This window comes from Geodermatophilus normandii, assembly GCF_003182485.1.
Taxonomy (GTDB): domain Bacteria; phylum Actinomycetota; class Actinomycetes; order Mycobacteriales; family Geodermatophilaceae; genus Geodermatophilus; species Geodermatophilus normandii.
Window position 1 is genome coordinate 3246809 of the sequence record NZ_QGTX01000001.1, and the last position, 114595, is coordinate 3361403.

The 114595-nt window shown below is 76.1% G+C and carries 105 protein-coding genes, 3 pseudogenes and 1 riboswitch (2 of these 109 cut by a window edge); of the genes and pseudogenes, 42 read left to right on the top strand and 66 right to left on the bottom strand.

All coding sequences use genetic code 11. The annotated features are described in order from the left end of the window. The 5 genes from paaE to paaA all read right to left on the bottom strand — a co-directional run. Positions 1–514: the 5' end (the start) of a 1,2-phenylacetyl-CoA epoxidase subunit PaaE gene (paaE, locus tag JD79_RS15810; protein ID WP_110006308.1), read on the bottom strand. The gene continues 569 nt to the left of window position 1, outside the view; the window shows 514 of its 1083 coding nt (coding positions 1–514); the start codon lies at positions 512–514; its stop codon lies beyond the left edge, outside the window. 2 nt (positions 515–516) lie between these two features. Continuing rightward, complete coding sequence (gene paaD / locus JD79_RS15815) at positions 517–1020, bottom strand: 1,2-phenylacetyl-CoA epoxidase subunit PaaD (protein ID WP_211308001.1); 504 nt, start codon at positions 1018–1020, stop codon at positions 517–519. Then, on the bottom strand, positions 1017–1925 hold the full coding sequence (gene paaC, locus JD79_RS15820; protein ID WP_110006309.1) for a 1,2-phenylacetyl-CoA epoxidase subunit PaaC: 909 nt from the start codon (positions 1923–1925) through the stop codon (positions 1017–1019). Before paaC ends, paaD begins: the two co-directional genes overlap by 4 nt. Before the next feature lie 63 nt (positions 1926–1988). Further along, positions 1989–2357: a 1,2-phenylacetyl-CoA epoxidase subunit PaaB gene (paaB, locus tag JD79_RS15825; protein ID WP_110006310.1), complete on the bottom strand. Its 369-nt coding sequence runs from the start codon at positions 2355–2357 to the stop codon at positions 1989–1991. Beyond that, positions 2354–3328, bottom strand: a complete 975-nt coding sequence (gene paaA / locus JD79_RS15830; RefSeq protein ID WP_110006311.1) for a 1,2-phenylacetyl-CoA epoxidase subunit PaaA — start codon at positions 3326–3328, stop codon at positions 2354–2356. The genes paaB and paaA overlap by 4 nt, the downstream gene beginning before the upstream one ends. A gap of 116 nt (positions 3329–3444) precedes the next feature. On the opposite strand from paaA, the gene paaK reads away from it, so the two are divergent. After that, positions 3445–4776 (top strand): phenylacetate--CoA ligase PaaK, encoded by a 1332-nt coding sequence (gene paaK, locus JD79_RS15835; RefSeq protein ID WP_110006312.1) that lies wholly within the window; start codon positions 3445–3447, stop codon positions 4774–4776. Beyond that, positions 4773–5372, top strand: a complete 600-nt coding sequence (locus JD79_RS15840; protein ID WP_110006313.1) for a TetR/AcrR family transcriptional regulator — start codon at positions 4773–4775, stop codon at positions 5370–5372. The genes paaK and JD79_RS15840 overlap by 4 nt, the downstream gene beginning before the upstream one ends. Positions 5373–5394: 22 nt before the next feature. Here JD79_RS15840 and JD79_RS24300 read toward each other — a convergent pair whose 3' ends face one another. Next, the gene (locus JD79_RS24300; protein ID WP_281270320.1) at positions 5395–5526 is read right to left on the bottom strand and encodes a hypothetical protein; all 132 of its coding nucleotides are present in this window, start codon (positions 5524–5526) and stop codon (positions 5395–5397) included. Between the two features lie 227 nt (positions 5527–5753). Between JD79_RS24300 and JD79_RS15845 the strand changes: the two genes are divergently transcribed. The 4 genes and pseudogenes from JD79_RS15845 (at position 5754) to JD79_RS23885 (ending at position 11466) form a co-directional block, all read left to right on the top strand. Beyond that, complete coding sequence (locus JD79_RS15845; RefSeq protein WP_110006314.1) at positions 5754–6641, top strand: hypothetical protein; 888 nt, start codon at positions 5754–5756, stop codon at positions 6639–6641. A gap of 2534 nt (positions 6642–9175) precedes the next feature. Further along, positions 9176–10444: an HAD-IC family P-type ATPase gene (locus tag JD79_RS23880; protein WP_281270353.1), complete on the top strand. Its 1269-nt coding sequence runs from the start codon at positions 9176–9178 to the stop codon at positions 10442–10444. Further along, positions 10330–10767, top strand: a pseudogene (locus JD79_RS24305) (HAD-IC family P-type ATPase); the annotation flags it as partial. The gene JD79_RS23880 and the pseudogene JD79_RS24305, both read left to right, overlap by 115 nt. Positions 10768–10887: 120 nt before the next feature. Further along, entirely contained in the window at positions 10888–11466 is a 579-nt protein-coding gene (locus JD79_RS23885) for a cation transporting ATPase C-terminal domain-containing protein (protein WP_245900354.1), read from the top strand. On the opposite strand, the gene JD79_RS15855 is transcribed toward JD79_RS23885, so the two are convergent. Beyond that, the gene (locus JD79_RS15855; protein WP_245900139.1) at positions 11373–12254 is read right to left on the bottom strand and encodes a bile acid:sodium symporter family protein; all 882 of its coding nucleotides are present in this window, start codon (positions 12252–12254) and stop codon (positions 11373–11375) included. The two genes, JD79_RS23885 and JD79_RS15855, sit on opposite strands and share 94 nt — an antisense overlap. Positions 12255–12418: 164 nt before the next feature. On the opposite strand from JD79_RS15855, the gene JD79_RS15860 reads away from it, so the two are divergent. The 3 genes from JD79_RS15860 to JD79_RS15870 all read left to right on the top strand — a co-directional run bounded on the left by JD79_RS15860 (position 12419) and on the right by JD79_RS15870 (position 16301). Continuing rightward, entirely contained in the window at positions 12419–14422 is a 2004-nt protein-coding gene (locus tag JD79_RS15860; protein ID WP_245900140.1) for a protein kinase domain-containing protein, read from the top strand. A gap of 4 nt (positions 14423–14426) precedes the next feature. Beyond that, positions 14427–15074: a helix-hairpin-helix domain-containing protein gene (locus JD79_RS15865; RefSeq protein ID WP_110006315.1), complete on the top strand. Its 648-nt coding sequence runs from the start codon at positions 14427–14429 to the stop codon at positions 15072–15074. Positions 15075–15203: 129 nt separating this feature from the next. Beyond that, a riboswitch (cyclic di-AMP (ydaO/yuaA leader) is annotated at positions 15204–15354 on the top strand. 5 nt (positions 15355–15359) lie between these two features. After that, positions 15360–16301 carry a VldE C-terminal domain-containing protein gene (locus JD79_RS15870; protein WP_110006316.1) on the top strand — a complete coding sequence of 314 codons (942 nt, stop codon included), beginning with the start codon at positions 15360–15362 and terminating at the stop codon, positions 16299–16301. A 5-nt stretch (positions 16302–16306) separates the two neighbouring features. Here the strand turns inward: JD79_RS15870 and JD79_RS15875 are convergent, their stop codons facing one another. Next, positions 16307–17269, bottom strand: coding sequence for a YihY/virulence factor BrkB family protein (locus JD79_RS15875; protein ID WP_110006317.1), 963 nt, complete (start codon positions 17267–17269; stop codon positions 16307–16309). An 82-nt stretch (positions 17270–17351) separates the two neighbouring features. Here JD79_RS15875 and JD79_RS15880 point away from each other — a divergent pair, with 82 nt between their 5' ends. Continuing rightward, positions 17352–18155: a TSUP family transporter gene (locus JD79_RS15880; protein WP_245900141.1), complete on the top strand. Its 804-nt coding sequence runs from the start codon at positions 17352–17354 to the stop codon at positions 18153–18155. A gap of 106 nt (positions 18156–18261) precedes the next feature. Beyond that, positions 18262–19164 carry a hypothetical protein gene (locus JD79_RS15885; RefSeq protein ID WP_110006318.1) on the top strand — a complete coding sequence of 301 codons (903 nt, stop codon included), beginning with the start codon at positions 18262–18264 and terminating at the stop codon, positions 19162–19164. A gap of 34 nt (positions 19165–19198) precedes the next feature. Here JD79_RS15885 and JD79_RS15890 read toward each other — a convergent pair whose 3' ends face one another. Further along, positions 19199–20848: an AMP-binding protein gene (locus JD79_RS15890; protein ID WP_110006319.1), complete on the bottom strand. Its 1650-nt coding sequence runs from the start codon at positions 20846–20848 to the stop codon at positions 19199–19201. Between the two features lie 6 nt (positions 20849–20854). After that, positions 20855–21826, bottom strand: coding sequence for a cyclase family protein (locus JD79_RS15895; RefSeq protein ID WP_245900142.1), 972 nt, complete (start codon positions 21824–21826; stop codon positions 20855–20857). Positions 21827–21947: 121 nt separating this feature from the next. On the opposite strand from JD79_RS15895, the gene JD79_RS15900 reads away from it, so the two are divergent. Next, entirely contained in the window at positions 21948–23222 is a 1275-nt protein-coding gene (locus JD79_RS15900; protein WP_110006320.1) for a hydroxyacid-oxoacid transhydrogenase, read from the top strand. An 18-nt stretch (positions 23223–23240) separates the two neighbouring features. Here the strand turns inward: JD79_RS15900 and JD79_RS15905 are convergent, their stop codons facing one another. Both JD79_RS15905 and JD79_RS15915 read right to left on the bottom strand, forming a co-directional pair. After that, the gene (locus tag JD79_RS15905) at positions 23241–23657 is read right to left on the bottom strand and encodes a PaaI family thioesterase (RefSeq protein WP_110006321.1); all 417 of its coding nucleotides are present in this window, start codon (positions 23655–23657) and stop codon (positions 23241–23243) included. A 191-nt stretch (positions 23658–23848) separates the two neighbouring features. Continuing rightward, positions 23849–24187 carry a WhiB family transcriptional regulator gene (locus JD79_RS15915; RefSeq protein ID WP_281270321.1) on the bottom strand — a complete coding sequence of 113 codons (339 nt, stop codon included), beginning with the start codon at positions 24185–24187 and terminating at the stop codon, positions 23849–23851. A 345-nt stretch (positions 24188–24532) separates the two neighbouring features. Between JD79_RS15915 and JD79_RS15920 the strand changes: the two genes are divergently transcribed. From JD79_RS15920 to JD79_RS15945, 6 genes are all read left to right on the top strand, one after another. Next, positions 24533–25561: a BMP family protein gene (locus JD79_RS15920; RefSeq protein WP_146220466.1), complete on the top strand. Its 1029-nt coding sequence runs from the start codon at positions 24533–24535 to the stop codon at positions 25559–25561. Positions 25562–25623: 62 nt separating this feature from the next. After that, entirely contained in the window at positions 25624–27174 is a 1551-nt protein-coding gene (locus JD79_RS15925; protein WP_110007766.1) for an ABC transporter ATP-binding protein, read from the top strand. Continuing rightward, complete coding sequence (locus JD79_RS15930; protein ID WP_110006323.1) at positions 27171–28256, top strand: ABC transporter permease; 1086 nt, start codon at positions 27171–27173, stop codon at positions 28254–28256. Before JD79_RS15925 ends, JD79_RS15930 begins: the two co-directional genes overlap by 4 nt. Beyond that, positions 28253–29182 (top strand): ABC transporter permease, encoded by a 930-nt coding sequence (locus JD79_RS15935; protein ID WP_110006324.1) that lies wholly within the window; start codon positions 28253–28255, stop codon positions 29180–29182. Before JD79_RS15930 ends, JD79_RS15935 begins: the two co-directional genes overlap by 4 nt. Before the next feature lie 101 nt (positions 29183–29283). Next, entirely contained in the window at positions 29284–29625 is a 342-nt protein-coding gene (locus JD79_RS15940) for a YciI family protein (protein ID WP_110006325.1), read from the top strand. A 69-nt stretch (positions 29626–29694) separates the two neighbouring features. Continuing rightward, a complete protein-coding gene (locus JD79_RS15945) occupies positions 29695–30870 on the top strand; it encodes an RNA polymerase sigma factor (protein WP_110006326.1) in 1176 nt (391 codons plus the stop codon). A gap of 4 nt (positions 30871–30874) precedes the next feature. Here the strand turns inward: JD79_RS15945 and JD79_RS15950 are convergent, their stop codons facing one another. Genes JD79_RS15950 through JD79_RS15970 form a run of 5 tightly spaced genes read right to left on the bottom strand, consistent with a single transcriptional unit; the run spans position 30875 to position 35450 of the window. Then, positions 30875–32182 carry a D-arabinono-1,4-lactone oxidase gene (locus JD79_RS15950; protein ID WP_245900143.1) on the bottom strand — a complete coding sequence of 436 codons (1308 nt, stop codon included), beginning with the start codon at positions 32180–32182 and terminating at the stop codon, positions 30875–30877. Positions 32183–32187: 5 nt separating this feature from the next. Continuing rightward, positions 32188–32658 (bottom strand): heme-degrading domain-containing protein, encoded by a 471-nt coding sequence (locus tag JD79_RS15955; RefSeq protein ID WP_110006327.1) that lies wholly within the window; start codon positions 32656–32658, stop codon positions 32188–32190. Continuing rightward, positions 32655–32936 carry a YciI-like protein gene (locus tag JD79_RS15960; RefSeq protein WP_110006328.1) on the bottom strand — a complete coding sequence of 94 codons (282 nt, stop codon included), beginning with the start codon at positions 32934–32936 and terminating at the stop codon, positions 32655–32657. The genes JD79_RS15955 and JD79_RS15960 overlap by 4 nt, the downstream gene beginning before the upstream one ends. Positions 32937–32940: 4 nt before the next feature. Then, positions 32941–34515 carry an asparagine synthetase B family protein gene (locus tag JD79_RS15965; RefSeq protein WP_110006329.1) on the bottom strand — a complete coding sequence of 525 codons (1575 nt, stop codon included), beginning with the start codon at positions 34513–34515 and terminating at the stop codon, positions 32941–32943. Further along, a complete protein-coding gene (locus JD79_RS15970; RefSeq protein ID WP_110006330.1) occupies positions 34515–35450 on the bottom strand; it encodes a DUF5715 family protein in 936 nt (311 codons plus the stop codon). The genes JD79_RS15965 and JD79_RS15970 overlap by 1 nt, the downstream gene beginning before the upstream one ends. Positions 35451–35529: 79 nt before the next feature. On the opposite strand from JD79_RS15970, the gene JD79_RS15975 reads away from it, so the two are divergent. Further along, positions 35530–36354 (top strand): alpha/beta hydrolase, encoded by an 825-nt coding sequence (locus tag JD79_RS15975; RefSeq protein ID WP_245900144.1) that lies wholly within the window; start codon positions 35530–35532, stop codon positions 36352–36354. A gap of 13 nt (positions 36355–36367) precedes the next feature. Here JD79_RS15975 and JD79_RS22265 read toward each other — a convergent pair whose 3' ends face one another. Both JD79_RS22265 and JD79_RS15980 read right to left on the bottom strand, forming a co-directional pair. Next, positions 36368–36559 carry a hypothetical protein gene (locus tag JD79_RS22265; protein WP_146220467.1) on the bottom strand — a complete coding sequence of 64 codons (192 nt, stop codon included), beginning with the start codon at positions 36557–36559 and terminating at the stop codon, positions 36368–36370. A gap of 89 nt (positions 36560–36648) precedes the next feature. Next, positions 36649–38895: an MFS transporter gene (locus JD79_RS15980; RefSeq protein ID WP_110006331.1), complete on the bottom strand. Its 2247-nt coding sequence runs from the start codon at positions 38893–38895 to the stop codon at positions 36649–36651. 61 nt (positions 38896–38956) lie between these two features. On the opposite strand from JD79_RS15980, the gene JD79_RS22270 reads away from it, so the two are divergent. Further along, positions 38957–39568: a TetR/AcrR family transcriptional regulator gene (locus JD79_RS22270; RefSeq protein WP_170149237.1), complete on the top strand. Its 612-nt coding sequence runs from the start codon at positions 38957–38959 to the stop codon at positions 39566–39568. Positions 39569–39580: 12 nt separating this feature from the next. Here the strand turns inward: JD79_RS22270 and JD79_RS15990 are convergent, their stop codons facing one another. Further along, positions 39581–39865, bottom strand: coding sequence for a hypothetical protein (locus tag JD79_RS15990; protein ID WP_110006332.1), 285 nt, complete (start codon positions 39863–39865; stop codon positions 39581–39583). A gap of 421 nt (positions 39866–40286) precedes the next feature. On the opposite strand from JD79_RS15990, the gene JD79_RS15995 reads away from it, so the two are divergent. After that, positions 40287–41312: an aldo/keto reductase gene (locus JD79_RS15995; RefSeq protein WP_110006333.1), complete on the top strand. Its 1026-nt coding sequence runs from the start codon at positions 40287–40289 to the stop codon at positions 41310–41312. Positions 41313–41329: 17 nt separating this feature from the next. Here JD79_RS15995 and JD79_RS16000 read toward each other — a convergent pair whose 3' ends face one another. Next, positions 41330–42502: an HNH endonuclease signature motif containing protein gene (locus JD79_RS16000; protein WP_110006334.1), complete on the bottom strand. Its 1173-nt coding sequence runs from the start codon at positions 42500–42502 to the stop codon at positions 41330–41332. Between the two features lie 138 nt (positions 42503–42640). Here JD79_RS16000 and JD79_RS16005 point away from each other — a divergent pair, with 138 nt between their 5' ends. Then, a complete protein-coding gene (locus JD79_RS16005; RefSeq protein ID WP_211308002.1) occupies positions 42641–43042 on the top strand; it encodes a formylglycine-generating enzyme family protein in 402 nt (133 codons plus the stop codon). A gap of 4 nt (positions 43043–43046) precedes the next feature. Here the strand turns inward: JD79_RS16005 and JD79_RS16010 are convergent, their stop codons facing one another. After that, the gene (locus JD79_RS16010) at positions 43047–44210 is read right to left on the bottom strand and encodes an MFS transporter (RefSeq protein ID WP_170149238.1); all 1164 of its coding nucleotides are present in this window, start codon (positions 44208–44210) and stop codon (positions 43047–43049) included. Between the two features lie 57 nt (positions 44211–44267). Here JD79_RS16010 and JD79_RS16015 point away from each other — a divergent pair, with 57 nt between their 5' ends. After that, positions 44268–44753, top strand: coding sequence for a cupin domain-containing protein (locus JD79_RS16015; RefSeq protein ID WP_211308003.1), 486 nt, complete (start codon positions 44268–44270; stop codon positions 44751–44753). A 396-nt stretch (positions 44754–45149) separates the two neighbouring features. Here the strand turns inward: JD79_RS16015 and JD79_RS16025 are convergent, their stop codons facing one another. The 11 genes from JD79_RS16025 to JD79_RS16075 form a co-directional block, all read right to left on the bottom strand. Then, positions 45150–46082 carry an alpha/beta hydrolase gene (locus tag JD79_RS16025; protein ID WP_110006337.1) on the bottom strand — a complete coding sequence of 311 codons (933 nt, stop codon included), beginning with the start codon at positions 46080–46082 and terminating at the stop codon, positions 45150–45152. 89 nt (positions 46083–46171) lie between these two features. Then, positions 46172–47023, bottom strand: coding sequence for an ABC transporter permease (locus tag JD79_RS16030; RefSeq protein WP_110006338.1), 852 nt, complete (start codon positions 47021–47023; stop codon positions 46172–46174). Next, on the bottom strand, positions 47020–47991 hold the full coding sequence (locus JD79_RS16035; protein ID WP_211308004.1) for an ABC transporter ATP-binding protein: 972 nt from the start codon (positions 47989–47991) through the stop codon (positions 47020–47022). Before JD79_RS16035 ends, JD79_RS16030 begins: the two co-directional genes overlap by 4 nt. Beyond that, positions 47988–49070, bottom strand: coding sequence for a hypothetical protein (locus JD79_RS16040; RefSeq protein ID WP_110006339.1), 1083 nt, complete (start codon positions 49068–49070; stop codon positions 47988–47990). Before JD79_RS16040 ends, JD79_RS16035 begins: the two co-directional genes overlap by 4 nt. After that, positions 49054–49563: a sigma-70 family RNA polymerase sigma factor gene (locus JD79_RS16045; RefSeq protein ID WP_211308005.1), complete on the bottom strand. Its 510-nt coding sequence runs from the start codon at positions 49561–49563 to the stop codon at positions 49054–49056. Before JD79_RS16045 ends, JD79_RS16040 begins: the two co-directional genes overlap by 17 nt. 147 nt (positions 49564–49710) lie before the next feature. Continuing rightward, positions 49711–50139 carry a cupin domain-containing protein gene (locus tag JD79_RS16050; protein ID WP_110006340.1) on the bottom strand — a complete coding sequence of 143 codons (429 nt, stop codon included), beginning with the start codon at positions 50137–50139 and terminating at the stop codon, positions 49711–49713. 119 nt (positions 50140–50258) lie between these two features. Beyond that, a complete protein-coding gene (locus JD79_RS16055; protein WP_012948522.1) occupies positions 50259–50462 on the bottom strand; it encodes a cold-shock protein in 204 nt (67 codons plus the stop codon). Positions 50463–50995: 533 nt separating this feature from the next. Then, complete coding sequence (locus tag JD79_RS16060; RefSeq protein WP_245900145.1) at positions 50996–52366, bottom strand: cytochrome P450; 1371 nt, start codon at positions 52364–52366, stop codon at positions 50996–50998. Positions 52367–52443: 77 nt separating this feature from the next. Next, on the bottom strand, positions 52444–53763 hold the full coding sequence (locus tag JD79_RS16065; protein ID WP_110006341.1) for an alpha-amylase family protein: 1320 nt from the start codon (positions 53761–53763) through the stop codon (positions 52444–52446). A 109-nt stretch (positions 53764–53872) separates the two neighbouring features. Next, entirely contained in the window at positions 53873–54727 is an 855-nt protein-coding gene (locus JD79_RS16070) for an alpha/beta fold hydrolase (RefSeq protein WP_110006342.1), read from the bottom strand. Positions 54728–54775: 48 nt separating this feature from the next. After that, positions 54776–56179: an MFS transporter gene (locus JD79_RS16075; protein ID WP_110006343.1), complete on the bottom strand. Its 1404-nt coding sequence runs from the start codon at positions 56177–56179 to the stop codon at positions 54776–54778. A gap of 100 nt (positions 56180–56279) precedes the next feature. Here JD79_RS16075 and JD79_RS16080 point away from each other — a divergent pair, with 100 nt between their 5' ends. Beyond that, positions 56280–57071 carry an HpcH/HpaI aldolase family protein gene (locus tag JD79_RS16080; protein WP_245900146.1) on the top strand — a complete coding sequence of 264 codons (792 nt, stop codon included), beginning with the start codon at positions 56280–56282 and terminating at the stop codon, positions 57069–57071. Positions 57072–57089: 18 nt separating this feature from the next. Here JD79_RS16080 and JD79_RS16085 read toward each other — a convergent pair whose 3' ends face one another. Further along, positions 57090–58298, bottom strand: coding sequence for a coiled-coil domain-containing protein (locus tag JD79_RS16085; protein ID WP_110006345.1), 1209 nt, complete (start codon positions 58296–58298; stop codon positions 57090–57092). A 103-nt stretch (positions 58299–58401) separates the two neighbouring features. Here JD79_RS16085 and JD79_RS16090 point away from each other — a divergent pair, with 103 nt between their 5' ends. Together JD79_RS16090 and serA are read left to right on the top strand one after the other, a co-directional pair. Continuing rightward, a complete protein-coding gene (locus JD79_RS16090) occupies positions 58402–59409 on the top strand; it encodes a site-specific integrase (protein WP_110007773.1) in 1008 nt (335 codons plus the stop codon). Positions 59410–59518: 109 nt separating this feature from the next. Then, positions 59519–60727: a phosphoglycerate dehydrogenase gene (gene serA, locus JD79_RS16095; RefSeq protein WP_110006346.1), complete on the top strand. Its 1209-nt coding sequence runs from the start codon at positions 59519–59521 to the stop codon at positions 60725–60727. Between the two features lie 24 nt (positions 60728–60751). On the opposite strand, the gene JD79_RS16100 is transcribed toward serA, so the two are convergent. The 4 genes from JD79_RS16100 to JD79_RS16115 are packed head-to-tail and all read right to left on the bottom strand — an operon-like array spanning position 60752 to position 65197. Beyond that, the gene (locus JD79_RS16100) at positions 60752–61684 is read right to left on the bottom strand and encodes an HNH endonuclease signature motif containing protein (RefSeq protein WP_245900147.1); all 933 of its coding nucleotides are present in this window, start codon (positions 61682–61684) and stop codon (positions 60752–60754) included. A 41-nt stretch (positions 61685–61725) separates the two neighbouring features. Beyond that, a complete protein-coding gene (locus JD79_RS16105) occupies positions 61726–62496 on the bottom strand; it encodes an Rv1733c family protein (protein ID WP_425454178.1) in 771 nt (256 codons plus the stop codon). Further along, entirely contained in the window at positions 62493–63653 is a 1161-nt protein-coding gene (locus JD79_RS16110) for an acyl-CoA dehydrogenase family protein (protein WP_110006348.1), read from the bottom strand. Before JD79_RS16110 ends, JD79_RS16105 begins: the two co-directional genes overlap by 4 nt. After that, positions 63650–65197, bottom strand: a complete 1548-nt coding sequence (locus JD79_RS16115; RefSeq protein WP_110006349.1) for an acyl-CoA synthetase — start codon at positions 65195–65197, stop codon at positions 63650–63652. The genes JD79_RS16110 and JD79_RS16115 overlap by 4 nt, the downstream gene beginning before the upstream one ends. 115 nt (positions 65198–65312) lie before the next feature. On the opposite strand from JD79_RS16115, the gene JD79_RS16120 reads away from it, so the two are divergent. Then, positions 65313–65954, top strand: coding sequence for a TetR/AcrR family transcriptional regulator (locus JD79_RS16120; RefSeq protein WP_110006350.1), 642 nt, complete (start codon positions 65313–65315; stop codon positions 65952–65954). Here the strand turns inward: JD79_RS16120 and JD79_RS16125 are convergent. From JD79_RS16125 to JD79_RS16155, 8 genes and pseudogenes are all read right to left on the bottom strand, one after another. Further along, positions 65951–66727, bottom strand: coding sequence for an enoyl-CoA hydratase-related protein (locus JD79_RS16125; protein ID WP_110006351.1), 777 nt, complete (start codon positions 66725–66727; stop codon positions 65951–65953). The two genes, JD79_RS16120 and JD79_RS16125, sit on opposite strands and share 4 nt — an antisense overlap. Beyond that, positions 66711–68312: a class I adenylate-forming enzyme family protein gene (locus JD79_RS16130; protein ID WP_211308006.1), complete on the bottom strand. Its 1602-nt coding sequence runs from the start codon at positions 68310–68312 to the stop codon at positions 66711–66713. Before JD79_RS16130 ends, JD79_RS16125 begins: the two co-directional genes overlap by 17 nt. After that, on the bottom strand, positions 68302–70347 hold the full coding sequence (locus JD79_RS16135; protein WP_245900148.1) for an ATP-binding protein: 2046 nt from the start codon (positions 70345–70347) through the stop codon (positions 68302–68304). The genes JD79_RS16130 and JD79_RS16135 overlap by 11 nt, the downstream gene beginning before the upstream one ends. Beyond that, a complete protein-coding gene (locus JD79_RS16140) occupies positions 70344–71924 on the bottom strand; it encodes an acyl-CoA carboxylase subunit beta (protein WP_110006353.1) in 1581 nt (526 codons plus the stop codon). The genes JD79_RS16135 and JD79_RS16140 overlap by 4 nt, the downstream gene beginning before the upstream one ends. Further along, a complete protein-coding gene (locus JD79_RS24550) occupies positions 71921–72325 on the bottom strand; it encodes an AtuA-related protein (RefSeq protein WP_425454190.1) in 405 nt (134 codons plus the stop codon). Before JD79_RS24550 ends, JD79_RS16140 begins: the two co-directional genes overlap by 4 nt. 123 nt (positions 72326–72448) lie before the next feature. Beyond that, positions 72449–73656: pseudogene (locus tag JD79_RS23135) on the bottom strand (acyclic terpene utilization AtuA family protein); the annotation flags it as partial. Between the two features lie 56 nt (positions 73657–73712). After that, the gene (locus tag JD79_RS16150; protein WP_211308009.1) at positions 73713–74531 is read right to left on the bottom strand and encodes a TIGR03084 family metal-binding protein; all 819 of its coding nucleotides are present in this window, start codon (positions 74529–74531) and stop codon (positions 73713–73715) included. Next, positions 74528–75673 carry an acyl-CoA dehydrogenase family protein gene (locus JD79_RS16155; RefSeq protein ID WP_110006354.1) on the bottom strand — a complete coding sequence of 382 codons (1146 nt, stop codon included), beginning with the start codon at positions 75671–75673 and terminating at the stop codon, positions 74528–74530. Before JD79_RS16155 ends, JD79_RS16150 begins: the two co-directional genes overlap by 4 nt. Before the next feature lie 289 nt (positions 75674–75962). Here JD79_RS16155 and JD79_RS16160 point away from each other — a divergent pair, with 289 nt between their 5' ends. From JD79_RS16160 to JD79_RS16170, 3 genes are all read left to right on the top strand, one after another. Further along, positions 75963–76862 carry a sugar phosphate isomerase/epimerase family protein gene (locus JD79_RS16160; RefSeq protein ID WP_110006355.1) on the top strand — a complete coding sequence of 300 codons (900 nt, stop codon included), beginning with the start codon at positions 75963–75965 and terminating at the stop codon, positions 76860–76862. A gap of 91 nt (positions 76863–76953) precedes the next feature. Next, the gene (locus JD79_RS16165) at positions 76954–77805 is read left to right on the top strand and encodes a patatin-like phospholipase family protein (RefSeq protein ID WP_110006356.1); all 852 of its coding nucleotides are present in this window, start codon (positions 76954–76956) and stop codon (positions 77803–77805) included. A 1-nt stretch (position 77806) separates the two neighbouring features. Further along, positions 77807–78835: a 1-acyl-sn-glycerol-3-phosphate acyltransferase gene (locus tag JD79_RS16170; protein WP_110006357.1), complete on the top strand. Its 1029-nt coding sequence runs from the start codon at positions 77807–77809 to the stop codon at positions 78833–78835. A 2266-nt stretch (positions 78836–81101) separates the two neighbouring features. Here the strand turns inward: JD79_RS16170 and JD79_RS16180 are convergent. The 3 genes from JD79_RS16180 to JD79_RS16190 form a co-directional block, all read right to left on the bottom strand. Next, a complete protein-coding gene (locus JD79_RS16180; RefSeq protein WP_211308010.1) occupies positions 81102–81866 on the bottom strand; it encodes a zinc-binding dehydrogenase in 765 nt (254 codons plus the stop codon). Between the two features lie 282 nt (positions 81867–82148). Beyond that, positions 82149–84278, bottom strand: a complete 2130-nt coding sequence (locus tag JD79_RS16185) for an MMPL family transporter (protein ID WP_110006358.1) — start codon at positions 84276–84278, stop codon at positions 82149–82151. Between the two features lie 216 nt (positions 84279–84494). Beyond that, the gene (locus tag JD79_RS16190; RefSeq protein ID WP_211308011.1) at positions 84495–86033 is read right to left on the bottom strand and encodes an MDR family MFS transporter; all 1539 of its coding nucleotides are present in this window, start codon (positions 86031–86033) and stop codon (positions 84495–84497) included. Between the two features lie 171 nt (positions 86034–86204). Between JD79_RS16190 and JD79_RS16195 the strand changes: the two genes are divergently transcribed. Together JD79_RS16195 and JD79_RS16200 are read left to right on the top strand one after the other, a co-directional pair. After that, positions 86205–86573, top strand: a complete 369-nt coding sequence (locus JD79_RS16195) for an ester cyclase (RefSeq protein ID WP_211308012.1) — start codon at positions 86205–86207, stop codon at positions 86571–86573. Positions 86574–86613: 40 nt separating this feature from the next. After that, the gene (locus JD79_RS16200; protein WP_110006359.1) at positions 86614–87636 is read left to right on the top strand and encodes an LLM class F420-dependent oxidoreductase; all 1023 of its coding nucleotides are present in this window, start codon (positions 86614–86616) and stop codon (positions 87634–87636) included. Here the strand turns inward: JD79_RS16200 and JD79_RS16205 are convergent. Continuing rightward, entirely contained in the window at positions 87633–88133 is a 501-nt protein-coding gene (locus JD79_RS16205; RefSeq protein WP_110006360.1) for an Lrp/AsnC family transcriptional regulator, read from the bottom strand. The genes JD79_RS16200 and JD79_RS16205 overlap by 4 nt on opposite strands. 153 nt (positions 88134–88286) lie before the next feature. Here JD79_RS16205 and hppD point away from each other — a divergent pair, with 153 nt between their 5' ends. Continuing rightward, on the top strand, positions 88287–89492 hold the full coding sequence (gene hppD / locus JD79_RS16210) for a 4-hydroxyphenylpyruvate dioxygenase (protein ID WP_110006361.1): 1206 nt from the start codon (positions 88287–88289) through the stop codon (positions 89490–89492). 71 nt (positions 89493–89563) lie between these two features. Then, complete coding sequence (locus JD79_RS16215) at positions 89564–90769, top strand: homogentisate 1,2-dioxygenase (protein WP_110006362.1); 1206 nt, start codon at positions 89564–89566, stop codon at positions 90767–90769. Here JD79_RS16215 and JD79_RS23890 read toward each other — a convergent pair. The 6 genes from JD79_RS23890 to JD79_RS22770 form a co-directional block, all read right to left on the bottom strand. Then, a complete protein-coding gene (locus JD79_RS23890; protein WP_245900149.1) occupies positions 90724–91017 on the bottom strand; it encodes a hypothetical protein in 294 nt (97 codons plus the stop codon). The genes JD79_RS16215 and JD79_RS23890 overlap by 46 nt on opposite strands. Next, positions 91005–91808 carry an NAD-dependent epimerase/dehydratase family protein gene (locus JD79_RS16220; protein ID WP_245900150.1) on the bottom strand — a complete coding sequence of 268 codons (804 nt, stop codon included), beginning with the start codon at positions 91806–91808 and terminating at the stop codon, positions 91005–91007. Before JD79_RS16220 ends, JD79_RS23890 begins: the two co-directional genes overlap by 13 nt. Next, entirely contained in the window at positions 91805–91954 is a 150-nt protein-coding gene (locus JD79_RS23895) for a hypothetical protein (RefSeq protein ID WP_245900151.1), read from the bottom strand. Before JD79_RS23895 ends, JD79_RS16220 begins: the two co-directional genes overlap by 4 nt. Continuing rightward, the gene (locus JD79_RS16225) at positions 91915–94404 is read right to left on the bottom strand and encodes an alpha/beta fold hydrolase (protein ID WP_245900152.1); all 2490 of its coding nucleotides are present in this window, start codon (positions 94402–94404) and stop codon (positions 91915–91917) included. The genes JD79_RS23895 and JD79_RS16225 overlap by 40 nt, the downstream gene beginning before the upstream one ends. Further along, entirely contained in the window at positions 94401–95426 is a 1026-nt protein-coding gene (locus JD79_RS16230; RefSeq protein ID WP_110006363.1) for a 3-oxoacyl-ACP synthase III, read from the bottom strand. The genes JD79_RS16225 and JD79_RS16230 overlap by 4 nt, the downstream gene beginning before the upstream one ends. A gap of 159 nt (positions 95427–95585) precedes the next feature. Further along, positions 95586–95756 carry a hypothetical protein gene (locus JD79_RS22770; RefSeq protein ID WP_170149239.1) on the bottom strand — a complete coding sequence of 57 codons (171 nt, stop codon included), beginning with the start codon at positions 95754–95756 and terminating at the stop codon, positions 95586–95588. Between the two features lie 431 nt (positions 95757–96187). Here JD79_RS22770 and JD79_RS16235 point away from each other — a divergent pair, with 431 nt between their 5' ends. After that, positions 96188–97087: a YVTN family beta-propeller repeat protein gene (locus JD79_RS16235; RefSeq protein ID WP_342767679.1), complete on the top strand. Its 900-nt coding sequence runs from the start codon at positions 96188–96190 to the stop codon at positions 97085–97087. A 16-nt stretch (positions 97088–97103) separates the two neighbouring features. On the opposite strand, the gene JD79_RS23900 is transcribed toward JD79_RS16235, so the two are convergent. Both JD79_RS23900 and JD79_RS23905 read right to left on the bottom strand, forming a co-directional pair. Beyond that, positions 97104–97541, bottom strand: a complete 438-nt coding sequence (locus JD79_RS23900; protein ID WP_245900153.1) for a hypothetical protein — start codon at positions 97539–97541, stop codon at positions 97104–97106. 56 nt (positions 97542–97597) lie between these two features. Next, positions 97598–97789: pseudogene (locus JD79_RS23905) on the bottom strand (NRDE family protein); the annotation flags it as partial. Between the two features lie 224 nt (positions 97790–98013). Here JD79_RS23905 and JD79_RS16245 point away from each other — a divergent pair. Beyond that, positions 98014–98865 (top strand): coiled-coil domain-containing protein, encoded by an 852-nt coding sequence (locus tag JD79_RS16245; RefSeq protein ID WP_110006365.1) that lies wholly within the window; start codon positions 98014–98016, stop codon positions 98863–98865. A 499-nt stretch (positions 98866–99364) separates the two neighbouring features. On the opposite strand, the gene JD79_RS16255 is transcribed toward JD79_RS16245, so the two are convergent. The 5 genes from JD79_RS16255 to JD79_RS16275 are packed head-to-tail and all read right to left on the bottom strand — an operon-like array spanning position 99365 to position 103734. Beyond that, complete coding sequence (locus JD79_RS16255) at positions 99365–100024, bottom strand: transmembrane-type terpene cyclase (RefSeq protein ID WP_110006367.1); 660 nt, start codon at positions 100022–100024, stop codon at positions 99365–99367. Positions 100025–100030: 6 nt separating this feature from the next. Then, a complete protein-coding gene (locus tag JD79_RS16260; RefSeq protein WP_245900155.1) occupies positions 100031–100846 on the bottom strand; it encodes a succinate dehydrogenase/fumarate reductase iron-sulfur subunit in 816 nt (271 codons plus the stop codon). Next, complete coding sequence (locus tag JD79_RS16265) at positions 100843–102639, bottom strand: fumarate reductase/succinate dehydrogenase flavoprotein subunit (RefSeq protein ID WP_211308013.1); 1797 nt, start codon at positions 102637–102639, stop codon at positions 100843–100845. The genes JD79_RS16260 and JD79_RS16265 overlap by 4 nt, the downstream gene beginning before the upstream one ends. A gap of 16 nt (positions 102640–102655) precedes the next feature. After that, positions 102656–103486 carry a hypothetical protein gene (locus JD79_RS16270; protein WP_110006369.1) on the bottom strand — a complete coding sequence of 277 codons (831 nt, stop codon included), beginning with the start codon at positions 103484–103486 and terminating at the stop codon, positions 102656–102658. Further along, the gene (locus tag JD79_RS16275) at positions 103483–103734 is read right to left on the bottom strand and encodes a hypothetical protein (RefSeq protein WP_110006370.1); all 252 of its coding nucleotides are present in this window, start codon (positions 103732–103734) and stop codon (positions 103483–103485) included. Before JD79_RS16275 ends, JD79_RS16270 begins: the two co-directional genes overlap by 4 nt. Before the next feature lie 224 nt (positions 103735–103958). Between JD79_RS16275 and JD79_RS16280 the strand changes: the two genes are divergently transcribed. Next, a complete protein-coding gene (locus JD79_RS16280) occupies positions 103959–105359 on the top strand; it encodes an FAD-binding oxidoreductase (RefSeq protein ID WP_110006371.1) in 1401 nt (466 codons plus the stop codon). 56 nt (positions 105360–105415) lie between these two features. On the opposite strand, the gene JD79_RS16285 is transcribed toward JD79_RS16280, so the two are convergent. Both JD79_RS16285 and JD79_RS16290 read right to left on the bottom strand, forming a co-directional pair. Beyond that, positions 105416–106366: a diacylglycerol/lipid kinase family protein gene (locus JD79_RS16285; RefSeq protein WP_170149240.1), complete on the bottom strand. Its 951-nt coding sequence runs from the start codon at positions 106364–106366 to the stop codon at positions 105416–105418. A 511-nt stretch (positions 106367–106877) separates the two neighbouring features. Then, positions 106878–107396, bottom strand: a complete 519-nt coding sequence (locus tag JD79_RS16290; RefSeq protein WP_110006373.1) for a hypothetical protein — start codon at positions 107394–107396, stop codon at positions 106878–106880. Positions 107397–107536: 140 nt separating this feature from the next. On the opposite strand from JD79_RS16290, the gene JD79_RS16295 reads away from it, so the two are divergent. From JD79_RS16295 to JD79_RS16310, 4 genes are read left to right on the top strand one after another with little or no spacing between them, the layout of a single operon-like run. Continuing rightward, the gene (locus tag JD79_RS16295; RefSeq protein ID WP_110006374.1) at positions 107537–107920 is read left to right on the top strand and encodes a response regulator; all 384 of its coding nucleotides are present in this window, start codon (positions 107537–107539) and stop codon (positions 107918–107920) included. Next, the gene (locus JD79_RS16300) at positions 107908–109671 is read left to right on the top strand and encodes a sensor histidine kinase (protein WP_110006375.1); all 1764 of its coding nucleotides are present in this window, start codon (positions 107908–107910) and stop codon (positions 109669–109671) included. The genes JD79_RS16295 and JD79_RS16300 overlap by 13 nt, the downstream gene beginning before the upstream one ends. Then, a complete protein-coding gene (locus JD79_RS16305; RefSeq protein ID WP_110006376.1) occupies positions 109662–110306 on the top strand; it encodes a response regulator transcription factor in 645 nt (214 codons plus the stop codon). Before JD79_RS16300 ends, JD79_RS16305 begins: the two co-directional genes overlap by 10 nt. 10 nt (positions 110307–110316) lie before the next feature. Continuing rightward, on the top strand, positions 110317–111054 hold the full coding sequence (locus JD79_RS16310; protein WP_245900156.1) for a CPBP family glutamic-type intramembrane protease: 738 nt from the start codon (positions 110317–110319) through the stop codon (positions 111052–111054). A gap of 19 nt (positions 111055–111073) precedes the next feature. Here JD79_RS16310 and JD79_RS16315 read toward each other — a convergent pair whose 3' ends face one another. After that, positions 111074–112804 carry an alpha/beta hydrolase gene (locus tag JD79_RS16315; RefSeq protein ID WP_211308014.1) on the bottom strand — a complete coding sequence of 577 codons (1731 nt, stop codon included), beginning with the start codon at positions 112802–112804 and terminating at the stop codon, positions 111074–111076. 401 nt (positions 112805–113205) lie between these two features. Here JD79_RS16315 and JD79_RS16320 point away from each other — a divergent pair, with 401 nt between their 5' ends. Further along, positions 113206–114595, top strand: the 5' portion of a protein-coding gene (locus tag JD79_RS16320) for a DEAD/DEAH box helicase (protein WP_110007782.1). 767 nt of this gene lie beyond the right edge of the window; the window shows 1390 of its 2157 coding nt (coding positions 1–1390); the start codon lies at positions 113206–113208; its stop codon lies off the right edge, out of view.

Consider the following 114595-nt stretch of genomic DNA (forward strand, 5'->3'; position numbering starts at 1 on the left):
GGTCCTTCAGGTCGGCCAGCTCGTCGGCGAACATCACCGTGTTGGTGCGCCGGTTGCCGTAGAAGACGGTGACGGTCGACTCGCCGTCGCGCAGCACGCTCGCCGCCAGCGACAGCGCGGGGGTGATCCCGGACCCGGCGACGACGAAGACGTGGTCGGCCGGCTGGGACAGGTCGGCGGTGAAGGTGCCCGACGGCGGCAGCACCTCGATCTCGTCGCCGGGGCGCACCTCCCGCACGAGGTAGCGGGAGAAGAAGCCGCCGGGCACCTCGCGGACGCCGACCCGCGGCGGGGCGCCGACCGGCGCGCAGATGGAGTAGGACCGGCGCTCGTCGCGGTCGCCGTCGACCCGCCGCAGGGTGAGCGCCTGCCCGGGCCGGAAGGCGTAGTCGTCGGCCAGCTCGGGTGGGACGTCGAAGGTGACCGCGACGGCGTCGTCGGTCAGCCGCTCGACGCTGGCCACCCGGAGTGGGTGGAACCGCGGCCGGCGCCGGGTGCTGGTCGGTGCGGTCACGCTCAGATCTCCTTGACGTGCTCGAACGGCTCGCGGCAGCTGCGGCAGCGGCGCAGTGCCTTGCACGCCGTCGCGCCGAACTCGCTGAGCTCCTCGGTGTCCGGGGAGCCGCACAGCGGGCAGGTCGCCGTCCGCCGGGTCGGCCCGAGCTGCAACGGGACCGGCCCCGCGGCGCGGGCCGGCGCCTTCCCGGGCGGGGCGATGCCGGCCGCGGCGAGCTTGCGGCGGCCCTCCGCGGTGATCCAGTCGGTCGACCAGGCGGGGGAGAGCACGGTGCGGACCTCGACGTCGTCGAAGCCGGCCGCGTGCAGGGCGTGCAGCAGGTCGGCGCGCATGACGCCCATCGCCGGGCAGCCGCTGTAGGTCGGGGTGATGTCGACGACGACGGTGTCCTCGTGCACGCGGACGTCGCGCAGCACGCCCAGGTCGGCGAGCGTGAGCGCCGGGAGCTCGGGGTCGGTGACCGTCTCGGCGACGGCCCGGGGATCGGTCAGCACGGCGCTCACCAGGTCGCCGCCGGGTGCCGGCGGGCCAGTCCCTGCAGCGTCTCCAGCAGGCCGGTCAGCTCGGGCCCGTGCGCGCCGGCGCGGCCGCACGGGGCGACGTCGGCCGGCCAGGCCGGGACCGGCAGCGTCGCCCGCTCCAGCACGGTGGTGAGGACGTCGCGCACCTCGTCGCGGACGTCGGCCGGGTCGACGGCGACCCCGGCGGCGGCCAGCCGCGCCTCGACGCCGGTGGCGGTGAACAGGTCGGCCAGGTGCGGCCAGACGGCGTCGACGCCGGCCTGCGCGCGGCGGTGCGACTCCGGCGTCCCGTCGCCGAGGCGCAGCACCCAGCGGGCGGCGTGGTCGCGGTGGTAGGCGAGCTCGTGCACGCCCTTGGCGGCGATGGCGGCGAGCACCGGGTCGCGGGACCCGCGCAGCCGGGCGAAGACCGCGAGCCGCTCGGTCGAGGCCACGAGCAGCCGGACCATCGTCTGCCCGAAGTCGCCGTTCTCCGCCGCGACCAGGCCGGTGCACCGGAACTCGTCGGCGTCGCGGAAGTAGGCGAGCGCGTCCTCGTCGGGGATGCTCGCCGTCGCCAGGGACCGGGACCGGCCGAGGACGCCGGCGGAGCCCGCGCGGGCCAGCAGCAGCCGCGCCTGGCCGAGCAGGTCCAGGCCGGTGTTGCCGATCGCGACCTCCTCCTCCAGCTCCGGCGCGGCGGTGATCCACTGGATCAGCCGCTGGGCGAGGACCAGGGCGTCGTCGCCGAGCATGAGGCAGTAGGCGCCCAGGTCGGCCGGGTCGACGCCGTCGGGCACGGTGGTGTCGACGCCGGCCAGCGGGTCGTCGAACCCGGTGCCGAACGCCCAGTGCCCGGCGTCGTCGTGCGCGTTGGTCAGCGCGTCGTAGACGGTCTCCTCGTGCATGCCTCTCCTCGGCGTCAACAGCGCGACGGACTCCTCGGGACCGACAGCGCCACGAAGGCCCACTCACATGTGGGGGACGTCCTCCGGGATCTCGTAGAACGTCGGGTGGCGGTAGACCTTGTCGCCGCTGGGGGCGAACATCGGGTCCTTCTCGTCGGGGCTGGAGGCGGTGATGTCGGCGGCCCGGACCACCCAGATGCTCACGCCCTCGTTGCGCCGGGTGTAGAGGTCGCGCGCGGCGTGCACCGCCATCTCGTCGTCGGGTGCGTGCAGCGACCCCACGTGCACGTGGTTGAGGCCGCGCTTGCCGCGCACGAACACCTCGTAGAGCGGCCAGTCGCGCCGGCTCACCGACGGCGACGGCGACGTGGGCACCTCCGGCCCGGTGGGGACGGCGCCGTGCCCGCCCTCGGCGGTCAGGTCGGCGCTCATGCGTGCTTGGCCGCGTAGGCGGTGGCCGCCTCGGTGACCCAGGCGTTGTCGTCGCGGGCGGCGCGCCGGCGGGCGATGCGCTCGGCGTTGCAGGGGCCGTCGCCGCTGATCACCCGCTGCAGCTCCGACCAGTCGATGGCGCCGAACCGCCAGCGGCCGGTCGCCTCGTCGAGGGTGAGGTCGGGGTCGGGCAGCGTGACGCCGAGGACCTTCGCCTGCGGCACGGTCATGTCCACGAACCGCTGGCGCAGCTCGTCGTTGCCGTGCCGCTTGATGCCCCACGCCATCGACTGCGCGGAGTTGGGGCTCTCGTCGTCGGGCGGGCCGAACATCATCAGCGAGGGCCACCACCACCGGTCGACGGCGTCCTGCACCATCGCCCGCTGCTCGTCGGTGCCGCGCATCATCGTCATGAGCAGCTCGTAGCCCTGCCGCTGGTGGAAGGACTCCTCCTTGCAGATGCGGATCATCGCGCGGGCGTAGGGGCCGTAGGAGGAGCGGCACAGGGGCACCTGGTTGCAGATCGCCGCGCCGTCGACCAGCCAGCCGATGACGCCGACGTCGGCGTAGGTGAGCGTCGGGTAGTTGAAGATCGAGCTGTACTTCTGCCGGCGCTCGATGAGCTTGTCGGTGAGGTCGGCGCGGTCGGCGCCGAGCGTCTCGGCCGCGGAGTAGAGGTACATGCCGTGCCCGGCCTCGTCCTGCACCTTGGCCAGCAGGACCGCCTTGCGCCGCAGGCTCGGCGCCGCCAGCAGCCAGTCACCCTCGGGCTGCATCCCGATGATCTCCGAGTGGGCGTGCTGGGCGATCTGGCGCACCAGCGTCTTCCGGTAGCCCTCCGGCATCCAGTCGCGCGGCTCGATGCGGTGGTCGGCGGCGATCGTGGCCTCGAACTGCTGCTGCAGCGCGGCGGGATCGACGGCGGGGCCGGGGCTGCCGGCCGCGGGTCGGTCCAGGGCGGGCGCGGACATCGCGTCTCCTCGAGCTTGTTTACTGACCGTCCGGTCAGGAATAGTGTTCCGCACGCCGCCCGTGCGCACAAGCGCCGGCCGGCGGGAGCGGCGGCCGAGCGACGAGGACGGCACGGATGACGACGACGGACCAGCGGCGCCTCGGCGAGGCCCCCGACCCCGCGACGCTCGACCCGGCGGAGCGCCTGTCGGTCGACGAGTTGCGCGCCCAGCAGCTCGAGCGGCTGCGGTGGTCGCTGCGGCACGCCTACGACAACGTCCCGCACCACCGGCGGGCCTTCGACGCCGCCGGCGTGCACCCCGACGACTGCCGGGAGCTCGGGGACCTCGCGCGGTTCCCGACGACGAGCAAGGCCGACCTGCGCGAGAACTACCCCTTCGGCATGTTCGCCGTCCCGAAGGAGCAGGTGCGCCGCGTGCACGCCTCCTCGGGGACCACCGGCCGGCCCACCGTGGTCGGCTACACCGCGCGCGACGTCGCCACCTGGGCCGCCGTCATGGCGCGGTCCATCCGCGGTGCCGGCGGGCGCCCGGGGGACACCCTGCACAACGCCTACGGGTACGGCCTGTTCACCGGCGGGCTGGGGGCGCACTACGGCGCCGAGGCGCTGGGCTGCACGGTCGTCCCGGTCTCCGGCGGCATGACGCCACGCCAGGTGCAGCTGATCACCGACTTCGCGCCGCGGATCGTCATGGTGACGCCGACCTACATGCTCACCGTGCTCGACGAGTTCGAGAAGCAGGGGCTCGACCCGCGGGAGTCCAGCCTGGAGATCGGGATCTTCGGGGCCGAGCCGTGGACCGAGCAGATGCGCCGCGAGATGGAGGAGCGGGCCGGCATCCACGCCGTCGACATCTACGGGCTGTCGGAGGTGATGGGCCCCGGCGTGGCGCAGGAGTGCGTGGAGACCAAGGACGGCCTGCACGTCTGGGAGGACCACTTCTACCCGGAGGTCATCGACCCGGTCACCGGCGAGGTGCTGCCCGACGGCGAGGAGGGCGAGCTGGTGTTCACCTCGCTGACCAAGGAGGCCATGCCGGTCGTGCGGTACCGCACCCGCGACCTCACCCGGCTGCTGCCCGGCACCGCCCGCCCCGGGATGCGGCGGATGCAGAAGGTCACCGGCCGCACCGACGACATGATCATCCTGCGCGGGGTCAACCTGTTCCCCACCCAGATCGAGGAGGTCGTGCTGCGGACGCCTGGCCTGTCCCCGCACTTCGCGCTCGAGCTGGTCACCCGCGGGCGGATGGACCACCTGGTGGTGCGGGTGGAGGCGCGCCCCGACTGCCCGGCCGAGCGGCGTCCCGGTGCGGCCGCCGACGTCGAGCAGGGGGTCAGGGACACGGTCGGCTCCGGCGTCGAGGTGCTCGTCGTCGACCCGGAGACGCTGCCGCGGTCGATGGGCAAGCTGCAGCGCATGACCGACTCGCGCGACCGCGGATGACGCAGACGCGGGTCCGCCGCGGCCGCCCCGGGCACTCGCTGGACACCCTGCTCGTCGTCGCCGTCGCGGTGTTCAACGAGCGCGGCTACGACGCGACCAGCATGGAGGAGCTCGCCGCGCGGCTGGGCGTCACCAAGTCGGCGATCTACCACCACGTGCCGAGCAAGGTGGAGCTGCTGCGGCTGGCCCTGGACCGGGCGCTGGACGCGCTGTTCGCCGTCACCGAGGAGCCGGCGGCCGTCACCGGCCGGGCGATCGACCGGCTCGAGCACGTGGTGCGCGGCTCGGTCCGCGTGCTCGCCGCCGAGCTGCCGTTCGTGACCCTGCTGCTGCGGGTGCGCGGCAACTCCGCGGTGGAGGAGGCGGCCCTGGCCCGGCGGCGCGACTTCGACCGGATCGTCACCGACCTCGTGCGCTCGGCCGAGGAGGAGGGCGACGTGCGTCCCGACGTCGACCCCGCCGTCACCAGCCGGCTGCTGTTCGGCACGGTGAACTCGCTGACGGAGTGGTTCCGGCCCGGCGGTGCCCTGTCCGCCGACGCGCTGGCCGACGCGCTGGTCGCCACCACGTTCGAGGGCCTGCGCGCCCGCCCCTGACGGGCGGGCGCGCCGGGCCGTGTCAGCCCCGGTCGGGACGCGGGCGGTAGGGCGCCCCCGGGTTGAAGACCTCGAGCGTGTACGTGTCGAGGCGGCGCAGCCACGAGCGGGCGCGGGTGGTGAGCGGGGTGGGTCGGGTGGCAGGGGGAGTCATGGCGTCTCCAGGTGGATCGGGATCGGGGACGTCGTCGTCTCGGCCGCGTCCCACGGTCCCCGCGGGCCGTTGCAGGACGGCGAAGCGCCCGTGAACGGGAGGGAAACGCCCCCGTGTGCTCCGCCACTGCCGCGCGTCGCCGAGCCGGGGCGGAAGCCCGGTGACACGGCCGTGCTCCGGTGCTTCGATGGGCGGGCACGGGGCGGTTCCGACGTCGGAGGTCTCCGGTGGACCCTGTCTCCACGGCCGTGCGCCCCTCCACGGGCCGGTCCCGGGAGCTCCTCCCGGCGATGCGGGTGCTGCTGCTGGCCTTCAGCGTCCTCACCGCCCTCGCCGTCGGCGCGCTGCTGCTCCAGCCCGGCCGCACCGGCCAGGTGTTCGCCTGGACGATCCAGCCGCCGCTGACCGCCGCCTTCCTGGGCGCGGGCTACGCCGCCGGCTGCACGCTGGTCGTCCTGTCGCTGCGCGACCCGGTGTGGGCCAACAGCCGCGTGCCGGTGCTGACCATCCTGGTGTTCACGCTGCTGACCCTCGTGGCCACGCTGGTGCACCTCGACCGCTTCCACTTCCAGGAGGAGTTCGCCGCGGCGCCGCTGCTGGCCCGCGCCGCCGCCTGGTTCTGGACCGGCGTCTACGTCGTCATCCCGCTGGCGATGCTGGTCCTCCTCGCGCTGCAGGAACGGGCCCCCGGGACCGACCCCCCGCGCCGCTGCCCCCTGCCCGTCGTGCTCCGGGCCGCGCTGGGCGCGGAGGCGGTCGTGCTGCTCGGCGTCGGCGCCGCGGTGTCGGTGGCCCCCACGACGGCGGAGGCGCTGTGGCCCTGGACGCTGACCCCGCTCACCGCGCGCGTGGTCGGCGCCTGGCTCGTCGCCTTCGGGATCGCGACGGCGCTCGCCGCGCTGGCCGGTGACCTCGAGCGGCTGCGCACCGCCGCGGTCGCCTACACGGTCTTCGGCGTCCTCGTGCTCGCCGTCGTCGCCTGGCACCGCGGCACGGTGGCGTGGGACCGGCCGGTGGCCTGGGCGTTCGTCGCGGTCGCGGTCGCCGTCGTCCTCACCGGCGCCGCGGGCGTCCGGCGGGCCCCGGCGGGCGTCGCCGGGAGGCACCGATCCTGAGCCCGGCGGGGACGGCGCGCACGGTCCCGCGTGCGGCCGGTCGCGGAGATGCGGACGATCCGGTCCCGGAGCACGCTCGAGACCTCTGACGCAGGGGGGCGCACGATGCGGGGACGGCAGGCGACGCGCGGGCGGGTGACCTCACGGTGAGCGTGCTCCGCCGGGCCCCCACCGCCCGGCGCGCGCTGTCCGACGTGGCCCGGCTGGCGGGCGCGGCGGTGCAGGCCGCCGCCGCACCGGCCGTGGTCACCGCCGGCCTGCTCGGCGCCTCGTCCCGGGCCGCGGTGCGGACGGCGGAGGGACTCACCTCCCGGGTCGCCGGGCGGCCGGTCGACCTGGCGCAGACCGCCGTCTCCGGGCTCCGCGCCGCCGGCACGCTGCTGACCGGGGCGGACCCGCTGCCCACCGGCCGGCTCAGGGAGCTCGCGCGCGTCGCCACCGGCATGTTCGAGCCGGAGGGCGACCGGCGCACCCCGCGGGTGTGGGCCGACTCCGGCCTCGTGCAGGTCGAGGTGCCCGCGCCCGCGCCCGGGGCGCCGTCGGACGCGGGACGGGCGCTGCGCCGCCGGCTCGAGGGGCTCGACGGCGTGCAGTGGGCGACGGTCAACGACGTCCTCGGCAGGGTGCTGGTCGCCGTCGACCAGCGGCGGGTGGGGGTCGAGGACGTCGTCACCACCGTCCGCACGCTGCAGGACGCCAACGGCCGGCGCGAGGTCCTCCCCGAGCCCGCCGACCACCCGGCCGACCTCGAGCCCCTGCTGGCCGTGGCAGCCGCCCTGGCGGTGGACACCCTCGGCGTCGCCGCCGCCCTGGCGGGCCGGGCGCTGCCCGTCCCCGCCCTCTCCCGGCACGCCACGCTGACGGTCACCCTCCTCGACACCCAGGACTGGATCAGCGGGCTGCTGACCCGCCGGATCGGCCGGGTCGGCACCCGACTGGTCCTCGAGGGCCTCTCGGCGGTCCTGCACTCCGCCACCCAGAGCCCGACGGTCCCCGCGATCAACGCGGTCGCCTCCGCCCAGCAGCTGCTGGAGGTGCGGGCGCGGCGCCAGGTGTGGCGGCGGCGCGAGGAGGAGCTGTGCCGCCCGGACCCGGACGGGACCGAGCCCGAGGACACCGGCCCCTCGGCGGGGTCCGGCACGCGGCCGGTCCCGTTGCCGGCCGGGGTCGTGGACCGCTACCAGTCCCGACTCGCACCGACGACGACGGCCGCCGTGCTGGCCGTGCTCGCGCTGACCCGCCGCCCGGGTCGGGCCGCCGACCTGGTCAAGGCGCTCTCGCCGAAGGCGGCCCTGCAGGGCCGCGAGTCCTTCGCCGCCACGCTGGACCTGCTGATGTGCCGCTCGGGTGTCCTGCCCCTGGACGGCATGGCCTACCGCCGTCTCGACCGGGTGGACTGCGTGGTCGTCGACGGCGGCACCCTGTGCACGGGCCCCCCGGTCGTCCTCGAGGCGCACGCGGAGGCCGACGGCTGGGACGTCGCCGCCGTGTGGACGACCGCGGCGCGGCTGCTGGCCACCGAGGACCCCGGCGGTGGGGACACCGACGGCGAGGACCCCGGCGGTGGGGACACCGACGGCAGGGTCCCCGGCGGCGCCGGGGGGACCCGGCTCGGTGACCCGCGGGAGGCGCCGGGTGCGCCGGGGGCGTCGCTGCGGACGCTGTACGCCGGGCGCCGCCGCGTGGGCAGCGTCCTGGTCGCCCCGGAGCTCGACCCGCACGCCGAGGCGCTCCTGACCACCGCCGTCGACACCGGCGCGCGGGTGGTCCTCACGGCGCACGCCGGCTGCCGCGAGATCGCCGGGATCGCCGAGGAGGTCGCACCCGCGGACGAGCCGACGGCCGACGTCGTCCGCCGGCAGCAGGCCGAGGGGCGCGGGGTGCTGCTGGTCTCGGCCGCGGATCGCGCCGCCCTGCTGGCCGCCGACGTCGCCGTGGCGCCGGTGCGGCCGGGCCGGGCGCCCGCCTGGGCCGCCGACCTGGTGACCGGGCAGGGTCTGGCGGACGCCTGCCGAGTGGTCCGGGCCGTGTCCGACGCCCGGGCGGTCGCCCGCCGGTCGGTGCAGAGCGCGCTGACGGGCAACGTCCTGGGCGGCCTGCTCGCCGCCGTGGGGTCGGCCCGCGGCGGACAACGGCGGGCGACCACCCCCGGCAAGACGGCGACGGCCTGGACGATCGTCGACGGCACCTGGACGGCGGTCCGCGCCGCGCGCCGGACGCCGCCCGCCCCGTCGGTCCACACGCCGTGGCACGCGCTCGACCCCGACGACGTCGTCCGCCGGCTGGCGGAGCTGCCCCGGGTCGACGACTCCCCGCCCGGGCCGCTGCAGCGGGCGTGGCGGCGGGCGACCGGCGTGACCGCGGTCCGGGTGCCGGTCCGGTTCGCACGCACCGTCGCCGGCGAGCTCGCCGACCCGCTCACCCCGGTCCTCGGCGCCGGCGCCGGTGCCACCGCCGTGCTCGGCGAGACCGCCGACGCGTTCCTCGTCGGCGGCGTCACCGTGGGCAACGCCCTCCTCGGCGCGGCCCAGCGGATGCGGGCGGAGACGGCCCTGGAGTCCCTGCTGCTCCAGCAGGACGCCTGCGTCCGCCGGGAGACCGACGGCGGCTCCGAGGAGGTCCCGGCCGGCGCGCTGCGCGTGGGCGACGTGGTGCTCGTCGGGTCCGGTGACGTGGTGACCGCCGACGCGCGGCTGCTGGCGGCCGAGGACCTCGAGGTCGACGAGTCGAGCCTGACCGGCGAGTCGCTCGCGGTGGACAAGTCCGTGACGGCGACGCCCGGCGCCGAGGTCGCCGACCGGCGCTGCATGCTCTTCGACGGGACGACCGTGGTGGCCGGCACCGGGCGCGCCGTCGTCGTCGCCGTGGGGCCGGCCACGCAGGCCGGGCGGGCGGCCCGTGCGGCCGGGCGCGGGGCACCGCCCGCCGGCGTCCAGGCCCGCCTGGCCGAGCTGACCCGCTCGGTGCTGCCGCTGACGCTGGCCGGCGGCGGAGCGGTGACCGCACTCGGGGTGGCCTGGCGGCGGCCGCTGCGGGAGGCCGTCAGCGCGGGCGTCGCCGTCGCGGTCGCGGCCGTGCCCGAGGGGCTGCCGCTCGTGGCCACCGTCGCCCAGCAGGCCGCGGCCCGGCGGTTGTCGCGGCGCGGAGCGGTGGTGCGCAGCGCCCGCGTCCTCGAGGCGCTCGGCCGGGTGGACACCGTCTGCTTCGACAAGACCGGCACGCTGACGGAGAACCGGCTGCAGGTGGTGCGGCTGGTGCCGCTCGGGGCCGGCGGCGACGACGAGGACGGCCTGCTCCGCCGGGCGGCGGCCGGGGTGGGCGCTGGGGACACCGATGCGCACGAGACCGACCGCGCCGTCGTGGCGGCCGCGGACGACCGCGGCGTGGCCTGCGCCGGGGAGCCCGAGGCCTCCGTCCCGTTCGCGACCGGGCGCGGCTTCTCGGCGGCCCTCCGCGGGGGCCGGCTGGTGGTCAAGGGCGCCCCGGAGGTCGTGCTGCGGCTGTGCGCCGACGCGGGCGACGCCGCCGGCCGCGTGCAGGAGCTCGCCTGCGAGGGGCTGCGGGTGCTGGCCGTGGCCGACCGGGAGGTGGAGGGACGGCCGGAGGACCTGGAGGCGGCGGCGACGGGGTTGACCCTGCGGGCCTGGTGGGGCTGGCCGACACCGTGCGCGCGTCCTCGGCGGCGGCGGTCGGGCAACTCGGCGCGGCCGGTGTGCGGGTGCTGGTGGCCACCGGGGACCACCCCGAGACCGCCGCTGCCATCGCCGCCCAGGCCGGCGTCCCCGACGCCGACCGGGTGGTGACCGGCGCCCGGCTGGCACGGGCATCGGACGCCGAGCGCACCCGCCTGGTGCAGGAGTCGGCGGTCTTCGCGCGGCTGACCCCCGAGCACAAGGTGCTGCTGGTGTCGGCGCTGCGCCGCACCGGCGCCACGCTCGCCATGACCGGCGACGGCGTCAACGACGCCGCCGCGATCCGGCTCGCCGACGTCGGGGTCGGCGTGGCCGGGGCGGAGTCGCCCGCCGCCCGCAGCGCGGCCGACCTGGTGATCACCGACCTCGACCTGACCCGGCTGGTCGACGCCGTGGCCGAGGGGCGCGCCCTGTGGGCCCGGGTCCGCGACGCCGTCGCCATCCTCGTCGGGGGCAACGCGGGTGAGGTCGCCTTCACCGTGCTCGGGACGGCGCTGGGTGGCCGGGCACCGCTGGGCACCCGGCAGCTGCTGCTGGTCAACCTGCTCACCGACATGTTCCCGGCGCTGGCCGTCGCCGTCGGCCGGCGGCACGCGGCCGCCCCCACGACGGACGACGGGCCCCTGGCCGGTCACCCGCTCGCGCCGGTGCTGCTCGCCGGGCCGTACCGCGGCTTCCCCGAGGCGGTGCGCCGCCTGGTCGCCGTCCGCGGCGTCGCCACCGCCGCCGGCGCGACCGGCGCCTGGGCCACCGGGCGGGCGACCGGCCTGCGGCGGCGGGCGAGCACCATGGGACTGGCTGCCCTCATCACCACGCAGCTCGGGCAGACCGCCTGGGCCGGGCGCCGCAGCCCGCTGGTGCTGGTCACCGCGGCCGGGTCGCTGGCCGCGCTGGCCGCCGTCGTGCAGACCCCCGGGCTGAGCCGGTTCTTCGGCTGCACCCCCCTCGACCCGCTGGCGTGGGTCGTCGTCCTGGGCTGGGCCGCGGCCGGCACCGCCGGCGCGGAGGTCGTCCCGGCGCTGTGGCGCCGGTGGGCGGGTCAGGACGCGACGCGCTCCGGTGCCCGCGACCGGGACGACCGGGTGACCGCCCAGCCGACGAGTGCGGCCACCGGGAACATCAGCACGCCGTAGACCGCCGCGGGGACGGCGAGCTCCACGCTCCCGAGGACGCTGATCGCGACCGCGATGGCCAGCGTGCTGTCGTGCACGCCGATCTCGAAGGCGCCCGCGGCCGCCTGGCGGTGGCCGACGCCGAGCGCGCGGGGCACGGCGAAACCGAGCAGCAGGCTGAGCGCGCAGAAGGCGAGCGCGACCAGCCCGACCTCGCGCAGGTACCCGGCCACGTCCTCCCGCTCGGCGACGACCGTCCCGGCGATCACCAGCGCCAGCACGACGGCGGAGAGCACCCGCACCGGCCGGTCCGCGCGGTCGGCGGAGGCCGGGGCCGAGCGGCGCACGAGCATGCCCAGGGCCACCGGCACCAGCACGATCGCGAAGACCTGCACCGTCTTGCCGAACTGCAGGCCGATCGACCCGGCGCCCGGCGGGTCGAACACGGCCAACGCGAGGTTGGTGACCAGCGGCAGCGTGACCACCGCCAGCAGCGAGTTGACCGCCGTCAGGGAGACGTTGAGCGCCACGTCCCCGCGGAAGAGGTGGCTGAACAGGTTCGCCGTCGTCCCGCCCGGGGAGGCGGCCAGCAGGACCATGCCGACCGCGAGCACGGGCTCGAGGCCGACGGCCGTCACGAGGCCGAAGCAGAGGGCCGGCAGCACCAGCAGCTGCAGCCCGAGGGCGACGACGGCGGCGCGCGGCCGGCGGGTGACCCGGACGAGGTCGTCGACGGTGAGCGACAGGCCCAGGCCGAACATCACCACCGCGAGGGCGGCGGACGGGGCGACGGTGCCGAGGGCCGGCACACGAGCGGGGGAGCGGAGGCGGGCGGTCCGGGTGGTTGACCGGGCGCGCGGGCGGGAACCGAGGCCGGGTGGGCCGTCCGGCGCGGGACGGCCCACCAGCTCCCGCGGGGGGCCGGAGGGAGCGGGTCACGGGACCCGCGGCGTCGGACGGGACGGAGCGCGCGGTGACCACGGTCGAGCAGGAGCGGCAGACCCTCGGGGACCGCTACGAGCTGCAGGAGCTCATCGCCACCGGGGGCATGGGCCAGGTGTGGCGGGGGCGTGACCTGCTGCTCGAGCGGTCCGTGGCGGTCAAGGTGCTGCGCAGCGAGTACGCCGACGACCCCACGTTCCTCGCCCGGTTCCGCAACGAGGCCCGCCACGCCGCGGCGTTGAGCCACCCGAACATCGCCACGGTCCTGGACTACGGCGAGGGCTCCGACGACGGGACCGGCGAGCACCTGGCCTACCTGGTCATGGAGCTGGTGGAGGGGGCGCCGCTGTCGGCGCGCATCCGCGACGATGGCCCGCTGGACCCGCAGACGGCGCTGTCGGTCCTGCGCCAGGCCGCGGCGGGGCTGGCCGAGGCGCACCGGGTCGGGGTGGTGCACCGCGACGTCAAGCCCTCGAACATCCTCGTGCGGCCCGACGGGCGGGTGAAGCTCACCGACTTCGGCATCGCGTGGTCGGCCGAGTGCGTGCCGCTGACCCAGACCGGCCAGGTCATCGGCACCGCGCAGTACATGTCCCCGGAGCAGGCCGCCGGCGAGCGGGTGAGCCCCGCCAGCGACGTCTACGCCCTCGGCCTGGTCGGCTACGAGTCGCTGACCGGCCACGCCGCCTTCTCCGGCACCAACCCGGTGACCGTGGCGCTCAAGCAGGTGCGCGAGCAGCCCGAGCCGCTCCCCGAGGACCTGCCGCCCGACGTCCGCGAGCTCATCGGCGCCGCCCTCACCAAGGACCCCGGCGCCCGGCTGCCCGACGGCGCGGCGTTCCTGCACGCGGTCGAGGACGCCCTCGGGCACCAGGGCGGCCCGGTGCCCCCGACGGCCCCCGTCGCGGTGGCGGCCGCGGCCCGACCGGCGGAGCTCCCGCCGGCGGACCCGCCCGGCACCGTGGCCGTCGGTGCCGCGGACCGGATGGCGCGCCGGGCGCCGGAGCCGGCCCCGCCCCGCCGGGGGAAGCGCCGGCGACAGCTCGTCCTGCTCCCGCTGCTGGCGCTGCTGCTGGTCGTGGGCGGCATCGTCCTGGTGAACACCCGCTCCGGCGACGTGCCCGCGGCCGAGGCCGCCGAGACCGGCGCCGGCGGCATCGTCCTGGTCGCCGCGGACCACGTGGGCCGCCCGGTGACCGAGGTGGTCGCCGACCTGACGGCGCTTGGTCTGACGGTGGGCCAGCGCAGCGAGGCGACCGCCGACGCCGACCCGGGCACCGTGGTGCGCCTGTCCCCGGTGGACGTGGAGCTGGCTCGCGGCGACCGGGTCCAGGTGGTCGTGGCGGTGCCGCCGGACACCGCGGTGCCCGCGCCCGAGCCGGCGGCCCCGGGCGCCGTGCGCGCCGGGACGGAGGGGGACGCGGCGCCGGACACCGGGACGCCGGAGGCCGGCACCCCGGACGGCGCGGAGGGCGCCGCACCCGCGGACGCCGGCGCCGGGGCTCCCGCCGGCACGGCCCCGGGCACGGCGGCCGGTGGCAGCACCCCGCCCGAGGACCCCGCCGCGACTCCGCCGACGACCCCCTCCGGGACCGCAGGGGACACGACGGAGGACACGGCAGGCGAGGGGACGGGCGACACCGCGGGGACCGGAGCAGGGGACACGGCGGGCGACACGGCGGGCGACACGGCGGGCGACACCGCGGGGGACACCGCGGGGGACGACACGGCGGGGGACGACACGGCGGGGGACACGGGGGGCGACACCGCTCCGCCGCCCACCACGCCGGCCGCCCCGGACACGCCGCCCGCCGCGGGCACGCCCGGGAGCCCGCGCCGCCCACCGGCGGGACCGACCCCGCGACGCCGCCGACGGATCCGGGCACGACGCCCGGCACCGGGTCCCCGTCGTCGCCCGCGACCCCGGACGCGGGCGGCAGCGCCACCGCCTCCGTCCCGGCCGGCGAGCCCGCCGCGGCGGGCGCCGCCGGCTGACGCGGCGTGCCGGGCAAGATCCCGACGGGCTAGGTTCTGACGCCATGCCGACGAGGTCGCGGGACGGGGGAACGGGGACCGTGCAGGAGCTGGGCCTGCCCGCGCGCGCGGTGGGTGCGCTCGCCCGAGCCGGCATCACCACCGTCGACGAGCTGGCCGCGCTGACCCGCCGTGAGCTGTCCGCCGTCCCGGGCCTGGGGCCGGCGATGGTGGCCGCCATCCGCGCCGTCGTCCCCGAGCCGGTCGCGCAGGGCCTGTGGCCGCTCCCCGACGCCACCGGCGGGACCGCCCGCGCCGACGACCCCGCCGACGACGGGGGGCCTGCCTCCCCGCCCATCCCGTCGTTCGCGTCGCTGCGCGGACCGCGGCGGCGCTCGGCCCTCGACCTCCTCGTCCCGGAGCAGCCGGCCGAGGACGACGCAGCCCCCGACGACGCAGCCCCCGACGACGCGGCCCTCGACGACGACGCGGCCGACGACGACACGGCCGACGACGACGCGGCCGACGACGACGCGGCCCCCGGCGACGCGCCCCCGGTGTTCCGGCGGGCCCCGCGCCCGGCCGAGTGGTCCGACCTCGCCGCCTTCGGTGTCCGCGGCGTCCGGGCGGCCGCGCGGCTGCACTGGCGGGTGACCGTGTGGTGGGTGCAGGCACCGGCCCGGCTCGTCGAGCGGCTCCGCGACCGGCCCTGACCGGTCCGCCGGGCGGCGCGGCCCCGGACGTGGTGCCAGTCACGGATCCCCGTCCGCCGTTTGTCACGGCCGGGTAACGGCGGCTACCGTGTCCGAGGCCGTCCGGCCCTGTCCCCCGTCCGGGGACCCGGACGGTCGCCGCCGAGTCGCCCCGAGGGCGAGCCGGGGACCCACCGCAGTACTGGGGTGAATCCGCACCGGACCCGCGCGTCCGTGCAGGTAGGGCTGCTTCCCGCCCGAACCCGTCAGCTAACTCGGTAGGCGGCTGACGGGAGAGACGGATCCATGCACCCCCGCACGACCACGTCCGGCCGCGCCACCGCGCCCGCGAACCCTTCCCACCGCCGCCGCGGCCCGCTCGCCGGCCGCCGTCCGGGGATCTACCTGGGCGTCGCCGCCGCCGGCGCGGTCCTGGTCAACGTCCTGGTCGGCCCGCAGCCCGCGGCCACCGCCGAGGCCGGCACGGCGACCGAGTCGGTCGCCGTCGCCGAGGCGCTCGGGCTGTCGTCGCAGTCCGGCCCGGCCGAGACCACCCCGGCCGACCTGCAGCCGCTCGAGGACCTCGCGGCCACCCGCAGCACCCGCGAGGCCGCCGAGACCGCGGCGCAGCAGTCGCAGGCCGCCGCCGACCAGGCCACCGTCGACCGGCAGCGGGCCGAGGCCGAGGCCGCCGCCCGCGCCGCCGAGGAGGCCGCCGCCGCGCAGGCCGCCGCCGAGGCCGCTGCCGCCGCGCAGGCCGCCGAGGCCGCCGCCGCCGCGGAGCAGGCCGAGGCGGAGGCGGCCGAGGCCGAGCACGCGGAGGAGGCCGGCGGCGGGCAGCCGTCGGCGGGCACGGCGACCGTCGCGTCGTCGACCGCCGCCTCGGTCGTCGCCCGCATCACCAACACCGCGGGCAGCGTGAAGCCGCAGGTGCAGGCCGCGGCCGACACCGTCGTCAGCAACGTGCCGGGGGCCGACGGGATCACCCTGGGCGGCACCCGCGCCAGCGCCGCCGACCCCGGCGGGCACCCCTCCGGCCTGGCCCTGGACTACATGGTCATGACCGACGCCGCCCTCGGCGACGCGATCGTGGCCTACCACCGGGCGCACTGGGACGAGCTCGGCGTCGACTACCTCATCTGGCAGCAGCGCATGCTGTCCTCGCCGAACGGCTCCTGGTCGATGATGGAGGACCGCGGCGGCACGACGGCCAACCACTACGACCACGTGCACGTCAACTACCAGTAGCCGCCTCAGCGCTCGCCCGGGTAGGGCGGCGCGCTGTCGGCGACCACGGCCCCGCGCTCGCCGAGGGGCTGTTCGGGCCCCACGGTGGAGTCGCGGACGGTCTGCTTCTCGGCCTCGGCGTTCACCGCCGCGCCGACGATGACCAGGAAGACCGTCGTCCACAGCCACACCATGCTGATCGCGACGCCGGCCAGCGAGCCGTAGGTGGCCGCGTAGTCGCCGAGGCCGCTGACGTAGGCGAAGAAGCCGATGGTCGCCGCTAGCCACAGCAGCGTCGCGGCGGACGAGCCCGGGGTGAGCCAGCGCCACCGGGCCTGCCGGCGGTCGGGGCCGAACCGGTAGAGGACGGCGAGCACCGCCGACATGAGGACCGCGGCGGCGACCCAGGACAGCGCGGGGACGACCGCGCGCACCGGGCCCGGTGCCCGCTCGAGGGCCGCCGAGGTGACGCCGCCGAGCGCGATGACGCCGGCCAGCAGGACCGCGCCGCCGAGCACGAACACCAGGGCCTGTCCGCTGCGGCGGAGGAAACCGCGGGTCTCGGTCTCGCGGTAGGCGAGGGTCAGGCCGTCGACCAGGTAGGTCATGGCGGTCGTCGCCGTCCACAGGGCCGCGGCCAGACCGGCCAGGCCGCGCACGGTGAGGACGTTGGTGGAGGCGGAGGCGATCGTCGTCAGCTGCTCGGCCACGAGGGACTGCAGCTCGGGAGGCAGCATCCGCACCAGCCCCGACAGCTGCTCGAGGGCGTCCTCCGGGGTGTTGACGACGCCGTAGACCGACACCGCGGTGACCAGCACCGGCGCGACGGACAGGATGGCGAAGAACGCGACGGCCGAGGCCTGGACCATCAGCCGCTCGCCGAGCACGTGGGCGGCGACGCGGCGCAGCACGCGGCGCCAGTCCCGGGCCGAGAGCCGGTGCGGGGACCCCGCCGAGCTGGCCGGGTCCTCCTGCCGGGCGCGGGCCATGCACCATCCCACCTCCGGGAGCCGCCGGCCGCAACGGACCCGGTCGTTCCGCCTCCCCGACGCTGGGGGAGGCTCGGTCCTCGTGCTGCTCCCGGACGGCCTGACGCCGTCGGTCCTCGTGTTCGTGCTGGCCGCCGCCCTGGTGGCGGGCTGGGTCGACGCCGTCGTCGGCGGCGGTGGGCTGGTGCAGCTGCCGGCCCTGCTGCTGGTGCCCGGGCTCTCGCCGGTGCAGGCGCTGGCCACCAACAAGCTCGCGTCGGTCTTCGGGACGACGACCAGCGCGGTGACCTACCAGCGGCGCGTGCACCCGGACCTGCGCACCGCCCTGCCGATGGCCGCCGTCGCCCTGGCCGCGTCGTCCGGCGGGGCGTCGGTCGCGGCGCTGCTGCCGGCCGCGGTGATCAAGCCGGTCGTCGTCGTCGCGCTGGTCGGCATCGCGCTGTTCACCGCCTTCCGGCCGTCGCTGGGCGAGGTGACGGCGCTGCGCCACACCGGCCGCCGGCACGCCGGCACGGCGGTGGCGATCGGCGGCGTCATCGGCTTCTACGACGGCGTGCTCGGGCCGGGCACCGGCTCCTTCCTCGTCTTCGCCCTGGTGTCGCTGCTGGGCTACGACTTCCTGAACGCCAGCGCCAAGGCCAAGATCGTCAACGTCGCCACCAACCTCGGGGCGCTGGCCTTCTTCGTGCCGCACGGGGCGGTGGTGTGGGGGCTGGGCCTGCTGCTCGCCGCGGCCAACACCCTCGGCGGCTACCTCGGCTCCCGGACGGCGACCCGCCGCGGCACCGGGTTCATCCGGCTGGTCTTCCTGGTCGTGGTCACCGCGCTGATCGTGCGGCTGGGCTGGGACGTGTGGACCGAGAACCTGCGCCCGCCGGCCGGCTGAGGCCGATGGACCCTGGCGCGGGCGGCGGGCACGCGCGAGCGTGGGGCGCCGGTCGCGGTGTCCGGCAGCGGGAGGGGGACGCGGGCCGAGGGGCTGGCGGCAGCCGATGGAGCAGGTCGACGCGCAGACGCAGGACCCGGCCGAGCGGATCCGTCCCGGCACGAGGGGCCTGCTGGTCGCCTTCCTGGTCCTCACCCTGCTCGCCGTCAACCAGCTGTTCGTGCTCGCCGACGTCGCGGACCGCTACTGGGCCTGGACGATCCGCACGGAGCCGACCGCCGCCTTCCTCGGTGCCGCCTACGGCGCCGGCGCCGTGCTGTCGGCCCTGTCGCTGCGCGAGGACCGCTGGAGCGCGATCCGCGTCCCGGTGCTCACGGTCACCGTCTTCACCCTCGTCACCTGCGTCGCCACGCTCGTCCACACGCACCGCCTGCACCTGCTGACCGGCGGCCCGGTGGCCCGGGTGGCGGCCTGGGTCTGGCTGGCGGTCTACCTGGTCATCCCGGCGCTGTGCCTGGCGGTGGTCCTCGCCCAGGAGGTCCGCCGGACCGGGCGGCCGGCGGCCCGGCGGCCGATGCCGGGCTGGCTGACGGGGCTGCTGGCCGTCGAGGGGGTGCTGCTGCTCGCGGCGGGCGGGGTCCTCTTCGCCGGCGGGCTGTTCGTGCACCACCACGTCGAGACGGTCACGTCCTTCTGGCCCTGGGAGATCACCCCGCTCAGCTCCCAGGTGATCGGTGCCTGGATGGTCGCCCTCGGCGTCGCCGCGGCGCTGGTCATCCGGGAGCGGGACCTGGACCGGCTGTTCGTCGCGGGGGTCACCTACACCGTCTTCGGGCTGCTCGAGCTCGTGGCGCTGGTCTGGTACCTGCCCGAGATGGACACCGGCGACGGGTGGGTGTGGGCCTACGGCGTCTTCCTCGTCGCCGTCGTCGGCACCGGTGCCGTCGGCGCCCGGGCCGCCCGGCGCGGGGACACCGGGTCGGCGCGGACGCCGGCGGCGACCGGCTGACCGGGGTCCCCGCCGCGGCGGGGACCCCGGCCGCTCACGTCCCCCGCAACTCGCGCCGGAGGATCTTCCCGGTGACCGTCTTCGGCAGCTCGTCGAGCAGGTCGATGCTGCGCGGGTACTTGTAGGCGGCCATCCGCTCCTTGCAGTGCGAGATCAGCTCCTCGGGGGTCACGCTCGCCCCGGGCTTGAGGCTGACGAACGCCTTGACCGTCTCCCCGCGCTTCTCGTCGGGGACGCCGACGACGGCGGACTCGCGGACGGCGGGGTGCTCGGCCAGGACGTCCTCGACCTCGCGCGGCCACACCTTGTAGCCCGAGGCGTTGATCATGTCCTTCTTGCGGTCGACGATGAACACCCAGCCCTGCGGGTCCATGAACCCGACGTCGCCGCTCTTGAGCGCACCGCCGGGCAGGCCGGCCGCCGTCTCCTCGGGCTTGCCCCAGTAGCCGGCCACCACCTGCGGGCCGTCGGCCACGATCTCGCCGACCTCGCCCAGCGGCAGGTCCTGCCCGTCGTCGCCCTGGATGCGGACGATCGTGTTGGGCGCGGGCACCCCGACCGACAGCGCACCCGACGTGGGGTCCACCGGCGACGGCGACCCGAACGGCGTCACGGTCATGGGCGACGTCGTCTCGGTGAGGCCGTAGGCGTTGTGCACCTGCTTGCCGGTGGCCTCCATGAACCCGCGCTCGGCGGCCGGGGAGATCGCCGCACCGCCGGAGTAGATCGACGTGAACGAGTCGAAGTGCTCCTTGCTGAACCCCGGCGCGTTGAGGAGCGCGCTGAACGCGGTGATCGCGCCGATGGTGAACGCCGGCCGGTGCTCGAGGAACGCGTCGAGCACCACCTGCGGCTCGAACCGGTAGGCCAGCACCAGGGGCGCCGGCACCAGCATGCTCACCGCCACGTGCCCGATCAGGCCGGTGATGTGGAACAGCGGGGCGACGCCGAAGATGGCGCCGTCCCGCCCGGCGTGCACCCAGTCCCGGTAGACCTGCGCGGTGAAGACGACGTTGCGGTGGGTGTTCATCGCACCCTTGGGCACGCCCGTCGTCCCCGACGTGTAGGTCAGGAACGCCACGTCGTCCGGGCCCAGGGTCACCGGGGGCGGCGTCTTGCCCCGGTGGGACCCGACGAACTCCAGCAGGTCGGTGGTGCCCTCGTGCCGCTGCCGGGTCACCCCGGCGAACAGCCGCTCGTCGTCGCGGGTCTGCAGGTCCAGCCCGCTGGTGGTGAGCACCAGCCGCACGTCGGTGTCCGGGACGACGTCGCGGGCGACCTCGTCGTAGAGCGTGTCGAGGGAGAGCAGCACCGTCGCGCCCGAGTCCTTGAGCAGGTAGGACAGCTCCCGCGTTCGGCTCATCGGGTTGATCGACACCATGACGCCGCCGGCCTTCCACGTGGCGACCATGGCCATGACGAACTGCGGCACGTTCTGCAGGTAGACCGCCAGCCGGTCGCCGGGGCGGAAGCCCGACTCCAGCAGGCCGGCCGCCAGCGCGTCGGTCGCCTCGTCGAGCTCCCGGCGGACGACGGTGCCGTCGAAGTACCGCAGCGCGTCGCCGTCGGGGTCCCGTTCCACGCCCGCCCGGAACATCGACAGGGCGTCGTCGAACTCGATGTCGTAGTCGGCCGGCTGGTCGCCGTAGAGCGCCAGCCAGGGCCGGTCGTCGTAGACGCTCATGGCCGCCTACTTCAGGACGACCGGGTTGACCGGCGAGCCGCTGCCCTGGTGCACCTTGAGCGGCGCGGCGACGTAGAGACCCTCGTACTGGCCGTCCTCGGCGGAGTCGGCGGCCAGCGCCTCGAGGTCGGCGATCTCGGTGAGGGTCACCCCGAGGTTGCGCATCAGCGCGTTGTGCAGGACCAGCGCGACGCCGTTGTTCGGGTCGGTGGTGACCTCGTTGGCGATCGTGTCGGTGACCAGGTTGGGGATCTCCATGTCCTGGAACCACTGCACCAGCTCGGGGCTGTAGACCAGACCCGGCTCGTTGAAGCCCTCGTAGAAGGCCTCGCCCTGCTCGAAGAACAGCTGCAGGAAGTTGGTCCGGACGACCAGGATGTCGCGCTTGCGGATCTCCACGCCCTGCGACGCCGCGCAGGCCAGCAGGTCCTCGTGGGTGAAGGTCTCGCCCTTGTCGAGGGTCGGCTTGCCGCGGAAGCGGGCCATGTCCAGCAGCACGAAGCGGCCGACGACGCCGCGCTCGGCGATCGGCGCGACGCTCGCCTTGTCCAGGCCGCCGACGGTGGTGCGCGCGTCGTAGCCGTTCCAGATCTTCCCGCCGTACCAGACGTGACCGAGGCCGTCGTACTGCGTGGAGCCCTGCAGGAAGGCGTTGATCTTGTCGTCGGCGTAGTGCAGCCCGCCGGGGTAGGCCGGGCCCGTGCCGCCCTCGTCCCAGTCGGACTCGTCGAGGATCTGGGTGCGCTCGGCCGGCGAGCGCCCGGGCCACACCGGGTCGCCCTTCGGGTCGCCGATCAGCCGCTGCAGCGTGAAGACCTTGCCCTGCCGGACCAGGCCGACGGCGGCCAGCACCTGCTCGGGCCCGAGGTAGTTCAGCGCGCCGACCTCGTCGTCGTCGCCCCACTTGCCCCAGTTCGTCGGCGAGTCGGCCAGCAGGTCGTCGAGGGAGGGGGCGGTGGTCTCGGGTTCAGCGGTCACGTCTGACCTCCAGGGGAAGTTGGTGGGTGCACCCGACCCTGCCCGGCTGTGGTCCCCGCCACAAGGAGGGTGCAACGATCTCCGCAACGCGACCCCGCCCGCCGACCCGAGGGAGACCGCCATGACCAGCCCCGAGTCCGTGTTCACCTACGGAGCGCCGCAGCTGAAGTTCGGCAGCGGCGCCTCCGACGAGATCGGCTACGACCTCAGCCGCTACGGCGTGAAGCGGGTCCTGGTCGTCACCGACCCGGGCGTGGCGGCCACCGGTCTGCCGCAGCGGGTGGCCGAGCAGATGGCCCGCTTCGACATCGAGGCGCGGGTCTACGACGGCGTGCACGTCGAGCCGACCGACGTGAGCCTGCGGCAGGCCATCGACGACGCCCGCTCCTCGGGGCCGTGGGACGCCTTCGTCGCCGTCGGCGGCGGGTCGAGCATCGACACCGCGAAGGCGATCAACCTGCTCACCACCAACCCCGGCGAGCTCATGGACTACGTCAACGTGCCGGTCGGGAAGGGCCAGGCGCCGTCCGAGCCGCTCAAGCCGCTGGTCGCCGTCCCGACGACGACCGGCACCGGGTCGGAGAGCACCACGATCTGCGTGATGGACGTGATCGCGCAGCGGGTGAAGACCGGCATCAGCCATGCCCGCCTGCGGCCCACCCTCGCCGTCATCGACCCCGACCTGACGCTGACCCAGCCGCCCGGCGTCACCGCGGCCTCGGGGATGGACATCCTGTGCCACGCCCTGGAGAGCTACACGGCGCGCTGGTACACGACCTACGACCGGAAGGACCCGGACAAGCGGGTGCCCTACTGCGGGTCCAACCCGATCTCGGACATGTGGTCGGAGAAGGCGCTGTCGCTGCTGGCGGGGTCGTTCCGCCGGGCGGTGCGGCACGGCGACGACGTGCAGGCCCGGGCGGACATGGCGATGGCCGCCACCTTCGCCGGGATGGGCTTCGGCAACGCCGGGGTGCACATCCCGCACGCCAACGCCTATCCGATCGCCGGGCAGGTGAAGGACTTCCACCCCAAGGACTACCCGGCCGACGAGCCGATGGTGCCGCACGGGATGTCGGTGGCACTGACCGCGCCGGAGGCCTTCCGGTTCACCTTCGAGGCCTCGCCGGAGCGGCACGTCCGGGCGGCCAGGCTGCTCGCGCCCAACGCCGGCGAGCCCGACGACGCCGCGGAGTTCCTGCCCACCGTGCTCACCGACCTGATGCACGACATCGACATCCCCAACGGGATCGCCGCGGTCGGCTTCGACGAGGGTGACGTCGGCGACCTGGTCGAGGGCACGATGAAGCAGCAGCGGCTGCTGGCCACCTGCCCGCGGGAGGTCACCGAGGACGACGTGGCGGGGATCTTCACCCGCTCGATGTCGCTGTGGTGAGCGGGGCGGTGGCGGTGGTCAGCCCGCCGGGACGATCGACTTCGTGACCTGCGCCGAGGCGACGAGCACGCCGTCCACCGTCGCCTCGGACCGCAGGAACGCCACCGCCCGGCCGCGGCGCAGGACCGAGCCGGTGAGCTCGACCCGCGCGCCGGCGGGCACCGGGCGCAGGAGCGAGGCGGTGAGGTCGTGGGTGACCGCGTGCTCGGCGTCGCCCAGGGAGGGCAGCAGCGCGAGGAAGGCCGCGACGTCGAGGAAGGTGTAGACGACGCCGCCGTGCAGCAGCGCCGCCTGGTTCTGCGCGGCCTCGTCGACGGGGAACCAGATCCCGGCCGGCGGGTCGGCGGGGTCGCGCAGCTGCATCCCGAGGTGCCGGTGCAGCGGGATGTCGAGGACGGCCTGCACCCGGGCGGCCGTCACGTCGGGCGCGGTCACCGGCCGCCCTCCCGGGCGTGGCCGGCCGCGCGCAGGTCGTCGGCGAAGGCGGTGACGCCGGGGGTCAGCCCGAGCGCGTGGTGGAACAGCACGACCTCGGCCATCGGCAGGCCTCCTCGCAGACGACGCTCCGGCGCAGGGAACCTAGCCGCCGGGCCGGCCCGGCGCCGGGCGCCGGCTCGGGACCGGGCTCAGGCGCTGAGCGGCATGCGGCGGGCCAGGCGGACCCGGCGCCGCTCGCGCTCCGACAGGCCGCCCCAGATGCCGAAGCGCTCGTCGTTGGCCAGGGCGTACTCGAGGCACTCGCTGCGGACCTCGCAGCCGGAGCAGACGCGCTTGGCCTCGCGGGTCGAGCCGCCCTTCTCCGGGAAGAAGGCCTCGGGGTCGGTCTCGGCGCACAGGGCGTCCAGCCGCCAGGTGGCGTCGCCGCCGGTGAGGACGCTCCACGGCGAGCCCGCGACCGCGTCGGGCTCGGGCACGACGGGCAGCGCGGAGGACTCGGTGATCAGGCTGAGGTGGGAGGACAGCACGGGAAGCTCCTCGGGGGGTGGGCGGTGGCGCTCCCGTCCGTGACGGACGGGTACGCCCTGACTGCTGTATGTGACGCTACGGAGTGCCCCCCGGCGAGCGCACGGGCACTAAGTGGCCGAAACGGCGCCGTCCTGTTGGCGGTTCGTGCCGACTGCTCCGGCGCGGCGTGTCGCCGGCGCCGCGTGGCCGGTCCGCGGGTGGCGCACCGTGGTAGGCACACGCGTGTCGAGCGGTGCGGGACCACGTCTCGACGACGGCATCGGCGCGGGGTGTTGTGCGGATGACATCTCAGCGCTGAGATACACGCACTCCGACCAGCCGGTCCACGACGGGATGTGCCGCCCATGCGATCTGCCCGATCCACCGCGAGTGCCCTGGCCGCCTCGGCCCTGCTCGTCCTCACCGCCTGCGGCGGCGGCGGTGACGGCGGTGGCGGCGGCGGTGGCGGCGCCGGAGGTGGGGACGGTGCGGCACCGCGGATCGCCGCCGTCTTCTCCGGGACCACCACCGACGCCGACTACACCTTCCTGGGGCTGCAGGCGCTGCAGGCCGCCGAGGAGGACCACGGCGCGGACACCACGTACTCCGAGAGCGTCCAGGTGCCCGACGCCGAGCGGGTGCTGCGCGAGTACGTCGCCGACGGCTACACCGTCATCTGGACCCACGGCAGCCAGTTCTACGACGCGACGGTCGCCGTCGCCGAGGAGGCTCCGGAGGTCGTCTTCATCGCCGAGCAGGACACCGAGCCCGCCGACGTGCCCGACAACGTGTGGGTCCTCGACCGCAACTTCCACCTGGCCTTTTACCCGCTCGGGATCCTGGCCGCAGGTGCCAGCCAGAGCGGGCGGATCGCCTACCTCGGCGGCGTCACGCTGCCCTTCTCCTACTCGGAGGTGCACGCGGTGGAGCAGGCCCTGGAGGACACCGGGTCCACCGCCACCCTGACCCCGGTGTGGACGGGGGACTTCAACGACCCGACGCGTGCGCAGCAGTTCACCAGCCAGCTGCTCGCCGACGGCAACGACGTCATCCTGACCTCGCTCAACCTCGGCGCGGTCGGGGCCTTCGAGGGCGTCGTCGACGCCCCCGCGGGTGTCCTCATGACGGCGAAGTACACCGACAAGTCCAACCTCGCGCCCGACCGGTACCTGACGTCGGTCCTGTACGACTTCACCCCGATGCTCGACGAGATCCTCAGCTCGGTGGAGGACGGCGAGACCGGCGGCTACCTCGGCATGGACTACGAGCAGGGCATCTCGCTCCAGCCGCCCACCAACGTCGACCAGGCCGTGGTGGACCAGGTCGAGCAGGCCGTCGAGCAGCTGCGGGCCGGCGAGATCGAGGTCGAGCGCGACGTGACCCCGGTCGAGTGAGCGGCGCCACCGCGGTGGGGCCGGCCGGGGGTGCGACCCCCGGCCGGGACCGTCCGCTCACGATGAGCGGGATCAGCAAGTCCTTCGGGCCCGTCCGCGCCCTCACCGACGCCGACCTGGAGCTGGCCACCGGCGAGGTGCACGGACTGGTCGGTGGCAACGGCGCCGGCAAGACGACGCTGATGAACGTCCTCTACGGCCTGTACCGGGCCGATTCCGGCGAGATCCGCGTCGACGGCCGGGAGGCACACATCCGGTCACCGCGCGACGCCATCGCGCTCGGCATCGGGATGGTGCACCAGCACCTCCTGCAGGTGTCGAGCTACACCGTCCTCGAGAACGTGGTGCTCGGGACCAGCGCCGGCTCCGGCGGGCTGCGCGGCGCGGCGCGGCGGATCACCGAGCTCTCCGACCGCTTCGGCCTCGCGGTCGACCCGCGGGCGCGCACCGACCGGCTGTCGGTGGGCGCGCGGCAGCGGGTGGAGATCCTCAAGGTGCTCTACCGCGGGGCCCGGGTCCTGGTCCTGGACGAGCCGACGACCAACCTCACGCCGCAGGAGGTCGACGGGCTGTTCGCCTCGCTGCGCGGCATCGTCGCCGAGGGCACCAGCGTCGTCTTCATCTCGCACAAGGCACGCGAGGTGCTGGCCATCTGCGACCGGATCTCGGTCATGCGCGACGGCCGGCGGATCGCGACGGTGCCCCGGTCGGCGACCGACGCCACCGGGCTGGCCTCGCTCATGGTCGGCGAGCTGGTCGGGGAGCAGACCTCCGAGGTCGCGGCGGCCCTGGGCGTCAGCGCGGTCGGGGAGGTCCCGGCCGCGCCGTCCGCCGGGCAGCGGCGCCCCGACGCCGGCAGGGTCCGGCTGGCCGTCTCCGGCGTCACGGCCGACAACGACCACGGCGTCCCTGCGCTGCGCGGGCTGGACCTGGAGGTCCGTGCCGGCGAGGTGGTCGGGGTCGCCGGGGTGGCCGGCAACGGGCAGGTCGAGCTGGCGGAGGTCCTCGCCGGGGTGCGTCCGGTCCGCGCCGGGAGCGTGGCCGTGGACGGCACCGACCTGGCCGGGGCGCCCACCCGCCGCTGGCTGGCCACGGGAGTCGCCTACGTGCCCGAGGACCGTCACCGGGACGGGATCCTCGGAGCGGGCACGGTGGCCGACAACCTGCTCCTGGGTGCCCAGCGCCGGGCCGACAACCGTCGCGCCGGGCTGGTCGACTGGCGACGCGTCCGGGAGCACGCCAGGGACACCATCGAGCGGTACTCCATCAAGACGCCCGGCCCCGACGCCCTGGCCGGGAACCTCTCCGGGGGCAACATCCAGCGCCTCGTGCTCGCCCGCGCCTTCGACCGGGAGCCCGCGGTCCTCGTGCTGCAGAACCCGACCCGCGGTCTGGACCTGCGCTCCACCCGCTTCGTCTACGACCGGGTCCACGAGGCCCGCGACCGGGGCTGCGCGGTCGTCCTCGTCTCCGAGGACCTCGACGAGCTGAGCCTGCTCGCCGACCGGATGGTCGTCCTCTACTCCGGCGAGATCGTCGGCGAGCGCGTTCGCGGCGACTACGACGTCTACGAGCTCGGCCGCCTGATGGCCGGGGTCCGGGAGGACGCATGAGCGCGCCCGTGCTGACCGACACCGACGCGCCGGCCCCGGCGACGGAACGGCCCGCGGTCCGCCTGCTGCGCGGCCTCCTGCCCTACGTGCTGGCGCTCGTCCTCGCCTTCGTGGTCTCGGGCGTCGTCATCGCGGCGCTCGGCTACGACGTCGTCGAGGCGTACCGGACCATCGTCACCACGTCGTTCCGGACCGGCTTCGGCTTCACCGAGACGCTGACGAAGTGGGTCCCGCTGACGCTGCTGGCACTGGGGTTCACGATCCCGCTCGCGGTGGGGCGGTTCAACATCGGTGGTGAGGGTCAGCTCCTCGTGGGCGCGACGGCCGCCGCCGGTGTGGGGATCGTGTACGCCGACCTGCCCACCGCCGTCCTGCTGCCCCTCGTGGTCCTCGCCGGCGTGCTCTCCGGTGCGGTGTGGGCCGGGATCGCGGCGTTCCTGATGGGACGGTTCCGGGTCAACGAGATCCTCAGCACCGTCCTGCTCAACTTCGTGTCCTTCCAGGTGCTCGACTACGCCGCGACGGAGGTGTGGTCGGACCCCGCGGCCGGGGTGGCCGCCACGCAGCGGGTGGGGGAGGGTGCCGAGCTGCCCGTGCTGGGCGGCCCGCCGGGGGTGCACGCCGGCATCGTGCTCGCGCTCCTCGTGGCGGCGGCGACGACCGTGGTCACGCGGCGCACGGCCGCGGGCTTCGAGCTGCGTGCCGCCGGCGCCAACCCGCGCGCCGCGGCCATCAACGGCATCCGGGTCGAGAAGGTCGCCGTGGTGGCGCTCGTCGTCGGCGGCGCGCTCGGGGGACTGGCGGGCGCGCTCGAGGTGGGCGGCGTGCACGGCCGCGCCATCGAGGGCATGCAGTCGAACTTCCTGCTGCTCGGCATCATCATCGGGCTCATCGCCCGGGGAAGTGCGCTGTGGGTGCCCGTGGTCGCCTTCGGCATCGCGATCCTCGAGGTCGGCGCCAGCTCGATGCAGCGCACCGTCGGCGTCCCCGCCGAGATGGTGCTGATCATCGAGGCCCTGATCCTGATCTTCCTGCTGCTCTCCGACGTGATCGCGGGGCGGCTGGCGCGGAGGGTGACATGACCGAGTTCGCGGCCCTGGCCCAGCTCACCGTGGTGGCCATGGTCCCCTACCTGCTCGCCTCGCTCGGCACGATGCTCGGCGGCCTGACCGGCGTCTTCAGCGTGTCGCAGGAGGGCGTCATGCTCCTCGGGGCCGCCATCGGCTTCCTCGTCAGCTACGGCACGGGCAGCACCACGATCGGCATCCTGCTGGCCGCCGGCACCGGCGCGGTCTTCGGTGCCGCTCTCGGGTGGGCGACGACCGTGCTCCGGCTCGACCAGTTCGTGGTCGGGCTGGCGCTGTTCTTCGCCGCCACCGGGCTGGCGGGGCTGCTGTACCGGATCGTGATCGGCCAGGGGGCCACGACGCCACGGGTGGACACCCTCCCGCGGGTGGAGATCCCGCTGCTCAGCGACATCCCGGTCCTGGGCACCGCGCTGTTCTCGCACAACGTGCTGGTCTACCTGGCGGCCCTGCTGGCCGTGGGCGCGTGGTTCTTCCTGTACCGCACCCGGGCGGGGCTGGACCTGCGCTCGGTGGGGGAGAACCCCAAGGCGGCCGACAGCCTGGGCATCCCCGTGGTGCGCAACCGGCTGTGGACCGCCACCGCCGGAGGAGCACTCATGGCCGTGGCGGGGGCCTACCTGCCGCTCGTCTACACCGGGACCTACACCGACAGCATCGTCGGTGGCCGCGGCTGGCTGGCGATCGCCCTGACCTTCTTCGGTGGGTGGCGCCCGCAGTTCATCGTCCTCGGCGCCCTGTTCTTCGCGGCCATGGACGTCGTCGCGCTGCGGGCCGAGGTGGCCGGCATCGACATCCCCAGCCAGGTGCTGCTCGTGGTGCCGTACGTGGCGACGCTGCTGGTCATGGTGTTCGCGTTCCGGTGGGCCAGGGTGCCGGAGTTCCTCGGTCGCAACTACGACCGGGAGTCGCGGACCACCTAGCCGCAGGAGGTCTTCCGCCCGACCTGTCGATCTGGTGCGGTGCTGCGTGTCGTAGGGGTGGAGGGCTCGGACGGCGGGCCCCCGGAACCCGGGAGGGCACCATGACGAAGTACCTGGTCCTGATCTACGAGGACGAGGCCCAGTACGCCACCGCGACCCCCGAGGTCTACGGCGAGATCATGGCCGACCACGACCGCTTCAGCGCGGGGGTCGAGCAGCACGGCGCGAAGCTGCTCGGTGGCGAGGCGCTCGAGCCGACGGCGACCGCCACCAGCGTGCGCGGCGGCGAGGTCACCGACGGCCCGTTCGTGGAGACCAAGGAGGCCCTCGGCGGCTACTACGTCATCGACGCGCCGGACCTCGACACCGCCATCGCCGTCGCCCGGACGGTGCCGGCCCGCTTCGGCGGCGTCGAGGTCCGCCCGGTCATGACCTTCGACTGACCGGCGCCCGCCACGACCGCCGACGTCGCCGCCGCGGTCGCCGACGCGCACCGTCGCGAGTGGGCCTTCGTGCTCGCCACGACGGTGCGCGTCACCCGCGACCTCGACGTCGCCGAGGAGTGCGTGCAGGAGGCGTTCGCCGCGGCGCTGACCGACTGGGCCACCGGCGGCGTCCCCGCGCGCCCCGGCGCCTGGCTGACCACGGCCGCCCGGCGGCGCGCGCTCAACGTGCTGCGCCACTCCGGCGTCGAGCGCCGGTACCTGCCGCTGCTCGTCGAGGACGAGGTGGCGCCGGCGGTGGTCGACGACGCGCACGGCTACCCCGACGACCGGCTGCGGCTGGTGGCGACCTGCTGCCACCCGGCGCTGGACCGCCCCGCCCAGGTGGCGCTGACGCTGCGCCTGGTGTGCGGCCTGACCACTCCCGAGGTGGCCCGCGCCTTCCTCGTCCCCACGGCCACGATGGCCGCGCGGATCACCCGCGCCAAGAAGAAGATCGCCGTCGCCCGGATCCCGTACCGGGTGCCGCCGGCCGCCGAGCTGCCCGGGCGGGTCGACGCCGTCCTCGCGGTCGTGCACCTGCTGTTCACCACCGGGCACACCGCCCCGGCCGGCGAGGAGCTGGTCCGCCGCGACCTGGTGGAGCGCTCGGTGGAGCTCGCCCGGATGCTGCGCCGCCTGCTGCCCCGGGACCCCGCGGTGGCCGGCCTGCTGGCGCTCCTGCTGCTCACCGACGCCCGCCGGGAGACCCGCACGGGCGAGGACGGCCGGCTGCTGCTGCTCGAGGAGCAGGACCGCACGCGCTGGGACCGGCCGGCGATCGACGAGGGCGTCGCGCTGGTGCGCGAGGCGCTGCGGGCCCGCCCGCCGTCGCGGTACGCGCTGCAGGCCGCGATCGCGGCGGTGCACGCCGAGTCGCCGTCGTGGGACGACACCGACTGGGCGGAGATCGTCGCGCTCTACGGCGTCCTCACCCGGCTGTGGCCCTCCCCGGTCGTGGCGCTCAACCGCGCCGTCGCCGTCGGCTTCGCCCGCGGGGCCGCGGCCGGACTGGCCGCCCTCGACGAGCTCGCCGCCGAGCCGCAGCTCGCCGGCTACGGCTACCTGCCGGCGGCCCGGGCCGACCTGCTGCGGCGGCTGGGCCGGGTCGGGGAGGCGCGCGAGGCCTACACCGAGGCGCTGCTGCTCACGGAGAACGCCGCCGAGCGCGCCTTCCTCGACGCCCGGCTGCGGGCCCTGGGCTGAGGGCTCAGGCGAAGGCCGCGACGGTGCGGTCGAGGTAGTCGTTGCGGAAGGCGCCGCGCGGGTCGGACCGGCGCACCAGCGCCCGGAAGTCGGCCATCCGCGGGTAGAGCTCGGCGAGCTCGGCGGCGCCGGTGGTGAACAGCTTCCCCCAGTGCGGCCGGGCACCGAAGGGGCGCAGCGCCGCCTCGACGTCCGGGAGCAGCGCGGTCACCGCGGCCTGGTCGGGCACCCACGTGAAGTGCAGCGCCATGACGTCGCCGCCGGACGCGGGGCTCAGCCACAGGTCGTCGGCGGCCACGGTGCGCAGTTCGCTGACCATCAGCAGCGGCGCGATCCGGTCGGCGAGCCCGCGCAGCGCCTCGCAGGCCGCGCGCCCGTGCCGGCGGGGCACGAACCACTCGCTCTGCAGCTCCTCGCCCCTGCTCGGCGTGAAGTCCGCACGGAAGTGCGGGAGCCGCTCGTGCCACTCGCCGGGGACGCCGAGCTGCTCGGTGAGGTTCTCCACCGGGGTGTCCGGGAGCATGTGCGTCGGCTCGGTCGCCGCGCGGGCGCCGAAGAAGTCCTCCGGGACCGCCGGGTCCTCCGGCCGGGACTTGACCCACACCGAGGTCACCGTGTGCCAGTCGGTGAAGACGCTGACGCTGTACGCGGCGTCGGCGACGGCGTCGAGGTCGGCGAACAGCCGGTCCCAGGTCATGTCGACGTAGACGGTGTTGCGGACGTCGAACGTCGGCTGGAACCGCAGCGCCACCCGCGTGACGACGCCGAGCGCCCCGAGGTGGACCACCGCGCCGGGCAGGTCGGCGTCGCCTGTCCCGAGGACGGCGAGCTCCCCGTCGGAGCGCACGAGCTCCAGACCCGCGACCGACGTGCTCAGCGAGCCGTTGCGGTTGCCCGAGCCGTGCGTGCCGGTGGCCGTGGCGCCGGCGACGGTGATGTGCGGCAGCGACGCCAGGTTGTGCAGGGCGCGGCGGGAGGCGGCCAGCTCCCGGACCAGCTCGCCGTAGCGCATCCCGGCCGGCACCCACAGCACGCCGGTGCCGTCGTCGGCCGCCTCCGCCACCTCGATGCCGGTGTCGAGGTCGTCCAGGAGGACGTGGTCGGCGGTGGTGTCGGCGATGTCGTTGAAGCAGTGCCGCGAGCCGAGGGCCTTGACCCGCTCGCTGCGCGCGACGACGTCCTGCACCTCGGCCACCGTCCGCGGCCGGTGCACCCGGGCGGCGCGGTAGGTCAGGTTGCCGGCCCAGGTGCGCAGTGGGGTGGCCTGGTTCGTGGTCGTGGGGACTCCTCGGCTCGGGACGGGCGCCGCCACGTTACTCAGCGCCCGAGGTGGGCGCGCAGCGCCGCGACGACCATCCGGTGGTCCTCCAGCTGCGGCAGCCCCGACACGACGACGACGCCGACCGGGCCGACGTCGCGCACCAGCACCGGGAAGGCGCCGCCGTGCGCGGCGTACCGCTGCGGGTCGAGTCCCGAGGACTCCTCGAACGTCGTGCCGCGCTCGACCCACGACTGCCGCACGTACAGCGAGCTGTGCCCGAAGCGGTGCACCACGCGGGCCTTGCGGTCGATCCACGAGGCGTTGTCCGGGGTGGCGCCGGTCAGCGCGGCGGAGAACAGCCGGTGCCCGTTGCGGCGGATCTCGACGGCCACCGGGGCGTCGGCCCGGCGGGCGGTGGCCACGAGCGCGGAGCCGAGGTCCCACGCGTCGTCGTTGGTGAACGAGGAGAACCGCAGCTCGTCCTCCTCCGCGGCGAGCTCGGCGACGGTGGGGAACCCCGCGCTCACGATGCCTGACCCCCGACGACGACGTTCCACGGGCGGACGGTCCACGCCGTGACCAGGCCCTGGACGACGTAGGGGTCGGACGCGGCGAAGCGCTCCACCACCTCCCGGTCGGCGGTCCAGACCAGCAGGGCGCGGTCGAAGGGGTCGGGGAGCGCGCCGGCGAGGACGAGCTCGCCGCGCTCGTGCGCCGCCCGGGTGAGGGTCAGGTGCTCCTCCCGCAGCGCCGCACGGCGCTCGAGGTAGTCGTCGGCCAGGTCGTACTCGAGCACCAGGTACATGGCGTCACTCTGGCACCTGACGGCGCACGAGCGCGGTGAGGTTCCAGCGCAGCGCCCCGGCCAGGTCGCGGGCGTGCTCGGCGACGGTCAGGTCCCGCGGGGGGCTGGCCGCGGCTGCGTCGAGGTCGTAGCCGTGCTCCCGGAGCACCTCGGAGAAGTCGCGCTGCAGCGGCGCGGCGCACCCGTACCCGTAGGCGGCGTAGAGGCGCGGGAACAGCGGCCGGAACAGCCGGATGCGCTCGTGCAGGCCGCTGGAGTGCGACATCGGGTTCTTGTGCCGCGCCCGGACGTAGTCGGGCAGCAGGTCGGCGAACGCGTGGCGCACGATCCACTTCTCGTAGCCGTCGCGGTGCTTGAGCTCCTGCGGGATCCGCATCGCCAGGTCGAGCATCTCGACGTCGAGGAAGGGCACCCTCGCCTCGACGCCGTTGCCCATCGAGGTGCGGTCGACGCGCTGCAGCTCCGTGCGGCTCAGGTGGCCGATCTTGTGCAGGAACAGCCGGCGCGCGTCCTGCCCGGGCACCCGGCGGTACATCGCGTAGCCGCCGAACAGCTCGTCGGACCCGTCGCCGGTGAGCACCACCTTCACGCCGGCCCGGTGGACGGCGGCGAACAGCCGCTGGGAGACCACCGCGTTGATGATGTCGCCGTACTCGGTCAGCTCGGAGACCCGGATCGCCTCCCGCACGTCGCGCAGCCCCAGCTCGCGGGGCCGGACGGGGACCACGACGTGCTCCACGCCCAGGTCGGCGGTCAGCCGCCGCGCGTAGGCGAGGTCCTCGCTGCCCTCGGCCCCGACGGTGAAGGCCACGCAGTCGGGGTGCAGCCGCTGCACGAGCAGGAGGGTCAGGGAGCTGTCGAGTCCGCCGGAGAGCACGACCCCGACGCGCAGGTCGGTGTCCACCCGGATGCGCACGGCGTCGGTGAGCGTCGTCCGCACCGCCTCGGCCGCCTCCTCGACGTCGGTCAGCTCCGGGCTGTCCTCGCCCAGCCGGTACAGGTCGAGGTAGGGGTGCAGGACCGGCGGGGTGCCGGGATCGGCCCAGCCGCAGTGACCCGGCGGCACCTCGGAGACGGCGACGCCGAGGGGGACGAGGGCCTTGACCTCCGACGCGACGTGCAGCCGGCCCCCGGCCAGGGCCCAGTACAGCGGCTTGACCCCCACCGGGTCACGGGCCAGGAACACCCGCTGGGTGTCCCGCTCGACCAGGGCGAAGGCGAACTCGCCGCGCATCGCCAGCAGCGCCTCCTCACCCCAGGCGAGGACGGTCTCGAGGACCACCTCGGTGTCGCCCTCCGACCGGGTGGCCCGGCCCTCGGCGTGCAGCCGGTCGCGCAGCGCGCCGTGGTTGAAGACCTCCCCGTTGAAGCACAGGGCCCACCGCCCGTCCGCGGAGGTCCACGGCTGCACGGCGTGCTCGCGGTCGACGATGCGCAGCCGGGCGGTGCCGAGCAGGGCGTCGTCGGCGCGGAGCACCTCGTCGACCTCCCCGCGCGGTGAGATCGCGTCGAGCATGCCGTCGAACAGCGCCCCCTGCGTCCCGGCGCCCGGCCCGAGCACCACCGCGATCCCGCACATCAGGCGGTCCCGGGGGCGGCCGGGGCCGCGCTCGCGTACCGGCCGGCGTGCGCCGGCGCGAGACAGACGTGCCAGGCCTGGCCCTCGTCGATCACGTTGAGCACTCCCTCGTCGCGGTAGGCGGTCAGCACGTCCTCCAGGGCCGGGGCCACGCCGTGCCGGCGCAGCCAGGCCATCTCGACGTCGGCGGCGTGTCCGGTGCAGTGCGCGCTCGGGAGCAGTGCCGAGTAGCCGAGCTGCTGCAGCCGCTGCTGGACGGCGGTGCTGCGCACGATGCAGTTCACCCACATCGTCCCGCGCCAGGGCCGGGCGGCCGCCGCGAACCGGCCGGCCACCTCGTTGAGCAGCGAGACCATCGCCGGCCGGGCGAGCGGGTAGCTGAGCCCCGAGGACCGGGGCTCGTGGTCGGGCGCCCACCGGCGGACGGCGTAGTTGCGGGCGCGGCCGGGGAGGGCGGTGGTGCCGATCCGGTAGCGGAAGGCGAGCCGCCGCTGCCGCCGCAGCGGCGCCAGCGCCGTCAGCTGCGGGGACCGCCGGACGGCGTCGTCGTCGGCGAAGGGCGTCACCGATCCCCACCACGCGACGTCGATCTGCTGCAGCAGGCCGATCCGGAGCAGGGTCGCCGGGGTCGCGGCGTTGGACCGCGGGTTGGGCAGGAAGCCCGCGAGCTGGCGCGCGATCCGCTCGAGCGCGACGTCGGCGCCGCCCGGGACGCGGTCGAGGACCGCCCGCAGCTCGGGGATGCCGGCGGCGCGGTCGAGGACCGGTGCCGCCGCCGGACCGGGGGCCGCCCCGCCGTGGAGGTACCGCACGACCTCGTCGACCGCGCGGCGGTAGCCGGCCAGGTCCGGCGGCGGTGCGCTAGCCGTCGCCGTGCCGCTGCGCTCCTGCTCGGCGGCACCCGGGTGACCCGGGCCGGTCCGCGGCTGCTCCACCGGGGGGACTCTACGAAGGGAGCGGGGCCGGGACCAGGCTCCCCGTCCGCGCCGGCCGCGGGGAGCGCATCCTGGCGGCGTGCGTCCGGCACTGCGGGCGGCGCTGGTCGTCGTCGTCCTGTTGGCTCTGCTCGTGGGTCTGCTCTGGGCGGTGCAGCGGCGCCTGGTGTACCTCCCCGACGACGGCCCGGTCCCGGCCGCGGCCGGCGCCGTGCCCGGCGGCCGCGACGTCCGGCTGACCACCGCCGACGGCCTGCGCCTCGGTGCCTGGTTCGTGCCCGGGCGGGACGCCGACGCGCCCGCCGTCCTGGTGGCCAACGGCAACGGCGGGCACCGCGGCCTGCGCGCACCGCTGGCGCGGGCGCTGTCCTCGGCCGGGCTGGCGGTGCTGCTGTTCGACTACCGGGGGTACGGCGGCAACCCCGGCAGCCCGAGCGAGGAGGGGCTGGCCCTCGACGTCCGCGCGGCACGCAGCTGGCTCCTCGAGGAGGCCGGGGTCCCCGCGGACCGGCTCCTCTACTACGGCGAGAGCCTCGGCTGCGCGGTCGTCACCGGGCTGGCGGTGGAGCACCCGCCCGCGGGGCTGGTGCTGCGGTCCCCGTTCGCCGACCTGGCCGCCGTCGGCAGCCACCACTACCCGTTCCTGCCCGTCCGGCTGCTGCTGCGCGACCGCTACCCCGTCGCCGAGCAGGTGGCCGCGGTGCGGGCGCCGACGACGGTCGTCTACGGCAGCGGCGACTCGATCGTGCCGCCGAAGCAGAGCCGGCGGGTGGCCGACGCCGCCGCGCAGCTGCACCGCCGGGTCGAGGTCCCGGGGGCCGACCACAACGACGCCGTCCTGCTCGACGGCCCCGCCCTGGTCGACGCCGTCGTCGAGCTCGCCGCCCTGACCGGCCGCGACTGACCCGTCCCGGGCCTCAGCCGGGGCGGCCCGGCAGGACGGTCCCCACCAGCACGGACCCCTCCCAGTGCAGCGGCCGCGCGTCGTGGTCCGCCGGTCCGGGGTCCCACGGGTCGGCGGACAGGAAGGCGTCCCACAGCTGCACGTGCCCCCGCCAGAGCCGGACCGCCGCGTGCCGGGTTCCGGCGACCACTCTCGTGAGTTCCATGGCCCCACCTTCGGCTGCTCCGCGGGGCGGCGACAGGGGCATCCCGGTCGCCGTGCGCAACGAACCTGCCGCGTCACGGGAACCGCCGCTCAGGGGCTCTCCGGCGCGGGTGGCTCCGGCGCGGGTGGCTCGGGCGCGGGCGTCTCGGTGGTCGGCCCGGCGGGCGGCGTGGTGGCCTCGGCGGGGGGCTCGCTCGTCTCCGCCGGTGGCGTCGTGGTCTCGGCGGGCGGGGTGGTGGTCTCGGCCGGTGGGATGGTGGTCTCGGCGGGCGGGGTGGTGGTCTCGGCCGGTGGCGTCGTGGTCTCGGCGGGCGGGGTGGTGGTCTCCACTGGCGGCGTCGTGGTCTCCGCCGGTGGTGTCGTGGTCTCCGCCGGTGGTGTCGTGGTCTCCGCCGGTGGTGTCGTGGTCGCCGGTGGCGTCGTCGGCGGCGGCGCGGCGGTGGTCGGGGGAGGGGGAGCCGCCGTCGTCGCTGCGGGCTCCTGCGCCGGCGCGGGTGGCGGCGGCTCCGACCCGGGCGGGGTCGTCGCCGTGGACGGGGGGACGGCCACCGGGGGAGCCGCCGGCGTCACCCGCTCCGGGGGCGCGGTCCGGGTGACCTCGCTGTGGGCGGCGGGGACGACCCAGCCGCCGGAGGCCAGCGACAGCGAGTGGGTCAGCAGCACGACCCCGCCGAAGACCCCGAGGACCATCCCGGCCGCCAGCACCGCCTCCAGGGAGCGGGGCAGGTGGCGGGCCGGCACCGCCGCCGACTCCCGGGCCAGGCTCACCACCGGACGGCGCCGCGGCGCCACCGTGAGGACGGGCCGGGAGGCGTGGTCCTCGCCGCGGTGCAGCGCCGCGCCGCGGCGGGGGGCGACCAGCCCGCACAGCACCGCGCCGGCCAGCAGCACCGCGGCGCCCACCAGCAGCGCCACGGCGTAGCCGGCACCGAAGGCGTCCCGGGCGCCGTCGGCCACGGCCGCGCCGGCCGGACCCGCCCGCTCGGCCACCGCGACGGCCTGGGCCAGGCCGGATCCGGCCACGTCGCGGGCGGTGGACGGCAGGTCCGCGACCACGGGGACCAGGTCGTCCCGGTAGACGGCGAGCAGGACGGTGGCGGCCACCGCGCCGCCGAGCGCGCCGCCCACCTCGCGGGTCACGTCGTTGACCGCCGCCGCGAGCGTGCGCCGGTCGGCGGGCAGGCCGTCGATGATCAGCGTCGTGCCCGGGGTCAGGGCCAGCCCGAAGCCGACGCCGAACACGAACAGCGCCACCCCGAAGTGCCAGAGCGGCGCGTCGCCGTCGGACTGGCGGGCCAGGAGGACCAGCCCCGCGCCCATCTGCCCGAGCCCCCAGGCCGCGACGGTGCGCGCGCCGAGGCGGCGCAGCAGCGCTGGCGCGAGCTGCGCCGTCGGGCCGATGCCCAGGGCCATGGGCGCCAGCCACAGCGCGGCCTGCAGCGGCGAGAGGCCGTGCACGTACTGCAGCCACTGCGGCGCGAGGAAGAACAGGCCGAAGGCGGCGAAGAACTGCAGGAACACGGCGGTGCTCCCCGCCGACAGCCCCCGGTCACGGAACAGCCGCACGTCGAGCATGGGGTGCCGGGAGCGCAGCTCGTGGCCGACGAAGGCCGCGAGGCAGACCCCGCCGGCCGCCAGCGCGGTGAGCGTCGTCGAGTCGGTCCAGCCGCGCTCTGGCCCCTCGACCACGCCGAAGACCACGCCGCCCAGTCCGGCCAGGGAGAGCAGCCCGCCGACGGGGTCCAGCGGCAGGTCCGGGTTGCGCGAGGGCGGGACGACGACGGCGCACAGCAGCAGGACGACGGCCGACAGCGCGCCGAAGGCCACCTGCACGCTGCCCCACCACGCGAACTCGAGCAGCACGCCGGCGAGCAGCAGCCCCAGCAGGGCCCCGGCGCCGGAGACCGCGGCCCACACCCCGATCGCCGAGGCCCGCCGCTGCGGGGGATGGGCGTCGACGAGCACCGACAGCGTCGCCGGCATGACCGCCGCCGCGCCGATCCCGGCGGCGCCGCGCAGGACGATGAGCGCGACCGGGTCCTCGACCAGCCCCGAGGCCGCGCTGCAGGCGGCGAAGACGGCCAGGCCCAGGAGCAGGGCGCCGCGCCGGCCGAAGCGGTCCGCGGCGATGCCCAGCGGCAGCAGCAGGGCGGCGAAGGTGAGCGCGTAGACGTTGATCGCCCAGGTCAGCTCGGTCTGCGTGGCGCCGGTGACCCGGGCGAGCTCGGGTGCGGCCAGCGCGAGGGAGGAGCCGGCACCGATGACCAGCGCGAGGGCGGCGCACATGACGGCGAGCAGGGCGCCGAGACCGCCCCGGACTCTGCGGGCATCGGGCATGCTGGACTCCAGACGATCGCCTGATACGCCCGTATTAGGCGGCGCCCAGCATGGAGGTGCCGTGTCGGAGAGCGCAACCCCCGTGCGGTTGCTGGACGCGGCCGAGGAGCTGCTGGCGGTGTCGGGGCCCGCGGGCACCTCGGTGCGCGACGTGCTGCGCCGCGCCGGCGTCGGGAACGCCGCCGCGGTGGGCTACTACTTCGGGGACAAGGACGGCCTGGTGGCCGCGGTGGAGCGCCGCGTGGTCGACGGCGTCGTCGCCGACCGGGCGCGGGCGCTCGGGGCCCTGGACGGGGACGCCGGCGTCGAGGCGCTCGTCGACGGCTGGGTGCGGCCGATCGTGGCGCTGCGCTGCGCCGGCCGCGGCCGTTACGCCGCGCGGGTGTTCACGCGGATCTTCGACCAGCCGCCGGCGCGGTGGGAGGCCAACGGCGCGGCGGCGGTGCGCGCCATGGCCGGCCGGTACTGCGCGGCCCTCGCCCCGCTGCTGCCCCACCTGGACGCCCGCGAGCTCGCCTGGCGCTGGCAGTGCGTCACCGCGACGACGGACTTCTACGCCATCGGCGCCCTCGACTTCGGCGAGCCGGCCCCGGGCCCGGACGACGTCGACCCCCACGTGCGCCGCCTCGTCGTCCCGGGCAGCGCGCTGCTGCGGGCCGAGCGCACCGGCTGACCGGAGCCGCCGTCAGGAGGTGACGGGCAGCGCGTCGACGCCGTACACGAAGGCCAGCCGGCGGAACGGGAGCCGGTCGGGGTCGGCACCGGCCCGGGCCGGGTCGCGGACGGTGCCGCTGAGCGAGACGAGGACGACGTCGCCGGCCCGCAGGTGCGTCCCGAACAGCTCCCGGTCCTCCCGGGCGAAGCGTGGGCAGGCGACCTGGACAACCGCCAGCAGCGCAGCAGCTCGTCGACGACCCGTTCGACGTCGCGCCGGGACCCTCGCGCACCAGGGCAGCGGCCTCGGGGTCACCCAGCAGCACACGGGCCCGGGGACCCGCAGCTCGGCGAGCCGGGGACGGGGTGGACGCCGACCCGCTGCAGCGGGACGCGCGCGGCCGGCGGGAGGAGCGTCAGGCGGGAGACGTCCAGGCCCCGGCGGCGGATCCGGCGCAGCGCGAGGCGGCCCAGCCATGTCCGGCCTCGGGCTGCGGCCGGAGCGGTACGGACGGCGGGAGGAGTGGACACGGCGCCTCGCCTCGGGCCACGGCGGGAGGGGCCGGACGGGGCGTGACCTCGGTCCCGGCCGGCTCCGCCAGCCTCTCGACGCCACCTCCCCGCGACCATCCGGTGACGCCCCGAACCGGCTGCCGGGGGTGGGGACCACCCCGGACCGTCCCCTCACCGGGCGCCGGTCCGCGACCTGTGGCTTGCTGAGAGCCATGCAACGAGCCATGGAGCTGCGCACCCTCGGCCGCAGCGGCTGCGCCGTGTCGGCACTGGCGCTGGGCACGATGACCTTCGGCGCGGAGACCGACGAGGCCGGGGCGCACGAGCAGCTCGACGTCTTCCTCGACGCGGGCGGCACGCTGGTGGACACCGCCGACGTCTACTCCGCCGGTGCCGCCGAGGAGATCGTCGGACGCTGGCTGGCCGCGCGCCCGGCCGACGTCCGCGACCGCGTCGTCCTCGCCACCAAGGGCCGGTTCCCGATGGGCGAGGAGCCCAACGCGGTGGGCACCTCCCGCCGGCACCTGCGCCGGGCCCTCGACGACTCGCTGCGCCGCCTCGGCGTCGACCACGTCGATCTCTACCAGCTGCACGCCTGGGATCCGCTCACGCCGCTGGAGGAGACGCTGCGCTTCCTCGACGACGCCGTCTCGGCCGGGAAGGTCGGCTACCCGGGGCTGTCGAACTTCACCGCCTGGCAGGTGCAGCGCGCCGTCGACCTCGCCGAGCACCGCTCCCTGGCCGCCCCGGTCACGCTGCAGCCCTCCTACAGCCTGCTCGTGCGCGACGTCGAGGCCGAGATCGTGCCCGCCTGCCTGGCCAACGGGCTGGGGCTGCTGCCCTGGGGGCCGCTCGGCGGCGGCTGGTTGTCGGGCAAGTACACCCGTGAGCAGCGTCCGGCCGGCGCCACCCGCCTCGGCGAGGACCCCGGCCGCGGCATGGAGGCCTACGACCGGGTCGCCACCCGTGAGCGGACCTGGGACGTGCTCTCCGCCGTGCAGGACGTGGCGGAGGCCCGCGGCGTCCCGATGCCGCAGGTCGCGCTGGCCTGGCTGCTCGCCCGGCCGGCGGTCAGTTCGGTGATCCTCGGGGCGCGCACGACGGAGCAGTTGCGCGGCAACCTGGGCGCCGCCGGGCTGGTGCTCGACGCCGAGGAGACCGCGCGGCTCGACGCGGTCAGCGACCCTGGGTGGGCCGACTACCCCTACGGCGAGATCGGCGTCGAGCAGCGCACCCGCACGCTCGACTGACCTGCCGAGGTCGCTGCTCATGCGGCAGGGGCGAGCGCCGCGGGGGTGGTGATCTCGGTGCCGTCGGGTCGCCAGGTGTGCCATCGGCCGTCGGGTCGTCGTTCGACGCGGAAGCCGTGGTGGACCTCGGTGTGGTGCCGTTCGCACAACAGGGCCGAGTTCTCCAGTGACGTCTCGCCGCCGTCGATCCAGTGGACCAGGTGGTGGACGTCGCACCAGTGCGTGGGCGCTTGGCAGCCGGTGAACACGCAGCCGCCGTCGCGGAGCTCGGTCGCGCGGCGCAGGTGGCGGTCGGCGAGGCGGTGGGCGCGGCCGAGGTCGAGCGGGGCGCCGTCGGGGCCGAACACCACGCGGCTCACGGCGCCGTCGCAGGCGAGCCAGCGGGCGCGGGCGGCGGAGATGACCGCACCGAAGCCCATCTCGGCGGCGCCCCGCCCGGTGGCCGGGTCGGCCAGGTCCTCCAGCTTCAGCACCACGGCGACCTGCGGCCTGTGCCCCCGCAGGGTGGGCAGGCCGCCGGCGGCCAGCGCGTTGTCGCACAGCTGCACCAGGGCGTCGCCCTGCCGCTGCGCGCGGGTGCGCTCGTCCTCGGCGGGCCGGTCGGCTTGCACGTGGGCCTCCAGTGCCGCCTGCAGCCGCTCGGCGCCGACGGCGTCGAGTTCGCCGCGGATCGACAGGCTGCCGTCGGCGTGCCTGGCCAGCGTCAGGGACCGCTGCTCGGTGGGGTCGGGTTCGGGGCCGTCGGGGTCGAGGTCGTCGCAGTAGCGCTGCACCACCGTCACCAGGTCGCCGTGGGGCTGCTCGACCGCGACCCCGGTGACCACCGCGTCGATCACGGTGAGGTCCACGCCCTGCGTGGCCGCGGCGGCCAGCCGCTGCGGCGTCACCGCCCGCGCCACCTCGGCGACCTGCGCGGCCGAGACCAGGCCGGCGTCGTGCGCCTCGGCGAGGGCGGGCAGGTGCTCCAGCGCCCGGCCGCTGCGCACCACCCGCGCGGCCTCGGCCGGCGACAGCCGGCAGTGCCCGCGCAGCCACGAGGCCATCGACCGCTGCCCGTCGCGCTCGGGCGCCTGCGACAGCTCCGCCTCCCGCACTCGGCGGGCCAGGGCGGCGTCGATCCGGTTGCGCTCGGCGACCAGTGCGGCGACGTCGTCGAGGACGTCCCCGCTTCCCAGATCACTCGAACACATGTACGGATTCTACCGCCGGAGGGGCCCTCCCGCGCGTTGTATCCCCAGGTCAGGCCCCCGTCCACGGATGTGGCAGGGGGCCTCGACAGCGAGGGGGACCGGTGTCCGGCCGGCGCCGGCCGGTAGCCTCCCGCGACCGTGGACACGTGCGCGCCGGAGGCGATGCTGCCCGTCCCGGCAGGCCGCGTGACCCTGTCCGACCGGCGCACACGGCGGCCGTGGACCGTCGACGTCGACGCCTTCGAGCTGGCGGCCGTCCCGGTCACCGCGGAGCTGTACGCACGGGTCACCCGGGAGCGGCCGCACCCCGTCGGCGGCCGGCAGCCGAACGCCTGGGGCCTGCACGACGCGCTGGGCGGCGTCTGGGAGTGGTGCTGGGACCGCTACGACCCCGAGGTGTACGGCAGCTACCGCGTGCTGCGCGGCGACGGCTGGTTCGACGAGCACTGGAGCTGCCGCGCCTCCGTGCGGCGCCGCAGCCACCCCACGCTCCGCATCGACGACGTCGGCTTCCGGCTTGCCTGCTCCGTTCCCCGCTGAGGTCTCACCGGCGCAGCTCGAGGGCCAGCCAGCCGGCCAGCGCCAGGGGCACCGCCGCGAACGCCGACAGCGCCGCGACGGTGCCGACCTGCGAGCCGAGCCAGGCGAGCAGCAGCGGGGTGCCGAACCCGGCGTAGGCGAAGGCGTAGAACGCGCTGTTCATCGCCCCGCGGGTGTGCGGCGGGGCCAGCCGGGCGGTGAGGGTCAGCCCGGCGGTCAGGCACAGCCCCGCACCGCCGCCCATCAGCGCAGACGACGGCAGCAGCAGCGGCTCGGAGCGCGTGACCACCGCGGCCACGCCGATGGCGATCCCGATCGCGCCCAGCAGCATTCCCAGCGGCGCGGCGCCCCGCTCGAACCGGCGGCCCACCCGCGCGGCCACGGCGCTGGCGCCCAGGGCGAGCCCGCCGACCAGCCCGGCGTAGGCCACGCCCACGCCGTCGGGCACGACGAGCAGCGGCAGCACGGTGGCCGCGACGGCGGGGAAGGCGAACACCCCGACCGCGGTGGGGGCGAGGACCGCCCGGAACGGCCGCCGCGCCTCCGGTGGCAGGCCGAGGGTCATGAGCCGGCCGGGCCGCCGCTCGCGCACCGTCTCCGGCACCACCAGCAGCGCGCCGAGCCCCACCAGCAGGACGCCGACGTGCACGAGGTAGGGCAGCGTCGTCGGTGCGGGCCCGTACTGGGCGAGCAGCCCGCTCATCGCCGGGGCGACGGCGAAGCCCAGCGACGACGACACCGCACCGCGGGTGGCCGCCGACTGCTGCGCGTCGGGGCCGGCGAGCTCCTGCAGCCACGCGTTGGCCACCGAGAACACCACCCCGGAGACGACGCCCTGCAGCAGCCGGCCCGTGTAGAGCAGCGGCAGCGAGCCGGCCGCCGGGACGAACAGCAGGGAGGCGAGCCCGGCGAGCACCGCGAACGGCAGCACCAGCGCCCGGCGCCCGAAGCGGTCCGAGGCCGCCCCGGCCACGGTCAGCGCCGCGACCAGCCCGATGGCGTAGCACCCGAAGACGGCGGTGAGGTCGGCGTCGGACAGCCCCAGGGTGCGCCGGTAGACCAGGAGCAGCGGGGTCGGGATGTTGGTGCCGAGGGCGACGGTGAAGAGGCCGAAGGTCAGGGCGTCGAGTCGTCGCCGCCTGTCCCGCTCCGTTGCGGCGTCCAGCACCCGGCGGACGCTACCGCTCCGCTGCCAGGATGGACGCCCGTCCGCAGAGGAGTCGACGTGTCCCTGCACCGGCACTACCCGCCCGACCTCTACCGCGGCACGACCGGCGAGGCCAGTGCCTGGCTGCGCCCGTCCGGGCAGCCCCCGGACACCACCTCGGCCGGCGGGGTCACGTGCGAGTTCCTCGCCACCGGCGAGCAGACCGGGGGGCGCTTCGGCCTGTACCGCTGGACCTTCGGCAGCGAGGCGTCGGGCCCCGGACCGCACTTCCACCGGTCGATCACCGAGCAGTTCTACGTCCTGTCCGGGGAGGTCGAGGTCTACGACGGACGCACCTGGGTCACCGCGGGGGAGGGCGACTTCTTCTACGTCCCCGAGGGCGGGGTCCACGGTTTCCGCGGCGGGGAGCGCGCCTCGATGCTGCTGATGTTCGCGCCGGGCGGGCCGCGCGAGGAGTACTTCGAGACCCTCGCGCGCGGGACGCAGATGACCCCGGAGGAGCGCGCGGAGTTCATGCTCCGCCACGACACCTACTGGGTCTGACGGGGTGCTGCGTGCGGCACGCGTCCGGATGGACGGGTAGCCCGGTCAGCCGAGCCCGTCGACCCGGCCGCCGTCCGGGCACCATCCCGGCCGCCTCCTGCGCCAGGCACCGCACCGGCAGGCTGCGCACCCGGTCGACGAACGCCGCGCGGCGGTCGGCACCGACGTGGGGCAGGACCGCGGTGTGCAGGACGACCGGGACGGCGCCGTCGGGCACGGGCGCGAGGGCGTCGGGAGCGCGGCCGGGAACCCCGGCGGTCGCGGTCGCGGGCCACGGCCGCCGGCAGCGCCGAGGAGACCGGCGCCTCGCCGGAGGACTCCTCGCTGGACGCGCGGAACCCCCCGGCGAGCCGCTCGAGGTCGGCGTCGTCCGTCATCCCGGCCCCTCGCCGGCGCTCAGCTCCGGAGGACCTCGCCGAAGCGCGCGCAGCTCTCGTCGATCGCGGCCTGCGCGGCGGGGGAGAAGGCGCCCATGTCGAAGAACCCGTGGATCAGGCCGTCGTAGCGCCGCACGTCGGCCTGCACGCCGGCCGCCTCGAGTGCCTCGCCGTAGGCCTCGCCCTCGTCGCGCAGCGGGTCGAACTCCGCCGTCACCACCACCGCCGGCGGCAGCCCGGTGAGGTCGGCGTGCAGCGGCGAGAGCCGGGCGTCGCGGGCGTCGTCCCAGGCCCCGGCGTAGTGGCCGTAGAACCAGTCCATCGTGTCCTTCTCGAGGAAGTAGCCCCTCGCGTTCTCCACGCGGGAGGGGTAGTCGCCCTCGGCGTCGACCGCCGGGTAGACGAGGAACTGCCCGGCCAGCGGCGTGCCGTCGTCGCGCAGCACCTGGGCGACCACCGCGGCCAGGTTGCCGCCCGCGCTGTCGCCGGCGAGCGCCAGCCGCTCGTCGCCGCCGAACTCGTGCAGGTTCTTCGCCACCCAGCGGGCGGAGGCGACCGCGTCCTCAGCGGCGGCGGGGAACGGGTGCTCGGGCGCCAGCCGGTAGTCGACGGCGACGACGACGGCCCGCGCGCCGCGGCACACCGAGCGGGCCATGTTGTCGTGGGTGTCGAGGTCGCCGATCACCCAGCCGCCGCCGTGGAAGAAGACGACGGTGGGGAAGGGGCCCTCGCCCTCGGGCCGGTACACACGCGCGCGCAGGTCGCCGTCGGCACCGGGGACGGTGCGGTCCTCGGTGGCCGCCACCGGCACGACCTGCTCGGGGGTGCGCGCGCCGTGCGTGAGCTGCAGGTACTGGGCGCGCCCGGCCTCCGGGGTGCCCTCGTACATCGGCGGCGCGCCGGACTGCGCGAGCAGGGACAGCAGGGCGGCGATGTGCGGGTCGACCGGCACGGGGGATCTCCTGACGGCAGTGTCGGGCAGTATCGGAACGGGGCGGTCGTGACCCGGACACGGACGCTACCGCCCGACCTCCGCCGTCCTCAGAGGTCCCGGCGGGAGAACGCCATCCCGGCCAGCCCCAGCACCACGGCCACCCACAGCGCGGCCCAGGCCAGGTAGGTCGCGGTCAGCGGCGCCTCGGAGAAGAACGGGGAGCCGCCCAGGTCGGGAGCGAACTGCGTGAGCAGGCTCGGGTCCTGGAAGGCGTTCATCGCCCCGCGCCACAGCCCGTCGGTGGGCAGCAGCATCCGCGACACCGCGCCCACCCGCGCGACGCCCTCGTTGCCGAGCGCGTCGCCGATCCCGCCGACGACGCCGGCGATCCAGGTGGCGCCGAACAGGCCGACCGCCACCACGCCAGAGGCCATCGGCGAGATCACCGTGGACAGCAGCAGGCCGAGCGTGAGCAGCACCGCCGTCTGCGCGGCGAGCAGCGCGAGGCCGACCACCGGCCGCGGTGGCCAGTAGCCCACGGTGACCTGGACGACGACGAACTGCGCCAGCCCGGCCAGCGTGACGAAGGCGCTGCCGAACGCCACGAGCCCCAGCCACTTGCCCACGAGCACCGCCGAGCGGCGCACCGGGCGGGCCAGCATCGCCAGCGCGGTCCCGGACTCGACCTCCCCGGACAGGGTCGGGCCGGCGAGGAACGCGGTGCCCAGCGCGGCGATGAGGCTGAACCCGAACATGACGAGGTTGAGCACGGTCGACGCCGCCAGCCGCGCCTCGCCGCTGGTCAGCCCGCCGAACTCCGCGTCCAGACGGGCGAAGCCCCAGGCCGACAGGGCCAGCAGGAGCACGGTCAGCACCGCCAGCGAGCGCAGCACCTTCCGGCGTGCGGCCTCGCGCAGGGTGAGGCCGGCGAAGGTGAGGACGGTCCGGGCGGTGCTCACGACGGCCCTCCCGGACCCTCGCGGAGCACGGCGAGCAGCCGCTCCTCGAGGCTGATCCGCCCGGGCTCGACGGCGTGCACGCGCACCCCGAGGGCGACCAGGTCGGCGACGAGGGCGGGGACGGCGGACTCCTCGTCGTCGGACAGGGTCACGGTGAACCACTCGCCGCTGCGGGTCAGCCGGCCGGTGGCGGCCAGCCGCGCCTCGGCCCGGGCGTCCACGCCGTCGAGCCGCAGCCGCAGCTCCCGCGAGCCGAGCAGCTCGGCGAGCGTGCCGGCGGCGGCGACCCGGCCGCGGTCGAGGATGACCACCCGGTCGCAGACGCGCTCGACCTCGCCGATCAGGTGCGAGTTGAGCAGCACCGCGACGCCGCGCTCCTTGAGCGAGAGCACCAGGTCGCGCACGTCGACGCGGCCGAGCGGGTCCAGCGCGCTGGTCGGCTCGTCGAGGACGACCAGCTCCGGGCGGGCCACGAGCGCCACGGCCATGCCCAGCCGCTGCTGCATGCCCTTGGAGAAGCCGCCCACCCGGTCGCCGGCGCGCTCGCCGAGCCCCACCAGGCCGAGGACCTCGCGCTGCTCGGCGGTCGGTGTCGCAGCGCCGGAGAGGCGGACGTGCAGCGTGAGCACCTCGGCCGCGGTGAGCCACGGCTGGTACCGGAAGAGCTCGGGCAGGTACCCGACGCGCGCCCGGGCCTGCGGGTCGCGCGCCGGCCGGCCGAGCAGCAGCACCTCGCCGGCGTCGGGCCGGACGAGGCCCAGCAGCATCTTGATGACGCTGGTCTTGCCCGCGCCGTTGGGCCCGAGCAGGCCGAGGACCTCGCCGCGGCCGACGGTGAAGGAGACGCCGTCGACCGCGGTCCGCCGGCCGTACCGCTTGCGCAGGCCCTCGCACCAGACCGCCGGCGACGGCGGCAGGTCGGCCAGCAGCCGCTGCGCCGCCGAGGTGGCGGCGGTCGGGGCGGTCACTCCTGCAGACCCCGGGCGACGGCGAGCACCTCGTCGGCGTCGAGGGACCCGGCGACCGCGGTGACCACGCCGTCGGTCACCCACACCACGCCGGCCACCGAGCCGTCGCGCGAGGTGAGCACCGTGGCCGGCGCGCCGTCCACCTCCTCGACCGAGCTGGTGGCCAGGCCGGCCGGGACGGGCAGCGGCAGCGTCGTCCCGTCGCCGGCGAAGGAGCGCAGCTGGGCGGCGAGGTCCTCGGGAAGGCCGGGCAGCGACAGCAGGTACTCGCGGGCGGTCGCGAACGGGATCCCCGAGGACTCGGCGGTGGGCGCGACGACGCGGGCGACCACCAGGCCCGGGGCGCCGCTGCCGCTGGTCCACACCGCGGCCACGCCGGGGCCCGCGGAGAGGCGGAAGCGGCCGCCGTCGAGGCCGGCCGGCGGGGGCGGCAGCGTCTCGCCGGCCGCGGAGGCGGCCTCCGCCGCGCGCTCGGCGGAGAAGGTGAACTCCACGGTCGCCCGGTTCCCGACCTGGTAGGCCGGGTCGCCGCTCACGCCGCCGGGGAGGTCGGTGACCCGCGGCACGCCCAGTCCGGTCGCCTCCCCGGCCGCGGCGGCGTCGGCCACCCCGCGGACGTCGGGCTCCTCGACCACCTGGGCCGTGCCGTAGGCGGAGAGGTCGGGCAGCGCGACCAGGTCGGCCTGGGTGACGCTCACCGGCGCGATCTGCTCGGTGCGGAAGACCTGCAGCCAGTCCGCGGCGGCGGCCGCGCCGCCGCCGGCCAGCAGGGCGGCGACCCCGACGACGGCGACGACGGGGCTGCGCAGCCGATTGCGCCACCGGCGGGCGGGTGCGGGCGCGGCTGCGCGCCGGCGCTCGTCGACGGCGACCGCGTGCGCCAGCCGGGACCACGCGGCGTCGACGTCCGGGGGCGTCCCGGTGTCCAGGGCGGTCGAGACGGCGGCGGCGTCACGCTGGGCGGCGGCCAGGCCGGACAGGCACGCCGGGCAGCCGGCCACGTGCTCGCGGTCGGCGTCGGCGACACCGGCCGGCTCGTCCACGAGCCGGCGCAGCGTGCCCTCAGTGGGATGACGCATGACGGGACAACTCCTCGCGCAGGGCGGACTCGGCGCGTCGCACGGTGGTGCCGACGCTGCCGGGGGACAGATCGAGAGCGGCGGCGACCTCGGCGTAGCTCAGGCCGCTGTGCCGCAGGACGAGGGCGACCGCCTGGCGCCGGGGGAGCCGGGCCAGGGCCGCGCGCACGCGTCGGCGCTCGTCGAGGGTGACGACGTCGTCGGCGACGTCGGGCACGGTCGGGTCGGGACCGGCGGCCGACTCCTCGCGGGAGGCGCGGCGGCGGCCGGAGCGGAGGTGGTTGAGCGCGGTGTGCGCCGCGGCGACCGACAGCCAGGCCGGCGCCTCACCGGCCGGGACCGCGGTGCGGGCGAAGGAGAGGAAGACCTCCTGCGCGACGTCCTCGGCGCCGTCGCGGGAGCCGAGCACCCGGGTGGCGACGGCGACCACGCGGGGATAGGCGGTGCGGAAGACCTGCTCGAGGTCGGCGCGGACGGCTCCTCGTCCCGACACGGCTCCGCCGTCCTCCCGCCTGGTGCGCTCCGCCGCCCGCCCGCGGGACAGCACGGCGGCCGGCGCACTGACACGGTGCCCCACGACGTCCACGTCTGTAGAGCACCGCCACGCCCCCGGATGTGACAGGGGGCCGGCGGGACGACCTCAGGTGAGCCCGGGGAGGTTGACGACGATCGCCTCCTGGCTGCTGCGGGCGATCACGACGACGGCCTCCTCGTCGGTGGGGTTCTCCTCGCGGTGCGGCGTGAACGGCGGCACGAACACGTAGTCGCCGGGCTCGGTGGCCAGCCGCACCTCCTCGCCGTCGCGGGCGAAGACGAACACCGGCCGGCCGCGCAGCACGTGGATCGCGGTCTCGGAGTCGCCGTGGTGGTGGTCGCCCGAGGACGTGCGCGGCGCCACGTGGGTCTGCCCCATCCACAGCCGCTGCGACCCGACGGTCCGCTCGGAGACCGCCTCGCGCCGGGTCATGCCACGGGTCTGGCCGGTGTCGCCGCTGAGGTCGGCGGCGCGCACGTGCCGCAGCGGCCGGTGCCACGCGTCGTCCTGGTCGTCACGGTGGTGGTCGCTCACCGGTGCAGTGGACCACCGCCGGCCGGGACCGGTCCACCGGGAGACGGCGGGGTGACGGGGGGGAGACGGCGGAGGCCCCGCGGTCAGTGACCACGGGGCCCCCGTCAGGAGTGCTGCGCTCAGATGGCGCGGACGTTCTCCGCCTGCGGGCCCTTCTGGCCCTGCGTGACGTCGAACTCGACGCGCTGCGCCTCGTCCAGCGAGCGGTAGCCGCTGCCACTGATCGCGGAGAAGTGGCAGAAGACGTCGGGGCCGCCGCCGTCCTGCTCGATGAAGCCGAAGCCCTTCTCGGCGTTGAACCACTTCACGGTGCCCTGGGTCATGTCGTTCTCGATTCCGTGCTGATGGTGTCGGGCCCGACGAGTGCCGGGCCCGGGTCGCCGCACCGACCGGCAGGACCGAGAGGAACGTCAGGCAGAGACGACTGCGGACGTCCGGGAACGAAGCAGAGGCACGACAGCGACCGGGACCCACTGTACGGGGCGCCCGCACCGGCCGGTGGCGACCCTCGTCACCGCTGCCCCGGACGGGTCACCAGCGCAGCGGATCGGTGACCCGGGAGTGCGCCGTGCGGCACGAGCGGCAGTTGCCCCAGGCGACGAGGGCGAGCGGCGTCGTCGGGGCGCCGCACTCGGGGCAGTCGACGGGCTCGGCCGAGCGCGCCCGCGCCTCGGCGACCTGCCGGGATCGTTCCTCGTGGATCGTCTCGTCACCCCGGCAGGGGCAACCGAGATGAGCCTCGGCGCAGCGTCCACGGTGTGTGGGGATGGGGCCTCCTCGTGCCACCCCGACGCTACCGCGCCCGTCCCCGCCCGGGGTCGTTCTCGGGTCTGGTCGTCCTCGGGCGGGGACGTCCTCAGGCGGGGACGGAGGGGCGGTCCGGGGCGGAGCGGACCGCCCGGCCGAGCGTGACCGGCATCGAGGCGTGGCCGCGCAGGATGATCGTGCGGCGCCGGCGGGAGGGGCCGGCGGGCGCGAGGTCGGGGAAGCGCTCGAACAGCGCCTGGAGCGCGACCTCGCCCTCCATCCGCGCGAGCGCGGCGCCGAGGCAGAAGTGGATGCCGCTGGAGAAGGCGACGTGGTCGCGGGCGTCGGCCCGGGTGACGTCGAACTCGTGCGGGCGGTCGAAGACGCGCGGGTCCCGGTTGGCCGCGGCCAGCACCAGGATCACCAGGTCGCCCTCCCGCACCTGGACGCCGGCGACGGTGGTGTCCCGCCGCGCCCGCCGCCCGGTGCGCTGCACCGGCGACTCGACGCGCAGCACCTCGTCGACGGCGTTCGGCCACAGTGACGGGTCCTCGGCGAGCAGCCGGCGCTGGTCGGGGTGGGCGAACAGCCGCTCGGCGCCGTTGCCGATGAGGTTGACCGTCGTCTCGAACCCGGCGCCGAAGACGAGCAGCGCGGTGGCCAGCAGCTCCTGCTCGGTGAGCCCGCTGCCGTCGTCGTCGAGCATGCCGACCAGCGCGGACAGCAGGTCGTCGCCGGGGTCGCGGCGCAGCCGCCGCAGGTGGCCGCGGAACCAGGTGTCGAGCTCGCCGAGGCTGCGCTCGACGGCGCGGAAGGTGCGCCAGTCCAGGCCCATGTCGAGGCTCGGCGAGGCGGCGTCGCCCCAGGCGAGGAACTGCTCGCGCATGGCGACCGGGACGCCGAGCACCTCGGAGATGACCGTGACCGGCAGCAGGCTGGCGTAGCGGGCGACGAGGTCGGTGCGCCCGTCGCCGGCGGCGGCCTCCCGCTCGAGGTCGTCGAGCAGGCCGTCGGCGATCGCGCGGGTGCGCTCGCGCAGCCCGGCGACGGCGCGGGCGCTGAAGGCGCGGCTGACCAGCCGGCGGTAGCGGGTGTGCTCGGGCGGGTCGACGGCGAGCATGGACGGCGGGTCGATCGGCCCGACGCTCGGCCGCGGCCCGGCCAGGCGCAGCACCCGCTGCAGCACCGGCGGCAGGCCCTCGGTGCGCGACCCCGCGATCTGACCGAAGTCGGCGCTGCGCAGGACCTCGGTGCACACGTCGTGGTGGACGCTGACCTTGGAGAAGGCGCCGCCCACGAACGGCGCCGCGGTGCGCAGCCGCTCGTAGTGCGCGAACGGGTCCTCGCGGACGGCGGCGTCGCGCAGGACCTGGGCGTCGGGGTTGCCACCGCGCGCCCGGGCCCGGATCGCCAGCCGCATCACCCCGTGCGTCGCGGCCCACCGGGCCCCGCTGCGCACCGTCCCGTCCCCGTCGAGCACGTCCCCGTCCCTCCGTCCGCCCGGGCTCCTCCCGGTCCGGCCACCCTCTCACCCCGTGTGGCCAGGGTCACCCACCGTCAGGCGCGGGAGTCCAGGACCGCCCAGCCGTGCGCGGGCAGCTCGGCGTCGCCGCGGCCGACGGTCGCCCCGCCGGCCAGCACGGCACCGGCCCCGGGGGCGGGCACGCGGGCGGTGGTGTCGGCGAGGTTGAGGGCCACGAGCAGGCGCTGTCCGTCCCCGGCGACCGAGTACACGAGCTGCTCGTTGGCCACGTGCACCTGCTCGGGGGCGGCGGTGTGCAGCCAGCGGTGTCGCCGGCGCACGCCGATCAGCTCCTGGTGCAGCGCGAACGTCGGCGTGCCCAGCGGGGACAGCCCGGTCGGGTCGGGCGGGAAGGGCGGCCGGACGGCGTCGTCGCCGCCGGCGCGGTGCTCCTTGACGCCGGTGAAGGCGTGCTCGTCACCGGACCACACGGCCGGCGTCCCGCCGACGGTGAGCAGGACGGCGAGGGCGTGCGGCAGGTGACGCGGGTCGCCGACCGCGCTGGCGATGCGGGTGACGTCGTGGTTGCCCACGAACGTCCACGGCACGAAGGACCGCAGGAACTCCCCGTGCCGCTGCAGCGACCAGGCCAGCTCGAAGAGGTTCCGCTCGGCGATCCCGTGCCAGACCGCCTGCCAGAGCTCGTACTGGGTGACCGAGTCCAGCCCGCCCTCGGCCACGATCCGCGGGTAGTCGCCGTGGATGACCTCACCGACGACGTACGCGTCGGGGTGCGCGGCCCGGACGGCGGGCAGCACCCCCGCCCAGAACGACGGCGGGACGGCGTAGGCGGCGTCCAGGCGCCAGCCGTCGGCGCCGCGGTCGAGCCAGTGCGTCATCACGCGGGTGACCAGGTCGGCGACGGCGGGGGAGGAGTGGTCGAGCTCGACGAGCAGGTCGTGGCCCTCGAACACGTCGGCGCCCGGCGCGGTGCCCGGCGTCCAGCGCTCGGGCCAGTGCAGCCGGAACCAGTCCGCCGTCGGCGCGCCCGGCCCCTGCTCGACGACGGCGCGGAAGGCGGGGTGGTCGCGGCCGACGTGGTTGAACACGCCGTCGAGCAGCACCCGGATGCCGCGCTGTCGCGCCGCGGCGAGGAGCGCGTCGAGGTCGCCGTCGTCGCCCAGGCGCGGGTCGATGCGGAAGTGGTCGACGGTGTCGTAGCCGTGCGTGCCGGAGGCGAACACCGGGCCGAGCGCCAGGCCGTTGCAGCCGAGCGCGAGCAGGTGGTCCAGCCAGCGCTGCAGGTGCGGGAGCCGGTGCCGCAGCTCCCCGGGCGGCAGGGCGGCGCGCTCGGCACCGGTGAAGGACAACGGGTGCACCTGCCACCAGATCGCGTCGTCCACCCAGCGCGGCACTCGCCCTCCCGTCCCCGTCGCCCCGGTGGGCGCTCCCGTCACCCTGCGCCCGGTCACCCTGCGCCCGTCACCCTGCGCCCGTCACCCTGCGCCCGTCACCCTGCGCCCGTCACCCTCCCCCGCCGCCCGGCCAGAACGCGAGCAGCGTGCGGATCCCGGTCACCAGTGCCAGCGGCCGGTCGAAGACCGGGTGGTGGCCGGCGTCGGGGAGCTCCACGACCGGCAGCCCGCCGGCGACGAGGCCGGCCATCTCCTCGGCCATCGCCGGGCTGACCAGCCCCTTCTCGCAGCGGAACAGTGCCGCCGGGCAGGTCAGCCGGGGGAGCAACTCGGTCAGCAGGGGCGGCGGGCCCCACAGCCGCGGGTCGAACTTCCAGGTCCAGCCCTCGCCCTCGCGGCGCAGCGAGCCGCGCGCCACGTGCTCGCGGACGTAGGGGAGGAGCACGTCCTGGGGCGGGAGCGTGCGGAAGCGCTCGACCGCCTCCTCCACGGAGGCGTACGTCCGGGGAGGGCGCCGCCGCTGCCGCAGGCGCTCCTCCTCCGGCGGCCGCGAGACCAGCGGGGAGTCGATGACGGCGACGGCGGAGACCGCGCCCGGGTGGGCGACCCCGACCGTCAGCGCCACCCAGCCGCCCATGCTGTGGCCGAGGACCACCGGCGCCGCGAGGTCCTCGGCGGCGGCCACGGCCACGACCTCGCGCGCCCAGGTGTCCATGTCGTAGGACGGGCGCCGGCCGCTGTCGCCGTGCCCGCTGAGGTCGAGGGCGACCACCCGGTGCGAGTGCAGCTGCGGCGCGACGTGGTCCCACCAGCCCGAGTGCGCGGCGCCACCGTGCACCAGCACCAGGCCGGGCCGGCCCGCCTCGCCCCACACGCGGTAGTGCACCGGCGTGCCCTCGACGTCGACCTCGCGGTGCACCGGGGCGTCGGCGAGGGCGGCCTCGAACCAGGCGGGGGTGGACACGGGTGGCTCCTCGGGAGGGTGGGCGGCCCGCCGATCATCCGGTGCGGGTCATCCGCCCGCAGGGGCGGGCACCCCCGCCGGCTGCCGGCGGGCGAGGGCCAGCCAGGCGACGACGGCGGTGAGCACGCAGACCGCTGCCCCGACGACGGCGATCGTCGTGTACCCGCTCGCGGCCGGCGCGCCGCCCTCCGGCGTGGCGGCGTCGAGGACCGTGGCGGTCAGCGTGCTGCCGAGGGCGAACCCGACGTAGCGCAGGACCTGGTTGAGGCTCGTGGCGCTGCCGGTCTCCGACGGCGGCACGGCGGAGACCACGAGCGCCGGGAAGGCGGCGAAGGCGGCACCGACCCCGAGCCCCGCGATCCCCATGACGAGGAACAGCTGCCACAGGTCCGTGCGGGCCAGACCGAACAGGACGAAGGCGGCGCACTGCACGAGGGCGGCGACCGGGAGCACCAGGTGCTGACCGGCGCGGTCGGCGAGGAGCCGGGCCAGCCGGCCGGCCAGCACGCTCGCCGCCGAGAACGGCAGCAGGACCAGCCCGGCCACCACGATCGAGACGCCGAAGCCCGCACCGTCGGAGACCGGGCCCTGGGCCAGCACCGGCACCGAGGCCAGCAGCAGGTAGTTCGACAGGCCGACCAGCAGGGCCGCCACGTGCGCGGTGAGGGCGACGCGCCCGCGGGCCAGCCGCAGGTCGACCAGCGGCGACGGCGTCCGCCACTCCCACGGCACCCAGCAGGCCAGCGCCAGGGCCGCGCCGCCGAGCAGGCTCCACAGGGCCGGCGACGTCCAGCCCCACGTCCCGGCCTCCCCGAGGGCGATCAGCAGCGCGGCCAGGCCCGCGCCGAGCAGCAGCGCCCCGACGACGTCGAGCCGGGACCGCTGCGTCGTCTCCGCCGGCGGGAGGACGGCGGCCGAGGCCAGCAGCGCGGCCAGGCTCACCCCGGCCCCCGCCCAGAAGGCGGCGTGCACCCCGCCGAGCTCGGCGACCAGTCCGGCGAGCGGGTAGCCCAGCCCGACGCCGGCGACGACGGTGATCGACAGCGCGGCGATCGTGGACCGTGCCCGCTGCCCGGCCAGGGCCTCGCGGGCGGTGGCGATGGCCAACGGGGTGAGGCCCAGGCCCAGCCCCTGCAGCGCGCGGCCGGCGACCAGCCAGCCGAGCCCCAGCGGGAGGGCCGCCAGCACCCCGCCGAGCGTGACGACGCCCAGCACGACGAGGACCACCCGGCGCCGCTGCGGCCCGTCGCCGAGCCGGCCCACCACGGGCGTGGCGACGGCGCCGACGAGCAGCGTGGCGGTGAGCGACCACTGGGCGTCGGGCAGCGAGGTGTCCAGGGTGGCCGCGACGGCCGGCACCAGCGGTGCCCCGAGGCTGCTGATGACGGCGACGACGGTGCCCACGAAGAGCAGGACGGGGACCAGGGCGCGTGGGGGAGGAGCGGCCGGCATGACCTCCAGGGTCCCAGGTCGTTGCCATGGCCAACGAGTGGTCTCGGTCGCGCGCGGAGGAGCGCCGCAGCAGGATCGCCTCGCGAGGAGAGGGGGCGGCATGGCAAGCGGCAAGGCAAGCGGCATGGCGACCGGCGGGGCGACCGGCGGGGCGACCGGCGGGGACGACCTGCGGCGCGCGTGGGCGGCGGGGGAGGCGCGGCACGGGCTGTGGAGCCTGCTGCCCGGCGCGGTCACCGGCGAGGTGCTGGCCCGCACCGGCGCGGACTTCGTCGTGGTCGACCTGCAGCACGGCTCGGCCGCCGAGGCCGACCTGCCGGGGATCGCGGCGGCGATCACCGCCGCGGGCTCGGTGCCGCTGGTGCGCACCCGCAGCCCGGCCTTCCCCGACGTCGGACGGCCGCTGGACCTGGGTGCGCGCGGCGTCATCGTGCCCAACGTCCGCGACGCCGCCCACGCCCGCGAGGTGGTCGCCGCCACCCGGTACGCCCCGGCCGGCGGGCGGTCGATCGGGCGGCTGTCGGGCGGGGCGGAGCAGCCGCTGGTGGTGCTCATGGTCGAGGCCGCCACCGCGCTCGAGGACCTCGACGCCGTCCTCGCCGTCGAGGGGCTGGACGGGGTGTACGTCGGACCCGGCGACCTGTCGCTGTCGCTCGGGCTGGCGGGGGAGGAGCACCGCGAGCGGTTGCGCGGGGTGCTGTCCTCGATCGTGGCGCGGGCGGTGGCCGCGGGCGTGCCGGTCGGCGTGCACGCCTACAGCGGGGAGGAGGCCGCCGGGTTCGCGGCGGAGGGCGCCACCATCGTCACGGTCGCCGTCGACGTGGCGGTCCTGGGTCAGGCGACCTCGCAGCACCTGTCCACCGCGCGGGGAGCCGGCGCCGGGCCGGGCTGAGGTCCCGCGGCGAGGGGCTCAGGAGGCCGGCGGGCCGTCGCCGGCGGGCCGACGCAGGTCCTGGACCTCCGCGCGGAGGCGCTCGACCTCGGCGGTGAGCTCACCGGCCCGGTCGGTGGCCTGCCGGGTACCGGCCTCGGCCTCGCTGGCCCGGCGGGAGGCGTCCTCGGCGCGCCGGGCGGCCCGCGCGGCGTCGGTCAGCGCCGCCCGGAGGTCCCGCTCGGCCGCGGTCGCCCGGCCGGTCGCCTCCCCGGCGAGGGTCCGGGCGTCCTGCTCCGCGCGCCGGGCGGAGTCCCGCTCGCGCTCGGCGTCGCGGGCCTGCTCGCGCGCGGCGGCGGTGGCGGCGAGCGCCTCGTCCCGCGCGGCGGCCGCCTCGTCGCGTTCCTGCGTCCGGGCCCGCACGGTGTCGGTGAGAGTCCGCTCGGTGACGCTCCACCGCGCCCGGGCCTCGACGAGCGCGTCGTGCTCCCGCGCGGCCTCCGCTCGGGCCTGCTCCCCGGCCCGCCGCGCCCGGTCGACCTCCCGCTCGGCGTCCCGCCGGGCGATGTCCGCGACGTCGGCCTCCTGCCGGGCGGCCGTCCGTTCCTCCTCGGCCCGGCGCTGCGCCGTCTCCGCCTGCTGGCGCGCGGTCTCGGCCGCCTGCCGGGCGTCGTCGGCGAGGGCGACCCGGCGGGTGGCCTCCTCCCGGGCCGCGGCGACCGCCTCCTCGGCGGCGGCCCGGGCCGCGTCGGCGTCCCGCTGGGCGGCCCGCCGTCCCTCCTCGGCCTCCACCCGGAGCTCCTCGGCCCGGCGGGCCTGTTCCTCGGCGCGCAGCCGCGCGGCGTGCGCGGCGTCGACGTCGGCCCGCGCCTGGGCCAGCCGCGCCTCCACGGTGGTCTCGTCCTGGTACTGCCCGAGCGCCTCGGCGGCGGCGGTGAGCAGGGCGGCCTGGGCCTCGGCGGCCTGGGCGGCCTCGCGGGTCACCGCTGCCCACCGGTCCACCAGGTGCCGTACCCGGCCCTCGGGTGGGAGGTCCTCGGCCAGAGCCGTCGCGGTGACGGCGAGCCGGCCGGCGCGCTGACCGGTCGCCCGCGCCCTGGCCGTGCGTGCCGACTCCGGGTTGTGGTCCGGCCGGTCGCAGAACTTGGGCGACGGGCCGCTGCGTCCGGGAGTCCGTGGCCGCGGGGAGGCGGAGCAGCCCGGATAGGCGCACCGGGAGTCGTCCCGCGTCCCGTCGGTCGTCGTCATGCCGGCGACGATAGTCGGACGCACGGACCGGCCATCCATTCATTGCCGGATGGAATGCCCTCGTCGGGCGTTCACTTCCGAGAAGCACCTATTCTGCGAAGTGATGTCCGAGGAGCCCGCCGCGTCGTCGAGCGCCCCCGCAGCGAGGGACGAGGGGCTGCTCCTGCCCGGTGACCTCACCGCGGTCGGGGCCTACGTCGACGCGTCGCTGGCCGACTCGACGCGCGCGGCCTACGCGCGCGACCTCGCCGCCTGGGCCACCTGGTGCCGCAGCCGCTCGCTGCCGGCGTCCCTGCCGGCCGACCCGCTCTCCGTGGCGGCCTGGCTGGCCGCGATGGCCGACGAGGGGCGCAGCCCGCGCTACGTCGCCCGCCGGCTGTCCGCCCTGAACGACGCCCACCGGACCGCCGGGCTGGCCCCGCCGGGCGACAACGAGGGCGTGCGGCGCACCCTGACCGGCATCCGCCGGACCGCCGTGCGCGGCGGGTACCGGCCGCGGCGGGCCCGCGCGGTGGACACCGCCACCGTCCGCGCCCTGGTGGAGGACCTCCCGGACACCCTCGGGGGAGCGCGCGACCGCTGTCTGATCCTGGTCGGCTACGCCCTCGGCCTGCGGGCCTCGGACCTGTGCGGACTGCGCATCGAGGACGTCGTCCCGGCCGGGCACGGCGGGCTCGACGTCCACGTCCGGTTCTCCAAGACCGACCAGGAGGGCGCCGGGGAGACCCTCGCCCTCGCCGAGGGGGTCCGCGAGACGACCTGCCCCGTGCGCGCCGTGCGGGCGTGGCTGGCCGCGCTGGCCGGGCAGGGCGTCACCGCGGGACCGCTGTTCCGGTCGGTGGGGAAGGGGCGCGCCCCCAGGCTGGGGGAGGCGCCCCTGACCACCCGCAGCGTCGACCTCGTCCTGCAGCGCGCCGCCGCGCGGGCCGGCGTCTCGGCCGAGGGGCTGTCCCCGCACTCGCTGCGCCGCGGCTTCGCCACCACGGCCTACGCCCAGGGCGTGCCGGAGAAGGAGATCAGCCGGACCGGCCGGTGGCGGTCCCTCGTGGTCCGGTCGTACGACGCCTCCAGCCGGTGGGCCGACCCCGCCTCCGGCTCGCTCGGTCTCTGAGCCCCGCCGCGCGCGCCGACCCCCCGCCGGCCGGACGCTCCCGGCCGCGCCGGGATACTCGTGCCGACGGAGTCCACCGGTGACCCCGCGCCCGAGGAGGTCCCAGGCCGTGCCCAGAGCCCTGCTGCTGGAGAACATCGACCCGGTGGCCGCCGAGCTGCTCGGCGCGGCCGGCTTCGAGGTGGAGTCGCAGCGCGGGGCGCTGGACGAGGCCGACCTGACCGCCGCGCTCGACGGCGTCGACGTGCTGGGCATCCGGTCCAAGACGCAGGTGACCGCCGAGGTGCTGCGCGCCCGCCCGGACCTCGCGGCGATCGGCGCGTTCTGCATCGGCACCAACCAGATCGACCTCGCCACGGCCGCGTCCGCCGGGGTCGCGGTGTTCAACGCGCCGTACTCCAACACCCGCAGCGTGGTGGAGATGGCGCTCGCGGAGATCATCTGCCTGGCGCGGCGGCTGGTGGACCGCGACCGCGCGCTGCACGCCGGCAGCTGGGACAAGTCCGCGTCCGGCAGCCACGAGGTCCGCGGGCGGACGCTCGGCATCGTCGGCTACGGCAACATCGGCAGCCAGCTGTCGGTGCTCGCCGAGGCGCTGGGCATGCGGGTGCTCTTCTACGACCTCGAGGAGAAGCTCGCGCTGGGCAACGCGCAGGCGTGCGCCAGCCTCGAGGAGCTGCTCGAGCGGTCGGAGACGGTGACGCTGCACGTGGACGGCCGTGCGGGCAACGCGGGCCTGTTCGGCGCGGAGCAGTTCTCGCGGATGCGCCGCCGCAGCCTGTTCCTCAACCTCTCGCGCGGCTTCGTCGTCGACCACGAGGCGCTGCGCGAGCACGTGCTGAGCGGCCACATCGCCGGAGCCGCCGTCGACGTCTTCCCGGAGGAGCCGCGCGAGCAGGGCGACCCGTTCACGTCGGTGCTGCGCGGCCTGCCCAACGTCATCCTCACGCCGCACGTCGGCGGCTCGACGCAGGAGGCGCAGCACGACATCGGGCGGTTCGTCGCCGGCAAGCTCGTCGACTACACGGGCACCGGGACGACGAACCTGAGCGTCAACCTGCCCACCGTGGCGCTGCACGGGTCGTCCGCGGCCCGGTTCGCGCTGCTGCACCGCAACGTGCCCGGGGTGCTCGCCCGCGTCGACGCGCTGGTCGGCGAGCACGGCCTCAACGTCGACGGCCAGGTGCTGGCCACCCGCGGCGAGCTCGGCTACGCGGTCACCGACGTCAGCGGCCCGCTGCCCGCGGACCTGCTGGCCGCGCTCGAGGCCCTCCCCGAGGCCGTGCGCCTCACCACCTTCGCCGGCCGGGCCCGCTGACCGCGCCTCGCTCGGGCACACCGCTCAGGAGGGCGGCGGTTCGTCTCGTCCAGCGGTGCCGGGCGGCGGATCGGGTGCCGGTGGTGGTGGTCGCGTGCCCGGTGGCGGGGTGGTGCGGGTGATGCCCGAGGGTGTGGTGACGGTGAGGACCCCGTCGGGGCTCATCTGGAACCGCCAGCCGCGGACGAGGGTCTTCATCCGGTGGTGGCTGCGACACAGGCAGCACAGGTCGGCGCAGTCGGTGGCCCCGCCGCAGGCGTGCGGGACGACGGGGTCGACGTCGGCCCACCCGACCCGCTGGCCGCAGGTGGGGAGCCGGCAGCTGCGGTCACGGGTGCGGACGAACCGCTGCTGCGCGGCGCTGGGGGCGTAGCGGTCGACGGGCTCGGGCCGGTCCAGCACGGCGCAGCCGCAGTCCTCGCTCGGGTGGTCGGGGCAGCCGCGGCGGGCGATGCGGCGGAGCTGCTCCAGCGTGCTGGTCGCCCGCAGCGTGCCGTCCTCCTCGGTCACCGCGAGCGTGACCGATCCGCCCTGCGGGGCGCGCACCCCGAGGGCGTCGAGCTGTTCGAGGAGCTCGCGCAGGTGTGTGGCGGGCAGGTGGGTGCGGTAGGTCGAGGCGCGGTGCGCCCGCTGACCGGCCGACAGCCGCCCGCAGTTGAGGACCACCGCCAGCTCGGCGGTGAAGAACTCCGACACCCCCGGCAGCTCGGGGTCCGGCTTCCACGACCGCGCCCCAGGCGTGCCCGGCGGCGGGTCGTCGTCATCAGGGGAGTCGTCGACCAGCCCCAGGACCAGCTCCGCCTCGTAGGCGGCCTCCATCGCCTTGCGGGCCTGCTCCCGCGACAGGAGGGCCACCGGCACGCGCCGGAGGGGCGCGGGCTGCTCCACCAGCCAGCCCGCCAGCGCACGCTCCACGAGCGACCCGGCGACCTCCCGCACGACCCCGAACCCACGCACCGGGTACGACAGTTCCCGCAGGTCACAGCCGAGCCCGGCGGTCAGCGCAGGCGGAAGCGGGCTGCCCAGAGCGGCTCGACCTCGTCCCACTCGCGCTCCCACGTACGATCGCGGGCCCGGTCGACCAGGGCGCACACCGCCGCGTGCCCCGCGGCGGCGGTGGCCAGTCCCAGCAGCAGCGTCAGCGTCCCGGCGGTGACGGTCACGACGACGACGTCCCTGTGCTCCAGCGGCCGGGCGGAGGGGGACCCGTCGGGAGCGGTCCACACCAGCACCGTTCCTCCGGCAGGCGTCCCCGGCGGTACCGGGACGACGTCCTCGTGGTCGGACCCGTCGGGGCCCGTCCACCGCGCCGGTGCGGTGGCGCGCAGCGACGACGTCCCGCCGCCCACGACCTCGGCGTCCTCCAGGACGACCGCCGGGACCTGCCGGCGCTCCGCGGCCTGGTGCGAGGCCAGCGTGCCGGCGTCGGCGGCGACCACGCTGCCCACCGCCACGGCCGCGGGCACGGCCGCGACGGCCAGCAGCACGCACACGACCCAGGAGAAGAGCTCCACCCGGTCGGTCGTCCGGGCGCCGGGCCGAGGCCCCGTCGCACTCGCCCGCCCGCCGGCCGCGCGTCCCCGGCGGCCACGGTCACACCGCCCGGACGCCGGCCGCCCGCCGACGGTCGTGGGTGCCTGCTCTCGGTGGGGAGGCGGTGCGGAGGACCATGGCGGGACTCCTCGGGACGACAGGTGTCCCGAGGATCCTCCGGAGGGCGCGCGGTGTCCCGGGACCGAGGTCACCGGCCGCCGCAGCCCCGGCCTCACAGGCCGAGCCGCTTGGCGATCACCTCGTTCATGATCTCGGTGGTGCCGCCGCCGATGCCGAGGATCCGGGCGTCGCGGTAGTGGCGCTCGACCTCCGACTCGCGCATGTAGCCCATCCCGCCGAACACCTGCACCGCCGCGTCCACGACGAGGTCGCAGGCGGCGACCGCGGTGTTCTTCGCCATCGACACCTCGGTCACGACGTCCTCGCCGGCCAGCCAGCGCTGCATGACCGCACGCGTGTAGGTGCGGGCGACGTCGACCTCCCGGGCCATCTCGGCCAGCTTGTGCCGGATGACCTGGCGCGAGGACAGCGGACGCCCGAACGTCTGCCGTTGCCGCACCCAGTCCAGCGACAGGTCGAGGCAGCGGGCCGCCGTCGCGTAGGCCTGCACCGCCAGGCTCAGCCGCTCGGACTGGAACTGCTGCATGATCTGCACGAACCCGCTGCCCTCGGCGCCGACCAGGTTCCCGACCGGCACGCGGACGTCGGCGAAGGACAGCTCGGCGGTGTCCGAGCAGCGCCAGCCCATCTTGTCCAGCCGTCGGCTGACGGTGAACCCGGGCGTGCCCTTGTCGACGACGAGCAGCGAGATCCCGCCGTGGCCCTCGCCGCCGGTGCGGACGGCGGTGGTCACGAAGTCGGCCCGCACGCCGCTGGTGGTGTACGTCTTCGCCCCGTTGACGACGTACGCGTCGCCGTCGCGCACCGCCCGGGTGCGCAGTCCGGCGACGTCGGATCCCGCGTCGGGCTCGGTGACGCCGAGGGAGCCGATGAGCTCGCCGGCCAGCGTCGGGCGCACGTAGCGCTCGACCAGGTCGGGGGAGCCGTTCTCCACGATGTGCGGCAGCGCGATGCCGTGCGTGAACAGGCCGGCCACGACGCCGGTGGAGCCGCCGCCGTGCAGCACCTCCTCGGTGACGATCGCCGAGTCGATCGCGTCCCCACCCCCGCCGCCGACCTCCTCCGGGAAGGCGACGCCGAGCAGGCCGGTGGCGGCGGCTCGGCGGTGCAGGTCCCGCGGCAGTTCGCCGGCCGTCTCCCACGCCTCCACGTGCGGCGCGACCTCGCGGGCGACGAACTCGCGGGCCAGCCGCCGCAGCGCGACCCGCTCGGGCGTCGTCCAGGGGTCGGCGGCGACCTCGAGGGCGGTCACCGCTGCACGGACTCCGCGGACCCGCCGTACTCCTTCCGGAGCGTGGTCTTGAGCACCTTGCCGGTGGCGTTGCGGGGCAGCTCGGGCACGAACTCGACCCGGCTCGGGCACTTGAAGTGGGCCAGCCGCTCGCGTGCGTAGCCGAGCAGCCCGTCGGCGTCGGGCTGCGCGCCGTCCGCCAGCGCGACGACGGCCACCGGCGTCTCCCCCCAGCGCGGGTCGGGGACGCCGACGACGGCGACCTCGCGCACCGCCGGGTGCCGGTAGAGCACCTGCTCGACCTCGATCGGGTACACGTTCTCGCCGCCGGAGATGATCATGTCCTTCTTGCGGTCGACGAGGGTGACGAAACCCTCGGCGTCCATCCGGCCGAGGTCGCCGGTGTGGAACCAGCCGTTGCGGAACGCCTCCGCCGTCGCCTCCGGCAGCCCCCAGTAGCCGGCGAACACGTTGGGCCCGCGCACCACCAGCTCGCCGACGACGTCGGTGGCGACGTCGCGGTCGTCGTCGTCGACGATCCGCGCCTCCACGTGCATCAGTGCGCGGCCGATCGAGCCGGCCTTCTCCTTGACGTGGTCGGCGTCGAGGATCGAGACGGCGGGCGCGGTCTCGGTCATGCCGAAGCCCTCCTGGAAGGGCAGGCCCTTGCCCTGGAAGAACTCGATCACCGGCAGCGGGCACGGCGCGCCCCCGGTGACGGCGAGCTCCAGCGCGGACAGGTCGTGCCGGTCGAAGTCGGGGACGGCCGTCAGCGCGGCCCACATCGCCGGGACCAGGAACTGCACGGTGGCCCGCGCCTCCGCCATCGCCGCGAGGGTCTGCGCCGGGTCGAAGGAGGGGAGGACGACGTTGGTGCCACCCAGGTAGAGCAGCGGCAGCGTGTGCACGCCGAGCCCGCCGATGTGGAACATCGGCGCGACGGTCACCGTCACGTCGCTCTCCCGCAGCCCCCGGCCGAAGGACAGCACGTTGACGACGTTCCACAGGTGGTTGTCGTGGGTGAGCATCGCGCCCTTGGGGCGGCCCGTGGTGCCCGAGGTGTACATCAGGCAGGACAGGTCGCTGCCGGCGACGTCGGTGCCGAGCGCCCGCGGCTCACCGGCCGACAGCAGCGCCTCGAAGTCCGTCTCGCCGTCCTGCGGTTCGCCGCCGACGACCACCCGGTGCCGCACGCGGATCCCCTCGCCGGTGAGCGCGGCCCGGGCGACGGGCGCCAGGGGTGCGGACCAGACGAAGACGTCGGCGCCGGAGTCGGCGAGCAGGTAGCTGACCTCCGGCGGCGCCAGCCGCAGGTTCATCGGGACGAAGACCGCGCCCAGCTTGGCGGTGGCGAACATGGTCTCGAGGAAGGCGGGGCTGTTGAGCAGCAGCCCGGCGACCCGGTCGCCCTGCCGCACGCCGAGGTCGCGCAGGGACCGGGCCAGCTGGTCGGTGCGGCGGTCGAACTCGGTGTAGGTGATCCGCCGGTCGCCGGCGACCAGGGCGGTGCGGTCCCCCGAGAGGAACGCCCGCCGGGCCGGCCAGCTGCCGATGCCCCTGTCCATGGTGGTCCTCCCGCGCCTGTGGTCTGGGTCACGCAGTCTGGCGAGGACCTGACGAGGGCGTCAACTACCCCGCGCCTGTGGCAGGCTGCCCGGGCCGAGGCGAACGGAGGTGGGGATGACAGGCGTGCAGCAGGAGCAGCTCCCGGTCACCGACCGGGGACGGCGCACCCGGGCCGCCCTCCTGCAGGCCGGCCGGGAGCTGTTCGAGGAGCGTGGCTGGGCCGACGTCCGCATCGACGCCGTGGCCGAGCGGGCCGGCGTCTCGCACGGGACCTTCTACACCTGGTTCGACTCCAAGGAGTCGCTGCTGCGGGCGATCGTCGCCGTCGTGGTGGAGGACCTCTTCACCGCCACGACGGTGGGTCCCCGGCTGCCGCCCGACGCGCCCTACGCCCGGATCGAGGCGGCCAACCGGCTCTACCTCACCGCCGTCACCCGGCACGCCCGGATCCTGCGGGTGCTCGACTCGCTGGCCGACACCCGCGAGGAGTTCCGGCGGCTGCGGGTCGACGTCCGGGAGGCCTTCGTCCGCCGCGGGATGGAGGGCCTGGTGCGGCTGCAGGAGCTGGGCCTGGCCGACGGCGCCCTGCCGCCCCGCGCCACCGCGAGCGCCCTGGGGGCGATGGTCGAGTCCTTCGCCCACCTGTGGCAGGACCCGGGGGAGGACCTCGACGAGGACGCCGCCGTCGACGTGCTCACCCGGCTGTGGGCCGGCGCCATCGGCCTGCCGCGCTCGGCCTGGCCCGACGGGCGCTAGCCGTCGGCCGCCCAGGACGGGCGGCGCTTCTCCAGCAGTGCGGCGATGCCCTCCCGCGCCTCGGCCGAGGCGAACCGCTCGGCGGAGAGCGCGGCCATGCGGCGGAGGTCCTCCTGCAGGTCGTCGCCGGGCAGCTCGCGCAGCAGCCGCTTGGTGACGGCGAGCGCCTCCGGCGCGCCCCGGCCGAGGGACCCGACGAGGGCGTCGACGGTCGCGTCGAGCTCGTCGTCGGCCACCGCCCGGTCGAGCAGGCCGGCTCGCTGCGCGCGGAGGCCGTCGAAGGTCTCGCCGGTGAGGAACAGCTCCCGCGCCGCCCGGCGGTCCATCCGCCGCAGGCAGGCGACGGCGATGACCGCCGGCGCCACCCCGATGCGGACCTCACTGAAGCCGAAGCCCGCCCCGGCGAGGCCGACGGCGAGGTCGCAGGCGGCGATCAGGCCGAGGCCGCCGGCCCGGGCGGCGCCGTTGACGCGGGCCACCACCGGCTTCGGGCCCTCGATCAGCAGCGTCAGGACCTCCGGCAGCCCGACCGCGCCGGGGGCGGCACCGCTGCGCTGCTCCTTGAGGTCGGCGCCGGAGCAGAAGACCGGGCCGGCGCCGGTCAGCACCACCGCGCGCACGCCGTCGTCGGCCATCGCCCCGGTGAGCGCCGCGTGCAGCTGCTCGACCAGGGCCCGGGACAGCGCGTTGCGGTTGGCCGGGGAGTCCAGCGTGACCACCGCGGCCGGCCCGCGCCGGCCGACGGTGACCAGCCGGTCAGCTCCGGAACTCATCGCGCAGCTCGTGCTTCTGGATCTTGCCGGTGGCGGTCTTGGGCAGGCCGGTGCGGACCTCGATCCGCTTGGGCACCTGGAAACCGGCCAGGTGCGCCCGGCAGTGGGCCAGCAGCCGCTCGGCGATCGCCGCCGGGTCGGCGTCCGGGTCGGCGGCCACGACGACGCCGGTGACGGCCTCGCCCCAGCGGTCGTCGGGGACGCCGATCACCGCGGCCTCGACGATCTCCGGCGAGGCGAGCAGCACCCGCTCCACCTCGACGGAGGAGACGTTCTCGCCGCCGGTCTTGACCATGTCCTTGACCCGGTCGGTGAACCAGACGACGGCCTCGTCGTCGAGGTGGCCGACGTCGCCGCTGTGGAACCAGCCGTGCGCGAAGGCGGCGGTGTTGGCGGCCGGGTTGTTCCAGTAGCCGCTCATCACGTGCGGGCCGCGGTAGACGATCTCGCCGGTCTCGCCGGGGGGCAGGAGGTTCCCGCCCGGGTCCATGACCTGGGTGTCGACGGTGACCGTGGACGGGCCCCAGGACGCGGCCTTGGTCTCCTGGTGCGAGGGCCACTGGAACACCGTCGCCGGCACGCACTCGGTCTGGCCGGAGCCCAGCAGCACCTGCGCGTTCGGGAACGCGGCGGCGATGGCGGTGATCCGCTCCTGCGGCATGGGCGCCATCGCGTAGATGCACAGCCGCACCGACGAGAGGTCCCGCGTGGCGATGCCGGGGGTGGCGAGCAGCGCGGCGTACATCATCGGCAGCAGCATCAGGTGCGTCGCCCGCCGCCGTTCGACGACCTCGAGGAACCCCTCGGGCTCGAAGCCGCGGGGCAGGACCGCGGTGCCGCCGGTGAGCAGGACCGGCAGCAGCAGGGTGTCCAGCGCGGTGGTGTGGAACAGCGGCAGCACGATCGGCAGGACGGAGGACTCGTCGCCGCGCCGGTGCCCGACCTGCAGCGCGTTGCTCAGGACGCCGACGTGCACGGCGAGGTGGCTGGTCAGCACGCCCTTGGGCCGCGCGGTGGTGCCCGAGGTGTAGAGGCAGTGCAGGGTGTCGCGGTCGTCCACGAGCACCCGGACCGGCGTGGGGTCGACGGCGACGTCGTCCCAGCGGACCGCGTCGCGGCCGGCGACCTGCGCGGGGACGTCGTCGCCGGTGACGACCACCCGGGTGATGGCCGGCAGCCCCGGCAGGACCGCCTCGAGCAGCGGCAGGAAGACCGGGTCGGCGACGACGATGCGGGTGCCGGAGTCGGCGAGGATCCACGCGACGTCCTCGGGGGCGAGCATCAGGTTGACCGGCAGCGCGACCAGCCCGGCCTTGGCGCAGCCGAAGAAGCTCGCGGCGAACCGCCAGGAGTTGCCGAGCAGGAACGCCACCGGCTCCTGGTGCCCGACGCCGGCGTCGAGCAGGCCCCGGCCGAAGGCCTCCGCCGCGGCGTCGAGCCGGGCGTAGCTGACCTCCTCCTCGCCGTCGACGATCGCCGTGCGGCCGGCGAACAGCCGGGTGGAGCGGGTGAGCATGTCGCCCACGGAGAACCGGGTGGCCAGGTTCAGCTCGAGGGGGTCGATCCCGGACAGGTCAGGACGCACGGCTGTTCTCCTCGGTCTCGGGGTGGGGGACCTGCTCGCTGACGACCGCGAGGACCGCGCCCGTCTCCACCTGCGCGCCCACGGTGGCGTGCAGGGAGGTGACCACCCCGTCCGTCGGCGCCACGACGGGGTGTTCCATCTTCATGGCCTCGAGGACCAGCACCAGTTGCCCGGCGCGGACCTCGTCACCCTCGGCCACGGCCACCCGGGTGACCGCGCCGGGCATGGTCGCGGTGAGCGACCCGGGCGCGACCGCGGCGGTGGGCTCGGGGAAGCGCGGCCGCTCGACCAGCGTGGTCGCGCCCTCGGGGCCGTCGACGTGGTGGCGGTCGCCGTCGACGTGCACCTTGTAGGCGCTCCGCAGCCCCTCGGCCTCGACGTCGAGCCGGACCCGTCCCGGGCCGGTCACCTCGGTGCCGAGCACGGTGAGCGGCACGGGCTCGCCGTCGACGTCGGCGGTCACGCCCGAGCGGTCGAGGCGGTAGCGCACCGTGCCGGCGTCGAAGGCGGTGGTCTGCGGCGCGGTGGGGTTGTTGCGCCAGCCCGAGGGCAGGCCGGCCAGGACCGGCGCGGCCGCCCGCCGCAGGGCCGCCCCGGCGAGGGCGGCGACGACGGCGTGCCGGCGGCGGCCGGCGTCGTCGACCAGCGGCGCGGCGAGGACGTCGAGGCCGTGCCGGTCCAGGAACGCGGTGTCGGTCTCCCCGGCGAGGAAGGCCGGGTGCCGCAGCACGCGCACCAGCAGGTCGCGGTTGGTGGTGAGGCCGTGCAGGCGGGCGCGGGCGAGCGCGCCGGCCAGGGCGAGCGCCGCGGACGCGCGGTCGGGAGCCCAGGCGATCACCTTGGCGAGCATCGGGTCGTAGTGGACGCCGACCTCCCCGCCGGCGACCACGCCGCTGTCGACGCGGATGCCGGGGCCGGGCGGAGGGCGGAACGCGGTGTCGGCGGGGATGGCGAACTCGGCGAGCCGGCCCGACTGCGGCAGCCAGCCGCGCGCCGGGTCCTCCGCGTACAGGCGCACCTCGATCGCGGCACCCGACAGCGTGGGGGAGACCGCCTCCGCGGGCAGCGGGCGGCCGGCGGCGACGTCGAACTGCAGCCGGACGAGGTCGAGACCGGTGACGGCCTCGGTGACCGGGTGCTCGACCTGCAGCCGGGTGTTCATCTCGAGGAACCAGAAGTCGCCGGACTCCTCCAGCAGGAACTCCACCGTGCCGGCGCCGACGTAGCCGATCGCGCGGGCCGCGGCCACGGCCGCCTCGTGCAGCCGCGCGCGCAGGTCCGGCCCCACGGCGGGGGAGGGCGCCTCCTCGACCACCTTCTGGTGCCGCCGCTGGATCGAGCACTCGCGCTCGAACAGCGCCACGGTGGTCCCGGACCGGTCGCCGAAGACCTGCACCTCGACGTGGCGGGGCCGCTCGACCAGCCGCTCGAGGAAGACGGTGCCGTCACCGAACGCCGACGCCGCCTCCCGGGCCGCGCCCTCGACCGCCTCGCCCAGCTCCGACGGCTCGCGCACGGTGCGCATGCCGCGCCCGCCGCCGCCGAAGGACGCCTTGACCAGCAGCGGATAGCCGACCTCGGAAGCGGCCTTCTCGAGGGTGTCGCCGGACAGGCCGGTCGCGTCGACGCTGGGCAGGACGGGCACTCCCGCCCGGGCCATGAGCTCCTTGGCGGCGAGCTTGCTGCCCATCGCCTCGACGGCCCCGGGGTCCGGCCCGACGAACACCAGCCCGGCCGCCTCGACGGCGCGGGCGAAGTCGGCGTTCTCCGACAGGAAGCCGTAGCCGGGGTGCACGCAGTCCGCGCCGGACCGCAGCGCCGCGGCGACGACGAGGTCGGCGCGCAGGTAGGTGTCGGCCGGCGTGCTGCCCGGCAGCCGGACCGCGACGTCGGCGTCGGCCACGAACGGGGCCGCGGCGTCGGCGTCGGAGTACACGGCGACCGTGCGCAGGCCCATGGCGCGGGCGGTGACGACGACGCGCCGGGCGATCTCGCCGCGGTTGGCGACCAGGACGCAGCTGAGCGGGCGGGTCACAGCCGGAACACCCCCCATCCGTCGTGCAGGCCTCTGACCGGGGCGTTGTGGATGGCCGACAGGGCGAGCCCGAGGACGGTGCGGGTGTCGCGGGGGTCGATGATCCCGTCGTCGTAGAGGCGGCCGGAGAGGAACAGCGCGAGCGACTCGGCCTCGATCTGCTGCTCCACGGCGGCGCGCATGGCCGCCGCGGCCTCCTCGTCGTAGTCGCGGCCGCGGGCCCGCGCGCTGGCCCGGCCGACGATGTCGAGGACGCCGGCCAGCTGTGCCGGCCCCATCACCGCGCTCTTGGCGTTGGGCCAGGTGAACAGGAAGCGGGGCTCGTAGGCGCGGCCGCACATGCCGTAGTTGCCGGCGCCGTAGGAGGCCCCGATGTTCACGGTGAGGTGCGGGACGGTGCTGTTGGACACCGCGTTGATCATCTGCGAGCCCGCCTTGATGATCCCGTCCTGCTCGTACTCGGTGCCGACCATGTAGCCGGTCGTGTTCTGCAGGAACAGCAGCGGGGTGTCGGTCTGGTTGGCCAGCTGGATGAACTGGGCGGCCTTCTCGGCGTCCTGCCGGAACAGCACGCCGCGGGCGTTGGCCAGCACCCCGACCGGGTAGCCGTGGATGCTGGCCCAGCCGGTCACCAGCGACGTCCCGTAGAGCGGCTTGTGCTCGTCGAAGCGGCTGCCGTCGACGACGCGGGCGAGGACGTCGCGGGGGTCCAGCGGCTGGCGCAGGTCGGCCGGGGCGAGGTCGAGCAGCTCCTCCGGGTCGTGCAGCGGCGGGTCGGCCGGCCGCGAGGGGCCCGGGCCCTGCTTGCGCCAGTTGAGGTTCCGCACGATCTGCCGGCCCAGCCGGATGGCATCCACCTCGTCGACGGCGAGGTGGTCGGCGCTGCCGGAGACGCGCGCGTGCATCGCGGCCCCGCCGAGGGACTCCTCGTCGGCGTCCTCGCCGGTGGCCATCTTCACCAGCGGCGGACCGGCGAGGAACACCTTGCTGCGGTTCTCGATCATCACCACGTGGTCGCTCATCCCGGGCACGTAGGCGCCGCCGGCGGTGCTGTTGCCGAACACCAGCGCGATCGTCGGGATGCCGGCCGCCGACAGCCGGGTCAGGTCGCGGAAGCCGCGGCCGCCGGGGATGAAGATCTCCGACTGGGTGGGCAGGTCGGCGCCGCCGGACTCCACCAGGCTGACGAACGGCAGCCGGTTGACCCGCGCGACGTCGTGCGCCCGGGCGGACTTGCGCAGCGTGTAGGGGTTCGACGTCCCGCCGCGGACGGTGGGGTCGTTGGCCGAGACCACCACCTCGACGCCCTCGACGACGCCGATGCCGGTGACCGTGCTGGCCCCGACCGGGAAGTCGGTGCCCCACGCGGCGTAGGGGGAGAGCTCGAGGAACGGGCTGTCGCGGTCCAGGAGCAGCTCGATGCGCTCCCGCACCGTGAGCTTGCCGCGCCCGCGGTGGCGGGCCAGCGCCTTGTCCCCACCGCCGGCGTTGGCCAGGCGCAGCTGCTCCTCGAGCTCGGCCAGCCGTTCGAGCAGGGCGGCGCGGTTGCCCGCGGCCCGCTCGTCGAGAACCGTCATGCGTCTCCCTCCGGGGGCAGCAGGCGGACCGGGACGTCGACGACGCGCGAGCGCAGCCACTCGCCCACGGCCTTGGCCTGGGGGTCGAACCGGGTGCCCGCGGCGACGCCCTCGCCGAGCAGCCCGGGCAGCTGGAACAGCAGCGCCCGCAGGCCGGGCAGCAGCTCACGGGTCACCGGCAGCGGGGCGGCCTCGGGGAGCAGCGCGCGCAGCCGGTCGGGCGTGAGGAAGCCGGCCAGCCAGGCGTAGCCGTCGTCGGTGCGGGCGTAGACGCCGAGGGTGGCCGCGCCGCCCTTGTCGCCGCTGCGCGCGCCGGCGACCCGGCCGAGCGGTGCCCGTCTGGTCGGGCCGTCGTCGTCCCGGGGCGGCGGGTCCGCGACCGCGGCGTCGTCGGGGACCATCGCAGGGGGAGCGGCACGGGGAGCGGCAGGGGTCAGGGTCTCGGTGGTGCCGTCGGGGAGGCCGACCACCTGCGGCACGTCGTCGGCGGGCACCCAGGCCGCGGAGTAGACGCCGTAGGCCGACGGGCTCGGCGGCGCCGACGTGGCGTGGAACCCCGGGATGCTCGCCAGGCCCAGCTCGATGACCGGCACGGTGAACGCCTTGCCGACCCGGCGGCGGTCGCGGTCCTTGACCGTCACGTGCAGCAGCGCCGCGGCCTCCTCCTGCACGTCGGCGTCGGGGGAGTCGGTGCGGGCGAGGGTCACGGTGACCTCCTCGGCGCCCGCCAGCGCGGGGGCGAGCTGTCGGCGCAGGAGCTCCGCCTTGCGCTCGACGTCGAGCCCCGTGAGCGGCAGGGTCATCGTGTTGCGGAAGCCGCCGAGCCGGTTGACCGCGACCTTCAGCTCGCCACCGGGCGGCAGGCCCGGGCGCCCGAGACCTCGACCCGGTCGGGGCCGTCCGGGCGCAGCCGCAGCGTGTCGAAGCGGGTGACGACGTCGGGGCCGCCGTAGCGGCTGCCGGTGAGCTCGTAGAGCAGCTGCTCGGTGACCGTCTCGACCGTCACCGCGCCGCCGGTGCCCGGGTGCTTGGTGATCACCGACGTGCCGTCCGCGGCGATCTCGGCGAGCGGGAAGCCCGCCCGGTCGAGAGCGGCGGGGTCGGCGTCGAGCAGCTCGGTGAAGAAGCTGAAGTTGCCGCCGGTGGCCTGCGCGCCGCACTCGAGCACGTGCCCGGCCACCGTGGCGCCGGCCAGCGCGTCGAGGTCGGCCGTGGCCCAGTCGTCGCGGCCCCAGCCGTGGTGCCAGGCGGCGGGCCCGACGACGAGGCTCGCGTCGGTCACCCGGCCGGTGACGACGACGTCGGCGCCGGCCTCCAGCGCGCGCACGATGCCGCGGCAGCCGAGGTAGGCGTTCGCGGTGAGCGCGTCGTCGACGTCGCGGTCGCCGGGCGGGCGGTCGCCGCCGCGGAGCCGGCCGCGCAGCGCGCCGAGGCGGGGCAGCAGGTCGTCGCCGCTGACCGTCGCCACCCGGACCGGGAGCCCGAGCCGCTGCCCGAGCGCGGTGACGGCGTCGGCGAGGCCCTGCGGGTGGAGCCCGCCGGCGTTGCTGACGATCCGGACGCCGCGCTCCAGCGCCGTGCCGAGGCACTCCTCGAGCTGGGACAGGAAGCTGCGCGCCCACCCCGCCGAGGGGTCCTCCTGCCGCTGGCGGCCGAGGATGAGCATGGTCAGCTCGGCGAGGTAGTCGCCGGTGAGGACGTCGACCTCCCCGCCGTCGAGCATCTCCCGCATCGCGCTGTGCCGGTCGCCGTAGAACCCGGAGACGTTGGCGACCCGAAGCGGCGCGGTCACGGCCGCGCGCCCCGTGCTCCTGCTCTGCCGAGCGGCTGCCGGCCCTCACCCGGGGGGCCGGCGAAGGCCTGCGCGATGCCGAGCCACTCCTCGGCGGCCGGCCCGCGGACCTCGAGGGACACGTCGTCGCGGTGCCGGCGCTGGGTGACCAGCAGGCAGAAGTCCAGCGCGGGGCCGCGGACGACGTCGCCGGCGTCCTCCGGTCCCCACGTCCAGGGCTCGCCGCCGGGGCCGGTGAGCTCCACCCGCACCGGGTGCTCCGGCGCGGGCAGGCCGCGGACGGCGTAGGAGAAGGGCCGGGCGCGGACGCCGATCTCGGCGACCGAGCGCAGCCGGGCCGTGGCCGGCCGGTCCTGGCCCAGCGCGTCGACCACGTCCTGCCCGTGCGCCCAGGTCTCCATCAGCCGGGCGGTGACGAACGACGCCGGGCTCATCGGCGGCCCGAACCACGGCACCCGCGTGCCGGCGGGGACCCCGCGCAGCGCGGTGGCGAGGGCCTCCCGGCCGGCGCGCCAGTCGGCGAGGACCTCGGCCGGGGGCGACGTGCGACCCTCGCGGGTCAGCCGCTCCACGTAGTCGCCGGCGCCGTCGCCGAGGCTCCGCACGTGCGCGGCGAACCCGGCGGGGTCGGTGACGGCCAGCAGCGCGTCGCGGTCGAAGAACCGCAGGTGGTTGACGGTGTCGCGGACGTCCCAGCCGGCCGCGGGCGTCGGGGTGAGCCAGCCGTCGTCATCCAGGGGTGCCACGCGGGCGTCGAGGTCGGCGGACTCGGCCGCCAGGTCGTCGACCAGCGCCTGCAGGAGCGCGCCGCTCACGCCTCGAACCCGTCCATGCGGGCGAGCACCTGCAGCATCACCTCGTCGGCACCGCCGCCGATGGAGGCCAGCCGGCTGTCCCGGAAGAACCGGGAGGTCCAGGTCTCCTCCATGTAGCCCGTCCCGCCGTGGAACTGCAGGCAGGTGTCGGCCACCTCGCGCAGCAACCGGCCGGCGGTCAGCTTGGCCACCGTGGCCGCGCGGGTGGTGTCCTCGCCGTCGACGTAGGACTCCGCGCAGGCGTAGTTGTGCGATCGCAGGAGGTCGACCTGCGCCGACAGCTCGGCCAGCCGGAACGCGACGTACTGGTTGGCCGCCAGGGGCCTGCCGAACGCCTGCCGCTGCCGCAGGTACTCGCGGGTGCGGTCGAGCGCGTACCGGCAGCTGCCCACGGCGCCGTAGGCGGCGAACATCCGCTCGACGACGAACTGCGACATCTGCTGCTGGAACCCGCGGCCGACGGTGCCGATGGTGTTGGACACCGGCACCCGCACGTCCTCGAACCACAGCTCGGCGGTGTCGGAGGAGCGGTTGCCGAGCTTGTCGAGCTTCCGGGAGACGGCGAACCCCGGGGTGTCGGTGGGCACGATGATCTGGCTCATCCCGCGGTGGCCGCCCTCGTCGGAGGTGCGCGCCAGCAGGCACAGCCAGTCGGCCTGGGTGCCGTTGGTGATGTAGAGCTTGCTGCCGTTGATCACCCAGTCGTCGCCGTCGCGCACCGCGCGGGTGCGCAGCCCCGCGACGTCGGAGCCGGCGCCGGGCTCGGTGACCGCGATGGAGCAGACGGCGGTGCCCCGGATGGCCGGCTCGAGGTAGCGGCGCTTGAGGTCGTCGCTGCCGAAGTCGTGCAGCGACGGCGTCGCCATCATCGTCTGGACGCCGATCGCCATCGGGACGCCGGCGCAGCCCGAGCGGTGCAGCTCCTCGCAGAGGACGACGCTGAACAGGTGGTCGGCGCCCTGGCCGCCGTACGCGGGGTCGTACTCCAGGCCCAGCAGCCCGAGCTCGCCGAGCGTGGGGAACAGCTCGTGCGCGGGGAAGGTGCCGGCCCGCTCCCACTCGTCCACGTGCGGCGCGATCTCCCGCTCGACGACGTCGCGCACCATCTTCCGGAAGGCGTGGTGCTCGGGGGTGAAGCGCATGCGGACTCCTGGCGGATGACGCGCGGCGAGCCCGCGGCCGGACTTGACGGTGGTGTCAGGTCTAGCAGCCCGGTGTGACCTGCACAACGATCCGGTGCGGACGAGCCGTCGCTCCGTTCGGCGCCGGCCTGACGAAGTTCTGCTTTCGACTGAGCAGAAGTCCCGCTACGTTGTGGTCCACGGCACAGCGCGCGGCCGCTCCGGTGGCGGGCGGTGCCGTGCACCGGTCCACCACCCGAGGGGGAAGTCCGTGAGAGAAGCGAGAAGCCTGCGCTCCGTCCTGCGAGCCGTGCTCGTCGCCGCCGTGTCGGCGGTCCTGTTCGTGGGGCTCGTCGGCACGGCCAGCGCCGCTCCACCGAGCGATGCACAGGAGAACTCCGCCTGCGTCGGCCGCACCATCCCGACGAGCAAGATCTCCATCCAGCTGTGGACGTTCGCCGAGTACATCGGCTTCGGGACCGACGCGGCCACGCAGGCCCGTCTCGAGGAGGTCCTCAGCCAGCTCGCCGCGATGGGCTACCGCAACGTCGAGCCGTTCTCGCTGAGCGGCCTGACCGCGGAGCAGTTCCGGGCGCTGCTCGACGAGTACGGCCTCAAGGCCTCGGCCCGCCACGTCAACGTGGGGACGCCGACTGCCACGGTCGACATCGCAGCGATCCTCGAGGAGAACCGGATCCTCGGCATCAAGTACTTCGGCTCGGGTGGTACCCCGAACCTGAACACCGAGGCCGAGTGGATCGCCTACGCCCAGTACCTGAACGCGGTCGGGGAGCAGGCCCGCAAGGCCGGGCAGACGCTCATGGTGCACAACCACAACTGGGAGTTCACCGACGTCTTCAACGGCCGCACCGCCTACGACATCCTGATGGCCTACACCGACCCGAAGAACGTCGTCTTCCAGCTCGACCTCTACTGGGCGACCTTCGCCGGCGTCGACCCGATCGCGCTGATCGAGCGCTACGGCAACCGCATCCAGCTGTTCCACGTCAAGGACCTCAACCCGACCCTGAACCGGCGGATCGAGATCGTGGGCCGCGGCAACATCGACTTCGCGTCGATCTTCGCGGCGGCCGGTGGCGGCATCCGGTACTACGTGGTCGAGCACGACCCGCGCTTCGGCGACGAGACGTTCGACCCGTTCGAGGCTGCCGAGGAGGGGTTCGACTACCTCACCTGCAAGCGCGCCTGACGGAGCGCAGCACCGCGCTCCACGGGGGGCGGTCCCGGGTTCCCCGGGGCCGCCCCCTCGCCGTGTCCGGCCCGGGTGCCACGATGCGGCCATGACGGGGACGGGCGGCACGGCCTTCGTCCTGGGCGGCGGGGGAGTGCTCGGCGCGGCCGAGGTCGGGATGCTGCAGGCCCTGGCCGAGGCCGGCATCCGCCCGGACCTCGTCGTCGGCACCTCGGTCGGCGCGATCAACGGCGCGCTCGTCGCCGCCGACCCGACGCCGGGCGCGGTGGACCGGCTGCGCGGCGTGTGGGAGGAGCTGGCCTCGCGGCGGGTGTTCGCCGGGTCGGTGCTCGGCCGGGTGGGCACGCTGGTGCGGACCCGCACCCACCTGCACCCCCGCGAACCGCTGCGGGAGCTGCTCGAGGACGCGCTGCCGGTGCACACGTTCGCCGAGCTGGCCGTGCCGTTCCAGTGCGTGGCGGCCAGCATCGAGCGCGCCGCCGAGCACTGGTTCACCGACGGCCCGCTGCTCGACGCCGTGCTCGCCTCCTGCGCCGTCCCCGGACTGCTGCCGGCGGTGGAGGTCGACGGCGAGCACTACCTGGACGGAGGTCTCGTGCACAGCATCCCGGTGGGCCGCGCCGTCGCTCTCGGCGCCGGCACCGTCTACGTGCTGCACGTCGGGCGGATCGACCGCCCGCTGCGGCCGCCGGCCCGGCCGTGGGAGGTGGCCACGGTCGCCTTCGAGATCGCCCGCCGGCACCGGTTCGCCGCCGACCTGGCCACCCTGCCGGAGGGGGTCACGGTGCACGTGCTGCCCGCCGGCGACCCCGCCCCGCCCGGGGCGGCCAACCTGCGCTACCGGGACTTCTCGGGTGTCTCCGCACGCATCGAGCGCGCGCACGCCGCGGCCCGGGACCACCTGGAGCGGATCGGTGTCTCCCGGGACGGAGGTGCCTGAGGTGCTGCCGTCCCGCCGCGTCCGCCGGGTCACCGGCCCGCTCCTCATCGGCGCGCTGGTGCTCGCCGTCGCCCTGCTGCCCGTCCTCGTCGTGGTCGCGCTGGTCGCCTCCCTCTTCCTGCCCGGCCGCCTGCGCGCGCTGCGGCTGCTGGCCTTCGCGGTCGTCTACCTGGCGCTGGAGGTGGCCGGCCTCGCGGCGGCGGCCGTGCTGTGGGTGGCCAGCGGCTTCGGCCGCCGGCTGCGGTCCCCGGCGTTCCGCGCGGCGCACTACACGGTGCTGCGCCTGTTGCTCGACGTCGTCATGCGCGCCGCGCAGCGGCTGTTCGCCCTGCGACTGGTCACCGACGGGGAGTCCTGGTCGCCCCTCGACGACGGCGTCCCCGGCTCGACCAACGCCATGGTGGTGCTGTCCCGGCACGCCGGCCCCGGCGACTCGTTCCTGCTGGTCCACACGCTGATGAACCGCGACCACCTGCGCCAGCCGCGGATCGTGCTCAAGGACCTGCTGCAGATGGACCCGCTGATCGACGTCTACCTCAACCGGCTGCCCAACACCTTCGTCTCCTCCGGCCCGGGCAGCGGGCAGCGCTCCGAGGAGGCCATCGCCGACCTGGCCCGCGACCTCGGCGAGGAGGACGCGCTGCTGATCTTCCCGGAGGGCGCGAACTCCACCCCGCAGCGCCGGATCCGCGCGATTGCGCGGCTGCGCGAGCGGGGCCTGGTGGCGGCGGTGCGCCGGGCCGAGGCGATGCGGCACCTGCTGCCGCCGCGCCCGGGCGGGGTCGCCGCGGCGCTGCGCGCGGCACCGCACGCCGACGTCGTCCTCGTCGCGCACACCGGGCTGGAGCACCTGAGCACGGTCCGCGACGTCTGGCGGGGCCTGCCCGTGGACAAGACGCTGCACCTGCGCTGGTGGTTCGTCCCGGCGGCGGAGGTCCCGCGTGAGGAGGCGGACCTGACCGACTGGCTCTACCGCTGGTGGGAGACGATCGACGACTGGATCACCACGACGTCGGCCGCCGGGCACTAGGCGCCGCGTCCCGCCGTCCGGGATCCCGACGCCCGGAGCTCCGCTCCCCCCTGCTCCGGTTCACGGAGCCGGGGGGAGCTCCAGCGGAGCGTCCGCCGGTGCAGGTTCCGCAGGACCCCCGGTCGCCTCGGACGGCGCGTCCCCGGCGGGGGGCTCCGGCGCCGGCAGCTCTTCGGGTGCCGACTTCGGGGCGGTCTCGGGCGCGGGGGTGGTCTCGGGCGCGGGGGTGGTCTCGGGCGCGGGGGTGGTCTCGGGCGCGGGGGTGGTCTCGGGCGCGGGGGTGGTCTCGGGCGCGGGGGTGGTCTCGGGCGCGGGCGCTGCCTCCGGCGCCGGCTGAGGCGCCGACTGCTCGCTGGGTGCCGGCTCGGGCGCGGCTCCTGGCTCGGGCGCCGTCTCCGGCTCGGGTGCCGGTTCTGGCTCGGGTGCTGTCTCCGGCTCGGGCGCCGCTCCTGCCTCGGGTGCGGCTCCTGCCTCGGGTGCGGGTTCTGGCTCGGGTGCTGTCTCCGGCTCGGGTGCCGGTTCTGGCTCGGGTGCCGTCTCCGCCTCGGGCGCCGCTCCCGGCTCCGGCTCCGGCTCCGGCTCCGGCTCCGGCTCCGGCTGCTCGGCGGGTGGCGGCAGCGGCTCGGGTGCCGTCTCCGCCGACGGGCCGGGCGCCGCGTCGCGCTCGGCCGGCACCTCCGCCCCACCAGCGGGCTGCGGGGACGGCGAGGCCCCCGACTCCGGTGCCGCCTCGGGAGAGGGCCCAGGGGTGGGTGGCACCTGCTCGTCGGTCGCCGGCTCGGGGGATCCCTCGGGCTGGGGCGTGGCCTCCGGCTCGGCCGTCGCCCCGGGCACAGGTGGTGCTCCGGTCTCGGGTCCCGACTCCGTCGGTGCCTCGGAGGAGGGGATCGGCCCGGGTGGCACGTCGCCCTCCGGTGCCGGTTGCGGGCTCGGCGGTGCCTCGGTCCCGGGTGCCGGCTCCGCCGCGGACGTCCCCGCCTGCGGCGTCACCTCCGGGTCGGACGGCTCGGAGGCCGGCGGGGCCTCGGTCTCCGCTGGGGAAGCCGGACCGGGCTCGGTCTGCGGCTCCGGCACCTCGTCGAGGTCGCCGGGGGCCTCGGTCTCGGAGTCGGTCCCGACGGAGGCGGTCGTGGCGTCGCCGTCTGCGTCGATCCCGTCGACCTCGGCTGCCGTGTCGGTGGAGGCGTCCGTGGGATCGAGCTCGGTCGTGGCCTCGGTGTCGACGTCGGTCCCGTCGAGGTCGGCGGGCGTCTCGGCGGCGGGCGCGACGTCGGTGACAGCCTCGTCCTGGGCCTCCGCCTCGGGCTCGGGCGCGGGCTCGGGCTCGGGGGCCGCTGCCGGTGCCGGCTCGGGTTCGGGGCCGCTGCCGGCGCGGGCTCGGGCTGGAGGACCGGTGCCGGTGCCGGTGCGGGCTCGGGCTGGACGACCGGTGGGGGAGCAGGGACGGTGTCGGGGGCGGGTCCGGTCGGAGGCGTGGCCTCCGCGACCTCCGGGGTCCCCGGTACCCCCGCGTCCCCGTCCGTCGCCGCGGGACCCCCGCCGCCCGACTCCGGGGGCGCGGGCGCGCTCGGGGGGCTCGGTGCGGGAGGCGCGCTGTCCAGCAGTTCGGAGAAGGCCCGGACGATCCCTCCTCCGGGCGGCGCTCCCTGGAGGGCCTGCGCCAACGAGGCGACCCCCGTCCAGACCAGCAGGACGGCGGCTCCCGCCGCCGTCCGTGCCGCGCGGCCGGGGAGCCGCCGGGCCCACGTGGGTGCACCGGGGGAACGGCTCGCGCCAGGCCGCCGTCCCGCCTCCTGACGCCGGCGGGCGAGCAGCGCCGCCACGGCTCCGGCCGCGAGCAGCAGGCCGGCCCCGACGAGGAACCCGACGGTGCCCGGACCACGGGTGCCCGGAGCGGCGTCCGCGACGGCGACCGTTCCTGCCACGACCTGGGCGCCCGCGGCGACCACGGCGGAGAACAGCAGCGCCCCGGCGGCGGTCGCGACCCGCTCGCCCCGGGGGGACAGCCGGTGGGAGGCCCGCCTCGACGCGCCCGGGTGGTGGCTGACGACGGCTCGGCGGGGGAGCTCCCGGCGGAGGCCGCGCGTCGTCACACTGCCGGCGCCGCCCCGGGGGGAGCCACGTCGCCGTGCACGCATGGAGCCTCCCGGTGGTGGCGTCGGTGCGTGGTCGTCCGTCGGTCCCGTGCCGCGCCAGGATGGTGGCGCGCCGAGGGCGAGCGCAAGGAGTGCCCGACCTCCGGTCCGCCAGAGCCCTCCCGGCCGGGTCAGGTCATGTCGACGGCGATCTTGAGCTGACCCGGCCGCGGGGCGATCGCGGCGCCGAACGCGGCCTCGACGTCGGCGACCGGGTGGACGTGGGTGACGTAGGAGTCGCGCAGCTCCGGGTGCTCGGCCAGGTAGGCGCCGGCGTCGGCGAGCACCCGCCGCCGCTCCAGGGCGACCCCCGAGCGCAGCGTCAGGTTCTTGCGCAGGAACGTCATCATGTCGAACGGGTAGACCGGGTCGTCGGGGACGCCGAAGTAGAAGACCTGGCCGCCGTGGGCGACGGCGTCCAGCGCCGGCTGCAGCGTCGAGATCTGGTGCCCCACCGCCTCCACGACCACCGAGGGCCGGTCCGCGTCGGACAGCCCGGCCGCCCACCGCTCGGCGCGGGCGGTCACCGCCTCGTCGACGCCGAAGACGGACGCGACGTCGGTGCGGTCCACCGGGTCGACGCCGGTCACCCGGGCCGCCCCCCGGGCCTTGAGGACGGAGCTGAACAGCAGGCCGATGGGGCCCTGGCCGATCACCGCGGCCGTCTGCCCCGACACGTCGCCCAGCTGCTCGACGGCGTAGAGCACGCACGCCAGCGGCTGCAGCATCACCGCCGTGGTGGCCGGCAGGGAGGTGTCGAAGGAGGCCAGGCCCTCGCCGTCGGTGACCACGAGCTCGGCGAGCGCGTCGAACATCGACGCCCACCCCACGACGAGGTCACCGGGGGAGTGCCCGGGGTGCTCGCTGGCGACGACCTCCCCGACCACCTCGTGCATCGGGAAGCCCGGCGCCCGGGTGGCCCCCAGCCGTCCTCGGCGGCCGGGTGCGGCCACACGCCGCCGCGGAAGTTGGGCAGGTCGCTGCCGCAGATGGCACCGGCGCGGGGAGCGAGCAGCACGTGCCCCGGCGGCAGCGCGGCGGGGTCCGGTGCGGCGACCTCGACCTGCTCGAAGCGGAAGGGACCGCGCAGCGTCTGTGCCCACATGTGTCCTCCGTGCTGCCCCGCGTGCCGACGGGTGCGATCCGACCACACGCGGGGGAGCGCGGCGACCCGCCCGTCACGTCCGCACGGGGGCCTGCGACTCGGCCGCGGCGGGCGCGGAGCCGCCCGGCGGCACCTCCGGCTCGTCGAGGCGGCGGGCCAGCCGGCCGGGCCACCACATCCACCGGCCGACGTCGAGGGTGAGGGCGGTGACCAGCACCGAGCGCACGACGATCGTGTCGAGCAGCACCCCGAGGGCCACGGCGATGCCCAGCTGGGTGAGGAACGTCAGCGGCAGCGTGCCCAGCACGGCGAACGTCGCCGCCAGCACCAGTCCCGCCGAGGTGATGACGCCGCCGGTGGCGGACAGCCCGACCAGCGCGGCCCGACGGGTGCCGTGGTCGACGGCCTCCTCCCGCACCCGGGTCATCAGGAAGATGTTGTAGTCGATGCCCAGCGCCACCAGGAACACGAAGACGAACAGCGGGAAGGAGCTGTCGGTCGCGTCGACGCCCAGGGTCCAGCCGAAGACGAGGGCGCTCAGGCCGAGGGCGGCGCCGTAGGACAGCACCACCGTGGCGATGAGGAGCAGCGGTGCCACCAGCGCCCGCAGCAGGACGCCCAGCACGCCGAACACGACCAGCATGATCAGCGGGATCACCACGCGGTTGTCCCGCTGCGAGGCGTTCTGGACGTCGAGGTTGAGCGCGGTGTTGCCGCCGACCAGCGCCTGCCCGTCGCCGGCGTCGTCGAGCTCGGTGCGCAGCTCCCCGATGGTGGCGTAGGCGGCGGCGCTGTCGAACGGGTCGGCCAGCGCGGCCTCGACGAGCGCGGCGTCCCCGACCACCCGCGGCTCCCCGACCGAGGCGATGCCGTCGTTCGCGGCCACGGCGTCGGCGACCTCGTCGGCGGAGTCGGCCGTCGTCACCACGGCGACGGCGTTGCCCGCGACGGCGGGGAAGTGCCGGGCGGCCGCGGCGTCACCCTGGACGGACTCGGGGGATCCCCGGAAGCTCTCCGCCTGGGTCAGCCCGCTGGGGTCCAGGCGGAACACGGCGGTGCAGGCGAGCAGGAGCAGGACGCTGGTGACCACCCAGGTGGCGCGGGGGCGGGGCCGGATCCACCGGCCCACCCGGGCCCACAGCCCGGTCGCGCTCGGCTCGGCGCTGCCGAAGCTCGGCCGCACCGGCCAGAAGACCCAGCGGCCGCAGATCACCAGCAGCGCCGGCAGCAGCGTCATCAGCACCACGAGGGTCACGGCGACGCCGATCGCGGCCACCGGGCCCAGGCCCGCGGTCGAGTTCATCTGGGCGGCGACCAGGCACAGCATGCCGAGGACGACGGTGCCGCCGCTGGCCAGCACCGCGGGGCCGGCCCGGTGCACGGCCTCGGTCATGGCCTCGTGCCGGTCGGTGTGCAGCCGCAGCTCCTCCCGGTAGCGGGCGACCAGCAGCAGTGCGTAGTCGGTGCCCGCGCCGACGACCAGGACGGTGAGGATGCTCGCGCTCTGCGCGTTGACCGTGAGGTCGGCGTAGCGGGCGAGCAGGTACACGACCGCCTGGGAGCAGAACAGGGCGATGACCGCGGAGAAGATCGGCAGGATCCACAGCACCGGGCTGCGGTAGGTCAGCAGCAGGATCAGGATCACCACGCCGAGGGCCGCGAACAGCAGCGTGCCGTCGATCCCCGCGAAGGCCTCCGACGAGTCCGCCGCGCTGCCCGCGGGACCGGTGACGTAGGCGGTCAGCCCGTCCGGCCCGTCCGAGGCCTCGGCGCGGATGTCGTCGACGAGCGGGGCGATCGCCTCCCAGCCGTCCGGCCCCACGTTGAGCGGGACGACGACCTGCAGCGCCTGCCCGTCCTCGGACGGGATCGGACCCACCACGGGACCGTCGAGCGCGTCGAGCTGCCCGTACGCCCGGAGGTCCTCCTCGACCGCGGCGCCGTCCTCGGCGGTCAGCCCGTCGGTCCGCTCGTAGACGACGACCGCGGGGAGGACGTCGGGGTCCGAGCCGAGCTCGACCTGGCGCTCGAGGGCCCTCGTCGACTCGGCCTCGGACGGCAGCCAGGCCGCGATGTCGTTCTCCTGCTGGTCGGTGAGCCCGCCGGCCAGCGGGGCCGAGACGCCGGCCAGCACCAGCCAGAGGACGAGGACGACCCACTTCAGGCGCGGGTGGCTGACGCGGGATGCGAACGACCTGCCCATGGCGGGCCCTCTCCGAGAGCGCCGGGCCCCGCACCCCGGACGGCGACAGTGCGGCCCGGACGCTAGCGACCGGCGGAGGTGTCCGGCACCGCCTTTTCCGCCGCGCGACCGCCCCGGGCGGCCCGCCGGGCGCGCGCCTCGCCCCCGTGACCGCCCGTGTGCCCGCTGTGACCGGGCACCGGGACCTCCCGGCCGGGGCCCGCCTCCGGACCCGGCCTACGGGGCGGCCGGGGTCACGTCCGGGGCGGGGTCGTCGTCGAAGCGCAGCGGCTCGGTGCGCCGCGGCATGGCCGCCACGGCGACGGCGATGACCACGGCGGTGACCGCGGTGGCGAGGAAGACGCCGTGCGAGGCCGCGTGCAGGCTCTCCCGCGCGTACTCGGCGACCGCCCCGCCCTGCGACAGCGCGGCGGTCGTGCTGTCGACGTCGGTCGGGACCCGGCCCTCGAGGCCGGGCGGCGGCGAGGCGAACCGGGCGGCCAGCGTGGTGTTGGCGATGGCACCGAAGACCGCCGCGCCGACCGCCGAGCCGATCGAGCGGGCGAACATGGTGGTGCCCGTGACGACGCCGCGCCGGTCCCACCCGACGACCGACTGCACCGCGACGATCAGCGGCGAGGACGACAGCCCCAGCCCGGCGCCGGTGACGAACATGGCCAGGCCCACCTGCCACAGGTGCGCCTGCGCTCCCAGCAGCGCCGTCGCCGTCGTCCCGGCGACGGCGAGGACGACGCCGAGGAGCGCGGTGTTGCGGAACCCGGTGCGCAGGTAGAGCCGGCCGGACAGGCTCGCCGCGATCGGCCACCCCAGCGTCAGCGCCGCGAGGGCGAAACCGGCCTCCAGCGCGCTGGCGCCCAGCACGCCCTGCGCCCACGTGGGCAGGTAGGAGCTCAGCCCGATCAGCAGCGCGCCCAGGCCCAGCGCGGCGAGGTTGCCGGTGACGAGGATGCGGCGGCGGAACACCCACGTCGGCAGCACCGGCTCGGCCGCCCGGCGTTCCACGAAGCCGAACACCACGAGTAGCGCCACCGCCGTCCCCAGGACGGCGACCGAGGTGCCCGACGCCCACGCCCAGGCGTTGCCGCCCTCCAGCAGCCCGAGGATCAGCAGCGCGCACCCGGCCGACAGCAGCACGGCCCCGGCGACGTCCAGCCGCTGCGGCCGGCGCTCCACCCGCTCGGTGAACCGGCGGTGGAGCACCACCAGCGCCACCGCGCCGAGGGGCAGGTTGACCAGGAAGATCCACCGCCAGGACAGGTAGTCGCTGAAGACGCCGCCGAGCGTCGGGCCGAGCACCGACGACACGGCCCACACCGAGGCCAGGTAGCCCTGGACCCGCGCCCGCTCCTCGACGGTGTAGATGTCGCCGATGACGGTCATGCCGATCGGCTGCACCGCCCCGGCGCCGATGCCCTGCAGCGCGCGGCCCACGATCAGCGCCGGCATCGACCAGGCCAGGCCGCAGAACAGCGAGGCGGCGACGAACACCGCGATGCCGAACAGCAGCACCGGCTTGCGCCCGTAGACGTCGGAGAGCTTGCCGTAGACGGGGACGGACACCGCCTGCGTGAGCAGGTACACGCTGAACAGCCACGGGAACTGGCTGAACCCGCCGAGGTCGTCGACGACCGCCGGGACGGCGGTGGCGATGATCGTGCTGTCGAGCGCGATGAGCGCGGTGCTGAGCATCACCGCGCCGAGCACGGGCCCGCGCTCGGAGCGCAGCCCGACCGACGGGCGGGGAGGGGAGGTCACGCCGGAGCACGAACGCGGACCGGCGCGGTCCGTATTCCAGCCCCCGCGGCGACCGGCGTGTCCTCCGGCCCTGGCCCGTGGAGGAGCCGGCGGCGAGCATGGCGCGATGGCCCTCGACGTCGACCGGCTGCTGCGCCTGTGGACCGAGCCGCTGCCCGGGGGCCCGCGGCGGTGGAGGCGTTCCGTGCCCTCTACACCGACCCGGTCACGGTCAACGGCGCGGCGCTGACCGCCGGCGACCTCGTCACCCGCGCCCGGGCGCTGCAGCAGACGTTCGAGGGCGCGCAGCACGAGGTCGTCGCCGTCGTGGAGGACGGCGACCGGGTCGCGCTGGCGTTCCGCGTGGGCGGGCGGCAGGTCGGCCCGCTGGGCACCGCGGCCGGGCCGCTGCCGCCCACCGGCCGGCACGTCGAGCTGCGCGTCGTCGACGTCCTGACCCTGACCGGCGGGCGGATCAGCGACGTGTGGACGGTGGCCGACGAGCTCGGCGCCCTGGCCGCCGTCGGTGCCGTGGCGCTGGTGCCCGACGCCCTAGTGTGACCCGGGGCACGCCCGGTGCCCGCGGAGGAGGGTCGGCCGGATGCGACTGGGACTGTCCCTGGGCTACTGGGGCGCCGGGCCCGACCCGCAGGCCGCCGAGCGGGTGGCCGCGGCCGAGGACCTCGGCTTCGACTCGATCTGGACCGCCGAGGCCTACGGCTCCGACGCCCTGACGCCGCTGGCCTGGCTCGGCGCCCGCACCACCCGGGTGCGCCTGGGCACCTCGGTCGTGCAGCTGTCCGCGCGCACCCCGACGGCGACGGCGATGGCCGCGCTCACCCTCGACCACCTCTCCGGTGGCCGCGTGGTGCTCGGCATCGGCGCCTCGGGGCCGCAGGTGGTCGAGGGCTGGTACGGCCAGCCCTATCCGCGGCCGCTGGCCCGCACGCGCGAGTACGTGGCGGTGCTGCGGCAGGTGTTCGCGCGGGAGAAGGTCGAGTTCGCCGGCGAGCACTACGCGTTCCCGCACCCCGGCGGAACGGGGCTCGGCAAGCCGCTGCGCCCGACCGTGCACCCGCTGCGTGCCGACCTGCCGGTCCTGCTCGCCGCCGAGGGGCCGAAGAACGTGGCGCTGGCCGCGGAGATCGCCGACGGCTGGCAGCCGCTGTTCTACGCGCCCCGGCAGGACGGGCACTACCGCGAGGCGCTGGCCGAGGGCTTCGCCCGCCCCGGCGCGCGGCGCACCGCCGGGGACTTCGAGGTCGTCGGCATGGTGCAGGTGGTGATCGACGACGACGTCGAGGCCGCCGCCGACCGGCTGCGCCCGATGCTGGCGCTCTACATCGGCGGGATGGGCGCGAAGGGCGCCAACTTCCACCACGACGTCTTCGTGCGGATGGGCTACGCCGACGAGTGCGCCCGCATCCAGGATGCCTACCTCGCCGGGCGCAAGGACGAGGCGGCCGCGGCGGTCCCGCTGCGCCTGGTCGAGGAGGTGGCGCTGGTCGGGCCGCGCGCCAAGGTCGCCGAGGAGGCGCACCTCTGGCGGGACTCGCTGCTGACCACGATGGTCGTCGGCGGCGACCCGGCGACGCTGGCGGCGATCGCCGACGTGCTCGGCTAGGTCCGGGTCATCCCGCTGCGGCCGGCGTCCTCCGCCGCCTCCGACCGCAGCAGCGGCAGGGTCCGCCACGGCACCAGCTGCGACAGCGCGACGACGCTGGTCGAGCGCACCACCGCCGGCGACCGGTTGAGGTCGACGAGGACCTGCTGCAGCGCCTCGTGCGAGCCGGCCGCGACCCGGCAGAGGACGTCGCCGCTGCCGGTCGTCGCGTGCGCCTCCAGCACGCCGGGGATCGCCTCGAGGTCGGCGCGCACGGCCTCGATCGCGCCCTGGGCGATCTCGAGGGTGACGAACGCCTGCACGCCGAAGCCGGCCGCGGTGACGTCGACGTCGGGCCCGTAGCCGGTGACCACCCCCGACCGCTCGAGCCGGGCGATCCGGGCGGTCACGGTCGCGCGGGCGACGCCGAGCAGCCGGGACAGCTCCAGCGCGCCGGCCCGCGGGTGCTCGCGCAGCGCCGTCAGCACCGCCAGGTCGAGCGCGTCGAGGTCCGCCACGTCGTCCTCCGCTCAGCTGTACCGGCTGTACAGCCGGAACGCCGTTCCGCTGCGCGAACGGTGCAGTCCGACCAGTACGGAGGGTGATGGTTGCACAGGCCGGTGCTCCGGGAGTGGGCTGAGGCCCCCGCCGGAGGAGATCGGAGCGTCGCCGTGTCGATCGAGCAGACCCTGACCGACGAGGAGCGCCTGGCGCAGCTCGACCTCGACCAGCTGCGCCAGCTGGTCGGCCTCGTGGAGTACGACGGGTCCGCCGACCCGTTCCCGGTCTCGGGCTGGGACGCGCTGGTCTGGATCGTCGGCAACGCCGTGCAGGCGGCGCACTTCTTCCAGTCGGCGTTCGGCATGGAGCTGGTCGCCTACTCCGGGCCCGAGACGGGCAACCGCGACTCCGCCGCCTACGTGCTGCGCTCGGGCGCCGCGCGGTTCGTCGTCACCGGCGCCTACGACCCGGACAGCCGGCTGGCCGACCACCACCGGGCGCACGGCGACGGCATCGCCGACATCGCGCTCACCGTGCCCGACGTCGACCGCTGCACCGCCCACGCCCGCGCGCAGGGAGCCACGGTGGTCACCGAGCCGCACGACGTCTCCGACGAGCACGGCACCGTCCGGCTGGCGACCATCGCCGCCTACGGCGACACCGTGCACACGCTGGTCGACCGCTCCCGCTACACCGGCCCGTACCTGCCCGGCTTCGTGGCGCGCACCTCGACGCTGCAGCGGCGGCCCGGTGCGCCGAGGCGGCTGTTCCAGGCCGTCGACCACGTCGTCGGCAACGTCGAGCTCGGTGCCATGGACGCCTGGGTCGACTTCTACAACCGCGTCATGGGCTTCACCAACATGGCCGAGTTCATCGGCGACGACATCGCCACCGACTACTCCGCGCTGATGAGCAAGGTCGTGGCCAACGGCAACCACCGGGTGAAGTTCCCGCTCAACGAGCCGGCCGCGGGCAAGAGGAAGTCGCAGATCGACGAGTACCTGGAGTTCTACCGCGGGCCCGGCGCCCAGCACGTGGCGCTGGCGACCGGCGACATCGTGGGCACCGTCGACGCGATGCGGGCCGAGGGCGTGGAGTTCCTCGCCACCCCCGACTCCTACTACTCCGACCCGGGGCTGCGCGCCCGCATCGGCGAGGTCCGGGTGCCGGTCGAGGAGCTGCGCAGCCGCGGGATCCTGGTCGACCGCGACGAGGACGGCTACCTGCTGCAGATCTTCACCAGGCCGACCGGCGACCGGCCGACGGTGTTCTTTGAGCTCATCGAGCGGCACGGCTCGCTCGGCTTCGGCAAGGGCAACTTCAAGGCGCTGTTCGAGGCCATCGAGCGCGAGCAGGAGCGCCGCGGCAACTTCTAGAGGGACCCCGCTGCCCCGCCACCCGCACGCCCGCGGCGGACCCCGCAGCGGGGCCGACCAGGGAGGTCACCATGGCGTTCTACCGGCGGGTGGGCAGCGTCCCGCCCAAGCGGCACACGCAGCACCGCCGTCCCGACGGCGGCCTCTACGCCGAGGAGCTCATGGGGGAGGAGGGCTTCAGCTCCGACTCCGCGCTGCTCTACCACCGCGGGATCCCGTCCGCGCTGGTCGACGCCCGGCCGTGGGAGCTGCCCGACCAGACGCTGACCCCGAACGCGCCGCTGGTGCCGCGACACATCAAGCTGCACGACCTGTTCCCCGGGGAGGAGCACGAGGGGACCGACCCGGTGACCGGGCGGCGGCTGGTGCTGGGCAACGCCGACGTGCGGATCTCCTACGCGGTGAGCAGCCTGACCAGCCCGTACTACCGGAACGCCACCGGCGACGAGTGCGTCTTCGTCGAGCGCGGCGCGGCCACCGTGGAGACGGTGTTCGGCGCCCTGCAGGTCGGGCGCGGCGACTACGTCGTCATCCCGCGGGCCACCACGCACCGCTGGGTCCCCACCGGCGACGAGCCGCTGCGCACCTACGCGATCGAGGCCACCTCCCACATCGCGCCGCCGAAGCGGTACCTGTCGCGCTACGGGCAGTTCCTCGAGCACGCGCCCTACTGCGAGCGCGACCTGCGCGCCCCGTCCGAGCCGCTGCTCGCCGAGGGCACCGACGTCGAGGTGTACGTGAAGCACCGCGGCCCCGGCGGCCTGGCCGGCACGGTGCACGTCGTCCCCGAGCACCCCTTCGACGTCGTGGGCTGGGACGGCTGCCTGTACCCGTACGCGTTCGACGTCGCGGACTTCGAGCCCATCACCGGGCGGGTGCACCAGCCGCCGCCGGTGCACCAGGTCTTCGAGGGCACCAACTTCGTCATCTGCAACTTCGTGCCGCGCAAGGTCGACTACCACCCGCTGGCGGTGCCGGTGCCCTACTACCACTCCAACGTCGACAGCGACGAGGTCATGTTCTACGTCGACGGCGACTACGAGGCCCGGAGGGGCTCGGGCATCGGCCGGGGGTCGGTCAGCCTGCACCCGGGCGGGCACTCGCACGGCCCGCAGCCCGGCGCCGTCGAGCGCTCCCTGGGCGCGGAGGCCTTCGACGAGCTCGCCGTCATGGTCGACACCTTCCGCCCGCTCGACCTCGGCGAGGCCGGCACCGCCGGCGACGACGGGCGCTACGCCTGGAGCTGGTCCGGCCGCGGCCCGTCAGCCGGCGGCTGAGCCCGGGGCGCCGAGGCGACGGCGGAGGCGGCGGTGGTGGCGGCGGTGGCGGTGGCGGAGGCGGCGGTGGCGGAGGCGGCGGCGTAGGAGTCGGCGAGGCGGGCGAAGCCCTCCTCCAGGGTCACGGACGGCTCCCAGCCCAGGGCCTGGCGGGTGCGCCGCTGGTCGAACCAGTGCGCGGTCGCGAGCTGCTCGGCCAGGAAGCGGGTGATCGGCGGGACCTCGCGCTGCCCGGTCACCGCCCACACGCCCTCGACGGCGGCGCCGGCCGCCCAGGCCGCCCGAACGGCACGCGGCGGCGGGGCGCCGGGACCCCGGCGGCCCGGCAGAGCCGCCCGATGACCTCCGCGACCGGGCGCGGCTCGCCGTTGGACACCACCAGCGCCTCGCCGTGCACGGGCCCGCACGCGTCCACCGCGGCGACCAGGGCCGCGGCGGCGTTGTCGACGTACGTGGTGTCGATCAGCGCCGCGCCCGAGCCGATCACCGGCAGCCGGCCCGTCCGCGCCCGCTCGACGACGCGCGCCACCAGCTGGGTGTCGCCCGGTCCCCACACCAGGTGCGGCCGGACCGCCAGCACGGCCAGCGAGGGGCCGTCGGCGGCCAGGGCGTCGCGCTCGGCGATCGCCTTGGAGCGCGAGTAGCGGCCGCGCGCGCCGTCGGGGTCGGCCGGTCCGGCGCCGACCCCGGTCAGCGCCGTCCCCGCGTGCGCCACCGACGGCGAGGAGACGTACACCAGCCGGCCGGCGCCCGCGGCCCGGCACGCCCCGACGACGGCCCGCGTGCCCTCGACGTTCGCGGTGAGGTACTCCGCCCACGGGCCGGTGACGTCGACCTTCGCGGCCAGGTGCAGCACGGCGTCCTGGCCGCGGACGGCGCGGTCGACGGCGGCGCGGTCCGCGACGTCGCCGAGCACCTCCCGGCACGGGAGGCCGGAGGGCCGGCGCTGCAGCACCGTCACCTCGTCGCCGCGCTCGAGCAGCGCGGTCGCCGTCGCCCGGCCGAGCATCCCGCTCGCGCCGGTGACCAGCACCCTCACGGCCGGCGGGACCGGGCGCCGGCCAGCACCCGGGCCGCGCGCCGGGCGACCTCGCCGCGGTCGACCTTCGACTGGTGCCGGATGTCCACCGGCAGCGCGGGCACGGTCAGCACCGCGGCGACGTCGACGCCCGCGACCGACCGCACGGCGTCGGCGAGGTCCGCGTCGGCCAGCCGGGGGCGGCGGCCCGCCCCCGGCCCGCCGACGGCACGACGACGACCACGACGACCTGCGTCCCGGCCGGCCCGACGCCGACGGCCGCCGCGGCCGACACGCCCTCGAGGCGCTCGACCCGCTGCTCGATCCCGACGGGGGTCACCGGACCGGCCGCGGTGGTCACCACGTGCTGCAGGCGCCCCTCGATCCACAGCCGGCCCTCGGGATCGAGGTGCCCGACGTCGCCGGTGCGGTGCCACCCCACGTCCCGGGACGTCGCGCGCTCCAGCGCCCACAGCGCGTCGTAGCGGTCCTTGACGTGCGCGGCCTGCACGCAGACCTCGCCGGTGATCCCGGGGCGGTCGGTGGGCGCGCCGTCGGCGGACCCGTCGGACGACAGCGGGCTGACGCGCACGGACACGCCCGGCAGCGGCGTGCCCACGCAGACGCCCTCGCCCTCGCCGGCGGCCTCGATGCCGGCGAGGGAGACGTCGGCGACGGGGAGCACCTCGGTCATCCCGTAGGGCGTGTGCGCGTCGGCGGCGGGGAGCACCTCGCGCAGCGAGCGCAGCAGCGGCGCCGGGACGGGCGCGCCGGCGGACATCAGCAGCCGGACCCGCCCCAGGGCCTCCCGCTGCCCGGCCGACAGGTCCGCCGCGGTGGCCGCGACCCGCCGCAGCGCCGCCGGGGAGGCGAAGACGACCGTCGCCCCGACCGCGGCCGCGGCGTCGGCCAGGGCGGCCGCGGTGAGCGACCCGGGGGCGGTGACGTCGACGTCGGGGACCGCCGACCCGATGCCGAGCGCGGGCCCGAGGATGGCGAACGGCGCGAACGCCGCCACCAGCCGGTCTGCGGGCGTCAGGGCGTAGGCCGAGCGCACCAGGGCGGTCTGGGCGGCGGCCTGGCGGTGCGTGTAGACCACGCCCTTGGCCGGGCCGGTGGCCCCGGAGGTGAACAGCACGGCGCAGTCGTCGTCGACCGGGACCTCGGCCGGCACGGGAGCCGAGCGGCCGAGCGCCTCGAGGTCGTCGAGGGTGTGCGCGGCGCCGCGGGCGCGCGGGCCCGCCGCGATCCGGAGGCCGGGCAGGCCCATCAGCCGGGCGGCGGCCAGCCCCCTGCCGGTGCCGATGACGGCGTCGACCGCTGCGCTGCGCAGGGCCCGGCGCATGCCGGCGAACCCGAGGCCCTTGTCCGCCACGACCACGACGCCACCGGCGCGCCAGACCGCGTAGACCGAGGCGGTGAGGTCGGCCGAGGGCTCCACGAGCAGCGCCACGCGGTGCCCGGGACGGACGCCGGCCGCGGCGAGCCCGGCCGCCAGGTGCCGCACCCGCGCGGCGAGCGCCGACCAGGTCACCGTCGTGCCGCCGACCTCGACGACGGCGGCCGCGTCGTCGCCGGCCCGCTCCTCCAGGGCCGACCACAGGCGGCCCGCGGCGGTGCCCACCGGGCGGGCCGGTGCGGCAGGGGTCCCCAGGTCGGTCACCCACTGCGCCACGGCCTGCGCGTACTGCGGCGCGTCCTCGGGGAGCAGGTGGGAGGCGCCCTCGTAGCGGTGCAGCCGGGCCTGCGGGAGGCGGCCGCGCAGGTCGGTCAGGTACCGCTCGCCGAACACGGGGTCGCGCGGCCCCCACAGCAGCAGCGCCGGGACGTCGAGGTCGCGGATGCCCTCGGCGATGGCCTCCTGGGCCGCGCGGGAGGGGTGCCCGGGCGAGAACGGGATGTCGGCGACGAAGTCGCCCACCGACCGGCGCCGCGCGCGGGTGCGGTACGGCGCGGCGAACGCCCGCCGCACCTCGGCGGGCAGGGCCGGGCGGGACAGCGCCGTCGTCGCCCGGACGAACACCGGTGTGCCGACGGTGACCGCCGCGCGGACGCCGGGGGCGTCGGCGGCGCGGATGAGCACGGGGCCCCAGTCGCCCTCGGGCATCGCGACGGCGGTGTTGCACAGCACGACGCCGCGCAGGTCCGCGCGGTGCTCCAGGGCCCAGCCCAGGGAGATGACGCCGCCCCAGTCGTGCCCCACGGTCACCACCGGCCCGGTGACGCCGAGCGCCGCGGTCAGGTCCCCGAGGTCGGCGACCCGCTGCCGCAGCGGACGCGGCGAGCCCAGCCGGTCGGACCACCCCATGCCGAGCTGGTCGGGGGCGACCACCCGCCACCCGGGCGGGGCGGCGGCCAGCAGCCGGCGCCACAGGTAGGACCACGTGGGGTTGCCGTGGACGCACAGCAGCGTGCCCACGGGGTCGGTCACGCCGTTGTCGAGGACGTGCCAGGTGTGCTTGGTCCCCGTGGCGTCGGCGACGGCGAGCGTGCGGGACCAGGCGGGGTCCAGGCCGGGCAGGGCCGGCGGGGAGCCCGCTGCGGGCTGTGCCGCCGTGGACTGTGCCGCTGTGGGCAGTGCCGCGGTGGGCAGTGCCGCTGGGGAGTCCGCCGTCACCAGGCGAGCTCGAGGCAGGAGACGTTGAGGCCCGAGCCGATGCCCATGAGGAGCACGCGGTCACCGCCGGAGAGGGAGTCCTGCTGGCCGGCCAGCGTGTAGGGGACCGACGCCGGGCCGAGGTTGCCGCGCACGGGGAACGTCGTCGGCACCAGGGCGGGGTCGATGGAGAAGCGGTCGCACATCGCCTGGGTGTGCACCTTGGAGACCTGGTGGACGATGTAGCGGTCCATCCCGCCGGCCCAGTCCACCTCGCCCGCGGCGTCGGCCCACATGTCCTGCGACAGCGCCAGGCCGGCGTCGAGCAGGCCCTTGAGGTCGGTGCGCATGAGGTCGTTGTCGCCGACGCACAGCTCGTGGTGCTCGGTGCCCGCCCGGCTGACCGACGCGACGAGGCGGTGGCCCTCGGGGTGCCGGTCGGCCCGGCCGAGGACCATGGCGACGGCGCCGGAGCCCAGCGTCAGGGTGGCGAACTGCGCGATCACGTCCTTGGACGTCGTGCCCGGCTCGGCGAGCCGCTCGAGGGTGCGCTCCTGCACCGGCCGCGAGTCCTCGCCGTTGACGACGAGCGCGTACTCGACCATGCCGGAGTCGATCATCGCGGCGGCGAGCTCCATGCCGTTGACGAAGCCGAGGCAGGCGTTGGTGACGTCGAAGTTCTGGCAGGAGCGCGGCAGGCCGAGCGCGTGGTGCACGGCGACCGCGGTCGAGGGCTCCAGGTACCTGCGGCTGACCGACGTGTTGACCATGAGGCCGATGGCGGCGGGGTCGACGCCGCTCTCGCTGATCGCCTTGGCGCCGGCCTCCGCCGCGCCCTCGACGAACGTGACGCCCTCGCCCCACCAGCGGCGCTCGCGGATGCCGGCCAGGCGCTCGAGCAGCCCGGGACGCAGCCCCACGCGCCGGTAGGTGTCGGCGAGTGCGTCGTCGAGCGCGTCGGAGGTGACGACCCGGCTGGCGTCGGCGGTCTGCAGTGCCAGGACGGCGGTGTTGCCGAACCTGTGGATGGCGTTACCGCCCATGTGCGGGGTTCCCGTCCTCGGGGCGGCGTCCTGCTGCGCCGCCGTCATCTGGGAGCAACTACCCGACCGGCTTCCGGCCATTCCGCCGGTCCGGCTCCTGCGCCCGGCGCGGTCGCGGGATCACTGCACGTGAGGCGCCGCGGGCCGCCGGGCGGGGCGTCAGGCGGGCTCGGGCACGCCTCCCGGGTCGCCGCCGGGGTCCTCCGGGGTCGCCTCGACCGGCGCCGGCGGCAGGGGCTCCGGTGCGTCGGGGAGGAGCTCCGCGGGGTCGTCCGGCACCGGCTCGGTGGGGTCGATCTGCGGATCGGGCTCCGGCAGTGGTGCGACCATCCGTCGAGTCAACCAGCGCGCCGCCCCGCGCGGGAAGCCCGCCCCCCTCGACGGACAGCGCCCGGACCCCTTGCCGCGGGCCCCTGGCCCGCCGACCATGCACTCCCGGACCGTCGACGAGGACGGGATGCCATGCAACCGGACCACACGACCCCGCACTCCACGTCCGCCCACGGGCGGCACCGCCGGAGGCGGGCCCGCCGGCTGACGATCGCGCTCGGCCTCGGGCTCGTGCTCGTCGCCGGGGCCGTGGTCGCCGGCCTCCTGGTGCTCGGGGGCTCGCCCTCCTCCGGTGACCGGGCGGACGCGGCGGCGACGTCGACCGGAGCGGCCGCCGGGCACGCCGGGCACGGGGGAGGGGAGCCCACGACGTCGGCCCCGGCCACCTCGTCGGGCCCCCGACACCGGCGGCCAGCGGGGCCACCCCGGGCCTGGGCGCGGCCCTCCCGGTCGGCCCGGCGCCCCACCACGTGGCGCTCGCCCCCGACGGCGGCTTCGCCTACGTCGCCGACAGCGACCTCGGGGCGGTGCTCCGGCTCGACCCCGCCTCGGGCGCCGTCGACGCCACGATCCCGATCCCGGAGGCGCCGCCGCAGCTGGTGACCTTCGCCCCCGACGGGCAGCGCGCCTACGTCTCGGCCTACGACGAGACCTTCGCGACCAACTACGTCGTCGTCGTGGACACCGCCATCGACCGGCCGGTCATGGCCGTGCCGGTGGGCCGGGGGCCGTACGCGATGGCGACCGGCCCGGACGGGCGCCTGCTCTACGTGCCCTACTACGACGAGGACCACCTCGACGTCCTCGACACCGGCACGCTGGCCCTGGTGCACCGGATCGACGTCGCGCCGTCGCCGCACTGGGTCGCCTTCACGGCCGACCGGCGGTTCGCCTACCTCACCAACCACTTCTCCGACGTGGTGACGGTCCTGGAGCTCGACGGGCACCGGGTGGTGACGACGATCCCCGTGGGCGAGGGGCCGCACAGCATCGAGACCTCGCCCGACGGCACCCGCCTCGCGGTCGTGAACTACGTCAGCGACGACGTCTCGCTCATCGACCCGGCGACCGACACCGTGGTCGGCACCGTCCCGGCGGTGGGCGCCGGGCCGCAGGACGTCACCTGGGCGCCCGACGGCCGCCACCTGTACACCGCGAACGTCGACGACGGCACCGTCGGTGTGGTGGACGTGCAGTCGGGCACGGTGACCGCGCGCATCGCCACCGGGGACAGCCCGACGAGCGTCGCGGTCACCCCGGACGGGAGCCGTCTGCTCGTCACCAACTTCGGCGACGGCACCGTCCGGCTGCTCGACGCCGCCGGCGGCTGAGCGCCGGGACCGGGCCTCAGCCGACCTCGAGGACGTCCCAGGGCCGCCCGGTCCAGGGCTCCCGGCTGGAGCTCACCCGGAGCCGGCCGGGCTCGGCCTCGACGAGCTCGCCGAAGACGGTCGCGAAGACCCGGCCGTCCTCCTCGTGGCGCACGACGAGGGCGCCGGGGTCGTCGGCCGGGGGCGCGGCCCGGACCAGCCGGCGCCACGCCTCGGGACCGTCGGCCGCGGCGAAGGCGGGCAGGTACCGCTCGGTCTTGCGGTCCTCGGGCCCGCCGGAGGTGACCATCGTCGTCCCCTCCGGGTGCCGGGTCTCGGCCAGCCGCTCGCCGTCGAAGTCCCAGGTGACGAGCTCGCCGGGCGACGCCACCACGAGCAGGAAGGAGGCCATGCCGGCGGGGTCCACGTGCGCGCGCCAGTCGGTGCCGTGGACGGCGGCGAGCAGCGGCAGCACCCCCGGCTGGGCGCCCCGGGGTCGGCGTCGCGCTTGTGCGGCCGGTTGAGCACGAGCGCGGTCGCCCCGGTGGCGATCCGGCTCGCGCACCACGTCCCCCCGGCGACGCGGTCGCGGCCGCCGACGACGTCGGGGGAGTCGGGCCACCAGCGGCCGGGGTCGTCGAAGGGCCGGGTGGTCAGCTCGTCGCGCAGGGCGAGGACGCGGACGGGCTGTCCCGCGGACCAGCGGACGACCACCGTGCACATGACCGCATCCTCCACCGCCCCGCCGGACGACGGGGTTCCGCTCACCGACGGCGCCCGTGCCGCGACGCAGAGCAGCGACGTCAGGAGGGCCTCCGGCACCGTGAGCGGAGCACCGCCGCTGGCCCCCGGGTGCGGGATCGTCGTCGCGTACCGATGGCCCGACTGCACCCGGCACCCCGGCCCCGCGGACCGCCGGCCCGGCCGGAGCGAGGAGACGGATCGCCATGTCCCGTTCGACCGACGTCGCGCCCGGCGCCCACCGCGCGGACCGCGGGACCCCCGACCCCGCCGACGACGTCCTCCCCGGTTCCGGCGGGCGTCCGAACCTCTCGGGGGACCTCGACGCCATCCTCGTCAGCCCGCCGGACTTCCGTCGGCGCTCGCTCGGCTACGACCGGCTGCAGGTGGACAACTACGTGGCCTGGGTGGAGGCGGAGCTGCAGAGCAGCCGCCGCGAGACCGAGGACGTGCTGGAGCGTTACGGCCGGTGCTCCGCCGAGCTGGCGCTGGCCCGGCAGCAGCTCGCCCACTCGGCCGCCGGGCAGGAGATGGTCCACCTGACGGAGCGGATCGGGGCCATGCTCCAGCTGGCCGCCGACGAGGCCGCCGAGGTCACGGCCACCGCCCGGGCCGAGGCCGAGCGGCTGCAGGCCGAGGCCGAGGCCGACCGGGCGCGGGCGGCCGAGGCCCTGGAGCGGATCGGCGCCGAGCGTGCGCGCCTGGCCGCCGAGGCCGCCCAGGAGCGCGCCCGCCTGGACGCCGAGGCCGCGGAGCGCCGCGACCGGCTGGACCGCGAGGCCGCCGAGCGCCGTGACCGCGAGGCGCGCGAGGCCGCCGAGCGGATCGCGCAGCAGGACGAGGCGGCGCGCGCGGAGCGTGAGGCGGTGACGGCCGCGGCCGACGAGCACCTGGCACGGGTCCGCGACGCCGTCGCCGAGCTCGAGGGCCGCCAGGAGGCCGTCCGCGCGTCGCTCGCGCGGATGGCCGACCGGCTCGACGACGCCCTCGCCGAGCTGACCACGACCCTGCCGGCGGCGGGCCTGCGGCTGGAGCCGCCGCACCGGGCCGCCTCCTGACCCCGCCCCGCGATCCGCTTCCACCCCGACCGCCGGGTCCGGGCGGCTCCCCGTGCCCGGGCGGGGGAACGGGTGCCCCGCCGTCGCTAGGGCTCTCCGGCGTGCTCCCGCCGAGCCGACCTCCGCTCGAGCTGCGCGTACGTGAGGGTGGTGTCCCACCGGTGCCCGCACGTCGCGCTCAGGCACTTCCAGTCGTCGATCAGCACCAGTCGTTCCATGTCCGTGCGCCACAGGTGGAGGACCTGCCCGCACGCGCACTCGGGACACCGTTCCACGAAGACCACCGACTCGTCCCCGGCCGTCAGACGGCACGTGAGAGTTCCCCCGGGCCCGGGAGGACCGCTCCCGGACGTGCCCGCCGGCACCGGCGCCTCGGCCTCGGCCCCGCCCCACGGCAAGGGTGCGCCCGCCCGGCGTCCCGCGCCACCGCACCCGTCGTCGACACCGGTCCGGGGCGGGGTGCTCTCCGCCTCCCTCGTGGCGGTCGGGCGGCCGCTGGTCACCCCGCGCGGGGAACCCCCGCCCGCCCGCCCGTCCCGTCGAACGCCTCCGGGTGCACCCGTGCCCGGGCCAGGAGCCCGATGTAGGCGACGTCGACGACGAAGCACAGGACCCCCAGCGTGAGGACGAACGGGGAGCGCTCGTGCACGCCGAAGACGACCGTCGGGGCGGCGGTCCCGATCCACTTCGCCACGGCGATGGTCAGGGACTGGCCCCGCGGTCCGCCGCGCGCGACGAACACCGCGACGAACAACCCGGACATCAGCAGGTTCTGCAGGAACGCGGTGTAGCGCGCCGCCTGGGGGAAGCCGAACTCCGTGACGAAGGCCCACTGGACGACGAAGGCGGTGGCGAACAGGCCGGCCGCGCCCCACCCGAAGACGGCCCGGGTGACCCAGGACGGGAACTCGGCGCGGCCGTACCGCAGGAAGGTCCAGACGATCACCAAGTCCGCGAGCGCCCAGACCACGGTGACCCACGCCTGCAGACCCGGCTCGTTCCTCAGGCCCCACACCGAGTAGATCGACTCCCAGGCGACGTTCAGCGCGAGGGCCGCCACCGGCAGCGCGTACGTCCGCTGCGTGAGGCCGATCCGGATCGCCTCGACGTACACCACGGTCCAGGCGATCCCGCTCACGGCGGTGAGGAGGGGGATCACCGGAGGTCACCGCCGGGGCCGGCGCCCGATCCTCGACCCCAGCCAGGTGAGCGGGTCGTAGCGGCGGTCCACCACCCGTTCCTTGAGCGGGATGATCCCGTTGTCGGTGAGGTGGATGCCCTCGGGGCAGACCTCCGAGCAGCACTTGGTGATGTTGCAGTAGCCCAGGCCGAACTCCTCCTGGGCGGCGTCCCGGCGGTCACGGACGTCCAGCGGGTGCATGTCCAGCTCGGCCAGCCGGATGAGGAAGCGCGGCCCGGCGAAGGCGGCCTTGTTCTCCTCGTGGTCACGGATGACGTGGCAGGTGTCCTGGCAGAGCCAGCACTCGATGCACTTGCGGAACTCCTGGGGCCGGTCGACGTCGACCTGCTGCATCCGGTGGTTGCCGTCGGGGTCGCGCGGCCGGGGGGTGAACGCCGGGACCTGCGCGGCCTTCTCGTAGTTGAAGGAGACGTCGGTGACCAGGTCGCGCACGACGGGGAACGTCCGCAGCGGGGTGACGGTCACCGGCTCGTCGGGGGCGAACGTGTTCATGCGGGTCAGGCACATGAGCCGCGGCCGGCCGTTGACCTCCGCGCTGCACGACCCGCACTTGCCGGCCTTGCAGTTCCACCGCACGGCGAGGTCACCGGCCTGGGTGGCCTGCAGGCGGTGGATGACGTCGAGGACGACCTCGCCCTCGTTCACCGGGACGGTGTAGGTCCGCAGCTCCCCGCCGGTGGCGTCGCCGCGCCAGACGCGCAGGGTGGCGTCGTACCCGCCGCCGTTCCCGCGCGAGCCCTCGTCGACCGCCCCGAGGGTCGGTTCCCCCACCTCGGTCACGGCTGCTCCTCGAAGACCTCGGCGAGCTCCGGCGGCATCTGCGGCAGCGGCTGCCGGGTCACGCCGACCCCGCCGTCCGCCGTCCGCGTGCAGACCAGGTTGGTGCGCCCCCACTCCGGGTCGGGGGCGGGGAAGTCGTCACGGGTGTGCCCGCCGCGGCTCTCCTCGCGCTCGAGCGCCGCGCGGGCGATGCACTCGCTGACCAGCAGCAGGTGCGGCAGGTCCAGGGCCAGGTGCCAGCCGGGGTTGTACTGCCGGTGCCCCTCGACCGACAGCGCCGCGACCCGCTCCCGCAGTGCGGCGATCCGGGCGAGCGCCTGCTCCACCTCCGCCGCGGTGCGGATGATCCCCACCAGGTCGTGCATCGTCTGCTGCAGCTCCGCCTGCACCGCGTAGGGGTTCTCACCGCCCTCCCGCTCGAACGGCGCCAGGGCCGCCCGGGCCGCGTCGGCCAGCGACTCCTCGACGAGGGCCACCAGGCCGGCGCGCTTGCGGGCGTGCTCGGCGGCGGCGGTCCCGGCGCGGCGGCCGAACACGAGCAGGTCCGACAGCGAGTTGCCACCGAGCCGGTTGGACCCGTGCATCCCGCCGGCGACCTCGCCCGCCGCGAACAGTCCCGGCACCCGGGCGGCCGCGGTGTCCGGGTCGACCTCGACGCCGCCCATCACGTAGTGGCAGGTCGGGCCGACCTCCATGGCCTCGGCCGTGATGTCGACGTCGGCCAGCTCCTTGAACTGGTGGTACATCGACGGCAGCCGCCTGCGGACGTACTCCGCCGGGCGGCGGCTGGCGATGTCGAGGAACACCCCGCCGTGCGGGGAGCCGCGGCCGGCCTTGACCTCGCTGTTGATGGCGCGGGCGACCTCGTCGCGCGGCAGCAGCTCGGGCGGGCGCCGGTTGTTCTTCTTGTCCTCGTACCAGCGGTCGGCCTCGTCCTCGGTCTCCGCCGTCTCCTTGCGGAAGAAGTCGGGGATGTAGTCGAACATGAACCGGTTGCCGGCCGAGTTGCGCAGCACGCCGCCGTCGCCGCGCACGCTCTCGGTGACGAGGATGCCGCGCACCGACGGCGGCCAGACCATCCCCGTCGGGTGGAACTGGACGAACTCCATGTTCACCAGCCCGGCACCGGCCTGCAGCGCCAGCGAGTGCCCGTCGCCGGTGTACTCCCAGGAGTTCGAGGTGACCTTGTACGCCTTGCCGATGCCGCCGGTGGCCAGCACGACTGACGGGGCCTCCCAGGCGACGAAGCGCCCCGACTCCCGCCAGTAGCCGAACGCCCCGGTGACGCCCTCGGCGTCGGTCAGCACCCGGGTGACCGTGCACTCCATGAACACGTCGACGCCGAGGGCCACGGTGCGCTGCTGCAGGGTGCGGATGAGCTCCAGGCCGGTGCGGTCACCGACGTGGGCCAGCCGGGCGTAGCGGTGGCCGCCGAAGTCGCGCTGGCTGATCAGACCGTCGGGGGTGCGGTCGAACAGCGCGCCCCAGTCCTCGAGCTCGCGCACGCGGTCGGGCGCCTCCTGCGCGTGCAGCTGGGCCATGCGCCAGTGGTTGAGCATCTTCCCGCCGCGCATGGTGTCCCGGAAGTGCACCCGCCAGTCGTCCTCCGGGTAGGCGTTGCCCATCGCCGCGGCGATCCCGCCCTCGGCCATGACCGTGTGCGCCTTGCCCAGCAGCGACTTGCAGACGACGGCCGTGCGCGCCCCGTCCTCGTGCGCGGCGATCGCCGCCCGCAGACCCGCGCCGCCGGCCCCGACCACCACGACGTCGTAGGCGTGCCGTTCGAACTCCATCAGAGGCGCTCCGTCGTCAGAAGAACCGGGGATCGGCGATCGTGCCGGTGGCCAGCAGGAGGACGTAGAGGTCGGCGAGGGCGACGCCGAACAGCGAGATCCACGCGAACTGCATGTGCCGGCCGTTCAGCCGGGAGACCAGCGTCCAGGCGCGGTAGCGCAGCGGGTGCCGGGAGAAGGAGTTGAGCCGGCCGCCGACGACGTGCCGGCAGGAGTGGCACGACAGCGAGTACAGCCACAGGAGGGCGGCGTTGGCCAGCAGCACCAGCGTGCCCAGGCCCATGTGCCCCCACGCGCCGGTCTCGTCGCGGAAGGCCAGGACGGCGTCGTAGGTGAGGACGACGTTGAACAGCAGGCCCAGGTAGAAGAAGTACCGGTGCGCGTTCTGCCCGAGCAGCGGCAGCCGCGTCTCGCCCGTGTACCGCCGGTGCGGCTCGGCCACCGCGCACGCCGGCGGCGAGAGCCAGAACGACCGGTAGTAGGCCTTGCGGTAGTAGTAGCAGGTGAGCCGGAAGCCGAGCGGCACGACGAGGATGTAGATCGCCGGGGAGATCCAGCTCGGCCCGGTGAACAGCTCCGGGAACGTGTCGCCCTCGCAGCCGGTGGTCAGGCACGGCGAGTAGAACGGCGAGATGTAGGGCTCGGAGAAGTAGTGCGCGTTCTGGAACGCCCGGAACGACGAGTAGGCGACGAAGGCCACCAGCGCCACCACGGTCAGCAGGGGCTGCAGCCACCAGCGGTCGGTGCGCAGGGTCCGTGCCGCGATCGCCGCGCGCCGCGGCGCGGGACCGCCGTCGCCGCGCCCGGCCGAGGTCGCCCCGGTCCCGCGCGGGGCGGTGGTGGTCACCGCCGCGTGCGGCCGGACCCGCCGATGCCCTCGTCGTCGCCGTCGCCGTGGACGGCCGCGAACGGCTCGTGCACCGCCCGGCGCGGGACGCCGCACAGCAGGTCGAGGTCGTCGCGCAGCCGGGCGACGTCGATCCTCAGCCGGCGGGCGTCCAGGGTGTTCCCGGAGTGGCGGGTCAGCGACGCGCACGCCCGTTCCAGCGCGTCCACCGCTCCGCGAGCCGCCGCCACGTCCTGCTCGAGGGACATCGCTGCCTCCAGACCCCGCCGGCGCTGGCTGAGACGGGCAGTCGACCACGGACGCCGGGGTGCCGGATAGGGGGTGCTGCGCCGCCGTTGCGCACCGCCGTGCAGTCCCCGGGAGCGGGACCTCCGCCCGTGTCCGGGGCCTCCGCCGTCGCCCTACCGTCCGCGTCGTGGTCCGTGCGTGCCCGGACCCGGGTGCGCGTCCACGTGTCGGACGAGGAGCAGCCATGACCCAGGCACTGTCGACCCTGGCAGACCGCGTGAGCGGCGCGGTGATCCGTCCCGGGGACCCGCGGTACGAGGAGGCCCGGCGCGTCTACAACGGGATGGTGGACGCCCGGCCCGCCGCGGTCGTCCGCTGCGCGACCGAGGAGGACGTGGTCGCCGTGGTGCGGCTCGCCGCCGAGCAGCGGTTGGACCTCGCCGTCCGCGGCGGCGGGCACAGCGTGCCGGGCTTCGGCACCGGGGACGGGGCGGTCGTCGCCGACCTCTCCCCGATGCAGTCGGTGGAGGTCGACGACGCGCAGCGCACCGCGACCGCCGGCGGCGGCACCACGTGGGGCCGGTTCAACGACGTCACCGCGGCCCACGGCCTGGCCACTCCCGGTGGCATCGTCTCCACGACGGGGATCGGCGGGCTGACGCTCGGCGGGGGCATCGGCTACCTCAACCGGGCGCACGGGCTGTCCTGCGACAACCTGCTGTCGGCCCGCGTGGTCACCGCCGACGGGAGCCGGCTGACCGCCAGCGACGACGAGAACCCCGACCTCTTCTGGGCGCTGCGCGGCGGCGGCGGCAACTTCGGCGTCGTCACCGACTTCACCTACCGGCTGCACCCCGTCGGCGACGTGCTGGTCGGGCTCATGTTCTTCGAGCTCTCCGACGGGCCGGCCGTCTTCCGGTACTTCGACGACGTGCTCGACGAGGCGCCCCCGGAGTACGGCGGCTACCCGGCGATGCACCTGGCGCCGCCGCTGCCGTTCGTTCCCGAGGACCGCGTCGGCCAGCCCTTCGCGGTGGTCGTCTCGTGCTGGACCGGTGATCCCGACGAGGGCGAGCGGTTCCTCGGCGGGTTCCGCCGGGTGGCGGCCCCGGCCGCCGAGATGGTGGCGCCGATGCCCTACCCGGCGCTGAACTCGCTGTTCGACCCGCTGCTGCCGCCGGGCATGCAGCACTACTGGAAGAACGCCTTCGTCACCGAGCTCACCGACGACGCGATCGCCGCGCACGTGGAGATGGGTGCCCGGATGCCGGCCGTCACCTGTGCGATGCACCTGTACACGCTGACCGGCGCGGTGCAGGACGTCCCCTCCGACGCGACGGCGTTCGGCCACCGCGACGCCCGCTACGTGGCCAACATCGCCGGCATGTGGCACGACCCCGCCCAGAACGACGCCAACACCGCCTGGGTGCGCGACTACTACGCGGCGATCGCACCGCACTCGGAGCCCGGCGGGTACGTCAACTTCGCCTCACCCGACGACCAGCACAGGGCACCGGACGACTACGGCGCGAACCACCAGCGGCTCACCGAGGTCAAGCGCCGTCACGACCCCGACAACCTGTTCCACCTCAACCAGAACATCCCGCCGTCCCCGGTGCCGTCGCCGCGGGGGAGCACCGGCTGAGGCGCCCCGATCCGGAGGTGGCCGGTCGGAGGTGGCCGGCCTCCTCGGGAGGCCGGCTACCGCCCGGGCGGGGGCACCCGGGGTGGCAGTTGCCGGGGATCGCCCCCCGCGGCGATGCGCGCGAGGGCCCGCAGGGCCGCCAGCGCGCCCACCGGCTCGATCGCCGACGGCGAGGCGCCGGGGTGGTGGGCGGCGATGCGGACCCGCAGGGCGGCCGGCCGCACCCGGAAGGTCACCGGCGGCTCGAGCACCGCCGCCTCGCCGTCGATGCCCACCGGCACCGGCAGCGTCGCCTCGACGCGGAACTCCGGGGTGACCCACTGGCGCCACGGGCGCCGCCGGGGCCGCGCCCGCCGGTCGGGCGGGTCGACCACCGTCACCCCGAGCAGGCCCTGGTCGACGGCCGGCCGGGTGCCCGCGCCGGCCGCCCCGCCCAGCCGGTACTGGTTGTTGCCGACCAGGATCACCGCCGCGCCCTGCATCCTGCGGCCGCCCGGCGTGGTCCAGGTGAGGTCCCGCGTGCCGCCGTGGGCGCCCATCGCGCGGGGCACCGTGTCGAGCAGGGTCCGCACCTTCGCCGCGCGGTAGCCGTCGCGCTGGACGGCCTCGGCGTAGACACCCAGCGAGACGTTGTTGACGAACACGCGGCCGTTGACCTCGGCGAGGTCGACGACCCGCTCGCGGCCCTCGAGGAGGGCGTCGAGCGCCCCCACCACGTCGGTCCGGTCGACGCCGAGGTCGACGGCGAAGTGGTTGCGGGTCCCCGCGGGGATGCACGCGTAGGGGAGGCCGGTGTCGGCGGCGAGCGCGGCCACCACGGCCTGCGAACCGTCCCCGCCGGCCATGCCCACGGCGTCGGCACCGGCGTCCACGGCGCTGCGCACGAGCGCCGCCAGGTCCTCGCCCGGCCGCAGCTCCAGCACCTCGATGCCCCGGTCGCGGGCCGCCGCCGCCAGGCCCGTCCGCGCCGCCCGGCCGTCGCCCGAGCGGGGGTTGACGACGACCACCGGCCGCCGGGGCCGCGGGGCGGCCGGGAGCTCGACGTGCGGCCGGAACGCCGCCCGGGCCGCCGCGTGCCAGACGACGGCACCGAGCCCGAGCAGCAGCAGGGTCCGCAGGTAACCCTCGTCGACCAGCAGCAGGACGCCGCCGGCCAGGGCGGCACCGGCGACGGCGAGCCCGGCGACCCGGCCCAGCCGCGGCGCAGCACCCCTCCCAGGCGCCGGCGGCGACGAGCGCGCCGCAGCCCAGCAGCAGGGCGCCCCGGGGGAAGTCGTGCAGGGCCGCCTGCAGGCTCAGCACGGCCAGCCAGGCCGCGGCGGCGAGGGCCACCACGGCGGCCGTGCGCCGCCGGCGCCGGGACGGGCGGCGCGCACGGACGGGGCGTCCGGTCCCGCGGGTCCGGCGGAGCGTGCGCTGGGCACCGGACATCGACGGCCGCCTCTCCCGTGCGGGGCTCCCCGTGGGGTCAGTGTGCCGTTCCCGCCGGGGAGGCGGGCCGGTGCGGACACCGCCGCGTCAGATCCCGCACTCCTCGCTGAGGTAGGCGTCCACGCGGTTGCTGGGCCCGGTCATCCCGCCCTCGGCCTGCTCGAGCGCCTCCAGCGACCCGAGGTCGGTGAAGTCGACCTGGCTGAAGGCGTCGGCCAGCCGGTCGAGCCCGTCGGACATGGCGCTCCAGTCGGAGGCGATGGCCGCCGGGGCCTCGATGCCGCGCAACTCCTGCGCCAGCGAGCGGAACCCGTCGACCACGGACGCGTCGTCGCCGTCGAGGTCGGACAGGGCCGCGTCGACGCGCTCGTCGAGCTCCGCGGCCTGCGCGCAGAACTCGGCCACACCGTCAGGGGCCGCCGCCTCCTCGCCCTGCTCCGCCGGGGACGCCGTCGCGGACTCGGCGTCGGAGCTCCCGCCGCAGGCGGCGAGCACGACGGCGGCGGCCGCGCCGCACACCGCGACGCGGATCGGGGAGGTGCGGATAGGGGAGGTGCGGATCGGGGGAGTGCGGAGCAGGGGCGTGGTGCGCGCCGTGCGGGACATGGCTGCCTCCGGGCTCGGGGGGGGATCCGACCGGTGCCAGCGTGCTCGGGAGGGCGCCCGCGCACCATCGAGTTCTCCCCGGCCCCCACCACGGGGCTGACCCCGTGGTGGGGGCCGGCCGCCGGCGCCAGGCTCGGCCCGTGACACCGCGGGTGGTGATCGTCGACGACCACGCGCCCTTCCGGTCGCTGGCCCGCCGCCTGCTCGGCGCGGGCGGCTTCTCGGTCGTGGGCGAGGCGGCCGACGGCGCCGGTGCCCTCGCCGCCGTCCGCGACCTGGCGCCCGACGTCGTCCTGCTCGACGTGCAGCTGCCCGACCTCGACGGCTTCGCCGTCGCGGAGGTGCTGGCCGGGGAACCGGACGCGCCCGTCGTCGTGCTGGTCTCCAGCCGGGCGCTGCTCGACTACGGCTCCCGGGTGGACGCCAGCACGGCGCGCGGGTTCATCGCCAAGGCCGACCTCAGCAGCGAGACACTGCGGGACGTGATCCGCGGACCAGGACGGCCGGTCCCGTGCAGCGGCTGAGGCCCCGCACGCGCGCGACGCTGGCCGCGACCGGGGCCGCCGCCGGCGTGGCGGCGGCCGGCGCGCTGGTGTGGGGCGGCTACCAGGTGCCCGCCGACCTGCTCGCACCGACGCTCGTGCTCGACCTCGCCGTCGGCTGGTCCTTCATCGGGGTGGGCCTGGTGGCCTGGACGCGCCGCCCGGACAGCCGGACCGGGCTGCTCATGGTCGTGCTGGGGTTCGCCTGGTTCGCCCGCTCCGCCGTCGCCGTGGACACCCGGACCGGGTTCGTGGTGGGCGTCCTGGTCGGCTCGGTGCACCTCAGCGTCCTGGTGCACCTGCTCGCCACCTTCCCCGGCGGGCGGGTGCAGGACCGCACCCAGCGGGTGCTGGTGACGGTCGGCTACCTGCTCTCCGCGCCGCTGGACGCGGTCTTCCTCGTCCTCGGGGCGCAGCGGCAGCTGGGGGAGGGGCCGCCGCCCAACGGCCTGGTCATCGCGCCGAGCAACGGCGAGTTCGACCCCTCCGGCGTCGACCTGGCCGTGCAGGGCGTGGTCGTCGTGCTGTTCGGGTCCCTGCTGGCGACGGTGTTCAGGCGCTGGCGCTCGGCCGGCCCCGCGCAGCGCCGCAGCCTCACCCCCGGCGCGGTGGGCGCGGTGCTGATCGTCGGCACGATCCTCGTCGAGCGGACCGCGGTCCTGCTGCTCATCCCGCCGGCCGTGGGCGTCGCGCTCGCCTGGTCGGCCGAGGTGGTCCTGGTCGTGTGGCCGCTGGCGCTGCTGCTGGGACTGCTCCGCAGCCAGCTCGACCGCTCGGGGGTCAGCCGGCTGATCGTGGAGCTCGGTGCCGGGCTGCCGGTGCCCGAGCGGCTGCGCAGCGCCCTGGCCGCGGCGCTGCACGACCCGTCGCTGGAGCTGGCGTACTGGCTGCCGGAGCGCAGGGCCTTCGTCGACCCCGCCGGCACCCCGGTCCGGGTCGGCCCGGCCCACGGGCGGGCGCTGACCTACCTCGAGCGCGACGGCGAGCAGATCGCGGTGCTGGTGCACGACCCGGTGCTCACGGGGGAGCCCGACCTCGTGGCGGCGGTCGCGGCCGGGGCGGGGCTGGCGGTCGAGAACGACCGGCTGCACGCCGAGGTCCGCAACCAGCTCCGGGAGGTGCAGGCGTCGCGGGCGCGGATCGTCGAGGCGGCCGACGGTGCGCGCCGCCAGGTGGAGCGCGACCTGCACGACGGCGCCCAGCAGCGGCTGGTCACCGTGGCCCTGGCACTGCGGCTGGCGCACACCCAGCTCGGCACCGCCTCCAGCGCGGAGCTGGCCGCCCTTCTCGACGAGGCGGGCGCCGAGCTGGCCGGCGCCCTCGACGAGCTGCGGGAACTGGCCCGCGGCATCTACCCCGTGCTGCTGACCGACGCCGGCCTCGGCCCGGCCCTCGTCTCGCTCGCCGAGCGCTGCCCGGTGCCGGCCGTGGTCGCCGCGGTGCCCGACCGGCGGTGGGCCGACGCGGTCGAGCAGACCTGCTACTTCGTGGTGTCCGAGGCGCTGGCCAACGCGGTCAAGCACGCGCGGGCCACGCAGGTCGCCGTCGAGGTGCGGGAGACAGCCGGGGGCCTCCGGGTGGAGGTCGCCGACGACGGCACCGGCGGGGCCGACGCGAGCGGCTCGGGCCTGCGGGGCCTGGCCGACCGGGTGGCCACGCTCGGTGGTGAGCTCACGGTGCGCAGCCCGCGGGGCGGCGGCACCCGGGTGATCGCGACGGTCCCGTGCGCGTGATCGTCGCCGACGACGCGGCGCTGTTCCGGGCGGGCATCTCGCGGCTGCTCGCCGACGCCGGGTTCGACGTCACCGCGCAGGTCGGGGACGCCGGCGCCCTCCTCGACGCCGTCGACCGGGACCCGCCCGACGCCGTCGTCGTCGACATCCGGATGCCGCCCACGCACACCACCGAGGGGCTGGACGCCGCGCGCCTGCTCACCGAGCGGCACCCGGGCACCGGCGTGCTGGTGCTGTCGGCGTACGTGGAGCCGCACTACGCGATGCGGCTGGTGGAGTCCGGCGCCTCGGGGACCGGGTACCTGCTCAAGGAGCGGGTCGCCGACGCCGGCGAGCTCGCCGACGCCGTCCGCCGGGTGGCCGCCGGGGGAGTGGTGATCGACCCCGGCGTGGTCGCGCAGCTGGTCGGCCGGCGCCGCGTGCGCGACCCGCTGGAGTCGCTGTCCGAGCGCGAGCGCGAGGTCCTGGCCGTCATGGCGGAGGGCCGGTCCAACCAGGCGATCTGCGAGCGGCTGTTCCTCAGCCCGAAGACCGTCGAGGCCTACGTGCACAACGTCTTCACCAAGCTGGACCTGCACCCGGCGGCCGACGCCAACCGGCGGGTGCTGGCCGTCCTCGCCTACCTGCGCGCCTGAGGACCCGCCGGTGGACGGCCGCGCGGCCCGGCGGCGGCTCGGGGTGGCGACCGCGGGGCTGTGCGTCGGGCTGCTCGCGTGGAACACCGTGGTCGTGCCCGCCCTCCCGGGGCGCCCGGCCTCCGCGGTGGCCGCGAACGCGGGGGCGACCGTGCTGCTGCTCGCCGCCGCGCGGTGGTGGGGGCTGTCCTGGGCCGAGCTGGGGCTCGCGCGGCGCCGGCTGCCCGCCGGGGCCCGCTGGGGTGGGGTGTCCGCGGCGCTGGTCCTCGCCGCGTACGCCGGAGCCCTCGCCGTCCCCGCGCTGCGGCCGCTGCTGGCCGACGCGCGCGTCGCGGGCCTGGACGGCCCGGCGGTGGCGGTCCGGGCGCTGGTCCGGGTACCGCTGGGGACCGTCGCCTGGGAGGAGGTCGCGTTCCGGGGCGTGCTGCTGGCCGCGGCCTGCCGCCTGCTCCCGCTGCCGGCGGCCACCGCCCTGTCGTGCGCGGTCTTCGGTCTCTGGCACGTCCGCCCGGCGCTGCGCGGCCTCGATGCGAACGCCGCTGCCGACGCCATTGCCGACGACGCCGCCGGCGGCCTCCTCGGGACCGGCACGGCCGTCGTGCTGACCTGCCTGGGCACGGCCGCGGCCGGGCTGCTGTTCACCTGGCTCCGGCTGCGCAGCGGCAGCCTGCTCGCCCCCGCGCTGCTGCACCTGGCGACCAACTCCCTCGGCGTGCTGGCCGCCGCCGCGGCCACCCGGGCCGGGTGACGGCGCCGCCGCGCCCCGGTCAGCCGCCCGGCTCGAGGAGGTCGCGCAGCTGCCGCGCCCGCGCGGCGTCCCAGCCGGGCGGCTGCAGCACCTGCGCCCAGGCGTCGGCGTACTGCGTCGTGTAGACGTGCCCGTGCCCGTCCGGGACGTTGCCGGCGAACGGGAGGTCGGCCGTCACCTGCCAGAACGTCACGAACGGGATCCACCGCACCGCGTCGACGACGTCGTCGCCGCGGTGCTCCTCCAGCCACGTCGGGCGGGCGTACGCCAGCTCCGGGGTCCACCACACGACGGGGTCGGAGGGGTGCAGCAGGTAGAGGACGCGCGGGCCGTCCCACGGCGCGCCGGCGGGCGCGACGGCCTCGCCCGGGTCGTCGGTGAAGCGGACCGTGCGCCCGTCCCGGTACACCGGCTCGATCTCGGGGCTGCCCTCGTCGCGGTCGTCGACGAACTCCCGGAACAGGGTGGTGAACTCCGGCGGGCCGGCGAAGACCGCCCCGGAGGTCCGGTTGCGCAGGTCGTACTCGCCGCTGAACGCGGTCTCGGCGCCGAAGGAGCCCAGGCTCTCGCCGGCCACGACCAGGCGCGGACGGTCGTCGAGCGGGAGCCGGTTCCAGCGGTCGTACACCGCGTCGAAGAGCTCCCGGCCGGCCTCGCGGGCCCGGTCGCTGTCGACGAGGTAGGAGACGGACGACGGGAGGTAGGAGTACTGGACGGCCACCGCGGCGCTGTCCCCGCCGGTCAGGTACTCCACGGCGTCCACCGTCCCCGGGTCGACCCAGCCCGATCCCGTGGTGGTGACCACGACGAGCAGCCCGCGGTCGAGGCCACCGGCGCGCTCGAGGTCGTCGACGGCGAGGCGGACGCGCAGCTCGACGGTGGGGGCGGAGTCGAGCCCGGCGTAGGCGCGCACCGGCTCCGCGGCGGGAGCCCCGGTGAACGCGGAGATCTCGGCCGGTGACGGCCCGCCGGCCACGAAGGTGCGGCCCTCGCGGCCGAGGGAGTCCCAGGCAACCAGGGACCCCGGTCCGCCCGACCGCTGCGCCACGGAGGGCCGGACGACGCCCGCGTCGGTGCCGTCGTCGCGGACGGAGAAGGCGGCGTCCGCCGCCGCCACCAGCCGGTCGACGACGACCCCGTTGAGCAGGAGCACCGCGCCGACCACGACGACGGCCCAGCCGAGCACCCGCGCCGCGCGGGCGCCGATCCACCGGTCGAGCAGCAGCGCGATCCAGCCGCAGACGCGCCGCACCGCGCGGGCCGCCGCCACCAGCACCACGAACACGCCTCCCGCGACCAGCGGCACCACCAGCACCGACAGCGCGCTGTCGGCGGGGGCGTCCATGAGCTCCCGGATGCGCGCCTGCCAGTAGCGGCCGTACCCGGTGGCCGCGGCGAAGGAGACGAGCGCCACCCCGGCGAACACGAGCCACGAGCGCCGCCGCGCGGGCCGGGCCTCGCGGTCGACCACCGCCCGCCAGGCCGCGGCGACCGCGACCCCGACGGCGTAGCCGAAGGCGGCGGAGATCCCGCCGATCACGCCCTGGGTCAGCCCGGTGCGCGGCAGCAGCGAGGGGGTGAGCGACGCGCACAGGAGGACCAGCGCGCCCGCGAGGCCGGGCAGCGTGTAGCGGAGGGGACGCCGTCGCGGCCGTCGCCGGACCGCCTGCCGGGCACGCTGCCGGTGCTCCGCGCGGACCGGGGCGGGAGGCGCGTCCTGCTCCCGGAGCCGCAGTCGGGTGCTCGACACGGTGGCCTCCGTCGGGGAGAGGGGGAGGGACCGAGGCTCCGCGCGGGAGCGCGCCCGGACCAGCGGGCAGCCCCTCGACCGGCATGGGGGCTGACCCTGCACCGCGCTCCCGGCCGGCACCGGCGGTCTACGATGGAGGGAGCACCGGCCGCGGGCCGTGCGCCGCTGTACCGACGACCCCGTACCGACCACGGGGTGCCGACGACGGGGTGCCCCGTGCGACCGGACCCCGTCCGGCGGCTCGCCGGGCTCCGCCGCCGCTCCGCACCGGTCCCGCGGGGTCCGCCGTCTGCGGGACCACCCGGGTGTCGCCCGGGTGCCGCGCGGTGCCGCCCGGGCGCTCGACGGCGCGCGGCGTCCCGACGGGGGAACCGCGCCGGGCAGTCAGAGGAGAGGTGTACGTGGCTCGACCAGGCCGGCGCCCGACGGGCACGCGCCGCACCGCCCCGCGGAACGCGCGACGCGACCGCGAGGACCTCATCTCGGTGCTCGCCCGCACCGTCCGCGAGGTCGAGACCGCCGCGGAGCGTGGCCGGGTGACACCCGCCGTGCGCACCCGCTTCCAGGTCGTCGCGCTGCTGTTGCGTGAGGAGCACGCCCGCGTGCGGGCCGACGAGGGCAGCACCGACACCCGCCGCGCCGAGCAGCTCAAGCGCCTCGACGGCGTCGCCACGATCCTCGCCAAGACCGCCGTCCGGGATGCCGGCCTGCTCGCCCTGCTGTCGGAGGACGCCGTCGTCTCCGACGCGGCCCGGGCGCTGCGGCAGGACGTGCTCCGCTCCGTCGGGCTCGACTCGCCGCCCGAGGAGGCGCCGCCGGCCGAGCCGGTGGCCACCGCCCCCGTCCAGGAGAACCGGGTGGTGCCGCAGTCGGTCATCTCGCGGCAGCTGGCCAACCCCTTCCTCGCTCCCGACTTCTCCGCCGTCCGCCCGGCCGTGGCGCGCCCCCGTCGCCTCGCCGGGTGGGAGCTGCTCGGCCCGCTGCTGCGCTCCTTCGAGCGCGCCGGAGGTGGGGACCCGGCGGGCATGGCCCTGCCCGCGCCCTCCTCGCTGCAGGCACCGGGCGGCCGGCAGCTCATGCCGCACCAGGGGCAGCTGGTCGCGGCGGCCGCCGCCGGGCACCGCACGTTCCTGCTCGCCGACGAGCCGGGCCTGGGCAAGACCGCGCAGGCGCTGCTGTCGGCGGAGGCGGCCGGCGCCTATCCGCTGCTCGTCGTCGTGCCGAACGTCGTCAAGACCAACTGGGCGCGCGAGGCCGGCCTCTGGACGCCGCACCGCCCGGCCACCGTCATCCACGGCAACGGCGACACCATCGACGGCTTCGCCGACATCGTCGTCGTCAACTACGAGGTGCTCGACCGCCACGTCGGCTGGCTCGGTGACTTCGGCTTCCGCGGGATGGTCGTCGACGAGGCGCACTTCATCAAGAACCGCACGTCACAGCGGTCGCAGCACGTCCTGGAGCTGTCGCAGCGCATCCGGTCGCGCACGGCGCGGCCGCTGCTCATGGCGCTGACCGGGACCCCGCTCATCAACGACATCGACGACTTCCGGGCCATCTGGCAGTTCCTCGGCTGGATCGACGAGACCAAGCCGCTCGGTGAGCTGATGGAGGCGCTGGAGGGGACCGGCCTGACGCCGGCCGACCCGGGTTTCTACGCCGCCGCCCGCCGGTGCGTGGTCGACATGGGCATCGTCCGGCGCCGCAAGGTCGACGTCGCCGCCGACATCCCCGCCCGCCGCATCGCCGACCTCCCCGTCGAGCTGGAGGGGGCGGCCGGCCGGTCGATCC

Coding starts and splice junctions, on each gene's coding strand:
- JD79_RS23880 (WP_281270353.1), top strand. CDS start 9,176: ATGCGGGCGGAGACGGCCCTGGAGTCCCTGCTGCTCCAGCAGGACGCC.
- paaB (WP_110006310.1), bottom strand. CDS start 2,357: ATGAGCGCCGACCTGACCGCCGAGGGCGGGCACGGCGCCGTCCCCACC.
- JD79_RS16200 (WP_110006359.1), top strand. CDS start 86,614: ATGCGACTGGGACTGTCCCTGGGCTACTGGGGCGCCGGGCCCGACCCG.
- JD79_RS16040 (WP_110006339.1), bottom strand. CDS start 49,070: ATGCGTCATCCCACTGAGGGCACGCTGCGCCGGCTCGTGGACGAGCCG.
- JD79_RS23885 (WP_245900354.1), top strand. CDS start 10,888: ATGTTCCCGGCGCTGGCCGTCGCCGTCGGCCGGCGGCACGCGGCCGCC.
- JD79_RS16180 (WP_211308010.1), bottom strand. CDS start 81,866: ATGCACGAGGTGGTCGGGGAGGTCGTCGCCAGCGAGCACCCCGGGCAC.
- JD79_RS16055 (WP_012948522.1), bottom strand. CDS start 50,462: ATGACCCAGGGCACCGTGAAGTGGTTCAACGCCGAGAAGGGCTTCGGC.
- JD79_RS15935 (WP_110006324.1), top strand. CDS start 28,253: ATGACCGAGTTCGCGGCCCTGGCCCAGCTCACCGTGGTGGCCATGGTC.
- JD79_RS22265 (WP_146220467.1), bottom strand. CDS start 36,559: ATGGAACTCACGAGAGTGGTCGCCGGAACCCGGCACGCGGCGGTCCGG.
- JD79_RS16080 (WP_245900146.1), top strand. CDS start 56,280: ATGGCAAGCGGCAAGGCAAGCGGCATGGCGACCGGCGGGGCGACCGGC.
- JD79_RS16265 (WP_211308013.1), bottom strand. CDS start 102,639: ATGGAGTTCGAACGGCACGCCTACGACGTCGTGGTGGTCGGGGCCGGC.
- JD79_RS15885 (WP_110006318.1), top strand. CDS start 18,262: ATGGAGCAGGTCGACGCGCAGACGCAGGACCCGGCCGAGCGGATCCGT.
- paaK (WP_110006312.1), top strand. CDS start 3,445: ATGACGACGACGGACCAGCGGCGCCTCGGCGAGGCCCCCGACCCCGCG.
- JD79_RS16090 (WP_110007773.1), top strand. CDS start 58,402: ATGTCCGAGGAGCCCGCCGCGTCGTCGAGCGCCCCCGCAGCGAGGGAC.
- JD79_RS16185 (WP_110006358.1), bottom strand. CDS start 84,278: ATGGGCAGGTCGTTCGCATCCCGCGTCAGCCACCCGCGCCTGAAGTGG.
- JD79_RS15980 (WP_110006331.1), bottom strand. CDS start 38,895: ATGCCCGATGCCCGCAGAGTCCGGGGCGGTCTCGGCGCCCTGCTCGCC.
- JD79_RS24300 (WP_281270320.1), bottom strand. CDS start 5,526: ATGACTCCCCCTGCCACCCGACCCACCCCGCTCACCACCCGCGCCCGC.
- paaA (WP_110006311.1), bottom strand. CDS start 3,328: ATGTCCGCGCCCGCCCTGGACCGACCCGCGGCCGGCAGCCCCGGCCCC.
- JD79_RS24550 (WP_425454190.1), bottom strand. CDS start 72,325: ATGGTCCCCGACGACGCCGCGGTCGCGGACCCGCCGCCCCGGGACGAC.
- JD79_RS16215 (WP_110006362.1), top strand. CDS start 89,564: ATGGCGTTCTACCGGCGGGTGGGCAGCGTCCCGCCCAAGCGGCACACG.
- paaC (WP_110006309.1), bottom strand. CDS start 1,925: ATGCACGAGGAGACCGTCTACGACGCGCTGACCAACGCGCACGACGAC.
- JD79_RS16000 (WP_110006334.1), bottom strand. CDS start 42,502: ATGTGTTCGAGTGATCTGGGAAGCGGGGACGTCCTCGACGACGTCGCC.
- JD79_RS16275 (WP_110006370.1), bottom strand. CDS start 103,734: ATGTCCCTCGAGCAGGACGTGGCGGCGGCTCGCGGAGCGGTGGACGCG.
- JD79_RS15965 (WP_110006329.1), bottom strand. CDS start 34,515: ATGTGCGGGATCGCGGTGGTGCTCGGGCCGGGCGCCGGGACGCAGGGG.
- JD79_RS15900 (WP_110006320.1), top strand. CDS start 21,948: ATGACCAGCCCCGAGTCCGTGTTCACCTACGGAGCGCCGCAGCTGAAG.
- JD79_RS16075 (WP_110006343.1), bottom strand. CDS start 56,179: ATGCCGGCCGCTCCTCCCCCACGCGCCCTGGTCCCCGTCCTGCTCTTC.
- JD79_RS15995 (WP_110006333.1), top strand. CDS start 40,287: ATGGAGCTGCGCACCCTCGGCCGCAGCGGCTGCGCCGTGTCGGCACTG.
- JD79_RS16155 (WP_110006354.1), bottom strand. CDS start 75,673: ATGCGCTTCACCCCCGAGCACCACGCCTTCCGGAAGATGGTGCGCGAC.
- JD79_RS16165 (WP_110006356.1), top strand. CDS start 76,954: ATGACGGGGACGGGCGGCACGGCCTTCGTCCTGGGCGGCGGGGGAGTG.
- JD79_RS16290 (WP_110006373.1), bottom strand. CDS start 107,396: ATGTCCCGCACGGCGCGCACCACGCCCCTGCTCCGCACTCCCCCGATC.
- JD79_RS16120 (WP_110006350.1), top strand. CDS start 65,313: ATGACAGGCGTGCAGCAGGAGCAGCTCCCGGTCACCGACCGGGGACGG.
- JD79_RS16115 (WP_110006349.1), bottom strand. CDS start 65,197: ATGGACAGGGGCATCGGCAGCTGGCCGGCCCGGCGGGCGTTCCTCTCG.
- JD79_RS16140 (WP_110006353.1), bottom strand. CDS start 71,924: ATGACGGTTCTCGACGAGCGGGCCGCGGGCAACCGCGCCGCCCTGCTC.
- JD79_RS16085 (WP_110006345.1), bottom strand. CDS start 58,298: ATGACGACGACCGACGGGACGCGGGACGACTCCCGGTGCGCCTATCCG.
- JD79_RS15890 (WP_110006319.1), bottom strand. CDS start 20,848: ATGAGCGTCTACGACGACCGGCCCTGGCTGGCGCTCTACGGCGACCAG.
- JD79_RS15865 (WP_110006315.1), top strand. CDS start 14,427: ATGCCGACGAGGTCGCGGGACGGGGGAACGGGGACCGTGCAGGAGCTG.
- JD79_RS16230 (WP_110006363.1), bottom strand. CDS start 95,426: ATGGGCGGTAACGCCATCCACAGGTTCGGCAACACCGCCGTCCTGGCA.
- JD79_RS16245 (WP_110006365.1), top strand. CDS start 98,014: ATGTCCCGTTCGACCGACGTCGCGCCCGGCGCCCACCGCGCGGACCGC.
- JD79_RS15940 (WP_110006325.1), top strand. CDS start 29,284: ATGACGAAGTACCTGGTCCTGATCTACGAGGACGAGGCCCAGTACGCC.
- JD79_RS16125 (WP_110006351.1), bottom strand. CDS start 66,727: ATGAGTTCCGGAGCTGACCGGCTGGTCACCGTCGGCCGGCGCGGGCCG.
- JD79_RS15960 (WP_110006328.1), bottom strand. CDS start 32,936: ATGTACCTGGTGCTCGAGTACGACCTGGCCGACGACTACCTCGAGCGC.
- JD79_RS15840 (WP_110006313.1), top strand. CDS start 4,773: ATGACGCAGACGCGGGTCCGCCGCGGCCGCCCCGGGCACTCGCTGGAC.
- JD79_RS15870 (WP_110006316.1), top strand. CDS start 15,360: ATGCACCCCCGCACGACCACGTCCGGCCGCGCCACCGCGCCCGCGAAC.
- JD79_RS15875 (WP_110006317.1), bottom strand. CDS start 17,269: ATGGCCCGCGCCCGGCAGGAGGACCCGGCCAGCTCGGCGGGGTCCCCG.
- JD79_RS16280 (WP_110006371.1), top strand. CDS start 103,959: ATGACCCAGGCACTGTCGACCCTGGCAGACCGCGTGAGCGGCGCGGTG.
- JD79_RS22770 (WP_170149239.1), bottom strand. CDS start 95,756: ATGGTCGCACCACTGCCGGAGCCCGATCCGCAGATCGACCCCACCGAG.
- JD79_RS15925 (WP_110007766.1), top strand. CDS start 25,624: ATGAGCGGGATCAGCAAGTCCTTCGGGCCCGTCCGCGCCCTCACCGAC.
- JD79_RS15930 (WP_110006323.1), top strand. CDS start 27,171: ATGAGCGCGCCCGTGCTGACCGACACCGACGCGCCGGCCCCGGCGACG.
- JD79_RS15920 (WP_146220466.1), top strand. CDS start 24,533: ATGCGATCTGCCCGATCCACCGCGAGTGCCCTGGCCGCCTCGGCCCTG.